The 111249-nt window shown below is 55.2% G+C and carries 123 protein-coding genes, 1 tRNA gene and 1 other RNA gene (2 of these 125 cut by a window edge); 38 read left to right on the forward strand and 87 right to left on the reverse strand.

Features of this window, described 5'->3' with window-relative positions:
- On the forward strand, positions 1–242 hold the 3' portion of the coding sequence (locus DXY10_RS00395) for an SDR family NAD(P)-dependent oxidoreductase (protein ID WP_115014739.1). Its footprint begins 478 nt before the window's first position; the window shows 242 of its 720 coding nt (coding positions 479–720); its start codon lies beyond the left edge, outside the window; it ends in the stop codon at positions 240–242.
- An 11-nt stretch (positions 243–253) separates the two neighbouring features.
- On the opposite strand, the gene DXY10_RS00400 is transcribed toward DXY10_RS00395, so the two are convergent.
- Positions 254–619, reverse strand: a complete 366-nt coding sequence (locus tag DXY10_RS00400) for a hypothetical protein (protein WP_115014743.1) — start codon at positions 617–619, stop codon at positions 254–256.
- Positions 620–709: 90 nt separating this feature from the next.
- On the opposite strand from DXY10_RS00400, the gene purS reads away from it, so the two are divergent.
- From purS to DXY10_RS00420, 4 genes are all read left to right on the forward strand, one after another.
- A complete protein-coding gene (gene purS, locus DXY10_RS00405) occupies positions 710–964 on the forward strand; it encodes a phosphoribosylformylglycinamidine synthase subunit PurS (protein ID WP_115015297.1) in 255 nt (84 codons plus the stop codon).
- Positions 961–1614 (forward strand): phosphoribosylformylglycinamidine synthase subunit PurQ, encoded by a 654-nt coding sequence (gene purQ / locus DXY10_RS00410; protein ID WP_115014745.1) that lies wholly within the window; start codon positions 961–963, stop codon positions 1612–1614. Before purS ends, purQ begins: the two co-directional genes overlap by 4 nt.
- A gap of 143 nt (positions 1615–1757) precedes the next feature.
- The gene (locus DXY10_RS00415) at positions 1758–2768 is read left to right on the forward strand and encodes an LD-carboxypeptidase (RefSeq protein ID WP_371411094.1); all 1011 of its coding nucleotides are present in this window, start codon (positions 1758–1760) and stop codon (positions 2766–2768) included.
- Positions 2765–4513 carry a gamma-glutamyltransferase family protein gene (locus tag DXY10_RS00420; RefSeq protein WP_115014748.1) on the forward strand — a complete coding sequence of 583 codons (1749 nt, stop codon included), beginning with the start codon at positions 2765–2767 and terminating at the stop codon, positions 4511–4513. The genes DXY10_RS00415 and DXY10_RS00420 overlap by 4 nt, the downstream gene beginning before the upstream one ends.
- Positions 4514–4605: 92 nt before the next feature.
- On the opposite strand, the gene fba is transcribed toward DXY10_RS00420, so the two are convergent.
- From fba to accD, 5 genes are all read right to left on the reverse strand, one after another.
- On the reverse strand, positions 4606–5679 hold the full coding sequence (gene fba / locus DXY10_RS00425) for a class II fructose-bisphosphate aldolase (protein ID WP_115014752.1): 1074 nt from the start codon (positions 5677–5679) through the stop codon (positions 4606–4608).
- A 153-nt stretch (positions 5680–5832) separates the two neighbouring features.
- Positions 5833–6900 (reverse strand): class I fructose-bisphosphate aldolase, encoded by a 1068-nt coding sequence (locus DXY10_RS00430; protein WP_115014755.1) that lies wholly within the window; start codon positions 6898–6900, stop codon positions 5833–5835.
- A gap of 115 nt (positions 6901–7015) precedes the next feature.
- Positions 7016–8110, reverse strand: coding sequence for a Gfo/Idh/MocA family protein (locus tag DXY10_RS00435; protein WP_115014758.1), 1095 nt, complete (start codon positions 8108–8110; stop codon positions 7016–7018).
- Positions 8111–8113: 3 nt separating this feature from the next.
- Positions 8114–8434, reverse strand: coding sequence for a hypothetical protein (locus tag DXY10_RS00440; protein WP_371411095.1), 321 nt, complete (start codon positions 8432–8434; stop codon positions 8114–8116).
- A gap of 83 nt (positions 8435–8517) precedes the next feature.
- Positions 8518–9396, reverse strand: a complete 879-nt coding sequence (accD, locus tag DXY10_RS00445) for an acetyl-CoA carboxylase, carboxyltransferase subunit beta (RefSeq protein WP_115014761.1) — start codon at positions 9394–9396, stop codon at positions 8518–8520.
- A gap of 562 nt (positions 9397–9958) precedes the next feature.
- Here accD and DXY10_RS00450 point away from each other — a divergent pair.
- A complete protein-coding gene (locus DXY10_RS00450; RefSeq protein WP_115014763.1) occupies positions 9959–10582 on the forward strand; it encodes a DUF3598 family protein in 624 nt (207 codons plus the stop codon).
- A 65-nt stretch (positions 10583–10647) separates the two neighbouring features.
- Here the strand turns inward: DXY10_RS00450 and DXY10_RS00455 are convergent, their stop codons facing one another.
- From DXY10_RS00455 to hisA, 15 genes are all read right to left on the reverse strand, one after another.
- The gene (locus tag DXY10_RS00455) at positions 10648–11460 is read right to left on the reverse strand and encodes an A24 family peptidase (RefSeq protein ID WP_115014766.1); all 813 of its coding nucleotides are present in this window, start codon (positions 11458–11460) and stop codon (positions 10648–10650) included.
- Complete coding sequence (locus DXY10_RS00460) at positions 11457–11708, reverse strand: hypothetical protein (RefSeq protein WP_244281848.1); 252 nt, start codon at positions 11706–11708, stop codon at positions 11457–11459. Before DXY10_RS00460 ends, DXY10_RS00455 begins: the two co-directional genes overlap by 4 nt.
- A 97-nt stretch (positions 11709–11805) precedes the next feature.
- Entirely contained in the window at positions 11806–12708 is a 903-nt protein-coding gene (locus DXY10_RS00465; RefSeq protein ID WP_115014771.1) for a phosphoribulokinase, read from the reverse strand.
- An 83-nt stretch (positions 12709–12791) separates the two neighbouring features.
- Entirely contained in the window at positions 12792–13871 is a 1080-nt protein-coding gene (gene leuB / locus DXY10_RS00470; protein WP_115014774.1) for a 3-isopropylmalate dehydrogenase, read from the reverse strand.
- Between the two features lie 34 nt (positions 13872–13905).
- Positions 13906–14976, reverse strand: a complete 1071-nt coding sequence (gene lpxD, locus DXY10_RS00475) for a UDP-3-O-(3-hydroxymyristoyl)glucosamine N-acyltransferase (RefSeq protein WP_115014776.1) — start codon at positions 14974–14976, stop codon at positions 13906–13908.
- A gap of 3 nt (positions 14977–14979) precedes the next feature.
- On the reverse strand, positions 14980–16104 hold the full coding sequence (gene proB / locus DXY10_RS00480) for a glutamate 5-kinase (RefSeq protein WP_115014779.1): 1125 nt from the start codon (positions 16102–16104) through the stop codon (positions 14980–14982).
- Complete coding sequence (locus DXY10_RS00485; protein ID WP_115014781.1) at positions 16101–16610, reverse strand: YqeG family HAD IIIA-type phosphatase; 510 nt, start codon at positions 16608–16610, stop codon at positions 16101–16103. Before DXY10_RS00485 ends, proB begins: the two co-directional genes overlap by 4 nt.
- Positions 16610–17155 (reverse strand): DUF3727 domain-containing protein, encoded by a 546-nt coding sequence (locus DXY10_RS00490; protein WP_115014784.1) that lies wholly within the window; start codon positions 17153–17155, stop codon positions 16610–16612. Before DXY10_RS00490 ends, DXY10_RS00485 begins: the two co-directional genes overlap by 1 nt.
- A 20-nt stretch (positions 17156–17175) precedes the next feature.
- Positions 17176–17661: a Holliday junction resolvase RuvX gene (gene ruvX, locus DXY10_RS00495; protein WP_115014786.1), complete on the reverse strand. Its 486-nt coding sequence runs from the start codon at positions 17659–17661 to the stop codon at positions 17176–17178.
- A 15-nt stretch (positions 17662–17676) separates the two neighbouring features.
- Positions 17677–18726: a hypothetical protein gene (locus DXY10_RS00500; protein WP_170955641.1), complete on the reverse strand. Its 1050-nt coding sequence runs from the start codon at positions 18724–18726 to the stop codon at positions 17677–17679.
- Positions 18727–18782: 56 nt separating this feature from the next.
- Positions 18783–19952, reverse strand: a complete 1170-nt coding sequence (locus tag DXY10_RS00505) for a F420-0:Gamma-glutamyl ligase (protein WP_115014791.1) — start codon at positions 19950–19952, stop codon at positions 18783–18785.
- Between the two features lie 62 nt (positions 19953–20014).
- Positions 20015–20551, reverse strand: a complete 537-nt coding sequence (locus DXY10_RS00510; protein ID WP_115015305.1) for a thylakoid membrane photosystem I accumulation factor — start codon at positions 20549–20551, stop codon at positions 20015–20017.
- Positions 20552–20621: 70 nt separating this feature from the next.
- Positions 20622–22289, reverse strand: coding sequence for a DUF3685 domain-containing protein (locus tag DXY10_RS00515; RefSeq protein ID WP_115015307.1), 1668 nt, complete (start codon positions 22287–22289; stop codon positions 20622–20624).
- 71 nt (positions 22290–22360) lie between these two features.
- Positions 22361–22726, reverse strand: coding sequence for a Fur family transcriptional regulator (locus DXY10_RS00520; protein WP_115015310.1), 366 nt, complete (start codon positions 22724–22726; stop codon positions 22361–22363).
- A 144-nt stretch (positions 22727–22870) separates the two neighbouring features.
- A complete protein-coding gene (gene hisA / locus DXY10_RS00525; RefSeq protein ID WP_115014792.1) occupies positions 22871–23638 on the reverse strand; it encodes a 1-(5-phosphoribosyl)-5-[(5-phosphoribosylamino)methylideneamino]imidazole-4-carboxamide isomerase in 768 nt (255 codons plus the stop codon).
- An 82-nt stretch (positions 23639–23720) separates the two neighbouring features.
- On the opposite strand from hisA, the gene DXY10_RS00530 reads away from it, so the two are divergent.
- Complete coding sequence (locus DXY10_RS00530; RefSeq protein WP_115014795.1) at positions 23721–24644, forward strand: NAD-dependent epimerase/dehydratase family protein; 924 nt, start codon at positions 23721–23723, stop codon at positions 24642–24644.
- Here the strand turns inward: DXY10_RS00530 and DXY10_RS00535 are convergent.
- Entirely contained in the window at positions 24610–25158 is a 549-nt protein-coding gene (locus DXY10_RS00535) for a CDP-alcohol phosphatidyltransferase family protein (RefSeq protein WP_244281849.1), read from the reverse strand. The two genes, DXY10_RS00530 and DXY10_RS00535, sit on opposite strands and share 35 nt — an antisense overlap.
- Before the next feature lie 30 nt (positions 25159–25188).
- Between DXY10_RS00535 and DXY10_RS00540 the strand changes: the two genes are divergently transcribed.
- On the forward strand, positions 25189–25659 hold the full coding sequence (locus DXY10_RS00540) for a CBS domain-containing protein (protein ID WP_115014800.1): 471 nt from the start codon (positions 25189–25191) through the stop codon (positions 25657–25659).
- On the forward strand, positions 25659–25976 hold the full coding sequence (locus DXY10_RS15095; protein ID WP_371411096.1) for a hypothetical protein: 318 nt from the start codon (positions 25659–25661) through the stop codon (positions 25974–25976). Before DXY10_RS00540 ends, DXY10_RS15095 begins: the two co-directional genes overlap by 1 nt.
- A 7-nt stretch (positions 25977–25983) precedes the next feature.
- On the opposite strand, the gene DXY10_RS00550 is transcribed toward DXY10_RS15095, so the two are convergent.
- Both DXY10_RS00550 and pdeM read right to left on the reverse strand, forming a co-directional pair.
- Positions 25984–27513 (reverse strand): hypothetical protein, encoded by a 1530-nt coding sequence (locus DXY10_RS00550; protein ID WP_371411097.1) that lies wholly within the window; start codon positions 27511–27513, stop codon positions 25984–25986.
- The gene (gene pdeM, locus DXY10_RS00555; protein ID WP_115014802.1) at positions 27510–28199 is read right to left on the reverse strand and encodes a ligase-associated DNA damage response endonuclease PdeM; all 690 of its coding nucleotides are present in this window, start codon (positions 28197–28199) and stop codon (positions 27510–27512) included. The genes DXY10_RS00550 and pdeM overlap by 4 nt, the downstream gene beginning before the upstream one ends.
- 210 nt (positions 28200–28409) lie before the next feature.
- On the opposite strand from pdeM, the gene DXY10_RS00560 reads away from it, so the two are divergent.
- On the forward strand, positions 28410–29480 hold the full coding sequence (locus tag DXY10_RS00560; protein ID WP_115014805.1) for a transporter substrate-binding domain-containing protein: 1071 nt from the start codon (positions 28410–28412) through the stop codon (positions 29478–29480).
- 34 nt (positions 29481–29514) lie between these two features.
- Here DXY10_RS00560 and DXY10_RS00565 read toward each other — a convergent pair whose 3' ends face one another.
- Positions 29515–29751 carry a CopG family transcriptional regulator gene (locus DXY10_RS00565; RefSeq protein ID WP_115014808.1) on the reverse strand — a complete coding sequence of 79 codons (237 nt, stop codon included), beginning with the start codon at positions 29749–29751 and terminating at the stop codon, positions 29515–29517.
- A 99-nt stretch (positions 29752–29850) separates the two neighbouring features.
- Here DXY10_RS00565 and DXY10_RS00570 point away from each other — a divergent pair, with 99 nt between their 5' ends.
- Positions 29851–30501 carry a PCC domain-containing protein gene (locus DXY10_RS00570; protein ID WP_115014810.1) on the forward strand — a complete coding sequence of 217 codons (651 nt, stop codon included), beginning with the start codon at positions 29851–29853 and terminating at the stop codon, positions 30499–30501.
- On the forward strand, positions 30498–30737 hold the full coding sequence (locus tag DXY10_RS14770) for a DUF6737 family protein (protein ID WP_115014813.1): 240 nt from the start codon (positions 30498–30500) through the stop codon (positions 30735–30737). The genes DXY10_RS00570 and DXY10_RS14770 overlap by 4 nt, the downstream gene beginning before the upstream one ends.
- 36 nt (positions 30738–30773) lie before the next feature.
- Here the strand turns inward: DXY10_RS14770 and DXY10_RS00580 are convergent, their stop codons facing one another.
- Together DXY10_RS00580 and DXY10_RS00585 are read right to left on the reverse strand one after the other, a co-directional pair.
- On the reverse strand, positions 30774–30971 hold the full coding sequence (locus DXY10_RS00580) for a hypothetical protein (protein ID WP_115014816.1): 198 nt from the start codon (positions 30969–30971) through the stop codon (positions 30774–30776).
- Positions 30972–30996: 25 nt separating this feature from the next.
- Positions 30997–31794 (reverse strand): ABC transporter ATP-binding protein, encoded by a 798-nt coding sequence (locus DXY10_RS00585; protein WP_170955642.1) that lies wholly within the window; start codon positions 31792–31794, stop codon positions 30997–30999.
- Between the two features lie 35 nt (positions 31795–31829).
- On the opposite strand from DXY10_RS00585, the gene DXY10_RS00590 reads away from it, so the two are divergent.
- Positions 31830–32030: a hypothetical protein gene (locus DXY10_RS00590; RefSeq protein WP_170955643.1), complete on the forward strand. Its 201-nt coding sequence runs from the start codon at positions 31830–31832 to the stop codon at positions 32028–32030.
- On the opposite strand, the gene DXY10_RS00595 is transcribed toward DXY10_RS00590, so the two are convergent.
- Positions 32024–32464, reverse strand: coding sequence for an NUDIX domain-containing protein (locus DXY10_RS00595; RefSeq protein WP_115014823.1), 441 nt, complete (start codon positions 32462–32464; stop codon positions 32024–32026). The genes DXY10_RS00590 and DXY10_RS00595 overlap by 7 nt on opposite strands.
- A gap of 77 nt (positions 32465–32541) precedes the next feature.
- Positions 32542–33021 (reverse strand): DUF427 domain-containing protein, encoded by a 480-nt coding sequence (locus DXY10_RS00600; RefSeq protein WP_115014826.1) that lies wholly within the window; start codon positions 33019–33021, stop codon positions 32542–32544.
- Between the two features lie 40 nt (positions 33022–33061).
- Between DXY10_RS00600 and DXY10_RS00605 the strand changes: the two genes are divergently transcribed.
- A complete protein-coding gene (locus DXY10_RS00605; protein ID WP_115015318.1) occupies positions 33062–33760 on the forward strand; it encodes a triacylglycerol lipase in 699 nt (232 codons plus the stop codon).
- A 152-nt stretch (positions 33761–33912) separates the two neighbouring features.
- On the opposite strand, the gene DXY10_RS00610 is transcribed toward DXY10_RS00605, so the two are convergent.
- From DXY10_RS00610 to nadA, 6 genes are all read right to left on the reverse strand, one after another.
- Entirely contained in the window at positions 33913–35808 is a 1896-nt protein-coding gene (locus DXY10_RS00610) for a M10 family metallopeptidase C-terminal domain-containing protein (protein ID WP_136988957.1), read from the reverse strand.
- A 258-nt stretch (positions 35809–36066) separates the two neighbouring features.
- The gene (locus tag DXY10_RS00615; protein WP_115015320.1) at positions 36067–36633 is read right to left on the reverse strand and encodes a DUF1543 domain-containing protein; all 567 of its coding nucleotides are present in this window, start codon (positions 36631–36633) and stop codon (positions 36067–36069) included.
- 168 nt (positions 36634–36801) lie between these two features.
- On the reverse strand, positions 36802–39237 hold the full coding sequence (locus tag DXY10_RS00620; protein WP_244281873.1) for a ligase-associated DNA damage response DEXH box helicase: 2436 nt from the start codon (positions 39235–39237) through the stop codon (positions 36802–36804).
- A 14-nt stretch (positions 39238–39251) separates the two neighbouring features.
- Positions 39252–40958, reverse strand: coding sequence for an ATP-dependent DNA ligase (locus tag DXY10_RS00625; RefSeq protein WP_115014835.1), 1707 nt, complete (start codon positions 40956–40958; stop codon positions 39252–39254).
- Between the two features lie 99 nt (positions 40959–41057).
- On the reverse strand, positions 41058–42035 hold the full coding sequence (locus DXY10_RS00630; RefSeq protein ID WP_115014838.1) for a ligase-associated DNA damage response exonuclease: 978 nt from the start codon (positions 42033–42035) through the stop codon (positions 41058–41060).
- A 129-nt stretch (positions 42036–42164) separates the two neighbouring features.
- Positions 42165–43145: a quinolinate synthase NadA gene (gene nadA, locus DXY10_RS00635; RefSeq protein WP_371411105.1), complete on the reverse strand. Its 981-nt coding sequence runs from the start codon at positions 43143–43145 to the stop codon at positions 42165–42167.
- Between the two features lie 68 nt (positions 43146–43213).
- Here nadA and DXY10_RS00640 point away from each other — a divergent pair, with 68 nt between their 5' ends.
- The 3 genes from DXY10_RS00640 to DXY10_RS00655 all read left to right on the forward strand — a co-directional run bounded on the left by DXY10_RS00640 (position 43214) and on the right by DXY10_RS00655 (position 46186).
- Positions 43214–44053: a TIGR04168 family protein gene (locus DXY10_RS00640; protein ID WP_371411106.1), complete on the forward strand. Its 840-nt coding sequence runs from the start codon at positions 43214–43216 to the stop codon at positions 44051–44053.
- Positions 44050–45144 (forward strand): hypothetical protein, encoded by a 1095-nt coding sequence (locus DXY10_RS00645; protein WP_371411098.1) that lies wholly within the window; start codon positions 44050–44052, stop codon positions 45142–45144. The genes DXY10_RS00640 and DXY10_RS00645 overlap by 4 nt, the downstream gene beginning before the upstream one ends.
- Before the next feature lie 298 nt (positions 45145–45442).
- Positions 45443–46186 (forward strand): glycoside hydrolase family 104 protein, encoded by a 744-nt coding sequence (locus tag DXY10_RS00655; protein ID WP_115014848.1) that lies wholly within the window; start codon positions 45443–45445, stop codon positions 46184–46186.
- A 29-nt stretch (positions 46187–46215) separates the two neighbouring features.
- Here DXY10_RS00655 and DXY10_RS00660 read toward each other — a convergent pair whose 3' ends face one another.
- Positions 46216–47022: a TPM domain-containing protein gene (locus tag DXY10_RS00660; RefSeq protein WP_115014851.1), complete on the reverse strand. Its 807-nt coding sequence runs from the start codon at positions 47020–47022 to the stop codon at positions 46216–46218.
- A gap of 31 nt (positions 47023–47053) precedes the next feature.
- Between DXY10_RS00660 and DXY10_RS00665 the strand changes: the two genes are divergently transcribed.
- On the forward strand, positions 47054–48271 hold the full coding sequence (locus tag DXY10_RS00665; protein WP_115014854.1) for a class I SAM-dependent methyltransferase: 1218 nt from the start codon (positions 47054–47056) through the stop codon (positions 48269–48271).
- Here the strand turns inward: DXY10_RS00665 and aroB are convergent.
- Positions 48264–49358, reverse strand: a complete 1095-nt coding sequence (aroB, locus tag DXY10_RS00670) for a 3-dehydroquinate synthase (protein ID WP_115014856.1) — start codon at positions 49356–49358, stop codon at positions 48264–48266. The two genes, DXY10_RS00665 and aroB, sit on opposite strands and share 8 nt — an antisense overlap.
- 100 nt (positions 49359–49458) lie before the next feature.
- Here aroB and DXY10_RS00675 point away from each other — a divergent pair, with 100 nt between their 5' ends.
- The 3 genes from DXY10_RS00675 to ssrS all read left to right on the forward strand — a co-directional run bounded on the left by DXY10_RS00675 (position 49459) and on the right by ssrS (position 51754).
- On the forward strand, positions 49459–50358 hold the full coding sequence (locus DXY10_RS00675) for a carbohydrate ABC transporter permease (protein ID WP_115014858.1): 900 nt from the start codon (positions 49459–49461) through the stop codon (positions 50356–50358).
- Positions 50359–50384: 26 nt separating this feature from the next.
- A complete protein-coding gene (locus DXY10_RS00680; RefSeq protein ID WP_115014861.1) occupies positions 50385–51569 on the forward strand; it encodes a 5-(carboxyamino)imidazole ribonucleotide synthase in 1185 nt (394 codons plus the stop codon).
- 1 nt (position 51570) lies between these two features.
- Positions 51571–51754, forward strand: a non-coding RNA gene (ssrS, locus tag DXY10_RS00685) — 6S RNA.
- Positions 51755–51890: 136 nt separating this feature from the next.
- On the opposite strand, the gene DXY10_RS14380 is transcribed toward ssrS, so the two are convergent.
- The 20 genes from DXY10_RS14380 to DXY10_RS00775 form a co-directional block, all read right to left on the reverse strand.
- Positions 51891–52031, reverse strand: coding sequence for a hypothetical protein (locus tag DXY10_RS14380; RefSeq protein WP_170955644.1), 141 nt, complete (start codon positions 52029–52031; stop codon positions 51891–51893).
- The gene (locus DXY10_RS00690; protein ID WP_136988959.1) at positions 52028–52339 is read right to left on the reverse strand and encodes a hypothetical protein; all 312 of its coding nucleotides are present in this window, start codon (positions 52337–52339) and stop codon (positions 52028–52030) included. Before DXY10_RS00690 ends, DXY10_RS14380 begins: the two co-directional genes overlap by 4 nt.
- A 538-nt stretch (positions 52340–52877) precedes the next feature.
- Positions 52878–53285, reverse strand: a complete 408-nt coding sequence (locus DXY10_RS00700) for a hypothetical protein (protein WP_136988961.1) — start codon at positions 53283–53285, stop codon at positions 52878–52880.
- The gene (locus DXY10_RS00705; RefSeq protein WP_136988963.1) at positions 53285–53596 is read right to left on the reverse strand and encodes a hypothetical protein; all 312 of its coding nucleotides are present in this window, start codon (positions 53594–53596) and stop codon (positions 53285–53287) included. Before DXY10_RS00705 ends, DXY10_RS00700 begins: the two co-directional genes overlap by 1 nt.
- 65 nt (positions 53597–53661) lie before the next feature.
- Positions 53662–53991, reverse strand: a complete 330-nt coding sequence (locus tag DXY10_RS14135) for a hypothetical protein (RefSeq protein WP_136988965.1) — start codon at positions 53989–53991, stop codon at positions 53662–53664.
- Positions 53991–54350, reverse strand: coding sequence for a hypothetical protein (locus DXY10_RS00710; RefSeq protein ID WP_115014942.1), 360 nt, complete (start codon positions 54348–54350; stop codon positions 53991–53993). Before DXY10_RS00710 ends, DXY10_RS14135 begins: the two co-directional genes overlap by 1 nt.
- A gap of 5 nt (positions 54351–54355) precedes the next feature.
- Positions 54356–55054, reverse strand: a complete 699-nt coding sequence (locus tag DXY10_RS00715) for a hypothetical protein (protein ID WP_115014946.1) — start codon at positions 55052–55054, stop codon at positions 54356–54358.
- A gap of 260 nt (positions 55055–55314) precedes the next feature.
- Positions 55315–55536, reverse strand: a complete 222-nt coding sequence (locus DXY10_RS00720) for a hypothetical protein (RefSeq protein WP_115014949.1) — start codon at positions 55534–55536, stop codon at positions 55315–55317.
- A gap of 21 nt (positions 55537–55557) precedes the next feature.
- The gene (locus tag DXY10_RS00725) at positions 55558–56058 is read right to left on the reverse strand and encodes a hypothetical protein (RefSeq protein ID WP_115014952.1); all 501 of its coding nucleotides are present in this window, start codon (positions 56056–56058) and stop codon (positions 55558–55560) included.
- Positions 56059–56081: 23 nt separating this feature from the next.
- On the reverse strand, positions 56082–56375 hold the full coding sequence (locus DXY10_RS14140) for a hypothetical protein (protein ID WP_136988967.1): 294 nt from the start codon (positions 56373–56375) through the stop codon (positions 56082–56084).
- Between the two features lie 424 nt (positions 56376–56799).
- Complete coding sequence (locus DXY10_RS00730; RefSeq protein ID WP_115014955.1) at positions 56800–59232, reverse strand: DNA-directed RNA polymerase; 2433 nt, start codon at positions 59230–59232, stop codon at positions 56800–56802.
- A gap of 142 nt (positions 59233–59374) precedes the next feature.
- Positions 59375–59668, reverse strand: a complete 294-nt coding sequence (locus DXY10_RS14145; protein WP_136988970.1) for a hypothetical protein — start codon at positions 59666–59668, stop codon at positions 59375–59377.
- A 48-nt stretch (positions 59669–59716) separates the two neighbouring features.
- Complete coding sequence (locus DXY10_RS00735) at positions 59717–60325, reverse strand: hypothetical protein (RefSeq protein WP_115014958.1); 609 nt, start codon at positions 60323–60325, stop codon at positions 59717–59719.
- A gap of 150 nt (positions 60326–60475) precedes the next feature.
- The gene (locus tag DXY10_RS14150; RefSeq protein ID WP_136988972.1) at positions 60476–60886 is read right to left on the reverse strand and encodes a hypothetical protein; all 411 of its coding nucleotides are present in this window, start codon (positions 60884–60886) and stop codon (positions 60476–60478) included.
- A 1280-nt stretch (positions 60887–62166) separates the two neighbouring features.
- Entirely contained in the window at positions 62167–63165 is a 999-nt protein-coding gene (locus DXY10_RS00740) for a carbamoyl-phosphate synthase (protein WP_244281851.1), read from the reverse strand.
- Positions 63166–64817: 1652 nt separating this feature from the next.
- Entirely contained in the window at positions 64818–65087 is a 270-nt protein-coding gene (locus DXY10_RS00755) for a hypothetical protein (RefSeq protein ID WP_136988974.1), read from the reverse strand.
- The gene (locus DXY10_RS14155; RefSeq protein ID WP_136988976.1) at positions 65087–65443 is read right to left on the reverse strand and encodes a hypothetical protein; all 357 of its coding nucleotides are present in this window, start codon (positions 65441–65443) and stop codon (positions 65087–65089) included. Before DXY10_RS14155 ends, DXY10_RS00755 begins: the two co-directional genes overlap by 1 nt.
- A 136-nt stretch (positions 65444–65579) precedes the next feature.
- The gene (locus DXY10_RS14160; protein ID WP_136988979.1) at positions 65580–65879 is read right to left on the reverse strand and encodes a hypothetical protein; all 300 of its coding nucleotides are present in this window, start codon (positions 65877–65879) and stop codon (positions 65580–65582) included.
- A gap of 34 nt (positions 65880–65913) precedes the next feature.
- Positions 65914–67191 (reverse strand): tyrosine-type recombinase/integrase, encoded by a 1278-nt coding sequence (locus DXY10_RS00765; RefSeq protein WP_136988981.1) that lies wholly within the window; start codon positions 67189–67191, stop codon positions 65914–65916.
- Between the two features lie 747 nt (positions 67192–67938).
- Complete coding sequence (locus DXY10_RS00775; RefSeq protein WP_115014979.1) at positions 67939–68250, reverse strand: DUF2103 domain-containing protein; 312 nt, start codon at positions 68248–68250, stop codon at positions 67939–67941.
- 21 nt (positions 68251–68271) lie between these two features.
- Between DXY10_RS00775 and DXY10_RS00780 the strand changes: the two genes are divergently transcribed.
- Positions 68272–68553: a hypothetical protein gene (locus DXY10_RS00780; protein ID WP_371411099.1), complete on the forward strand. Its 282-nt coding sequence runs from the start codon at positions 68272–68274 to the stop codon at positions 68551–68553.
- Between the two features lies 1 nt (position 68554).
- Here the strand turns inward: DXY10_RS00780 and DXY10_RS00785 are convergent, their stop codons facing one another.
- Positions 68555–69211, reverse strand: coding sequence for a TVP38/TMEM64 family protein (locus tag DXY10_RS00785; protein WP_170955646.1), 657 nt, complete (start codon positions 69209–69211; stop codon positions 68555–68557).
- 66 nt (positions 69212–69277) lie between these two features.
- On the reverse strand, positions 69278–69574 hold the full coding sequence (gene clpS / locus DXY10_RS00790) for an ATP-dependent Clp protease adapter ClpS (protein ID WP_115014982.1): 297 nt from the start codon (positions 69572–69574) through the stop codon (positions 69278–69280).
- Between the two features lie 70 nt (positions 69575–69644).
- Between clpS and petN the strand changes: the two genes are divergently transcribed.
- The gene (petN, locus tag DXY10_RS00795) at positions 69645–69746 is read left to right on the forward strand and encodes a cytochrome b6-f complex subunit PetN (RefSeq protein ID WP_007097877.1); all 102 of its coding nucleotides are present in this window, start codon (positions 69645–69647) and stop codon (positions 69744–69746) included.
- Between the two features lie 234 nt (positions 69747–69980).
- A complete protein-coding gene (locus DXY10_RS00800) occupies positions 69981–71279 on the forward strand; it encodes a hypothetical protein (RefSeq protein ID WP_136988983.1) in 1299 nt (432 codons plus the stop codon).
- Here the strand turns inward: DXY10_RS00800 and psb29 are convergent.
- Positions 71246–71950 (reverse strand): photosystem II biogenesis protein Psp29, encoded by a 705-nt coding sequence (gene psb29, locus DXY10_RS00805; RefSeq protein ID WP_115015334.1) that lies wholly within the window; start codon positions 71948–71950, stop codon positions 71246–71248. The genes DXY10_RS00800 and psb29 overlap by 34 nt on opposite strands.
- Before the next feature lie 83 nt (positions 71951–72033).
- Here psb29 and clpP point away from each other — a divergent pair, with 83 nt between their 5' ends.
- Complete coding sequence (gene clpP / locus DXY10_RS00810; protein WP_115014987.1) at positions 72034–72624, forward strand: ATP-dependent Clp endopeptidase proteolytic subunit ClpP; 591 nt, start codon at positions 72034–72036, stop codon at positions 72622–72624.
- A 111-nt stretch (positions 72625–72735) separates the two neighbouring features.
- On the opposite strand, the gene ftsH is transcribed toward clpP, so the two are convergent.
- The 3 genes from ftsH to pyk form a co-directional block, all read right to left on the reverse strand.
- Complete coding sequence (ftsH, locus tag DXY10_RS00815; protein WP_115014990.1) at positions 72736–74652, reverse strand: ATP-dependent zinc metalloprotease FtsH; 1917 nt, start codon at positions 74650–74652, stop codon at positions 72736–72738.
- A gap of 84 nt (positions 74653–74736) precedes the next feature.
- Positions 74737–75966, reverse strand: a complete 1230-nt coding sequence (locus DXY10_RS00820; RefSeq protein WP_115014992.1) for an ABC transporter permease — start codon at positions 75964–75966, stop codon at positions 74737–74739.
- Between the two features lie 10 nt (positions 75967–75976).
- Positions 75977–77743 carry a pyruvate kinase gene (pyk, locus tag DXY10_RS00825; RefSeq protein ID WP_115015336.1) on the reverse strand — a complete coding sequence of 589 codons (1767 nt, stop codon included), beginning with the start codon at positions 77741–77743 and terminating at the stop codon, positions 75977–75979.
- An 89-nt stretch (positions 77744–77832) separates the two neighbouring features.
- On the opposite strand from pyk, the gene DXY10_RS00830 reads away from it, so the two are divergent.
- Positions 77833–78162 (forward strand): nucleoside triphosphate pyrophosphohydrolase family protein, encoded by a 330-nt coding sequence (locus tag DXY10_RS00830; protein ID WP_115015338.1) that lies wholly within the window; start codon positions 77833–77835, stop codon positions 78160–78162.
- A 23-nt stretch (positions 78163–78185) separates the two neighbouring features.
- Here the strand turns inward: DXY10_RS00830 and DXY10_RS00835 are convergent, their stop codons facing one another.
- The 3 genes from DXY10_RS00835 to ilvA are packed head-to-tail and all read right to left on the reverse strand — an operon-like array spanning position 78186 to position 80648.
- Positions 78186–78497: a YggT family protein gene (locus DXY10_RS00835; RefSeq protein ID WP_115014995.1), complete on the reverse strand. Its 312-nt coding sequence runs from the start codon at positions 78495–78497 to the stop codon at positions 78186–78188.
- 25 nt (positions 78498–78522) lie between these two features.
- Entirely contained in the window at positions 78523–79056 is a 534-nt protein-coding gene (scpB, locus tag DXY10_RS00840) for an SMC-Scp complex subunit ScpB (protein WP_115014998.1), read from the reverse strand.
- A gap of 44 nt (positions 79057–79100) precedes the next feature.
- Positions 79101–80648, reverse strand: a complete 1548-nt coding sequence (gene ilvA / locus DXY10_RS00845; RefSeq protein ID WP_115015000.1) for a threonine ammonia-lyase, biosynthetic — start codon at positions 80646–80648, stop codon at positions 79101–79103.
- Between the two features lie 68 nt (positions 80649–80716).
- Here ilvA and dxs point away from each other — a divergent pair, with 68 nt between their 5' ends.
- Entirely contained in the window at positions 80717–82651 is a 1935-nt protein-coding gene (gene dxs, locus DXY10_RS00850) for a 1-deoxy-D-xylulose-5-phosphate synthase (protein ID WP_115015003.1), read from the forward strand.
- Between the two features lie 90 nt (positions 82652–82741).
- Here the strand turns inward: dxs and psaK are convergent, their stop codons facing one another.
- The 3 genes from psaK to DXY10_RS00865 form a co-directional block, all read right to left on the reverse strand.
- A complete protein-coding gene (gene psaK, locus DXY10_RS00855) occupies positions 82742–82999 on the reverse strand; it encodes a photosystem I reaction center subunit PsaK (protein ID WP_115015005.1) in 258 nt (85 codons plus the stop codon).
- A gap of 64 nt (positions 83000–83063) precedes the next feature.
- Positions 83064–83393, reverse strand: coding sequence for a DUF3593 domain-containing protein (locus DXY10_RS00860; RefSeq protein WP_115015007.1), 330 nt, complete (start codon positions 83391–83393; stop codon positions 83064–83066).
- Entirely contained in the window at positions 83390–83728 is a 339-nt protein-coding gene (locus DXY10_RS00865) for a DUF2499 domain-containing protein (protein ID WP_115015009.1), read from the reverse strand. The genes DXY10_RS00860 and DXY10_RS00865 overlap by 4 nt, the downstream gene beginning before the upstream one ends.
- 69 nt (positions 83729–83797) lie before the next feature.
- Between DXY10_RS00865 and csaB the strand changes: the two genes are divergently transcribed.
- Positions 83798–84910, forward strand: coding sequence for a polysaccharide pyruvyl transferase CsaB (gene csaB / locus DXY10_RS00870; protein ID WP_115015011.1), 1113 nt, complete (start codon positions 83798–83800; stop codon positions 84908–84910).
- Between the two features lie 2 nt (positions 84911–84912).
- Here the strand turns inward: csaB and DXY10_RS00875 are convergent, their stop codons facing one another.
- From DXY10_RS00875 to DXY10_RS00930, 12 genes are all read right to left on the reverse strand, one after another.
- Entirely contained in the window at positions 84913–85887 is a 975-nt protein-coding gene (locus tag DXY10_RS00875) for an ABC transporter ATP-binding protein (RefSeq protein WP_115015013.1), read from the reverse strand.
- Positions 85884–86705, reverse strand: coding sequence for a carbohydrate ABC transporter permease (locus DXY10_RS00880; RefSeq protein WP_115015015.1), 822 nt, complete (start codon positions 86703–86705; stop codon positions 85884–85886). Before DXY10_RS00880 ends, DXY10_RS00875 begins: the two co-directional genes overlap by 4 nt.
- A 2-nt stretch (positions 86706–86707) precedes the next feature.
- Entirely contained in the window at positions 86708–87571 is an 864-nt protein-coding gene (locus tag DXY10_RS00885) for a carbohydrate ABC transporter permease (protein WP_115015017.1), read from the reverse strand.
- Complete coding sequence (locus tag DXY10_RS00890; protein ID WP_115015019.1) at positions 87568–88854, reverse strand: ABC transporter substrate-binding protein; 1287 nt, start codon at positions 88852–88854, stop codon at positions 87568–87570. Before DXY10_RS00890 ends, DXY10_RS00885 begins: the two co-directional genes overlap by 4 nt.
- Entirely contained in the window at positions 88851–90344 is a 1494-nt protein-coding gene (ggpS, locus tag DXY10_RS00895) for a glucosylglycerol-phosphate synthase (protein WP_115015021.1), read from the reverse strand. The genes DXY10_RS00890 and ggpS overlap by 4 nt, the downstream gene beginning before the upstream one ends.
- A 112-nt stretch (positions 90345–90456) precedes the next feature.
- Positions 90457–91014, reverse strand: coding sequence for a peroxiredoxin (locus DXY10_RS00900; protein ID WP_115015023.1), 558 nt, complete (start codon positions 91012–91014; stop codon positions 90457–90459).
- Positions 91015–91060: 46 nt separating this feature from the next.
- Positions 91061–91297 carry a 50S ribosomal protein L28 gene (rpmB, locus tag DXY10_RS00905; protein WP_115015341.1) on the reverse strand — a complete coding sequence of 79 codons (237 nt, stop codon included), beginning with the start codon at positions 91295–91297 and terminating at the stop codon, positions 91061–91063.
- A 61-nt stretch (positions 91298–91358) separates the two neighbouring features.
- The gene (htpG, locus tag DXY10_RS00910; protein ID WP_115015025.1) at positions 91359–93263 is read right to left on the reverse strand and encodes a molecular chaperone HtpG; all 1905 of its coding nucleotides are present in this window, start codon (positions 93261–93263) and stop codon (positions 91359–91361) included.
- Positions 93264–93352: 89 nt separating this feature from the next.
- Positions 93353–93577 carry a ferredoxin family protein gene (locus DXY10_RS00915; protein ID WP_115015026.1) on the reverse strand — a complete coding sequence of 75 codons (225 nt, stop codon included), beginning with the start codon at positions 93575–93577 and terminating at the stop codon, positions 93353–93355.
- Positions 93578–93622: 45 nt separating this feature from the next.
- Entirely contained in the window at positions 93623–94801 is a 1179-nt protein-coding gene (locus DXY10_RS00920) for an ATP phosphoribosyltransferase regulatory subunit (protein WP_115015028.1), read from the reverse strand.
- 22 nt (positions 94802–94823) lie between these two features.
- Complete coding sequence (locus DXY10_RS00925; protein WP_244281852.1) at positions 94824–95711, reverse strand: inositol monophosphatase family protein; 888 nt, start codon at positions 95709–95711, stop codon at positions 94824–94826.
- Between the two features lies 1 nt (position 95712).
- A complete protein-coding gene (locus DXY10_RS00930) occupies positions 95713–96081 on the reverse strand; it encodes a 2Fe-2S iron-sulfur cluster-binding protein (protein WP_115015032.1) in 369 nt (122 codons plus the stop codon).
- Positions 96082–96134: 53 nt separating this feature from the next.
- Between DXY10_RS00930 and DXY10_RS00935 the strand changes: the two genes are divergently transcribed.
- Positions 96135–96221: transfer RNA gene (locus tag DXY10_RS00935), tRNA-Ser, on the forward strand.
- 62 nt (positions 96222–96283) lie between these two features.
- Here DXY10_RS00935 and pstB read toward each other — a convergent pair.
- The 3 genes from pstB to pstC form a co-directional block, all read right to left on the reverse strand.
- Positions 96284–97102: a phosphate ABC transporter ATP-binding protein PstB gene (gene pstB, locus DXY10_RS00940; RefSeq protein ID WP_115015034.1), complete on the reverse strand. Its 819-nt coding sequence runs from the start codon at positions 97100–97102 to the stop codon at positions 96284–96286.
- 75 nt (positions 97103–97177) lie between these two features.
- Positions 97178–98077 (reverse strand): phosphate ABC transporter permease PstA, encoded by a 900-nt coding sequence (gene pstA / locus DXY10_RS00945; protein ID WP_115015036.1) that lies wholly within the window; start codon positions 98075–98077, stop codon positions 97178–97180.
- Positions 98077–99027 (reverse strand): phosphate ABC transporter permease subunit PstC, encoded by a 951-nt coding sequence (gene pstC / locus DXY10_RS00950; protein WP_115015038.1) that lies wholly within the window; start codon positions 99025–99027, stop codon positions 98077–98079. The genes pstA and pstC overlap by 1 nt, the downstream gene beginning before the upstream one ends.
- 144 nt (positions 99028–99171) lie before the next feature.
- Here pstC and dnaK point away from each other — a divergent pair, with 144 nt between their 5' ends.
- The 4 genes from dnaK to murQ are packed head-to-tail and all read left to right on the forward strand — an operon-like array spanning position 99172 to position 103512.
- On the forward strand, positions 99172–101169 hold the full coding sequence (gene dnaK / locus DXY10_RS00955; protein WP_115015040.1) for a molecular chaperone DnaK: 1998 nt from the start codon (positions 99172–99174) through the stop codon (positions 101167–101169).
- Positions 101153–102082: a DnaJ C-terminal domain-containing protein gene (locus DXY10_RS00960; protein WP_115015042.1), complete on the forward strand. Its 930-nt coding sequence runs from the start codon at positions 101153–101155 to the stop codon at positions 102080–102082. Before dnaK ends, DXY10_RS00960 begins: the two co-directional genes overlap by 17 nt.
- A gap of 59 nt (positions 102083–102141) precedes the next feature.
- On the forward strand, positions 102142–102546 hold the full coding sequence (locus DXY10_RS00965) for a DUF3110 domain-containing protein (protein WP_115015043.1): 405 nt from the start codon (positions 102142–102144) through the stop codon (positions 102544–102546).
- A 6-nt stretch (positions 102547–102552) separates the two neighbouring features.
- Positions 102553–103512 carry an N-acetylmuramic acid 6-phosphate etherase gene (gene murQ, locus DXY10_RS00970; RefSeq protein ID WP_244281853.1) on the forward strand — a complete coding sequence of 320 codons (960 nt, stop codon included), beginning with the start codon at positions 102553–102555 and terminating at the stop codon, positions 103510–103512.
- Positions 103513–103529: 17 nt separating this feature from the next.
- On the opposite strand, the gene mtnP is transcribed toward murQ, so the two are convergent.
- The gene (gene mtnP / locus DXY10_RS00975; RefSeq protein ID WP_115015045.1) at positions 103530–104447 is read right to left on the reverse strand and encodes an S-methyl-5'-thioadenosine phosphorylase; all 918 of its coding nucleotides are present in this window, start codon (positions 104445–104447) and stop codon (positions 103530–103532) included.
- Positions 104448–104524: 77 nt separating this feature from the next.
- Here mtnP and DXY10_RS00980 point away from each other — a divergent pair, with 77 nt between their 5' ends.
- Positions 104525–104950 (forward strand): peptidylprolyl isomerase, encoded by a 426-nt coding sequence (locus DXY10_RS00980; protein ID WP_371410920.1) that lies wholly within the window; start codon positions 104525–104527, stop codon positions 104948–104950.
- 13 nt (positions 104951–104963) lie between these two features.
- On the opposite strand, the gene ribBA is transcribed toward DXY10_RS00980, so the two are convergent.
- Entirely contained in the window at positions 104964–106625 is a 1662-nt protein-coding gene (gene ribBA / locus DXY10_RS00985; protein ID WP_244281874.1) for a bifunctional 3,4-dihydroxy-2-butanone-4-phosphate synthase/GTP cyclohydrolase II, read from the reverse strand.
- 122 nt (positions 106626–106747) lie between these two features.
- Between ribBA and argC the strand changes: the two genes are divergently transcribed.
- Positions 106748–107854 (forward strand): N-acetyl-gamma-glutamyl-phosphate reductase, encoded by a 1107-nt coding sequence (argC, locus tag DXY10_RS00990; RefSeq protein ID WP_115015051.1) that lies wholly within the window; start codon positions 106748–106750, stop codon positions 107852–107854.
- 22 nt (positions 107855–107876) lie between these two features.
- Here the strand turns inward: argC and purN are convergent, their stop codons facing one another.
- On the reverse strand, positions 107877–108521 hold the full coding sequence (gene purN, locus DXY10_RS00995) for a phosphoribosylglycinamide formyltransferase (protein WP_115015055.1): 645 nt from the start codon (positions 108519–108521) through the stop codon (positions 107877–107879).
- A gap of 43 nt (positions 108522–108564) precedes the next feature.
- On the opposite strand from purN, the gene DXY10_RS01000 reads away from it, so the two are divergent.
- The 3 genes in view from DXY10_RS01000 to DXY10_RS01010 are tightly spaced (at most 1 nt apart) and all read left to right on the forward strand, a layout consistent with a single transcriptional unit that may run on beyond the window.
- Positions 108565–108909, forward strand: a complete 345-nt coding sequence (locus DXY10_RS01000) for a DUF1257 domain-containing protein (RefSeq protein WP_136988986.1) — start codon at positions 108565–108567, stop codon at positions 108907–108909.
- Between the two features lies 1 nt (position 108910).
- Positions 108911–110617, forward strand: a complete 1707-nt coding sequence (locus DXY10_RS01005; RefSeq protein WP_244281854.1) for a signal protein PDZ — start codon at positions 108911–108913, stop codon at positions 110615–110617.
- Positions 110599–111249 carry the 5' portion of an N-acetylmuramoyl-L-alanine amidase gene (locus DXY10_RS01010; protein WP_115015061.1) on the forward strand. 270 nt of this gene lie beyond the right edge of the window, so 651 of the gene's 921 nt are visible here — the first part of the coding sequence; the start codon lies at positions 110599–110601; the stop codon falls past the right edge of the window. The genes DXY10_RS01005 and DXY10_RS01010 overlap by 19 nt, the downstream gene beginning before the upstream one ends.

The raw sequence follows: 111249 nt of genomic DNA on the forward strand, positions 1-111249 counted from the left end.
GCAAGTTCGCCCTGATGGGTTTATGCCAAACGATGCGCAATGAAGGTTGGGAGTCCGGTATCCGCGTCACGGCCATCTGCCCGGGTTGGGTGAACACCCACATGGTGGAAGGCATCACCGACTTTCCTCCTGAAGCGATGACCCAGCCTCAAGACTTGGCGGCACTGTCGTCTCGACTGCTTGAGCTGCCTGCTTCAGCGGTCCCGTTTGAACTTGCTGTCAGCTGCCTGCCGGAAGTCTGAACCCGGCGTGTTCAGTCCAGCGGCATGGCTCCACGCGCGCAGAGAGAACCCCAGCACAGCACTTGCTCTTCGGCCCAGCTGGATTGCACGGGGATCCAGTCGGCACCAGCACGGGATTGCATGCGCACGCTGCCGCTTCCATCGTGTTCAAAACGAATCCGTTGTTGGGCCACTTCGATCCACCACTGGCTGCCAATGCGGTTGATCCCCATCCGGCAGGGCAGCCAGGGACCTGCTTGATTGCGACACTCCAGAGCAATGGTCTCTGCCTGTTGGCTACGGGCTCTCGTCAGGTTTGAACTGATCAAGCCAATCCCAGTCGAAACCGTGGCTGTCAGCACAACCGCTGTGATGGGAATGGAGGGATGTTGATGCACTGCGCCGCTGGGCCTCCCTTCAACCTGCATGTGCTGATTCGGCCGCGGTGCCCCGGCCTGCCAAGATTTAACAATCCCTACGAGGTGACCGTGCCGCGTTATCAAGCCCGCGTATTGGTGAATCTGCGTTCGTCGGTGCTCGACCCGGCTGGTGAAGCGACTCGTTCAGCGGCATTCCGTCTGGGAGTCGATGGCGTCAGCAAATTACGTATCGGTAAGGCGGTGGAGCTTGAGCTCGAGGCCCCTGATGAGGATGAGGCGCGTCGCCGGTTGGAGCTCCTCAGCGACAGGCTTCTGGCCAACCCCGTGATGGAGAACTGGACTCTGGAGCTTCAGCAAGCATGAGTGTCGGAGTTGTGGTTTTCCCCGGTTCCAACTGTGATCGGGACGTGCGCTGGGCCAGTGAGGGGTGTCTAGGGATTCCCACGCGTTACCTCTGGCATGAGGAAAGGGATCTCAGTGGCTTGGATGCGGTTGTCTTGCCCGGTGGTTTCAGCTATGGCGACTATTTGCGTTGCGGTGCCATTGCCCGGTTCGCCCCGGTGCTCGAGTCCCTCGTTGACTTCGCAGCACGAGGTGGAAGGGTCCTTGGCATCTGCAACGGCTTTCAGGTGCTCACCGAGCTGGGGTTGCTCCCCGGTGCCTTAACGCGCAATCGCAATCTCCATTTCATTTGTGAGGATGCCGAACTGGAGATCGCTTCAGTCCGCACTCCCTGGACGAACGCAGCCAATGCGAGTGACAGGATCACGCTGCCAATTGCCCACGGAGAAGGCCGTTATCAGTGCTCTGACGACACACTGCGTCAATTGCAAGATGATGACTGCATCGCTTTTCGCTATCTCTCCAACCCCAATGGTTCCGTTGGCGATATCGCCGGCATCACCAATGCCGACGGCAATGTGCTCGGCCTGATGCCTCACCCCGAACGGGCCTGTGATCCGACTACCGGAGGTGTTGACGGGCGCTTGCTGATCAAGGCCCTGCTCAGTTGAACCCACAGCTTTTTTGATGTCCTATGCATCGCAGAGTTCCGCGTCTTCGTTGTCTCCGTTCTGAACTGTCAGCGTTCGAGACCGGCTGCGGTGGCCTCTGATCAGCTCCAAACTGCTTGCAACCCTGCGCCGCTGGAGGTCTGGTGACCGATCGCAGCCATCTAGACCCTTTGTCCCGTCGCGCTTTGCTCCGCCTCGGATGTGTCGGAGCAGGTGTGCTGGGAAGCTCTGTTTTTGGGCCGTTTGCGGCCTTGGCTGAAGGCCGCAAATCGTTGTCTGTTTTGGCGCCACCCTCCCCTTTGCGCCGGGGGTCTCGACTGCGGGCGGTCAACCCAGGTACCTGGATTGATCCCGACACCGACCTCACCCCCCTGATTCAACGCTGTGCTGACGAGGGCTGGCACCTGGAGGTGCCTCCGAGTGTGATGGGCCAGTGGCGTTATTTCTCTGGTCAAGACCACGAGCGCGTTGCTGAGTTGGAGGCTGCCTGGTCTGATCCCTCGGTGGATGGCGTGATCACCTTGGCCGGCGGCTGGGGAGGGGCTCGTGTTTTGGAAGGCGGGTTTCGTTTCCCGCGACGTGCCAAGTGGACCCTTGGTTTTTCAGATACAAGCGCCCTTTTATTGGCCCAGTGGGCCGCAGGACTGCCTGGTGCAATCCACGGCTTCAGTGGCGGATCGGATGTTCAGTGGCAGCGCACGGTGGACCTTCTCTCTGGTCGGGCTGTGGCGCCGCTAGTCGGCAGGTCTGTTCGGTCAGGCGTGGCGACTGGGCCACTTGTGGTGACCAATCTGACCGTGGCCACGCACCTGATCGGTACGGCCTGGATGCCAAACCTGAAGGGGGTGATTCTTGTGCTGGAGGATGTGGGTGAGGCGCCCTACCGCGTTGATCGCATGTTGACCCACTGGCGCATGGCTGGTCTGCTCGAGTCCCTCGCTGGAGTGGCCTGTGGTCGCTTCAGCTGGGCGAAGGACGACATCCTCCCAGGTGATTTCACGATGGAAGAAATTCTCGAAGAACGGCTCGGCGAACTGGGCATCCCCTTGGTTCTGGACCTTCCTGTGGGCCATGGTCGTCCGAACATGGCACTGCCGTTGGGGAGGACCGCGCGTTTGGATGGCACACGCGGCAGGCTCACCCTGCTCGGATGATCCGTTGTCTGACCCTGGTCATCAGCCTTGTGAGCGGTCTCGCTGTTGCGGCACCGGTCAGTCGTGATGATCCGGAACACGCTGGTCAGGTCCATACAGGTGGATCCGTTGCAGTCGGCACGGCCGTTGTGGTGACGGCCCATCCAGAGGCTAGTGCTGCCGCATTGGCTGTCTTGCAGGAGGGTGGGCAGGCCATCGATGCCCTCGTCGCAGCTCAGTCGGTGTTGGCGGTGGTGGAACCCCAAAGCTCCGGCCTTGGGGGCGGCGGCTTCTTGCTGCACTGGGATGCGCGCCAACAGGAGCTGGAGGTGTTCGATGGTCGAGAAACGGCCCCTGCCAGCAGTCGTCCCGATGACTTGCTGACGCCGGAGGGACAACCGCTGCCTTGGCGTACGGCGAGCAGTCGCCTCACGTCGATTGGGGTTCCTGGCACCGTGGCGCTGCTGTGGGAGGCCCATCAGCGTCATGGCCTCTTGACCTGGCCACGCACTTTGCAGGCTGCGATTCGTCTGGCCCAAGATGGCTTTTTCCCTAGTCCTCGCTTACGGCGATCCATTGAGCTTGCTCAGCGGTTAGGGGTTGGGCACAGCCCTGCGTTTCAGGCTCTCTATCTGCCGGATGGGCAGCCTCCTGCCTTGGATCAACGCTTCCGCAATCCGGCTCTCGCCCAAACCTTTGAGGAGTTGGCGCAGGTTGGTGCACCCGGTTTCTACCGCGGCAGCCTTGCCCAGCAGATGGTCAAGACGATCAACACTCTGGAGCCAAGCCAGATCGAATTCCGTGGTTGGTCGATCTCAGACCTTGGCTCCTATGCCGTGAGGCGTCGTGAACCACTGTGTCGTGATTTCAAACGCCATCGGCTTTGCACGCTCCCACCACCCAGCAGCGGTGGTCTTGGGCTGCTTCAAACCTTGGTGTTGCTCAACACAGCCGGTGATCTGCCGGGGCCAACCCATCCGGAGGCTTGGCAGCGACTGGCCCGTGCCATTCCTCTAGCGGATGCGGACCGTCTCTATTGGCTTCGGGATCCCGTTGATGGCCCGTCACCGACTGAAGCCCTGCTGAAGCCCTCGTATCTGAGGCGGCGCGCCTTGCTGATGGAGTCTCCACAAGGCGTCTCTGCTCAGCCTGGTCTTCCCCCCGAGATCAGCCACTTTCCCTTTGCGTTGCCTGGTTCCGGTCATGAGCAGGGCACGACCCATGTGACGATTGTTGATCGCCACGGCAATGTGGCCAGTTACAGCGGATCGGTTGAAACGGTCTTCGGCAGTCGCTATGTCGTTCAGGGCATGGTGATGAACAATCAGCTCAGCGATTTTTCTTTCCGGCCTGATATCGCGGGTGTACCCGTTGCTAATCGCCGCATGCCCGGTCGTCGCCCACTGTCCTCGATGGCTCCGGTCATCGTGTTCCATGAGGGTGTCCCGGTGATGGCCCTGGGTAGTCCAGGGGGGCGCACCATCCCCCACTTCCTGAGCCGTGTTCTGATCGCTTCATTGATCTGGAAGGAACCCCCTTACCGGTCTGTGGCCCTCCCCCATCTCTCCATCCGGCGCGGCTCCTTGGTGCTTGAAAAGGATCCACCTCTGGACTGGCCTTTTCCATTGACCGAGCTGAAGGATTCTCATCAGCCTTTGCGTCAGCAACGCTTTTCCAGCGGTACTGCTCTGCTTCATCGCATCAACGGTGTCTGGCATGGTGCCGCTGATCCTCGCCGTGAGGGAACAGCGCTGGCTCTCCCCTGAGGATCTTGCTGGCAGGCAAGGAACACGGTCTCGTCCAAGCGACCATAAAAAAAGGGGGCCGAGGCCCCCCATGCTGTTGATCAACGCGATGATCAAGCGGCAACAGCAGCCTTGGGATCAAGAGCACCCTTGGCGTAGAGACCGGCAAAGTAGTTGATGTCGCGCTGTTTGATCTTGCTGGCGTTGCCTGCAGCCCAGAACTGTTGGTAACGGTCGAGGCAGACCTGCTTCATGTACTTGCGAGCCGGCTTGTTGAAGTGACGGGGATCGAAGTTGGCGGGATCAGCTGCGGCTGCTTCGCGCACGGCTGCAGTGAAGGCCAAGCGGTTGTCGGTGTCGATGTTCACCTTGCGCACGCCGTTGCGAATGCCTTCCTGGATCTCCTCAACAGGGACGCCGTAGGTCTCGGGGATCTGACCGCCGTATTTGTTGATCATTTCCAGCCATTCCTGAGGAACGGAGGAGGAGCCATGCATCACCAGATGGGTGTTGGGGATGGCTTTGTGAATTTCAGCGATGCGGCTGATCGCAAGCACTTCGCCGGTGGGCTTGCGGGTGAATTTGTAGGCACCATGGCTTGTGCCAATGGCAATGGCCAGGGCATCAACCTTGGTCTTGGCGACGAAGTCAGCGGCCTCGGCGGGATCGGTGAGGAGCTGATCCTTGGAGAGCTCACCTTCGAAACCGTGACCGTCTTCGGCTTCACCTTTGCCGGTCTCGAGAGATCCGAGGCATCCCAGTTCGCCTTCGACGCTCACGCCAATGGCATGGGCCACGTCGACCACTTCCTTGGTGACTTGGACGTTGTAGTCATAGGAGGCAGGTGTCTTGGCGTCAGCTTCCAGAGAGCCGTCCATCATCACGGAGGTGAAGCCGTTGGCGGCAGCACCAAAACAGGTGGCGGGGCTGTTGCCATGGTCCTGGTGCATCACCACGGGGATGTCGGGATAGGTCTCGACAGCCGCGATGATTAGATGACGCAGAAAGTTTTCGCCGGCGTAGGTGCGGGCTCCGCGTGATGCCTGCAGGATCACCGGGGAGTCGGTTTCTTGAGCCGCCTCCATGATCGACTGAACCTGCTCAAGGTTGTTCACGTTGAAAGCAGGGATGCCGTAACCGTTCTCGGCTGCGTGATCGAGCAGAAGCCGAAGGGGAACTAGCGCCATGGAGTACCTCGCAGGTGACCTGAAATCGGACATGAAGTCCGGACCGGCTGGGAGTGTACCCGCGAGGCGTCAGGAATGTCACGTAAGCCTGACGTTTTGGCTACGCCAGGCTGTGACGGCTTCGGCTGAATCAGTGGTTGGTCAAGCGATCAATCAATAGGTGTAGCCAGCCACGAACAGCTGTTCATCCGAGGAGGGTTGAGATCCAGGAACGTAGCGCCCCATTGAAGCTTCAGAGTTGGCCTGGGCCCGCGCCATCAGGGCCTTCTGTCCAGCTGCGGTGTCAGAACCGCCCCATGCTTTCAGGCAGGAATGCTGAAGAGCCCGACCGTAGGAGAATCCAAGATTCCAACTGGCTTTTCGCTCAATCGTATTCATGAGATTGAGGTAAATCGAGGCGGCTTCTTCGCTCAGTCCACCGGAGAGGAAGACGATGCCTGGAACACTGGCCGGCACGCTGCGCTCCAACGTCCGAACTGTCATCGAAGCCACGGTCTTGGGGTCCGGCTTGGCGGAGCAATCCGCTCCCTGCACGGTCATGGATGGCTTCAACAGCGTTCCTTCCAGCAACACACCATTGCGCTGACAAGCGATATAAACCTCTTTGATCACGCGTTCCTGAACGTGGGCGGTCTGTTCGATGGGGTGAGAGCCATCCATGAGGATTTCAGGCTCGATAATCGGCACCAGGCCAGATTCCTGAACTGAACGGGCGTAACGAGCGAGGCCCCAAGCGTTTTCTCGAATCGACAGTTCTGATGGGCAGCCGTCTGCAGTGATCTGGAGCACCGCCCGCCATTTGGCGAATCGAGCACCTTGGGCGTAGTAATCGGCCGCGCGTTCGACCAGGCCGTCGAGTCCAGTGCAGAGGGTTTCGATTGGATGCGCTCCGGGTAGAGGACGCAGACCCATGTCGACTTTGATGCCAGCAATAATTCCGAGCTTTTTCAGCTTGTCGACCATCGACTCGCCGTCTGCGTGATTCTGGAAAAGCGTTTCCTCGTAAAGGATGGCGCCGCTGATGTAATCACCTAGGCCGGCTGAGGTGAACAGCATTCCCCGATAGGCCTTGCGGTTGGCCTCGGTGTTTTCAACGTTGATCGAACCCAGTCGCTTGCCGATGGTTTTGGTGGACTCATCAACAGCCAGGATTCCCTTTCCTGGAGTGGCCAGCGCTTTGGCAGTTGCAATCAGTTCACTCGAATGCAGAGACAGTGACATGGGACCTCGCAGGGGCTCAAATCTTGTTTGAGCATGTTGGCCTTATGGCAATGGTTGTTACTTGGGCTGGTGGCGATCGCTACAAAAACCAGATTGCTTCGATCTCGCTTTTAGGTCACTTTTGAGCGATAGCGCCGACTGATTGATCACAGGCTTGTTGGCTCAGCAACCCTTCCAGGATGCCTGGAACCATCGGCCTGCCGCTGCGGATGCTGCTGGCCCACCAGTCATGGATCCTTGCCACAGGTGCCACCCTTCCATCGCTCCAAGTGGTAGCGAAAGCGAGGTCATCATCTGGAGAGAGAGGGCGCAGAGGCTCACCGCTTTTGGCATGCCAAAGGCCGAAACCATGGACATAATCCTTTTGATTGTCACTGCCGAGCCTGAGGGTCCCTTCGGATCCGTACACCTCAATCCAGCAGCCGCGTCCGTTTCGAGCCACCGACGAAAGGCACATCTGGGCAGGAACGGCCATGTCGTTGCGTCCCTGCCACTGCAGCGTGGTCTGAATCAAAGACACATCTTCAGCATCAACGATGGCCATGCCGCCCTTTGGATGGGGACGTTCCTTGATTGAGACGCCATTGAGCGCCTGCACCGCTCCGACCGGACCGATCAACCAGGCGAGCATGTCGAAGGCATGACTTCCCAGAGCCCCAATTACCCCTCCTCCAGAAGCGCCCTGTGAATACCAGTTCCATGCCCGTGACGCATCAGCTCTGCTACTCATCAGCCAGTCCAGTTTCACCAGCCAGGGGGTGCCAATGGCACCGGATTTCAGCAACCGGGCCGCTTGCATGAACAGGGGGACGGCCCGGTACTCGAAATCAACGGCGACGCTGAGCCCCTTGGCCATCGCAAGGCGCTGGAGCTCTTCGGCCTGCTCAGCATGCAGGGCGACTGGTTTCTCTAGAAGCAAATGCTTGCCTGCTTCGAGAGCGCTCTTAGCTAGCTCAAACCGTGGTGCCGGGGGGGTGGCAATGATCACTGCATCCACGCCAGGCTGAGCGAGAAGGGCTGCCCAATCGGATGTGCCTTTTAAGCCATGGCGTGAGCAGGCTTGATCCAGCCTCTCCTGGCGCGGGTGCCATAGGGCCACCGGGCTGAGATCGGGATTGACCTGCATGGCAGGCAGATGCACAGCTTCTCCAAACCCCAGTCCGGCAATGGCAACGCCGATGGGTGACTGCTTGGAGGATGGGGATTGCATGAATTAGGCCAGATCAGCTCGGCAGACGGCATCAATCACGCGTTCGATCAAGCCGTCGCCGCCAGCAGGTTCCCATTGCGCACGCCACCGCGGCAAGCCGTTGACCTGTTTGTCGCGGAAGATGTTCTGATCGCAGTCGATCTGCATGACATAGAGCTTCCCCAGTGTTGGGGTGTCTGCATCGGTTTGGGGTGTGTAGCGGCTGAGCACGCTGAGGAATCCATCGCGATCGCGGCGAACACTGCCGCGATCCCACCATTGGCGTCCTTCTGGTGTGGGCTCCACTTCCTGCCAATCCACCGGAGCTGCGCTTGCGGACTGCACGCCTTGATGCAAAACGATCGGTATCAGAATCAGGGCAGACAGAAGCAGTGAGCAGAGCCGCCGAGACCAATCTGATGGCCTGATCAACCCACCACCTCGACAGGACGACTTCCATGCAGCCGCAGCAAGCTGGCCAGGGTGGTTTTCAGCTGTGTGCGGGGCACGATCGTGTCCACGAATCCGTGTTCTTGGAGGTATTCAGCTGTTTGAAAATTGTCTGGCAGTTTTTCGCGCAGTGTTTGCTCAATCACTCTGCGGCCTGCGAAACCGATCAGAGCTTTGGGCTCAGCCAGGATTAGATCTCCCAGCATCGCGAAGCTTGCCGTCACTCCACCGGTGGTGGGGTGAGTGAGCAGTGGCATGTAAAGCAGGCCTTGTTCGCGGTGCCGCTCCAGGGCCCCTGAGATTTTGGCCATCTGCATCAGGCTGAGCATGCCTTCCTGCATGCGGGCGCCACCTGAGGCACACACAATCAGCAATGGGACTCTCTCGTCGGTAGCTCGTTCGACCAGTCGCGTGATGCGTTCTCCAACGACGGACCCCATGGACCCGCCCATAAAGCGGAAATCCATCACCGCCAAGGCCATCGGCAGGTTGTCCACCCTGCACATCCCTGTGATCACTGCATCCCGAAGCCCTGTTTTGGCTTGGGTTTCCCGAAGTCGATCGGCATAGGCACGACGATCCTTGAAGCCCAGAGGGTCGGTTGGCTCCAGCTCCCCATTAATGGCAATGAAGCTTCCCGCATCGGCAATCAGGGCGATCCGCTCTGTGCTGTCAATCCGGTTGTGATAACCACAATGACTACAAACGCTGGCATTCGCGATCAGGTCTTTGCGGTAGACCACTTGTGAGCATTCCGGGCATTTGCTCCAGAGCCCATCGCCTTCGTCCTGTTCCTGGGTCACCTTTCCCACGTACTGATCTTTGCGGCGATCAGCAAACCAGTCGAACAGGCTCATTGGTTCTGGCTCCTAAGTCTTGGGCTGGTTTCCAAGTGATCGCAGTGGGGATGGGTGGTTGGTCCGACCTGGAATGGCTCCACTGATGGGACCTGGCGCTGATCAGCACGAATGGTGTGCACCGCAAGCTTAAGAGAGACCCCTCTGCGCGAATGATTCACGTGCCAGAACGTTCTTCTTTTGTTTATGCAACTGGTCTGAAGCCAGGTGATTTCTTGATGCCTCGGTCGCCCCAGTTGAGTTGGATATCAGGTTTATCTTGAGGGGAATTGTCTGCTTTTATGACTGCAAGATGTATGCATTGGCCCAGTCTGTGATCCCTATTGATCGAAAGTGTTTGGCTAATGGTTGTTTGATTTTTCAAAAATGATCGCTTGCCAGCTGATCCTTCTCCCCAGTGCTTGTTGCTGCGCCCTAGATTGGAACGACTGAGCACTGATCACTAAGCATCTGTTTCCAATTGCATCCCTCGATGGGGGCGGTTCTCTTGTTTTTCGGTCTAGACGGATTTCTGAAAACCAAAGTCATGACCGTTCATCATTCTATTCGGACTTGAGCAGATATGTATGATCCCCGACAATCTCTGTTAGAGCACAATGCTGGCGATTGGCAGGGATGTTTTGTGCGATTCAATGGCTCCTTTGTGGAGCAGGAACGCTTTGAAACGTCTCTCGGGCTTCGTGAATCACAGGGCCAGATCCAGGTGTGCTTGACGCATGTTTCAAGTGGCCAAGAACACTCCATGCACTTCAGGACTCTTCCTGACCAGATGCAGGTGAGTGAAACCGGTAACTGGTCACTTGGGCCAAGCTTCCTCACCCTTTCTCACTGCGCCATTGAGCTCTGTGTTGTCAACCAACAGCAGCGTCGACGCCTCATTGTTCAGCAAGGCATGAATGGCCTTGATCGCGTTGTGTATGTGGTTGAGGTGAAGGGTGAAGCTGGACAGGCCGAACCGTCAACACCTAGGCGGCCATTGGTCATGAACTCAACGCAATGCGGTGGGTATGAATTGTGGCAACCGGAACCAGGCGTCGAGTTGCTGTTTAATGCAAGGGATCGAGAGGAAGTTGAACAGACGGTTTGGGGCCTTCGTTGGAGGGATTGCCGCGGTGAAACGCATCAGATTGTGCGTCGTTATAGCCGTCAACGGTTATTGGAACCTCTCTCTCCACAATGGATCTAATTGATCAAGCTAAGAGAATTGAAACTGTCAGTGTGCTGATTGCAATGTTGTCAATTGGTTAGGCCTCAGTGGCCAAGCAGCATCAGCCACTGATGCCACCACCATGGATCACCTTTAAGCCACACCAACCAGATCCCCGTTGCAATGAAGGGTCCGAATGGAAAGGGCTCGCGTGCACCAAGACGCCCGCTTAAGCGGGCGATGGACCCGATCACTGCTCCACCAAAAATGGCCAGCATGATGCTGACCAGAATGCCGCTGAGTCCAAGCCAAGCTCCTCCCATCGCCGCGAGCTTTGCGTCGCCAAGGCCAAGAGCGGGCTGGCCCAGAATCTTTTCTCCAATCGCACTGAGTCCTTCAAGAGCTAAGAGGGCTGCGCTTGCTGCTAGCAGGTGATCAAGCAGCAGGCTGCCTCCGCCTTGATCGGTCACCGATGCCGCCACTGCGGTCGCGATCAGGCCAGAGATCACTCCGGCGCGACACAAGGGTTCAGGCAGCCAGAGATGATCGAGATCGATCAGGGTGAGGATGATCAGCAGAGTCACCAGCACCACCCCTCCTAGGACCGTGATCAGCCAAGGGAGGGGGACATCGAAACCGACTGCACTGATGGTGGTCATCCACAGGCTTGCTGTGAGCAGTTCAATCAGCGGATAGCGGATGGGAATGCTCCATCCGCAGTCGCGGCATCGACCCGCCAGAAACAGCCAACCCAGTACAGGGATGTTGTCGTGCCATCGCACAGCATGGCCGCAGCTCGGGCAATGACTGCCTGGCCAAATCACTGATTCCCGTCGTGGCAGACGCCAGGCCACCACATTGAGAAAACTACCGATGCAGGCCCCAGTGAGCAGGAGCAGTAAGGCGTTGGCGTTCATCCTCGCGTCAGTCCTCGCCGAGAGCTTTTGCCTCGGAGAAGCTGCGTCGAGACGAAGTCTTCATCCGGAAGCAAGGTTGGCATATCGAACACCACGCGGCCCTCACCACTGCGTGAGCAGAGAACTACACCCGTGGGTTCGGCGGAGCGTCCTGCATCACTGAGGTAACGGAAATAGATCGAGCGTGCATTGGCGATCAACTGCCGACTGTTCACGCGATCCCATCGCGGCGAGGGGGTTGCGTTCACCGTCGCCCCGGCGATCACAAACGATGGGGAAGAAAACGAAATGGGTCCACCTGATTGCTCAGATGAACCCACGATAGGTGTTTTCAGGAGGTTTGAATCAGGCCAGCTTCTGCTTTTCCTCGATCATCCGATGAATGATCGGAGTGAGGATCAATTCCATCGCAAAGCCCATCTTGCCGCCGTTCACCACGATGCTTGTTGGGCTCGACATGAAGGAGTCGTGAATCATGCTCAGCAGATAGCTGAAGTCAATTCCCCACTTCTCTCTGGCTCCCTTTCTGAAGTGAATGATCACGAAGCTCTCGTCAGGAGTCGGGATGTTCCTACAGATAAAGGGATTTGAGGTGTCTACGGTCGGCACCCGCTGGAAGTTGATGTCGGTACGGCTGAACTGAGGACAGATGTGATTGATGTAATCAGGCATCCGGCGAAGGATCGTGTCGACGATCGCTTCAGCGGAGTAACCACGCTCCGCATTGTCGCGATGGATTTTTTGAATCCACTCGAGGTTGGTGATTGGCACCACACCCACCAGCAGATCGGCAAGGCTGGAGACGTCATAGCCCTCACCCTTCACGCCACCGTGGAGGCCCTCATAGAACAGCACATCGGTGCCGCCAGGTATGGCTTCCCAGGGTGTGAATTGGCCAGGTTCCAGATTCACGCCAAGACGAGCATTGTGCTCGGTGGCTTCTTCTGGGCTGTGCAGGTAGTAGCGCTTTTGTCCACCACCGGTTTCGCCGTAGACACGGAACAGCTCTTCGAGCTTGTCAAAGAGGTTCGCTTCTGGGCCGAAGTGTGAGAAGTTCTCGCCTTTGGCCAGGGCATCAGCCATGGCCGTCTTCATTGGCATCCGCTCAAAGCGGTGGTAGCTGTCGCCTTCAACGACCGCAGGAGTGATGTTCTCGCGGGCGAAAATGTGCTCGAAAGCCCTTTTAACGGTGCTGGTTCCGGCACCGGACGAACCTGTAACGGCGACAACGGGGTGGCGCTTCGACATCGATGCAGGAGGACTGGGCCCCGAGAGTTTGGCAGGTCATCGGGCCTTTGCGCTCGAAGCGTGGCCGGCATCTGCAATGGTCGTTACCGATCCAGAGCCTTCAGGAGCTCGGAGCCCATGGCTTGACAGCCCACGGCCGTGCAACCATCAGCCATTAGATCACCGGTACGGAAGCCGCTGGCGAGCACCTGGTCGACAGCCTGTTCCAAATCAGCGGCGGCCTCCGCTTCCTTCAGGCCGATCCGCAGCATCATCGCCGCCGAGAGCACCATCGCCATTGGGTTGGCCTTGTCTTGGCCAGCGATGTCAGGGGCGGATCCATGCACAGGTTCGAACAGTCCTGGCCCCTCAGCTCCAAGCGAAGCGGAAGGCAGCATGCCAATGGAGCCCGTGAGCATGGCCGCTTCATCACTGAGAATGTCGCCAAAAAGATTGCCGGTGAGAAGCACATCAAATTGACGCGGTGCGCGCACCAGCTGCATGGCGGCATTGTCCACATACATGTGAGACACGGACACGTTGGAGTAATCAGGGGCCATGGCGTCAACGCGATCGCGCCACAGTTGGCTCACATCGAGCACGTTGGCCTTGTCGACGGAGCAGAGTTCTCCCCGGCGTTCTTTGGCTAGATCAAAGGCCACCTTGGCAATGCGATCCACTTCGGAGCTGGAGTAGGTCATGGTGTTGAAGCCGCGTTCCTCGCCATCGGCTTCGACTCGCCCTTTGGGCTGGCCGAAATAGATCCCTCCGGTGAGTTCACGCACCACCATCAGATCCACTCCTTCGATCACCTCAGGCCTGAGGCTGCTCGCATCGATCAGGGCCGGAACGATCTTCACCGGTCGAAGGTTGGCGAACAGTTTCATGCCTGCGCGAAGGCCTAGAAGGCCTGTCTCTGGTCGCTTGTTGCGTGGCAAGTTGTCGAATCGCGGACTCCCGATCGCGGCCAACAGCACCGCATCTGAGGAGCGGCAGGCTGCAAGTGTTGATTCAGGCAGTGGGTCGCCGGTGGCATCGATAGCAGCGCCGCCGATGGGTTGATGGTCAAAGCTGAGTTTGAATCCGTGGCGCTGGCTAACCGCTTCCAGCAGGTTTTGCGCCACCGAGGTGATTTCAGGTCCGATCCCATCACCGGGCAGCAGAACGACGCGATGCTGACGCATGGAATCTCAGGAGCAGCAGGGGCAGGCTGTGAGGTTACTGAGGGGGTTGGGTTGCGCCCTTCAGAAGAGTGATTTCCTTTTTTAATTCCCGAAGCTGCTTGGTGAGTTCGGGAAGTTTGGAGAAAGCCGCGGAGCATCGCAGCCAGAGGCGGTTGGAGATGGCTGGATATCCACTCACCACTTCACCTGCAGCGACTTCGCCATGAATCCCGCTCTTGGAGCTTGCAATTGCGCGGTCTCCAATCTGGGCACGGTTGGCGACCCCCACTTGCCCCGCCAGGATCACGCCGTGACCTAGTCGTGCGCCGCCGGCAATGCCGACCTGGGAGGCCAGGGCACATCCCTTGCCAGTTTGAACGCCATGGCCGATCTGGACCAGATTGTCGATTTTGGTGCCTGCTCCGATGCGGGTTTCGCCGACGGAGGGTCGATCAATGGTGCTACCGCAGCCAACCTCAACCTGTTCCTCCAGCACAACAAGGCCTGTCTGCGGCATCTTGCGCCAACCAACGGCGGTGGGCACAAAGCCAAAGCCCTCAGAGCCAACCACAGCCGTGGAGTGCACCACACAGCGTCGATGCAGTCGCGTGCCCGGGTGCAGAACGGCATTGGCATGAACCACACAGTGCTCGGCAATGACCACGTCCGGATAGATCACAACCCCTGGGTGCAAAACAGTGTGGGCTCCGATCCTGCTGCCGTCCGCGATGCAGACATGCGGACCGATTGTGACCCCAGCACCAAGTTCGACACGTTCTCCGATCACAGCGCTGGGATGAATACCGGCGATGCTGGGCGGTGAGGGGTGGAGGCTTTCCAGGGTTTCGGCAAAGGCGAGGCGCGGGTCTCTCAGTACGGCCCAGGCGATGCCGCGTTGATCGGCCAGTTGCTTCAGATCCTCTTGGTCTGGAAGCAATACTGCGCCGACACCACTGGTTTCCAGGTCTGTCGCCAGTGCACTGCCTTTCTCGAGGAAACTGATCTGATCAGCACGTGCTTTCTCCAGGGATGCGGCTCCTCTCAATTCGGGGTCTGAGGCGAGTTGATGGGCCTGTAGGCCTGCATCTCCCTGTTGCAGGGCGGCGATCAACTGGCTGAAGCGCATGGGTCAGGTCTCCTGCGGCTGGATCGTAGGCGGGGAGATCATCACAAGTGCATCGCGATGCACCACAACAGGTGATCCGTCCTCGCCGGCCCTGGCTCGGGCGGATCCATCCCGGAGTGCACGATCGAGGGCTTCACTGCTCATTGAACTCAGACCTCTTGCCACTTCCACGCCCTTGGGGTCGAGCATCCGGATCGGTTGATTGGAACCGAACTGGCCCTCAACGGCCTTCACCCCTACGAGCAGCAGTGAAGCCCCGCGATATTGCAGAGCCTGGCAAGCGCCGGCATCCAATAGCAGGCTTCCCAGCGGCTGGAGTGCATGGGCCAACCAGCTCTTCCTGTTGCCGAGCGGTTCCGGGTGGGGATGGAACACCGTGCCTCCACGACCGCCGGCCAACAGTTTTTCGAGAACCAGGGGCTTGCGACCATCGGCGAGGTGAACGCTGATGCCGCTGGCGGTGGCGATCCTTGCGGCTGCCAGCTTGGTCGTCATGCCGCCAGTGCCCCAGCGACCACCGTCACCTGCCCCTTCTTCTAGGGCAGCCAGTTCGGCGGGATCGCGCACGTCCGTGATTGGTTTGGCTGTGGCATCGATACGGGGGTCGGCTGAATAAAGACGATCCACATCGGTGAGCAGGATCAGTTCATCCGCTCCGACCGCAGCGGCGACGAGAGCGGAGAGGGTGTCGTTATCGCCGAAACGGAGTTCTGCAGCGGAGACCGTGTCATTTTCGTTGACGATCGGCAAAACGTTCCAATCGAGTAGTTGATGCAAGGTGGCAGAAGCACTGTGGTAACTGCGTCTGTCTGCCAGATCGGATCGGGTCAGTAACACCTGGGCGACCGCATGGCCATGGCTTGCCATGGCCTGCTCATAGAGCCCCATGAGATGCCCTTGGCCGATGGCTGCCGCCGCCTGGAGGGCCACGACTCGATCAGGTCTCTCGTCGAGGCCCAGTCGTCGACAGCCAAGTCCGACGGCACCGCTGCTGACCAGCAGAACGCGATCACCTCTGGCCAAGCTGGTGGCCAATGCACCTGTGAGGTGCTGGATGACAGCGGCGGTGGTCTGACCGTTCTGACCGCGGAGCAGGCTCGTGCCCACTTTCACCACCCGCAGCGTCATCGGCGTCCGACCCCGAGCAGGCGGACCAAACCGCGTTCAATCCGCTGCACCCGGTCATGGGGGCAGGGCGTTCCATCCGCTTTGAGAGGCTTCACCAGAACGGTGTACAACCCCAAACGATTGCCGGCAAGAACGTCTGTGAACAGGCGATCTCCGACAATGGCTAGTTCGTTTGGTTGCACTTGCAGATCCCTGAGCACCCGGCGCAGAGCAGCACGTCGAGGCTTGGCAGCACCGCTGGTGAAGCTCACCCCTAACTGTTCAGCGACCGCCCCAATCCGTTGTCGGGACGGGTTATTGCTGAAGAGATGAAGGTGCAGATGCTTCTGGGCTGCTGAGGCCCAGCCTTTGACCGCATCCGGAAGACGAACGTCATGGCCTGGCAAAAGCGTCCGATCGACATCGAGCAATAACGAGGTAATCCCCCGATTGAGAAGGTGCTCAAGCGGAAGTTGGACCACTGTTAGGCCTGGATCCCAGTCCGGCTGAAGCCAAAGACGACGCATCACTCCGGCAACTCACGTTCTTCCAGTTCAGCCTCGATCCGAGGCTGAATGCGATCGAAGTCAGCACCTTCTACCAACACAGCTCCGGCCTCATCCATCCGTGCAACGACAAAGAAGGGATCCAGGGGGATATAGAGGCCATACTCCTGCTCCTCTACAAGGAAACTCACTAACAATTCGTAGGTTTCGGCATCATCATCTTCGCCATCGTCGTCCTCAAGGTCTTCAGGTTCTGGTTCGTCAAGTTCGCCACTGACGGTGAGGGTGACGGCAGAACGCACCAGAGTGAGGTCATGTTCCTGCAGCACCACATCCGCCACTGAAAGAATGGGTTCGCTATCGCTGATGGCATCGATTAGTTCAGGGTCGCTGCCGTCTTTGAGGCGGAAGAGGCAAACAGGTGTGTCGACAGGTGTAAGCAGGGCGTAGTCACTGCCGTCAAGGGGGATCAGCTGTTCCAGGAAACAGAGAAGATCTCTTCCTGAGCTGTCTTTCACCAGGACGGTGGGCACTTCTCCGCTATTGCCGGGGCCGCTGGCGGTCATGGAACTGGACGTCGGTATCTTCAGGATCCAGCATCGTCGGTCCCCATGCCATGCCGGGGGGCCGAAGCCTTGACCGGTTCCGGTTCGGGGCCTTCACGTAACCACTGCTCAAGCAGGAGGCTTGCAGCCTCACTATCCAGTCGACCACTCCGATCTCCATGCAGATTGCCTTGCTCAGCGGCGGCCCAGCTGCTGCTGTGCTCATTCACCCAAGCGATGGGCATGCCGAGCGCCTCAGCCAGGCGTCTGCCATAACGTTCGCAATGCTTTGCCTGCTCGGTTGGATGGCCCAGCTGGTCCAGCGGTAGTCCCACGACTAATGCATCGACGCGGCGCTCTGCGCACAGGGGCCTGATCGTCCTGAGGTCTTGGTCGAAAGGACCGCGACGGATGGCCTGCAGCGGACGCACGCTGATCCCGAGTGGATCGCATCCCGCCAAACCGATGCGTCGACGGCCAACATCAAGGCAGAGAACGGACCTAGGAACGGGAGCAGGCAATGCCATATCGCGTGGCTGGCTTCACTCAATCCTGGCGGACGAAGGCGTGGGCAGTGGGGGCCTCTGCGGCTGTAGACGACCCAGCATCGACTCGAGCGGTCGCGTGGCCTGCAACCTGCGAGGAGAGGCCTGACGGCGCCAGAGACTCCGACCGAGAAGAAGACCATTGTCGAGCTGTTGCCAGCCGAGAGCGTTGATGCGCTCCTTCGCGGTGGTGTCTTCGCTGTTGCAGATGAGGGTGGCCTGAGGATGGTCCTTGGCCACGGTCGCCAGCATGGACGCCAGACCCTGATCCAGACGTTCATCCCAGGCTGGTTCGCGAAGCAGTTCGAGTACCAATGCCTCGTCGCAGCGTTGTTGGCGCACGAGCGCGGCGATGGCCACTGAGCCATTGGATCCGCTGGTCTCTACTGAGGGTGAAAGCAGAATGCCTGTGCCTGGCCCCCGCTGATCCAGCAGATCCTCGGGGCGGCGATCCACGATCTGGCGTTGATGGCTGGTCGTGGAGGCTTGATCCAGAGGCCAGACCAGCGATGCGCTCCTCCGATCGATAGCGACCCATCGGCTCATATCGGGCCATGTGGTTTGATCGTGATTTGAGGGGGGTGCTGGTGGCCGCCAGCGGCAGAAAGTGCGGATCGGCTGGAAGCCAAGCTCCCTAAGCACCGCCAACAGAATCGAGTCAGTCTCATTGCAGCGCAGGATCCAGCTGCGGGAACGCGTATGAGCTCCCAGAAGAGCCAGCTTGATCAGTTCCCTGTTGATTTGCCCCTGGCTGTGCTCGGTGGAAGCAGTGAGTTGCTGTAGTTCAAGCCTCCAGCAGCTGCCCTGGCGGTTGTGGGGCCTGATCACCAGAAGCGTGCGGATTTGCTCGTGCTCACTGGCAACCAGGGCAAGCGGTTGCCTGCTGATCAGAACCCCAGGCAGGAGGCTTTCGGCTCTGCTGATCCAGCCACGCAACAAACAGGTTTGAAGTCTTGGCAGAAGAGCGGCCTGATCCGTGGCCTGGAGCCAGGACAGATGGGTCGCTTTCAGTGGCTCAACTCGCAGTGAGCTGCTGGACGACTCCACCACCTCGCATCCTCAGGTCGTGTTCACAATGTATCCCGCGTTTCCTGGTGAGTGCGTCATCCTCCGGCCCTTACAAGCACAAGCGGGGTGCGTTCGTTGGCATTGCCTGCAGGATTCGGACGCAGAGCGCGATGAAGCAGGGCTTCGTCGCATCCATGGCTCGATGCCAGCACCTTCACCCGACCAAGATCATTGACGTCGACAATGGCGACGGCCACGCCGAGGGCATCGGCCGCCTCCTTGCACAACTGTTCCGGATGAGATGGACCGAGAACGATCGTCTGGTCATAAGGCGGTGTTGTTCCGGTGACGTCATCAATCAGTCGGGCCTGGGAGCCGGCTAGGCGATAGAAGCCACCAGGACTACCAAGCAACTTGAGGCCAAAACCAAGAACCCAAGCCAGGAGCACGCGGGTCGGTCCGACCTGGTCGATCAAGGTCTGCAGGCCACAAGCAGTGGCCAAACTGCTTGTGGGGTGGAACGTTCTGCAGAGAAGTCGTGATAACCAGCTCGGCTCAAGTGTGGCTGGGTGGTCATACCGTCCCTGGATCACAGCAACGGGTGTTTCCCCGATCGTGAGCACATCACCGGGTTGAATCAGCCCGCCTGCGTAGGTCCGCATGACCTCAACGGTGTCATCGAGGGGGCCCAGCAGATGGGTTCGTATTGGCAGTACCGAGCAATCATCGCCGCGATTGAACAGTGCCTTTTCAGGGCTGAGCGGGGTGGGTCGTTTCATCGGTACCACCACGCCCTGTCGGCGTTGCAAACGCCCGAAGGGGCCATAGTTCACCCAATGCACCTCGGCCCAAAGGGTGTCGACATCGTCTGCAGCGTTCACACTGCCCCCGGACAGGATGCTGATCTCAACCTTCACACGGGTGCTTTTCCGCCCTTTCACGATGTATGCAGCCCAGTAGCCGTCGTTGCGTGCGGCCTCGTCTGGGTGATGGGGGGTGATTTTGGTTTGAATGCTGAGCGCACCCAGGTCGCATTGCCCCAATAACGTTGACTTCACATCGATCTCAGGAACAAAGACCTCCATGCGTGGGTGGGGGTTATTGATGTCGAGCCACCCCTCCACGAGCAAGTCATTGCCCTGTGGTGAGACCGACCAGTCACGGGGCACGAGTTGAAGTGGAGAGGCTGGTCTCAGTCGATGGCGTGACTCCAGCCAGAGCACGCTCAGACCCAGGAGAAGAAGGATCAGGAGCAGGACTGACATGCGTAAATCGACCGAGGGCCGGAAGGATCAGCCGCGCAGCGTAAGCGCTTTCCGATCAGGCTTCAGCGGGTCTGCACTTCCGTGTTGACCTCGTTGAAACTCAGACTGGTGCTGACCCCTTGCGGAGCAGCGATCCCTGTTGCTTTGCTGATCGCTGCATTGATCGATCCCAGAGGGACTTGACCCTCCTCATCAAGGAGAATTTTGCCGTTGCCGTCGACAACGACCACTTGGGGGATGCGGCCGTGCCAATAGCTGGCAGGGTCGGCAGCACCCATCGTTTCACGTCCCTGAAGTGGATCTGTGGTGAGTGGCATGAGATCCACCGCATTTCCCCAGAGGCGTTGTAATTCAGACACGACTGGGGCGAAGGCTTTGCTCGTGCTGCTGTCGTCGAGATAAAAGATGAGCACACTGGTTCTGCCAGATGCTTGGGACTCGCTCAAGCTTGTGGCTGGTGGCACCAAAGATCCGTTGCCCGCGTAAAGGGCGTAGATGTTGCCGTCGTAGCTATCGCTGTTTAGGCTTGCGATCGCGGGAGTTCCCATCGCTGTGATGGCGATCACAAGGCCCAAGAGCGAAGACAGCAAACGTGCCATGGAGCGTTGCAGGAAAGGAGCATTCTGCCGCCAGCTGCTCCACCCTGCCGACTGCAAAACGATGTGTTGATTAATGCCGCCCGGCTGGGCGTCGACCGAGATTGCGACCCATGCCTTGGGCGATTCCTCGGCCTACAAGCCCGATGGCACGGCCAATGACCTGAGTCAGAACCACCACCATGAGATCACCGATCCGTTGGACCAACGCCTGAACCTGGGGTGCAATCGCATCGCGGGCTTCGAGCAGAAGTGCTACCTGCTGTTGCCACCAACCCAGTGTGCGTAATTCATGATCACGGGGTTCGGTTAGAAGCAGAGGCTCAATGCGTCCGGCGCGCAGTTGATAGAGAAGACGTTGGCTTTCATAAAGACGAACCGGTCGTAGCACCCAGCCTTGCCAGCGCGACTGGTTGTTGAGTTGGTTGCGCAAACGTTCCAGTTCGCGGGTGGAAACCAAACGCCGGTCGAGGAGGTAACGCCGCAGTTCCGGCCACTCACCGCAGATCCCTAGCAATTCGGCACTGATCAATTCGGCATTGCGGACCAGCCAGTTGCTCACAAGCGTCTCCAGTTGCAAAAGTGCCTTGGGATGGTCGGCGGGGAGGAGCTGACCGTCCACAAGAACGGGTTGGTCACATAACAGTGGATCGAGCATTCGGCGTGGAGCAGGCAGTTCTTCATCCCCTTGGCTCAGATCAGAATCGTTAATTAACTGCTGCGCAACGCTCTGCAAGGCTTCCCCACGAGGAAGGCGCACATAGTTTCCCGTCATCGCTTGGATCGCCTGACGCCTCAATTCGGGCTGGAGACTTAGCCATTGCTCTTCAACGTCCGTGGTCTGGCTAGAGCTGGTCTGGGTCCTCAGGCGTTCGATCACCTGGTCGAGTTGGTTGAGAAGGGCAAGCAGCAGATCGCGGCGGCGTTCTGGATGGAGACCCTCAATCGCTAGCAAAGTGCCGGTGCCATTCCCTAAACCAGTGGCTAATGCGGTTTCGACCCGCTCTTGGATCGAGGCCCAGACCGCAATCGCATTGCGTTCTCGCACTGTGATGGCCATGCCCGATCCCAGCGGCCCAGGCTGCTCGGAGTAGTTGCCGGTGGTTGAAGCGTTATGTGACAAGGGTTGTGCGTCTGCCAGCCCGACTTGCAAAGGGCCCCAGAGCCACAGCAAGAGGTTGCGGGCGCTTCTCAGTTCCCGCTGACGGCCCTCTAGTAAAAAACGGAGTAGCAGGTTCTCCGGTGGGGGAATCAACAGAGCATCGATCAGTTGAAGATCGTTGCTGATCTGTTGCAGCCCACTGGTGAGCAGCCATTGGCCTAGCCCCATCGGGGCTTGTTGTGTTGGTTGTGCTTCCGTTGGGTCGAAGAGCCGAATGATTCGGCCGCCATTTAACAGAGTGGAGATGCCCTCCCGCAGCGTGGGCAGGTCTGGGGCCTGAAGCAGTCCAGGACAGTCCAGATTGAGAAGATCGCTTGTGGATAGGCGCAGAGAATTCGGCAGCAACAGCAGTAACGGTGAGGGTTGCCAGTCTTCCTGGAGCTTGATCAGTTCGCCTTGAAGCAGGGTGAGCGACTGCACATCCTCGACGGACCAAATCACCAGACAGGGGTGCGCTTTGAGCTGATCTGGCCGTAGACAGACAGCACATTCAGGATCTTCTGCTGTGAGTTGGAGGGCTAGCGACTCACCCAGAAGTCCAGGCGCCAGCAACAGGATCTCGGCTTTCGCAGCGTTCACCGGGTCACCAGCAGGTCCAACTGTTTCAAACGTAACGAGCAAATGGAGGGATCTCCAGTGCTGGGTGCTGATCAGTTGCCGCTTCGCCGACCGTTGAGCTGAAGGGTGTAGGACTCAATGCGATAGCCGGTAACGGTCTCGATCCGTTCCAGCAAATCCGTGGGAAGTTTCACATCGATGTCTTCGATACGCCCACTGTCGAGGCAGGTGAGGTGACTGTGGGGATCGCTCCGGTAGCCGTAAAGCCGTCCATTGGCCCGGTCGAGGCACTCGATCACACCCGCGGATTGAAGCGCTTCGAGGTTCTGATAAACGGAGGTGTGGCCAATACTCCGGCCCCGGGCATTCAACTTCTCAAAAATGTCCCGTGCACTCATATGGCTTGCTTCACTCCACAGCAGATCGAGCACCATGCGTCGCTGTCGACTGAGGCGCATACCAAGCTTTCGACAGCGCTCGAAGGCGTCATGCACCCCTTGACCGATCAGTGACGGTTCAGAAGGCGAATTGTCACCAGTCCTGCCCGTCACAGTCGTTGATGAAGTGACTTCAGCTTAAGAGGACGGTTCTCTCAATGCACGTCAGGCCATAGCGTTCATGCCTGTGTCTGGATCCTGAAGGCGGCCTTCTCCGATGGCCTGAATCGCCTCTTTCAGCGTGACTCGGCCGTCGTAGAGCGCGCGACCGACAATCACGCCGGAGACGCCATGTGCGGCAAGACCCAACAGTGCCAGGAGGTCGGCCATGCAGCCCACTCCTCCGGAGGCGATGACAGGAACCGAGCTGGCATCAGCCATGCAGCGAAGGGCGTCGAGATTCGGCCCGGCAAGCGTTCCGTCGGTGGCGATATCGGTGCTGATGATGGCAGCAAGACCGGTGCGGCTGAGCTCGCGGGCTAGGGATGTGGCCTCCACATCACTCTCCTTCAACCATCCTCGTGTGGCGACCTTGCCGTCTCGCGCGTCAATACCCACGACGATTCGTCCGGGGTGTTTTGCTGCAAGATCTTTCACCAGACCTGGATCCTCGATCGCTGCCGTGCCAAGGATGACCCGATCAAGGCCGTAATCCAGCAGGGACTCTGCCCGTTCAAAAGAACGCACCCCACCGCCCAGCTGTACAGGGATCGATAGCGCTTCAGTGATCATGCGCACGATGGCGTCATTGACCGGAGCACCACTTTTGGCACCATCAAGATCGACAAGATGGAGACGGCTTGCCCCTTGCTCCTGCCAGCTCAGGGCCTGGGTGACGGGGTCATCGCTGAATTGGGTGACCTGGTCGTAGTCCCCCTGATGCAGGCGCACGCAGGCTCCACCGAGAAGGTCGATGGCGGGGATGATCTCCATGCGTCTGGTCAGTGATCTCTTGATCATCCTGCAGTGCTGAGTCACAACACACGCTTCAATAGCGGCGAGTGGCGCTGATGTGATGAAGATCCTTGTGATGGGTGGAACTCGTTTTGTGGGGAAGCCTCTGGTGGCATCTCTGTTGGCTCAGGGGCATGAGCTCACACTGTTCACCCGAGGGCGTCAAGCCGCTCCAGATGCTGTTGTGCATCTCAAAGGCGATCGCACCAATCCAGAGGATCTGGTGCAGCTCAAAGGTCACGACTTCGATGTGATCATCGATAGTTCAGGTCGTTCACTGGTTGACACGCAGTCGGTGGTGGCGGTCACCGGCGCGCCTTCACACCGGCTTCTTTATGTCAGCTCTGCTGGTGTTTACGCCGGTTCGGATGTTTGGCCATTGGACGAGCAGGCGGAGGTGGATCCAGCCAGTCGTCACGCTGGCAAGGCGGAAACTGAGGCTTGGTTGCTACGGGAGGGGATCCCCTTCACCAGCTTCAGGCCGACCTACATCGTTGGCCCGGGTAACTACAACCCTGTGGAACGGTGGTTCTTCGATCGTGTTTGTCATGATCTGCCGGTGCCGATGCCTGGTGACGGCACCACCATCACGCAATTGGGGCATGTGGACGACCTCGCCGACGCGATGCTGAGGTCCTTGGCTGTGGATGCAGCGGCGAATCGCATCTACAACTGCTCATCTCGCAAAGGAATCACCTTCTCTGGTGTCGTGAAGGCGGCTGCTCTTGCCTGCGGTAAGGATCCCAGCACTGTGGACATCCGTCACTTCGATCCCAGTGGTCTGAATCCAAAGGCACGCAAGGCCTTTCCGTTACGCCTTGACCACTTCCTTACCGACGTGAGCCGCGCCGAACGAGAGCTTGCCTGGGTGCCTCGCTTCGATGCCATCTCCGCTTTCCAGCACAACTACGATCTCGACTACAGCCAACGACCATCAGCCTCCCCCGATGTCAGTGGTGATGCGGCCTTGATCGGCCTGGCTTGAGGTACCCCACCGCTGAATGAAGGGCTAAAAGCAGTGAAGGCCAGAACAGCCACCACCCCAGTTGCTGCAAGGACAGGATCAGAGGCTCTGGCCCCCAAGTCTCGGGCCAGAGCAACAAGAGCAGGCTGGTGAATTGCAAAACAGTCTTCGCTTTTCCCCAGCGGGACGCTGGCGCCCCATCGTCGGCATCCCTGCGCCAACCTGAGATCAGCATTTCCCTGGCGAGTAAGAGCCAGACCGCCCACAACGGCAGTGTTTGATGCGTTGCCAACCAGATCAGAGGAGCGGCGAGTAGAAGTTTGTCGGCGAGTGGATCAAGCCGAGCCCCCCAGCTGCTACCTCCACCTGCGCGACGCGCCATCCAGCCATCAAGGGCATCGCTGATGCCAGCCAGTAGCAGGAGGCTCCAGGCCAGGGCTTGTTGTTGGGCGATCAGGGCCATTAGCAAAGGAAGACCTGCTACCGCCCTGAATACGGTGAGGCGATCGGCCCAGGTGCGCCATCGGGATTCCAAGCTCAGAATGCATGCAGTTGGTTGCATTCCATGGTGCTTCAGCAGACGGTCCGCGATGTGATGACCTCTCCGGTATTGACCGTCACGCCTGAAACCGAACTTCAGGAAGCTGTGAGATTGCTTAGTCAGCACCACATCAGTGGGCTTGCAGTGGTCAACGGCAACCGGGAACTGATCGGTGAATTAACCGAGCAGAATCTGATGGTGAGAGAAAGCGGTGTTGATGCCGGTCCTTACGTCATGCTCCTGGACAGCGTGATTTATCTACGTAATCCACTGAACTGGGACAAACAGGTCCATCAGGTCCTGGGTGACGCGGTGAAGGATCTGATGGTTGAGGACACGCACTCCTGTGCGGAAACACTGCCGTTGCCTAAAGCAGCTGCTCTGCTGCATGAGCGCAGTACCCAACGTCTTTATGTCGTGAATGAAAGCAAGCAACCTGTTGGCGTGATCACCCGAGGGGATGTGGTGAGAGCCCTCGCTGATCAGGGTGGTTGATGCGTACTGCTGTGAACATCGCGATCCGTCCGTCTGCACTGTTACTCCTGGCGTTGGGGACGACACTTGGAGTCCCTCTCCAGCCGGCATTGCCAGAGGCTTCAGCTCGTCCAGTTGATGAAATGGAAGAAAGCGCCTTCCTTGATCTTGTTGACAAGGAAGGACTTGTTTTGATCACTGCCATCGGAGTGGAGGCGGTTGATGCAGAGGCCCGTCGGCGACGGCTCAGCCTTCCTGCTTTGGGTTACTGGTCACCCGATGGAGGTTGTTTCCGCCGGCCTCCTCAAGATGACTGCAATGGAATTTTTAGGCCCTGAGCATGCCTCAGGGCATTGGTGGAGGCAGCAGCGGCGGCGGCGGCGCGTCATGGAATTGTTCAGGTGCCGGATGAGCGGATAAATCGTTGTCAGCTCTCTCGGTCTCGCTGATGCCTTCTGTCTCGCTTGGTTGTGGCATGGCCAGTGGATCAGGCATGACAAGCGGGGGTGGCAAGTCAGGTGGCAGCGTCGGACGGAGACTTGGTGAAACTGGAGGAACTTGTTGTTCGGCAGACTCCCCGCGAATGAGGTTGGGGGCGGGCTGGAGACTCTCTCTCAAGACCAGAGGATCTGCGGTAATCGGTGGTTCAGGAAGAGGGGAGCGATCAGAGTGGATCTCCAATGTTTGCTCTGCTTCGAGATCCGGTCGTTGAACAGGCCCCGATTTTGGCGGCCAGATCATGCGTGCAACCGGTTCTACGCCTTGTTCCATCACCCGGTTCAGTCCTGCGAGAGAGCGGTCTAAAAGCCGTCCTGCTAGCCACTGACTGCAGTCCAAGGGATTGGAACAGCGATTGTTCATCCTGATCTTCAGCCCGATGTTGTCCATCAGGTCACCGCGAAGGGGGGCGCGGCGTTGACTCAAACGCAGCAGGTATGGAACGTGCACGAAACTGGTTGCCCCGCCACTGATCCAATTGGCGTCTTCTTCTGTGAAGCCTTTGACCCCAGGAATGATGAGTCTGCTCTTGGAGGCATGATCGGGTAGATAGGCGCTCACCAGCCCCCGTCGTCTTGCCAGGTCTCGTGTTTGCTCGAGTGTTAGGCCGTCTTTGCTCATCAACATCTCGAGTCGGCCGTCCTGACGGAGCCCGAACACCATTCGGATCCGTGGCAGGTAGTAACGGATCCGTTGGCCCATGCTGATGCTGTAAGCACCGGTGTAGGCCGCTGGCGGCTCTTCAAGGTCGTTGTAAACGCTATGCAGACCTCCGATGAATGTGTCGTAGAGATCGGACTTCTCGGCTGTCAGTTCGCCATAGCTGAAATCGACACCGCCGTCTTTGCGGATGCCGATCGAAGCGCGTTGACGAGCTGCGGTGCGATTGCGCCCCTTCCAGACCTTTTGTCCGAACTTGAGGTCTCCCAGGGGAACGGTGATCTCCTGGCCGCCTGCTTCGAGGTGACGCTCGTACATCGGCCCGGTGACGTAGGCCAAAGCGGCGCTGTCCTGGAAGGCATCCTGTTCACGGTCCCATCCCTCCAGCAGTCCGATCCTCACCTTGCGCGGATCGAAATCCAGGGCGTAAACCTCATCGTCAGGCACATAGCGAAACGCACCTCCGGCTTCACCCAGATTGTCGAAACTTGCGCTGGTGCCCTGCTCCCCTGGGCCAGGAGTGTCGGGTGCCAGGGCAATGAGCGTGGCGAACGTGATCAGGGGTAAACCAACGATCCAGAGCCGTTTGCGCACGAACCAAGCACGCCGCCTGCGGCGTGCTTTTCGCGGGGTCTTGTTCTTAGGAAGGCGTTGATGCGATTCAGCCTGAGGCTTGCGCGTTCTGGCCTGGGCCGATTTGGAGAGAGTGCTGGTCACCTGGCCACCCTCGCTTCAGCCCGGTTCGGATGCGGTTCGAACCAAGGCACGATGGCATGGTCCGCCACGAGCCATTTGCGATAGCTCTCATCGCAGTGGTGACCACCCGTCAATTGCCCAAAGGCCGGAATCAGCAGACGCTGTTGAGAAGGGTTGTACGCAAAGCAGGGCAGCCTGAGCCTGTCGCAACCGTTGCCAATGCCGGCAACTGGATGAACATGACCACAGACATTGAGCAACTGATCCTGCTGTTCAGGCGGTGGTTCCGGTTCATGACTTAACCAGAGGTCTCCGCATCGATAACTGGGCTGTTGAGGGAGCCCCTCGATCAGGCTTGAGCGGTCGTGGTTGCCTCCGATCAACTTCACAGGGCAGCCACAGAGGTGAGGAAGCGTACGCAAGATTTGGCGCAATCTCTCGGTTAGGCCAAGTTCTCCATGAATCAGATCCCCAAGCACAATCAGCAGTTCAGGGCTGAAGCGTTGGCAGAGTTTGATTAAGGGGTTGAGGGTGCCTCGATCGCCATCGCTAGGGATCGGGATGCCATGGCGTTGAAACAGTTCGGCCTTGCCGAGATGCAAATCAGCAACTAACAGCTGCCTGGAATGGGGTCTCCACAGAGCACGATCGGCCAGAAAAACTAGCTCTTCACGCTGCCATTGCCAGGTGTGACTTATCCCCGGCATGGGTCGAGCCTGATGTCAGAGCCGCAGTGCATTTGAGCATCTTGGCGAATAACCCCTGTATTGGCCAGCACATTCCTTGAAGAAATGCCAATGTGCATCCTTGTAATCGATTTGATTTCCGCATGACCCTGGCATTGCTTGTTGCTCTGGCTGGTTCGCTTGTGGCGATGGGCCTGATTGTGCGACGCCTCGATCAGGGTTGAAGCTGACATGCAGCCTCTGCGTCTTCTGCTGCTCGCGGTCACCCTCCTGGCAACCACCCCTGTGGATGCCTTTGCAAAGGTGCTTCGGGTTGGAATTAGTGGCACGGCTCCCTTTGTTGTGAGGGAGGGGAGTGTCTACAGCGGGATCAGTGTCGAAATCTGGCAGGACGTGTCCACTCGCTTGAATCAGCCGTTCGAGTGGGTTGGTCAGCCCAATACCGATGCCAGCCTGCGTGCCCTTGCGAAGGGTGATCTTGATCTAGCTGTCGGTCCGATCAGCATTACTCCGGAGCGACTGGCTGATCCGCATGTTGATTTCACCCAGCCCTATTTCCTGGCGGAAGAAGGCTTGATGGTGCCGATCACAGCGCCGACCCTGTTCAGTCGCCTCCAACCGTTCTTTGGCCTGGCGGCACTCTCCTCGGCTGGGATTTTGGTCTTCCTGCTGTTTGTTGTCGGCAATCTGATCTGGTTGGCTGAACGGCGCCGCAACAGCGATCAATTCCCCCGCGCCTACTTCCATGGCGTTGGCAATGGCATGTGGTTCGCGTTGGTCACACTCACCACGGTTGGCTACGGCGATCGTTCCCCCCAGTCCAGGAGCGGCAGAGTCATTGCCGGTGTGTGGATGGTCCTTTCTCTCGTTGCTCTTTCCTCGATCACCGCGGGCCTGGCGACCGCCTTCACCGTGTCCTTCTCAAGGACGGCGCCATCAGGGATTGAGTCTCTCGATGACCTCAGGCAGATGTCGGTCGCTGTGGTCAAAGGCACCAGCGGCGAATCCCTCGCAAGCTTCTATGGTGCCAAGCCCGAAGTGGCAAATACCCTTCCGGAGGCGATCACTCTGCTCAAGAACCACCAGGTTCAGGCCGTGATGTTCGATTCCATTCAGCTCCGGTACTACCTCAGTCAAAATCGGAGTTCTGGGCTCAAGGTCTCTCCGTTCTCTGTCGCCAAGCAGGCTTACGGATTTTCAGTGCCTGTAGGTAGCCCATTGCGCACCCCGATTGATGTGCAGTTGGTGAATATGCAGCTCGACGGCAGGATCAAAAGCATCACCCGTCAGGCCTTGAAGTAAGCGTCTTGGGAGCTTCTCCGGTCGAAGGACGGTCTCACACAAGGCTGTGGTGACGTCGGAGCCCATCTTCAATCAAAAAGGAGGCCAGGCTGCTGCAGCTGCGACCTTCTCGAAGGGCATGTTGCTTGAGTTGTCCCATCACCCCTCCCGGCAATGTCACATTGAGACGTTCGGACTCAGCTGCCTCGGCGACGTCTGCGGCGGATGGTGATGGTGTCTCTGCTTCGAGGCGTTCCTGCAGCTCCTTCAGAAGTGATCGCAGAATTGACACGTTGACGACACGTATTAGTGCCTAAATTGTAGCCCTTCTCCTCTGCTCGGAAGCGGCGGGTGCACGCGTTAACCTGGCCCGGACTTAACGGGAGTTGTGATGCGATCTCTGGCTATGAAGCTTGCCCCTGGCCAGGATCTGCGTCATGTCCTTGAAGCTCTGGCCCTCAGCCACAACGTGTCGGGTTATGTGCTTGGTGTGGTCGGCAACTTGTCTAGAGCCGCTTTTCAATGCCCAGGCCAATCGGAGCCGAATGTTCTTGAGGGTGACCTCGAAATCATCACGCTTCAGGGCCATTTCTCACCCGATGGAGCTCATTTGCACCTGAGCCTTTCCGATGCTGCTTGCCAGGTGTGGGGAGGCCATCTCGAGCCTGGCACGCTTGTGCTCAAGGGTGCTGACCTCCTCTTGGGACTGCTCGATCAACCTCTTCCTCAGGCACCATCCAATCTGGATCTCCACCAACCGACTCGAGTTAAGCCGAATTCTGTCGAACCCGTTGCTGCTCCGCGAGTGGAGGTGGCTGTGCTCCCAGGATGTCCCTGGTGTACACGTGCTATTCGCATTCTCCGCAGTCTCGACATTGCCCATGCGTTGATCACTGTCGACAGTGATGAGACCTACAACGCTTTGCATCAACGCAGTGCAATGACCACGTTCCCTCAGGTGTTCATCGACGGCTCTGTGATCGGCGGTTACGACGCTCTTGCTCAGCTGCATGCGGATGGATCTCTGGACCGACTGCGTTGACAGATCCTCAGACTGCTGACCTTTGGGCCCTCAAGCCCTGGTGGTGTCAACCATGGTCAATCCTGCTGACAGGGTTTTGCATCGCTTTCGCGAGTTGGTGGTTCTTTCACCTCATCTGGCTCACCATTGCCGTTTCGTTGGCCGTGTTGCTTTGGTGGGTGTTGTTTCTGGTTCTCGCACCAACGGCTTATCGCCTGGAGGCTGAGCAAAACCAGTTGGATCGGAACACCCCCTAAACGTTCGTCTGTGGTGTTGGATGAGCAGACTGCTGGTTAGGGCTGCTGCTCGAGCCGATAGCGCTGCTTTTCGCTCATCAGTTCGTTTTCCAATTGGCCAATCAGTCTGCTAACGAGGGACTGAAATTCGGGCTGGCATCCGCGGAATGCTGCTTTATGGCGGATCGGTTCGTTGCGGGTGCGTAGATCGGTGAGCATCAGTTCCAGGGCGTCGATGCTGGCGTTGCTGTTCATGGCTCGGATCCACCTTCCCGAGAGGCTATGACAGGGGCATGACCTGGCGATAGCCACCAGCCTCGATCACCTGCAGTGACGTGTCGAACAAGGTCGTCAGCGTTGGTCCGTTCAGGATTTGATCCTTGGGGCCGTCTTGCATCACAGCCCCCTCTTTGAGACAAATCACACGCTTGATCTCGGGGATGATGGCCTCCACCTGGTGGGTGATCATCACCAAAGTGGTTTGAGATTGACAGAGCTGACGAAGGTTGTTCAGCAGGCTGTGCTTAGCCCTCAGGTCAAGAGCATTGGTCGGTTCGTCAAGGACAAGCACATCCGGTTGATGGACCAATGCTCTCGCGATCAGGACGCGACGGCGCTGACCATCCGAGAGACACTTAAAGCGTTCCTGGGCAAGCTCGGCGATGTCAAAGAGCTCCAAAAGCTTGAAAGCACGATCCAGCTGGGTTTGGCTAGGTCTCTGATCCCGACGTAGCCCCACGGATCCAAAGAAGGCCGAGAGAACCAGATCGATCACACGCACGAGGCGGGGCACCCGCTGCTCGAGTTCGGTTGATACAAGGCCGATCCGTCGTCGCAACTCCCATTGCAGAGGTAAATCAGATCCGAGCAGTCGTAGGTGGGAGCCTGGTTTGACCACAGGATGAAGACTGCGGTCAATCAGTCGTACTAACGTGCTTTTCCCCGATCCATTCGGTCCGAGAATCGCGGTGTGTTCACCTGTGCGAAGGCTGAGAGTGAGATTGTGGAACACACATCTGGTTTCGATCCAGGCTTCAACGGCCTGCAGCTCAAGCCAGGGGTGAGTGCTGTCTTTCACTGAGTTGTTGTTGATGTCGTCCGTCTGTTCGCAGTGTGGATCAAGATCGTGGCGAGCGGATCGCTCTCTTGGTGGACGCCTTGTTTGTGCCCGATGTGGAGCCCCTCAGGGCGCGGTTGTGGTTCGTTCTAGGCCGCGTGGATCTCAGCAACGAATCAAGATCAGTTGGTGGTGGTGGTTACTGCTTGGTCTTGCCCTTGTGGTCATCCTCCAGCTTCTCTGAACTGGTTCAGTGACCTTTCGAAGGTGGATTGGAGCGCAGCTGCTGAACCACCAACGTCATGCAGCCGGCAAGCGCACGACTTTCTTTCAGTTCTGTGCTGTAGATCCTTCCCCTCTGGATCTGGGCAAGGCTCGCGAGGGTTAGATCCTGTCCTTCCATCAGAGTCAGTGCATCAACAGGCACTGGTAGTGGGCCCACGAAAACGTGCAGCAGTCGTTGCTTGTTGAGGTGGGTGAACCAGGGCATTAAGTGGCGGGCCCGCAGATTGATCTCTTCCAACAATTCCCGTCTCAATCCCACTTCGGCAGACTCACATGCTTCGAGATGCCCCCCGAACAGCCCCCAGCATCCAGGGGCAATGATCCCTTCAACGTCATCTCGGAGTTGCAGAAGCCAGCGGTCGTTTTGATGCAGCATGGCGACGGCTACCTCGGTGCGAGCAGTCATGGTTGAGAACTGGTGTCGCTGTCATCAGCTTGATTTAGATCATTCACCTGGTCTGTGGGTTCAAAGTGAGTGTTTGGTCAGATCAACTCGGGATGGTTGGGATCACCCTTGAAGGGACCGATCACGGCCGAGCTGATCCAGCCTCCATAGAAGCCGCCGGGTTGCGGTATCACTGGTTCGTCATTCAGCCAGCACCCATCCATCAGGCCTGGGTAGAGCGCGAACCAACCGCGTATCGACGCAAAGGCACGCGACGGTTGGTGATAACACCACACAGCTCTGGGCACCGTTCGTCTGTGGCTGCAAACGTCGAAGTAACTGGCCACCCCTTTCCATTCGCAGAAACTGTGACCTGAGGCTGGCCTTAACAGCTCCCTCTTGGTCTGTTCCGGTGGCAGGTAATAGGTGGGTGGGTGATAGGTCTCCAACACTTTCAAGCAGCCAGTGCCATCGAACAACACCTCATTGCCGACTTTGACAAGAACGTGTTCAGTGGCCTCTTCAATCCTGGGAGGACGTGGATAGTCGCGGACATGTTCCAAGGGGACCTGCTGCATCAGCGTTCACCGATGATGGCGACGGATGGTCAACACTGAGATGTCCAATTCTCTGCCCTTGCAACCGGTGGTCATCCTCGGTGGTTTCTTGATCACACCTGAGGCCTATGCCGGTATCGCCTCTTGGCTACGTAACCAGGGTGCGGAGGTGGCGGTCGTTCCAGCCAGTCGGTTGGATTGGATGCTCACAACCTGGGCGTTGGGTTGGACGCGTTTGCTGGACCGAGTGCATGAACGTGCGACGCACCTAGCCCGTCATTCGCCAACGGGGAAGGTGACACTCATCGGCCACAGCTCAGGTGGCGTGATGCTGAGGCTCTATCTCACAGACGACCTCTTCGCTGGTCGCTGTTATCGGGGCTCTGAAGTCTGCAATCGACTGATCAGCCTCGGCAGCCCGCATCAAGCCAAGCGCGCCACTCCGCTTAGGGCCATGGTTGATCGTCGCTTCCCTGGTGTGGCCGTCGACGGAATTGATTATTTTGCTGTCGCTGGTTGCCTTGATCTTGCCTCCGCCAATGCAAGTGGATTCAGTCGCCGCAGTGCTTCTGGCAGTTACCGCAACATTGCCGGAACCGTTGATGTCGACGGTGATGGCCTCGTGCCTGTGCAGTCAGCGTTGCTAAAAGGAGCACGCCATCTGGTGCTGGCTGACACGGCCCATGGCGGCTTGTTTGGTTCGAGCTGGTATGGATCGGATGACCGGATTGGGCTGTGGGCGAATCAGATTGGTTTGTAGCCAACCCAGTCGGGCTGGAAGGTGCAGGAGGTTTGATCAGGCGCGGGGACAAGATGAACTGGACCATAAAAAAGCCCCGCAATATGCGGGGCAAAAGAGCATAGGGATCTCGCTGCAGGGTCAATCGCAGGAGTCCCGACGAAGGGGTGAGATCAGACCAGATAGTTGCCGGCCAGAGTGAGATCACCTGCAGCGCCGTTGACACGTGCGAGGAGATCACCGCTTTGCCAGACATAAGCATGGCCGCCGGCATTGGTGACACTGACACCACTTGTGCCATTGCCAAGCAGGATCCGGTCTTGACCATCGGCGAAGTCGAGAACTTTGTCGAAACCAACACCCTTTTGAACGCGGAAGATGTCTCTGCCGCGGCCGCCGCTCATCACATCACCACCAGTACCACCGCACAGGTAGTCGTTGTGGTCGCCGCCGGAGAGGCGGTCATTGCTGCTGCCACCGTAGAGCCTGTCGTTCCCGGTGCTGCCAACGAGCGTGTCGCCTCCTGAGCCACCGCTGAGGTAGTCGTTGTGGGAACCACCATTGAGGTAGTCGTTGTGGGCGCCGCCGTAGAGCTTGTCATTTTGCGAGCCGCCGTAGAGCCTGTCAAGACCGGTGCTGCCAACGAGCTTGTCGAGGCCTGAACCACCGCTGAGGTAGTCGTTGTGGGAGCCACCATTGAGGTAGTCGTTGTGGGAGCCTCCGTAGAGCTTGTCATTTTGCGAGCCGCCATAGAGCTTGTCATGGCCAGTGCTGCCAATCAGACGGTCGAGACCTGAACCACCGCTGAGGTAGTCGTTGTGGGAACCACCATTGAGGTAGTCGTTGTGGGAGCCACCGTAGAGCTTGTCATTTTGCGAGCCGCCATAGAGCTTGTCATGGCCAGTGCTGCCGACGAGCTTGTCGAGACCTGAACCACCATTGAGGTAGTCGTTGTGGGAGCCCCCATTGAGGTAGTCGTTGTGGGAGCCGCCGTAGAGCTTGTCATTGCTGCTACCGCCGTAGAGCTTGTCGTGGCCGATGCTGCCAAAGAGTGAGTCGCGTCCTGATAGGCCGTAGAGCTTGTCATTCCCGATCATTCCATACAGCGAGTTGTTGGTCCGGTTGCCAATCACGGTGTCATTGCCACTGCCAGAGATGGCTCGCTCAAAAACGGAGTGGTCAGCAAAGGCAAGGTTTTTGACTTCACCACCGATGTTGGACCAGTAGGCATCCGTCATGCCTCGGGTTGTGACACGTAGGTCAATGCGTTGATTGTCAGCAAAATTGCGGACGTCAAGGGTGTCGTAACTGCCAGTCGCTTTGTCATGGTAGAAGAAGCGACTCTTGTCGATGTTGTTGACCATCTGATTCCAAACTGGATCAGACGCAAGCGAGATGTTGGTGTTAAAACCCAACGTGGTATTGCCAGAATGGGCATCAACGCTTGCCACATTGCTGTAAATATCACGGAAGGCGTAATAGTCCGCCGCCATCAGTGTCGCGTTGTTGAGATGGGAGCCCGTAATGGTGCTGTGCTCATTAGCTTGAGTGACTCCATCCCCGTTGTTGGGATTGAAGTAGCTCATTGTGGTGAGCAGCCTGGTGTCGTTCCAGTAATCAGAATCAGCGGCCCAGGTAACCCCGGCACCGTTGTAGTTGCCAGGATGGAGAAGGCCAAGCGTATGGCCGACTTCATGCACCGCAGTGAACCAGGAATAGGAATCCATTGCGGTGGATCCACCATTCCAGCTTGCAGCGATGTTGATGGTGGTCTGGCCCGATGCATTCGGTCCGACGTGAGACCAAGCTCCGGAGTCATTGTCTCGGAAGCGGATCGTATTGGCCCCACTGGTACTGACTTCGTTGAAGTTGATACCGAGTGCATTCGTGTAGTACTTGAACACGTCTCGGATCATGTTTTGTCGAGCCGCTGTCAGGCCGTTGCTGTCTTGAGACCAGCCGGTGACGTTGTAATTGATGTTGGTGATGCCGGACGCAAAGTAGCGACCGGATTTCATCTCATTAGCGATGCCGCTGATGGTTTTGATGGAAGAAGGAGTGACAGGCATGATCGTAATTGTGAGGGAACGAGAGATCGTTGATCTCCGTGCATTCACAATCGCCTTGATCAAGAATTGAGGTGCCAATCCCGATCAAGCATCCCTATGAGCTTGATCTCGGATTGGAGTGATTTGTCTCACTCGTCAATCAATAGTGTCGTGATATATGGGGTGCTGCAGAATGTTTTGCCTTCTGTTGTGGCCTTGTTCCGTCCTTGATTGCTCTCCTGCCATCAGCTGAGGCCTTCGCGGATGGCAGGGGAATCCTTAGATCGGTTTGTAGCCGACCCAGTCGGGCTTGAAGGTGCAGGACGTTTGATCGGGCGCGGGGACAAGATGAACTTGCCAACCTTGCAAGCTTTCGATGGGTAGGCAGTCGTCAATCCCACCCAGCCGATCCATGGCATGCAGGTCGTCTTTGTGCTGGTGCAAGGCACCACACAGCCAACGTTGCCGAGCTCTGGCTTTGGCTGCCTCAGCAGTGGGCGCAACAACGCAACCGCAATGATGCAGCTCTTGTAAGGAGTCGGCTTCATAGGCGCCCATGTTCACGAACCAGAGGCGCTGTTCCTGGGCTTCAGCAGTATTGAACTGCGACTGGCTTTGGCGTTGCCCCACCCGTTTCAATTCAATCGCATAGCCATCAACACAATGCATGGCGACGTAGCTGTCGATGTGCAGACCTCTACGACTGCCGAACCATTGCTGCTTCAGATCCGAAAAGGTGTCGTCGATCCGCTCACCAGCCACCCAACGCACGTCATGAAGCTCGACATGCGACTGGCGGGTGCGGCCACCTAGTACCACGAGAAAAAGAATGGTTTTCGATCTCATGGCGTCAGCGAAAGCCATAGCTGCAGCGGAGAGATGGATGCTGACCGTAGCTGCCTCCGGTGCATTGGCCTGGTGCTGCTGGGTTGCGTAAGCGCTTCCCGATGGGCACGGAGAAGCTGGTCTCAAACATTCGATCTGATTCACCATGCCAAGAACTGGCGAAACGTCTTATCCCTCTCGTTTCAAGGCGTCGGCCTGCATGCGTTGAATCCGTTCCAGTAGGGATTCATTGCTCATCCGGTTGTTCAGTCTCTCAACCAGAAGCGGAAAAGCCAGGGGGCCTGGTCGCGGTGTTGGCTGATGGATGATGTCGCTCTGCGCCATCCGTTCGAGTGAAGCCTTGAGGCGGGGCAGTTCCAACTGCTCCTTCAGCACTTCCTCACGGGCTTGGCGTAACAGCAAGCTTGAAGGCTCATGTCTGTTGAAGACATCGAACAGGAGAGACCCACTGATTTGGAGCTGACCCGTACTTTTGCTCTGACCCGGGTAACCCTGCACCAGCAGCCCAGCCACCTGGGCAATGCTGCGGAATCGTCGCTTGCACAGTTCTGAGAGATTCAGGGCTTGTTCCAGATCCTCCTCCAGGCATGCAGCATCCAAAAGATGTTCCATGTGATGGTTGACCAGCTCAGAAAATGGATAGTGGCGAGGAGCCAATAGCTCGAATCCGTAATCGTTCACCGAGACGGTGACCGTGCCTCGATGCAATCGTGTCAATCGGGTGGCAAACAGGAAGCCAAGTCCTTCGTGCACAAATCGACCTTCAAACGGAAAGACATAGAGATGGCTGCCTTCCTTCGTTTGACAGGTTTCGAGCAGCAGCTGATTCGCCTGTGGAAGGAGGGAGAGATCTTGCTGCCTTGCAAACAAAGGCTCTAAGGCTTGGAGTTCGGCATTGTCCAACTCCCCTCGTGCGGCCCTGGCAACCTCATTCCGAAGGTGGTGGGTGAGCAGATCCGAAAGGGCCATTTGACCACCAGCCCAGGCAGGAACAGTGGTGCTTTTTCGTGTGCTTGCTTTCACGTATGCGGTCATGTCGCGCAGACGCACAAATTCCAGTTGGCGGCCGGCGAAGAAAAAAACATCCTTCGCTTTCAGTTGACTGATAAAGGTTTCTTCCACGTGCCCGAGAACAGCACCTCGCAGAAAGCGGACTCGTATCGAAGGTGCTGATGTGATCGTGCCAATGTTGAGACGGTGCAAGCGTGCGATTGGACTTTGCTTGACGACCAGTCGTCCGTGTTCGTCGACCTCAAGCTTGCGGTAGCGCGAATAGGCGCCAAGGCACTCTCCTCCGTGCTGCAGGAAACGCAGACACCAGTTCCAGTCCTGATCACTGAGTTGGCAGTAAGTGGCTGTGCCTCGTATGGCCTGCAGGGTCTGATTGGGGTCAAAGCCTGGACCGCAGGCCAGGGTCGTGAGATGTTGCAGCAACACATCAAGGGGTTGATCGGGGGGGTGACGCTCCTCAACTAAACCTGATGAGAGCCCACGTCTCACGGCGCTCAGTTCAAGCAACTCCAGGGCATGGGTCGGCATGAACAGCACCTTTGAGGTGTCGCCTGGACGATGGCCGGATCGCCCTGCCCGCTGCAGCAAGCGAGCCAGATTCTTGGGTGATCCGATCTGCACAACCCTCTCCACAGGCTGAAAGTCAACGCCGAGATCGAGCGAACTTGTGCAGACAACCCAAAGCAGAGTTCCCGCTTTGACGCCGGCTTCAATCGCTTCTCGTTCCTGTCGATCAACCGCACTGTGGTGAAGGGCAAGCAGCCCCTCCATCTCGGGGCAGGCGAAACGCAGACATTGAAACCAGCGTTCCGCCTGGTTGCGGGTGTTTGTGAACAGCAGAGTGCTGACCGTTGGCACGAGCTGTCCCACCAGGTCTTCGTAACGACGGAGGCCGAGATGCCCTCCCCATGGAAAACCATCGATGCTGTCTGGAAGGACGCTGCTCACTTCAAAACAGCGTTCTCCTCCGCGCGTGATCAGGATGGGCTGACTGTTTTGGCCGAGAGCATGGCGGGCGGCCGTTTGCAGGTTGCCGATCGTTGCGCTGATGGCCCAGGTCTGCAGCTTCCTGTTCTGCTGCCGCAACCAGCTCAGGGCGAGCTCCGTTTGGGTGCCCCGTTTGCTGGCGATGAGCTCGTGCCATTCATCCAGCACCACCGTGCTCACACCGGCGAAAAGGCGTTTGGCATGCCGACTCGCCAACAGCACGCAAAGCGATTCTGGTGTGGTGATCAGGATCTGTGGTGGTGTCTTGATTTGTCGATTGCGTTCAGTTGTGCTGGTATCGCCATTGCGGATGCCGACCCGCAATGGCCAGTTCATCGTCTTGATTGGTTCCTCTAGGGCGCTGGCCAGATCACGGCTGAGGGCACGCAATGGCGTGATGTACAAGAGCTGAATACCGTCTCTCGCGGATGTTGCGGCGAGCATGTCCGCCATTGCCGCCATGACTGCGGCGTAGGTCTTCCCCGAACCTGTTGGCACCTGAATCAAGCCGGATTGTCCAGCTAGATGGGCGTGCCAGGCCTCCCGTTGAAACTGTTGAGGACTCCAACCTTTATGACTGAACCAAGCATGGATTGGCTCCAGAATCGACGTTTCTGGGATCAACGTTTCTCCCCTCGTGGGCTATTCAACAATTGCTCCGCACTCTCCACGCAATCTGCACTTTGCGCTGTGCGGTCGTGGCGCCAACGCAGGATGCGTGGGAAGCGCACGGCTAGTCCGCACTTATGTCTTTTGGAAGGTTGAATCCCCTCGAAGCCGAGTTCAAAGACCAGTTCTGGTTCCACGACCCTTGTGGGCCCGAATCGCTCGCGGGTATGGCTCCTGATCCAGCGGTCAAGCTTCAGAATTTCAGCATCGTCAAGGCCGGAATAGGCCTTGGCGAAGGTCACCAACTTGGATTTGTTGTCATCCGTCGCTCTGTCATCCCAAAGAGCGAAGGTGTAGTCCGTAAAAAGGTTTGCGCGGCGACCACTGCCTGCCTGGGCGTAGATCAAGACGGCATCTAGCCGCATGGGTTCAAGCTTGTATTTCCACCAGTGACCGCGTTGACGTCCTGCCAGATAGGGCGAACTCAGTTGTTTGAGCATCAACCCTTCGGCACCGCCTTCACCTGCAATTGTGCGCAGCTGCTCCAAGTCATCCCAATTCTCTAAGCGATGGCCAGAACTGTTTTGCAGACGCCAGCTCTCCTCAGTTTCCGCGACAGATTTCAGGGCGTTAAGCGCCGTTAGACGCTGCTCAAGAGGATGCTGTCGGAGATCCTGACCCTCTTGCTCAAGCAGGTCATAGGCGATGAACTGCACCGGGCATTCATGGCGCAGTTTGGCTCCTACGTTCTTACGGCCGATCCGGCGTTGAAGGTTACCGAAAGGAAGGGGACGGCATTGTTCACGTTCCCAACAGATCACTTCACCATCCAGCACAGTGTTGACCGGTAATGCTTTGGCCATCGTTACCAGCTCAGGGAAGCTGACATTCAGCAGTTCCTCACCGCGGCTCCACAGAAAGACGCCCTCTTTGCGACGGATCAGCTGCCCTCGGATCCCGTCCCATTTCCATTCAACCCACCAGTCTTCCGCTGGTCTGGAGACCATTCTCTCTAATTGCACCGGACTAGCCAGAAAGAAGGGGTAAGGCACAGCCCCTCGATCGCTTCGCGTTTGGTTCGCTGGTGCTGTTAGTTGATCAAACCACTCGGCACTCGGTTCAATCTCTCCCATTAGTCGTTCCAGCACATCGGTGTTGGGTAGAGAGAAGGCAGCGGCAATGGCTTTCACCACGAGGCCGCGGGCCACACCAATGCGAAAGCCACCGGTGATCAGTTTGTTGAGGAGCCAATGATGCTCTTCCGGAACCGCCGCCCAAATCGAGAGCATGGCCTCTTGTTGCTGGGTTGGGGAGGAACGCGCCAAGGACGGCAATAACGTCTCCATCCACCAGTGCAAGGCGGGTTTGTTCACCAGTGATGCGAGGAGGTCGCGGAGTTGTGGATCCGCCAGTTCAGGCCGTTGGAGGCATTGATCTTTCAACTGTGGCCATAACAGGCAGATCGTTTCAGCTGAATCGCCGACGTGGCTGTGGCATTCGTCGAATAACCACTCAGGACATGCGCTTGACTCTTGCAGGATCTCGCGTAATCGCCGCCCCGTCAGCAACCGACGTCGGCGTTCCCCGAGCAGCAGTGCCAAGGCCCAGCATCCATCCTTGGGATCAACGGCAACGAGGTAGTCCTTAAGCAACTCCACTTTGCGCAAGGAGCTGCTGGTGCCATCTAAGGAATCGATTAATTCACCGAATGTTTCCACCGATCGGGGTCAGGCTGAGGCCAAGGGCAACGTGTTGCAGGTGTTGGCTGAGCAGAACAAGGACCAGCACAGAATTGACGAGCCGAGGTTGACGTTAGGTCAACTGAGTTCGCTGAGGGGAGTGGCGTCGATTCCTTCGACTTCCTTGAGGTAGCGCACCAGCACATCGTTCTGGCCGTGGGTCACAAAAACCTTTTTCGCTTTGCTCTCCTTCACGGTTTGGATCAGGCCTTGCCAATCGGCGTGGTCACTGAGAACAAATCCACGTTCATACCCCCGTCGGCGTCGCGCGCCGCGCACAGCCATCCAGCCTGAGGCAAAGCCGGTTTGTGGTGATTGAAATCGGCGCATCCAGCTCGACCTGTGGGCTGATGGTGGTGCCAGCACGAGTCGGCCAGCCAGGCTTTCGTTCTTAGCGACTTCACTCACTGGACGACTGGGCAACATCGCGACCTTCGCTGAGCGGTAATGACGTGTGACGGTCTCCACGGCTCCGTGCAGCAAGACCTCATCATCGAGGCCAATTGCGGCGAGCTCTGCGAGGATTCTTTGGGCTTTGCCGAATGCATAACAGAACAGCAGAGACGGTCGCGTTGTGTCGCTTTTCCACCAGTTGCAGATGTCGTGCGCTATTTCTGCGCCATCAAGCCAGTGATAGATCGGTAGAGCGAACGTCGCTTCTGTGATCAACACATCACAGCTCACAGGTTCGAAAGCAGAGCAGCTGGGATCGGCACAACGTTTGTAATCGCCTGTGACCACCCACACTTCTCCATCGACCTCCACACGGATCTGAGCGCTGCCGAGAACATGGCCAGCACTATGAAAGGAAATGCTGGCGGCTCCGATCCGGTGACGTTCTCCATAAGACAGTGTCTGGAGGTTGATCTTCTGCCCGAGACGTTGGCGCAGGATTCCAGCACTGTTTGTGGTGGCCCAGTATTCCCCACACCCCGCCTTGGCATGGTCTGCATGCGCATGGGTGATCAGAGCTCTGCGCACGGGACGGTGCGGGTCGATCCAGGCATCAGCGCTGCTGCAATACAGTCCGCTGTCGGTGAGCTCCATAACTGGCATGACAACAGTCTGACCTTGCGATCACAGGGATTGCGCGCCGACCCTGGACGCCCGGCTCTCGAAGGCGGCAGCAGCATCGAAGCCCTTGTCCAGCCTCAATGCCGTTCGGGGCGTTAAGACGGGCTTCGATCAGCGACTCATCGCGAGCATTCGCTGGATCGGTACTTCCGCCTGGGCGCGCAAGGATTCTTCCATGGTGATCTCTGGCGAGAGAGACACCAGGCAGTCATGAAGCTTTTCGAGGGTATTGAGCCGCATGTAGGGGCAGGCGTTGCAGCTGCATCCATCGGTGCCAGGAACATCGAGGAATTGTTTGTGAGGAAGCCTCCTCTTCATTTGATGAATGATCCCAGGCTCAGTCAGAACGATGAACGTCTCGGATGTGCTGGTTTCGGCGTATTGGAGAAGTTTGCTGGTGGAACCAATGAAATCTGCCTGTTCAAGCAGTGATTGGATGCACTCGGGATGGGCGATCACTTCGGCATCGGCATGACGCAGTTGCAATTTGAGAAGTGCCTCCTCGCTGAATGTTTCATGCACGATGCAGCGTCCAGGCCAAAGCGTGAGCTCCCTGCCGCTCTGGTTCTGAACCCAACGGCCAAGATTGCGATCCGGAGCGAACAGAATGGGTCTGTCATCGGGAAGCTGTCGGACAAGATCGACGGCATTGCTGCTGGTGCAGATCAAGTCGCTCTGAGCCTTCACCGCAGCACTGCAATTGATGTAACTCACCACCAGATGATTGGGATGCTGGGCCTTAAAGGCAGCGAAGTCATCCGGAGGGCAGTCATCGGCCAAGGAGCAGCCTGCATCAAGATCAGGCAAGAGAACGGTTTTGCCTGGACTGAGAATTTTTGCTGTTTCTGCCATGAAGTGAACACCGCAAAACACGATCACATCAGCGTCGGTGTTGGCTGCCTTGCGAGAGAGTTCAAGCGAATCACCGATGAAATCGGCAATGTCCTGCACCTCTGGCTCCTGGTAATAGTGCGCAAGGATCACCGCGTTGCGCTGGCGCCTCAGGGCGTCAATTGCCGCTGCAAGTTCCGTGGGTGGCGGAGGGCCAGCCACGGCCGGTGCGGGAACAGAAACAGCGGCCATGAGGACCATCTGCGGCAGGATGGGGATCAGCCTAGGCACCGCCCCTGACTGCAACATCCCCAAGCCTTCGCGTGGCCATCGCTGGTGATCTGCATGGGGTTTGGTCTGATGCGGATGCACGTCTGCTCGACTGCCTCGCCCCCGATGCCGTTTTGTTTGTCGGTGACCTCAGCGACGGGGATCACCGCCTGACGAAGGCGATCACACGTCTCTCTATCCCTGTGGCGGTGATCCTGGGAAATCACGATCGCGGCCGCGACCGCAGTGGGGCTGTTTTTCAACAACAGATTGACCTGTTGGGTGATCTGCACTGTGCTTGGCGGATGCGTAACTGGGACACCCCCTGCTTGGGTGTTGTTGGCTGTCGTCCTGGGACGGCTGGTGGAGGTTTTTACCTCTCCCCTGCTGTTCAAGCGGTCGTTGGTCCGCTCACCATGGAACAGTCGGCCGAACGGATTGTGGCGGCATGTGGTGCGGTCCCTGACGATTGGCCGCTTGTTTTACTCGCTCACAGCGGACCGACTGGACTGGGGTCTGAAGCGGGTGATCCCTGTGGGAGGGATTGGAAAGCGCCAGCCTGTGACTGGGGGGATGGTGATCTGGCTTTGGCCCTCGATCGCCTCAACTGCCAACGTCGCCCCCAGCTGGTGGTGTTCGGTCACATGCACCATCAATTGAAAGCGAACCAAGGGCAGCGCCGCACTTTTCACCGCGACCGTCATGGCACGGTTTACCTCAATGCGGCCTGTGTCCCTCGTCGAGGCCTGGATGGGGAGGCTCGAAGCCTGACCCACTTCTCCTGGGTCGAGTTCGGCCATGGTCAGCTCAATCATGTCAGTCATCGCTGGTACCTGCCCGATGGATCTTTGGCCTATGCCGAAACCCTTTATCAAGTTGGCGATGGCATCCCGTTATGAAGGTGCTGGTCTATCTCGCTCTCAGCAGTCATGGCTATGGCCACGCTGCCCGTCAGGCGGCCGTGGTTTCGGCGTTATATGCGTTGCATCCGTGCTGGCGCTTCGTCGTCAGTTCCAAAGTGGATCCAGCCTTCCTAAGGCTTGTTTTCGCTGGTTTGCCCGTTCTCTTTCGGCAGTTGCGCTGGGATGTGGGGATGGTGCAATCCGATGCTCTCAACTGTGATCAGCAGGCCACCTTGATGGCCCTGCGCACCCTTGAACACCATCTCCCGAATCAGATTGACGAGGAAGCTCTCTGGATTAAGGCTCAGGGGTTGCCTGTAGTGGTGCTCGGTGACATCCCACCTGCGATCAGTACGTTGGCCCGACGCATCCATGCACCGCTGGTCTGGATGGGTAATTTCGGCTGGGACGACATTTACTCACCTCTGGGTAAAGCCTTTGATCGTTACTGCCTTGAGGCCAGGGAGGCTTATGCCAGCGGTGATCGTCTGCTGCGCATGCCATTTGATCTGGCGATGGACTGGGGTGTGCCTGAATCCAGCATCGGACTGATTTCGGCCCAGCCCAGACCTTTGCCTTTGGATCTTCAGCATTGCCTCCGCAGCCTTCAAGCCCGATTGGTTTTTTTGGGCTTCGGTGGTTTGGGTCTCTCGATTGATCCCCGATTGTTTGATCTCTGGCCTGACCATCATTTCCTGATGGCGCCTCCTTCAGATCCCCGTGATGCCGACAACCTGCGGGCCATCACCAACGTGACGTTACTGCCAGCTGGAGTTCGACCTGTCGATGTGATCCCCTTGTGTGAGCGCTTGCTGGGCAAACCTGGTTTCAGCACGTTCTCTGAGGCGCTGAGCGCTGGCTTGGGTTTGCATGTCGTAGAGAGAGAAGGCTTCGCAGAGGCGAGGGTGTTGATGCAAGGTCTGCGTCGTCATGGTTCTCATCGTCTCCTCTCAGCCCGCGGCTTTGCGGAGGGTGATTGGCAGCTGAATCATCCTTTGATCCCAGCCACGGATCAACCTTTACCGGCTAACGGTGCTGAGGCCGCTGCCCTGGACATTTCCCGTTTTGTGAAGCGCGGATCCGCTTAAACGACTCTGAGATAAGCCTTCCTTATTCAAAAGCCGCTTGGATCCTTGAGTTGGCTGAAAGCCAAGTCTCAAGGGCCAGCTCAGCGGCGAGATGCCATTCAAAAATCAACATCAATGCCAGGACGGTTGCCTCACTGTCTGATGTGGGATGGGCAAGGGTGATTCTTTCGGGAGAGTTCGGTTGACAACGGACATGAGTTTTTCTGCTTATTTCAGAATTCTCTTCCTTGTTGTGGGTGCCATCCGCTTCTGGTTCTCCACTGGTGTGTTCAACACCGTTGCTCCCTGAACGCAATTCATGACTTTTCTTGCCCCGACCACCTGCCGTGTTCTTGCAGGGGCCGTCGCAAGCTGCTTTGCCTTCATTCCATCGGTTGCAGTTCAGGCAGCAACCATCCCTTTCCCTTCGCCTGAAACCTCCGCACGGTCTCTCTCAGTTCACTTGCCCGAGGAAGCCCCGGCAATCGGCCTTCCTTATGTGATCACACCTGAGCGCCGGGCCCTGCTCAATACCATCCGTTTCGCTGAAGGAACCTGGAAGGGCGGTCTTGACCTTGGTTATCGGGTCATGTTCGGAGGCGGTCTGATGGCTTCCCTCGAACGTCATCCCAATCGGGTGATTTATTCCTCTCGTTATGCCAGTGCTGCTGCGGGGGCTTATCAGTTCATGCCCTTCACCTGGGAGATGGTTCAACGCAGCATTGGCGTGCGTGGTTTCGGTCCTGAAGCCCAAGACCAAGGGGCTATTTATCTGATCCAACGCCGGAAGGCCCTTCCCTTGGCTGATACCGGTAACCTGACACCCAAACTCGCTGCTCTGCTTGCTCCTGAGTGGGCCTCGTTCCCCACGCTCCGAGGAGTGAGTTACTACGGACAACCGGTTAAACGTTTTACACGGTTGCATAGCTTTTATAACGTCAGCCTGGCTCAACTTCGTCGTGTGCGCGATCAGCGCCGAGAAGCTCTGTCTACAGATCAAGACGAGACTGCCAAGCCTTCAGGTCCTGTTTGCCGGCCTCCGACCATCCTCTGCGGCTTCTGATTTCTGCTGCTGGCACACCTGTAGAGCCCTCAGGATCCATCTGATTCCTCCTGCTTCCGACCAACAGTCGCCTGTGCAATCAAATAGGCCAGCACCGCACCGCCAAGGAATCCCATCCCATTGCGTAGAACGGGCAGGAGGTCACTCGTTCGGGTCACCACCGGTGCGATGCCGAAGATGCCAAACAGCATCACCCATAGCGGAGACAGCAGCAACAGCCACGGCCAGGCGATCAGATCGCCTTTCTCCCTGGGGTAAGCGGCGAATCCGGCTATCAGTCCACCCAGCACTGAGGTGGTGAGGGTCCAGAGCCATTGCTCGAGCGGTAGCCCCGGTACGACCTGGCACCCCCCACGATCCAGGCAAAGCTCAACGGCATCTAAGGCTGCATAGATCGATCCGTCTTCACCGTTGTCTCGCACATAGAACTGATTGCCGTAGCGCGTCTGCAGTTCCACCCACCAGGTGCGCGGCATCAGAGCGAAAAAGGCATCCCCCACATTGAAATTGAGCAGGTTGCCGCCGCGAGGATCTGCGATCAGCAAAACGCTGCGCTCATCCAGGCCCCAGAAGTCCTTCACCGCCAATCCCGGAGTGCGCTCGAATTGGGTGAGCACACGCAGTTTCCAGCCGGTGCGTTGCTCAAATGCCGTCAGGTTGGTTTCGAGTTCTGCACGTTGCCGATCGCTGAGTGCTCTTGCCAGATCAATGACGGGGGTGGGGTGATCCGGTAGCAATTCAGGATTGTCGCTGGCCCAGGCCGGACTGCCTGCGATCAGCAGAACAACCAGGGAGAGCATCGCCAGGACAGGGCGAAAGCCTCGATGTGCTCCCATAGCTCCAGTGCAGTGATCGGCATTCTCTCGAATGGAAAGCCTCGGTGCGCCCTGTCCGGCCTGGATGGTCACGCGGTTTGAAGAGGCCGGTGGAACCATCTCCTTCCGTCGCTTCATGGAGTTGGCTCTGCATGATCCCGACCATGGCGCCTACGGAGCCGGCACCCTGCGCGTTGGGCCTGACGGCGATTTCGTCACTTCTCCATCAATGGGTCCGGATTTCGCGTCTCTCTTGGCTTTGCAATTGGTGCAATGGTTCGATCAACTGGCGGTTCTGCATCCAGAGGCATCTCTTTGCCTTGTGGACATCGGTCCGGGAGAAGGCGATCTAGCGGCTGATCTCATCACTGAGTTGCATCGCTTGCAACCGGAATGGCTTGATCGCCTCGAGCTGGTTCTGGTGGAACTCAATCAAGGGATGGCCGCTCGCCAACGGAAGCGCCTCGATCAGGTCAACTCGCTGGCGGTGTGCTGGCGCAGTCTTGAGCAATTGGCCTCAGAACCACGAATCGGTGTCTTTCTTGCTCACGAATTGCTCGATGCACTGCCCGTAGAACGACTTGTGAATCGAGAGGGAGAACTGAATCAGTTGTTGGTCACTGCTGCCAAGGGATCGGATCAGACATTGAGGCTTCAGTGGTGTGAACGCCCCTTGCCTGTTGATCTGGCACAGGAACTGCAATGGGCTCAGCATCAGTTCGATTTGGTCCTGCCTCCTGAGGGAGCCCCAGAGGGTTGGACCACGGAATGGCATCAAAGTGTTCCCGACTGGCTCCAGTCAGCGGCAGGTGCCCTAGGCCACGGAGTGCTGCTGATTGTTGACTATGCCCATGAGGCTGCGCGTTATTACAGCGCCCTTCGCAGCGCCGGTACCTTGCTTGCTTACCGCCAACAGAAGGTGTCGGACGATCTTCTCGGCCATGCAGGTTCGACAGATTTGACAGCACACCTTTGCATCGACACCCTGATCGCCCAGGCGAAGGAGCGGGGGTGGCTCTGCCTGGGTCACTGCCGACAGGGGGAGGCATTGCTGTCTCTCGGCCTGGCTGAACGCTTGCACAATCTGCAGAGACTGCCAACGGACCAGTTGGCCCTCGCTTTGCAGCGGCGGGAGGCATTGCTGCGTCTTGTGGATCCTGCGGCTCTTGGTGACTTTCGCTGGATTGCCCTGCAGCGTTGCCGAGATCCTTCGGACGATCCTCTGCCTCTGCAGGCGCGATTCCTTGAGCCTCCCTCGGAGATCAGCTGAGAGAGTCCAGGCAGGCTTTGATCTCATCGCTGCTGACATCAGAAGCGATATGGACAGAACCGATGGTGGAGGGAATCACGAATCTGACTCGGCCGTCTTGCACCTTCTTATCTCCTTGAAGGGTGTTGAGAACGGCATCCTGTGCCAAGGCCGGCCAAATCGCGGGTAAGCCGCATTTCTGCACCAATCGGCGTTGTCGATCTGCATCAAGGCGACTCCAGTCGCCACGTAGAACCGCAAGCTCTCCAACGGCCACCATGCCGATGGCAACGGCTTCTCCATGCAGCCAGGTTCCGTATCCAGTGAGATTTTCGACCACATGCCCGAAGGTGTGACCGTAATTGAGGATTGCGCGGCGACCGCCCTCGCGTTCATCGGCCGCTACCACCTCGGCCTTGGCCTGGGTGGATCGTTCGAGAATGGTTTGCAGGTTTTGTTCGCCTAGACCGGAAGCATCACTGAGTGTCTCGATGCTTTCGAGAAGAGCAAACAGCTCGGGATCTCCGATCACTCCGTATTTGATCACTTCTGCCATCCCGGCACGGAATTCCCTGGCTGGCAGTGTGTTGAGTGTTAACGGATCAATCAGCACCAGTTTGGGTTGATGAAAAGCCCCGATCAGGTTTTTCCCCCCCGGGTGATTCACGCCGGTTTTGCCTCCGATCGCTGCATCCACCATTGCGAGCAGCGTGGTTGGCACCTGCACAACCGCGATACCCCTTAACCAGGTTGCCGCTGCAAAGCCCGTCATGTCTCCCACGACCCCACCACCGAGGGCAACCATCAAGGAACCGCGTTCGAGCCGTAAACGATGGGCTGCATCGTGAATCTTGCTCACCGTGTCCAGATGCTTCTGGTCTTCTCCGGCCTCGATGACCAACAGTTCCGGTTCGTAGCCGCTGTCTCGCAGGCTCTTCATACAGATCTCCCCATAGGGAGCGGCCACATCCGGGTTGCTGACAACCAGCACCTTGCGCGGTGCAGGGCGATCTGTACGCAGAAGTTCCTCGCCAAGACTCTGAAGTGATCCACTCCCGATCACGACGTTGTAAGGGTTCAACGCGAGTTTGACGGGGATGCGTTGCATCAGAGGGCAATCAGCGCCATGGGGCGCGGCAGAAGACCGCACCACTCTGCCGTCTAGATCGGCTATCCCTCCTAACCTCCGCGAAGAATGCTGAGAGTGCATGGGCCACAGGCTTGACCTAGGCAAATGGCGCCAGACAATTACGGCCTGGTCTTTTCTCACACCTGCGCTGGTGTTATTGGCCATTTCGGTGCTCGTGCCTGCTTTGATGGCCTTGGTGATGACTTTCACCCAGACCGGCCTGGATGTTTCCGAACCACTGCGCTTTGTTGGCTTCGCCAATCTGCAGAGGTTGAGCTTGGATCCGATGTTTTATCGGGTGCTCATCACCACGTTGCTCTATTTGATTGGGATCGTTCCCCCCATCGTTTTGGGGTCACTCGCTCTGGCGGTTCTGGTCAACCGTCGTTTACCGGGCATGTATGTCCTCCGTGCAGGCTTCTACACACCAGTGCTCGTTTCGATTGTGGTGGCAGCCATCGCGTTCCGATGGCTCTACGCCGAAAACGGTCTGGTGAACGGCTGGCTGGTGGCGTTGCTAGGAGACGCATTTGCGCCAATCGGGTTTCTCACTAACCCGCTTCTGGCACTCCCCTCGGTGATGCTCGTGACGTTGTGGAAGGGGCTTGGCTATTACATGGTGATTTTTCTCGCAGGCTTGCAGGGCATCCCTCAGGAGCTCTATGAAGCTGCTGAGCTGGATGGCAGCGATGGCTGGCGTAAACATGTTGATATCACTCTTCCCCTTTTGCGCCCGTATATCACTCTTGTTTCAGTGATTTCTGCGATCGCGGCCACCAAGGTTTTTGAGGAGGTGTTTCTCATGACCCAGGGTGGGCCAGCCGATTCGACCCGCACCCTTGTCTATTACGTCTATGACCAGGCGTTTTCGGAACTCGAGATCAGCTATGCCTGCACAGTTGGCTTGGCCTTATTCCTGCTGGTGATGGTCCTGACTCTGTTTCGTTTGGTTTTCGCCGGCGAGCGAGGATTGATCTGAACACCATCAGCCACAACCCCCTTTTCATGACCAGCGCAGCAGCTGACAACCGACTCTCCCGGATAGGCGTCGTTGGCGGTGGTCAGCTGGCACGGATGCTCGTTGATGCGTCTCGTCAGCGGAATGTGGAGGTGATCGTCCAGACCCCTTCTCTGGCTGATCCAGCTGCCCAGATTGCGGCGGACGTCATTGAGGCGGATCCTGTTGATGCTGACGCCACTCAGGCATTGCTGAAGCGATGTAGCAGCATCACCTTTGAGAATGAGTGGGTCAGCATTGAAGCCCTGACAGCTCTTGAGCGCAAAGGAGCTCGGTTTCGCCCCTCGCTGGCCAGTCTGAAACCCCTGGTGAACAAGCTTCACCAACGTCAACTGCTCGATCGGTTATCCATTCCAAGTCCTGACTGGGTTGAACTGATCTCTATCGATCCAGGTTCTCCGTCATTACCCAAGGGCTGGTCGTTCCCTGTAATGGCCAAGGCCGTGACCGGTGGCTACGACGGCAGGGGCACCAGGGTGTTGAAAACCATTGACTGCCTGGCTGAACTGTTGCGATCCGTCGATCCTGACGACTGGCTCTTGGAAGCCTGGGTCGATTACGAGCGCGAACTGGCCCTGGTGGTCAGTCGCGATCAGTCCGGCCGGGTTCGGGCTCTGCCTTTGGCTCAGACGCACCAATCGAACCAGGTTTGTGATTGGGTGTTTGCGCCGGCGGATGTTGAGCAGCTCGTTGAGGCCACTGCATACAACATTGCTGCATCCCTTCTCACCACATTGGACTACGTGGGTGTGATGGCGATTGAGATGTTTTACGGATCTAAGGGGTTACTTGTGAATGAAATTGCTCCACGCACTCACAATTCGGGCCATTTCTCGATTGAGGCCTGTCACAGTAGTCAGTTTGATCAACAACTTTGCATTGCAGCTGGCCTCGACATTCCCGATCCTGTCCTCAAGGTGCCCGGGGCATTGATGGTCAATCTGTTGGGGTTGCCTGCCGATCAAGCGACTTCTCTGGATCAACGCCTTTCTGCCCTGCGTGCTGAACCTTCCCTCAATCTTCATTGGTATGACAAGCAAGGTGAAAGTCCTGGTCGAAAACTGGGTCATGTCACTGTTGTGCTCGATGGCGAGGACGCATCCAGTCGCTTGCGTCAGGCCATGGACGCCTTGCAACGGGTGCGCTCTATCTGGCCTTTGCCCTTAAATTGATGAGGGACTGCTGTGTTGGTGACGGCCTTTCTCTAGTGCTCTGATCTGACTCTCTATCGACTTGGGGCGACTGTCGTGACGGTGCCGTAAACCGGCCTCGTAGCCGGAAACGAATCCCCGCTTTGTTGCCCCTTCTGGTTCTTCCAGGTCGATCACTGGGGCTCGCACGGCACAGCGGTTCACCCCTTTCCACGACTGGGTTCTTGTTGAGACACATCCTGAGAAGTACCCACAAAAGTACCCACAGAACGGTACCCACAGTTTTGTTTTGTTAAGAGTGTCGGTGGGGTTATGAGGGCTGGTGCTGGTACTGGGACGGCATCACTCGTTGGGCTCTGGGAACAGGTTGCCTTCTTGGTCCAACACCTCCACGACTTGGACAACCTTGAGGTACTGGCAGCCGACGTCCTCTTCATCGACCTCTTCGATCTGAAGCCTCTTTAGATATTGAGAGGCGCTCATGACCCAACAGGCGTTGAGTGGGTCCTGAGGTTGGTACCCGTCACATTGAGATTCAGGTTCACATCGATGGCATTATTGGCCAGACCTTCAGTGGCCGTCTTCAACAGTTCAAGTTCAGCGATCTGTTGAGGGATACGGTCCAACTCAGCTTGGATCGAGAGGATCTGTTGCTCATAGCTGGTCTTGGCAGCTTGTAGATCTGCAATTTGGTCATTGATACCATCAAGGATTTGGTTGTAGTTGTGAGTCATAGTGATGTAGTAATAAGGTTTTTCTTGGCGTTGTCTATCTTCAAAAATGCGATCCACTGTTGAATGGAGCGGGAAGTCATATGGACCAACATCACCTTATGCGGGCCATCAACATAGGCAGAGTATTTGTCCATTAACTCAACAGCAGATTGGTGAGCATCAGCAAGATCTTGGATCAGTAGCTCACGCTGGAGTCCACTAGCTTCTCTTAGCTCTTTAAGAGCAGACACAAAGCGTTTATGGTGTACGTCTATTTGAGACGTCAGGTAAGTTCGATTTACTTTCATTTGTATTGATTAAAAAATTGCCACTACCTGAACTTGCATCAGGATTGATCTCTTCAGGTCCGAGTCCACCCTTCTCATTCCCTTAGAGATCGTTCGTCTATACGCAGCGGCTTGTAGAGACAGAGAAGAGAACTTAATGCTAATTAGAAAAATTCCCTGCCTCAAAGTCTTCTGACAGACCTAAAAGGTCAAATCACATAACTACTCTGATTTGCATGATCAATTTAAGAAGAGAGACTCCTGGTCAATTCTCCTAGCGGTGTGCATCCCGCTGTTATTTATTTAGGTGGCTGGTGCCAGGAAGATTACTAATACTCGCCTGAATAGTAGTAATACTGTTGGACAGCCTCTTGATACTCCGCTTCATCACACAGCTCTTCAAAGAGCGCTACATCCTCATCAGACGCATCAGTCAAAAGAGAGACCATATGACGATCTTCTCCAGACATAGCGCCATCTCCATACTCCAGGCCATCAAGGAACAACTCTTCTGCGATTGAGCCCTCCTCTTGGCCTTGAACAAAGATCTTGTCCTTCTGCACCTTCCTTAGGTGTTTGACAGGCTTCTGGTACTTGATGCCCATATCAGCAAGACCAGCTTTGATGCCAGTTGGTTGCCGTGTAGGAGTAACTCGTTTGGATCTAACAGTTGCCTCTTCGACTTTCAATCGTGAAGACAGTGGAGGGCGTTGCTTATATCCATAGTGCTCATTCATCACTCTTGACCAATTTGGAACACATAGTTTGCATATCCATCAAATGCTTTCAGTACGTCCTCTTTGGTGACAGCAACAACGCCAAGAGCCACCTGCAATGACAAGACTGTCGTCAATGCGATGCTTTCACGAGTATTGAGCAAGTCAGTAATAGTCAGGTCACAGAGCCCAAGTCGTGAGTTCACTCTGTAGATCGTGTCTGCTTTAATTGTTGAGCCACCAATGCTTGGCTTTGGTTCCGGCGTGTGGGCAGCCTTGATAGCGTTATAAGCATTCTTGAGGATATGCTTCTGTTCGTCATCCAAACGCACCCTGCAGCTACAAAGGTATTGAAGTTTGCTAGTTGGTTTGGCACTTGTAAAAGTCATTGGCTTGTTCATTGTTTTGATTTAGTACGGGGTCTGATAGCTCGACGCGATAGGTCAGCATTATTGGCATCAAGAATTGATTGTTCAAACTCGATGGCTTTAGGGTTTGATCCAAGGATCGGTACGTCAGTCAGCGATTCTCGTCTCTTGTGATGCTGTTGGTTCTGCAGCTTGATCTCATTAGGAGTGACGCCGCTGTGTTCAACACGCAGGCCTCCTATCCCATGAGATTCATTAGGTTCTAGCTGTGGTGTCTCAAGTGCAATTAATTCACCAGCAGCATCAACAGTGAGATCACAAGAACAACAAGGACAAACAAGATAAAGTTCATCTTCCATCAGCCAATCCTACGAATTCTTGTCTTTGCAGAAGGACCAACAATTTTATTCGTAGGTTCCAAACCAATGGATGGTGTGTCAATCGAAGGCATTCCGATCTTTTGATTGACGATCTTGCTCTCTACTTCATTCCGTAGATACTCTTTCCAATCAATACGACGAGAAGCAGCAAGACGTTTCAAAGTCTCAATAGCATCAGCCGACAACTTCATTGAGAAGGTTGCTGACTTTTGTGCTTGTTTGATCTTTGATTCAATCTCTTGGGCTGGTGCTGATGGAGGTTTCACAGCATCAGCATTAATCAACGCTTCAACAGTTGAAGGATCACTCAGGTTTAGTTCAGGGTTGTTGTTAGTCATTTAAATCAGTAAATAGAATTTTGGTATTGCTCAGACAACCAGTTGATCATTTGAGATTTATAGTCATGGTCGGGACTATCCATAGCCCTGTCGTAAGCTTCGATATCTTGAGGACGAAGATTTTCTGCAGCCCACTCAGTCATTGCCTGGTAATTCTCATCTCCAAAATGCTCAAGGACAGACTCATTGAATTGAATATCTAGTTCGTCCTGTTCAGACTCTTCTTCGATCTCTTGCTCAGGTTCTGAATACTCTTCGTACGCATCTTCACCAGACCAGTTCTCCAGATAATAGTTGTAGAGATTTAAGATGGCTTCTTCCATGACTGGGTAGTCATTGGATGCCATGATCTGATCAAACTCTTGGATCTGTTCTGGATTGAGATTCTGAGACCCCCATTGCTTAAGATCATTAAAGGCATCATCACCACCAACAAGACCACGAAGTTGCTCGAGATCATATTCAGGTAACTCAGCTCCCCTTAGAAAATCTTCGGAGTGAGTCGTGTCGTATTCATGTTCGACATCCCCGTTGAATTCATTGAACGTAAGTAGTTCATCCTGGTGTCGATCAAATTCAGTAAGGACAGCATCTCTTTGTCCTGCCCAATCGATATTGGCATTATCGTAAGAGATCACCTCTTCGCCTGTAGTTGGATCAAGAGAGATATCGGGGGTTACTGTTGCCCCATGGTTAAAGTTCATTATTAAAGTCAAATAAAGTGTTCAGTAAAATCAGTCAGACTGTAGTTGTCTAACTAAGTATTGGTTGGTTAAGGGAGTGCGAACAACTGCAACTCCCTTATCGGTAGATAGGTAATTGAAAACCAAGAAAAGGATTCCTTGGGAAACTAGAAATTACATGACCCGAGTAATTAGTTGCATAACAACTAGAAAGGTTTCGCGATGACAAGGAAACCCTCAAAAGCTTTTATCGTCTTCATTTGGTTTGGACGGTGTTGGTGTCAGGTCATTTCAAGCTGCTTATCTGCCTGAAACTGCCTCATCACACCAGCCATGACAAACGTTGGCAAATCTGCTGCTCGCTTCTCATTGTTAGGTTCTTGATGGTTGATACAGTTCAATACTTCATCCGCTTCCCAGTCAATAGGAAATGGAGTAGTCCTGCTGTACTTCCTTTCGATGTAATCCTTGCAGGATTGAACCTGCTCAGTATGGTTACTCATAATTGATAGCTCTACTGTCTATTAAAAGTCAATGTCACATTCACGTTCAGGACGACCAAGGTCAGGCAATGGTGTCTTCTCGTAAAAGTCAATGTACTGTGCATGAAGATAGATCATGCCATCTTCACGATCATGGAAGTTAGCCCTAACAGACACCTGTGGACTAGGTTGAAAGAATGGTCCGTCAGTGTCATCAGGATCTATATTTAACTTTGGTGCAAAGAGTTGGCTTGTAAATAAAGATCCATCTCTTTTCTCGTAGTTTGGCCTGGGCTCTTTCATTGAGTCTGAACCCATTGACATCAACACCTCAGATAAAGCCCTCTCTCCTGCTTCATACAACATATGCATAGCGCCCATGTCCAATGGTTGATACTGGGCAATAAACTCGCCATAACGATTTGGTCTAACAAGAAAGTCACTGTCAATTAGATAAGCATCGAAACTTATTTCATGCTCACTTGGCACTAAGACAGACTGGTCATTAAAAAAGGTTTTACGTTCAGAATAAGTAAAGTTCATTAGGAATCAATTTAGTTTTAAGTTTATACAGTAATCACATTGTCAACACCGTATTTATTGACAAACATATTGACAACAGAAATAAGACTCCGTTGTTCAGTTTGCTCTTTAATACCTACGATATTATTGATTTGTAGTGTACCTTTAACGCTTGGATTCAATCCTGAGTTAATGGCTGCAATACGCTTTGAAGGATTGTTGGCTTGTCCAATGACGAACTTGCCAGAATGCAGTTGTACTACAAAGACAAAATCTGGACGGTAAGTCTTCGGTGCAGTGGATTGCTTTGTTTGGGTGGTATTAGAAATGGCTTGCATAATTAATTAGCAATAAGGTTTAGCAATTCAAATGTGATAGGGGCTGGTGCAGGGGCTATTAGTGCAGGGCAATCATGCACATTTCATGTGCTCTATTGCAGGGCACTAGTCTCCCTGGCATCAGTCTTTTATCTATTAAGGCTGGTGCTAGTACAGTTAGTGCAGGGGAGTCCTGCTCATTTCATGAGCCCTACTCCAGGGCACTGACCGCTTGGCATCAGTCCTAATCTAGGTTTAACTCGTCGAACTTGCCCTTCGGGCGTTCTCCTCGTATAACACTAGGTTTTGTTTGTCTATTTGGGATTCTCCTCCCCCTCTTCATAGTACTGTCAAGTTTGGAGGAGGTGAATTTGTTGTCTATTTTTTACCCCTTCCTTATAGATGATATTTTATTTGCATCGTGGTATTGGAAAGAGGTGTGTCTTTAGTTAAACAGGTAGACAGAGTCAAGTACTTGTGTCAGCTCTCCCTTACCCTGTGTGAGCCTTGGGAGCTGTTCTTCTGTCACTCCTAAGGAATCTGCTAGGTCTGCTAAAGGATCGCCTTCACAGACCTTGTAGAAGCCTCTCCGGATGTTTTCTAAAGCAGCATCCATATCCACAGGTTGAACCTTCAGACAGTCATGGATAACAGCTATAGGTCTTGACCATTCAGTAAATGCAATCTTGAGAAGAGAAGCATCCCAGGAATGGATGTAGGAAGGAGGACAGGCAGTTTGGATCTTTTTTGTATCAGGACCATCTACACCTTGAGGAACCGTCACCTTTCCTAGATGACCAGTCCTAATGTCAATGGATTTGTATTTAAACTCCCTGAGTCGAATGGTGTCGTCACTAGGAGTAGTCCATTCAAATTCAGTTAGTCCATTATCCACTGCTTGTTTGGCCAGTTTTGCCAGCCACTCCAGTGCTTTAAATGCAGCAGGGAAGACCATCGCAGATGCTTCTTGTACCAGCCGTGTGATTGAACTGAGGTCTTTACTATCCAAGACAGTCGGATAAAGATCAACATCAATCAGAGCGTCTTTGACTCTGTCTCTGACGGTGATGAACTTGGCTCCATACAACATGACCATGGTGGTCTTGCCGATAGCTCTATGTACTAGGTGCTCTGCAAGGTGAGCAGTATCTGGATTCTTCACAGCAAGATCTCGAGCAATCCTCAGCACCTCCAGGTAACTGTCCTGTGGTGGATCAGAAGGATCTGATGGTGGTAGGACGTTGCTGTAAGTCATCCCGGTCTCATCCCTCAGCATCGAACTGAGCAACTGGAGACCACTTGCTGTGGCATCAGCTCCAACAGCAATATGCCAAAGGTGTTGACGCTTAGTTATGACAACCTCATGCCATTCAAAGCAAAGTTGTAGGAATGTCCAGGGTTCTTTAGCTTTCTCTAGTTCATGAATAGCTGAGTAAGGGTCAGAAGCAACACGACTAATCAAGTCAGCATTGTCATAGGTCCACTGGACACGGTCATTGAAGTTAAGACGTGAGCCAAGGTAAGCAGCACCAATAGCTTGAGCTGCCCACCATTGACCACGTTCATCCAACTTGCATCCATCAGCGAATCGGATCAATGCCTTCTCGGCATCTGTGCTGTGCGGACTAAGCCATGGTTGTTGAGCGTAGACGCGGCCTCGGTAATCGTTTGACCAGGACAGGAAGAAACGGGGCTGCTTCAGGAACTGCTGAGCAATACCCACAGACTGCCTGGATCTAACTGTCTTTCGTCTTTGTTCTGAATGGCGTTGATGAAGATCAGCCTTATCTCTAACCCATTGCTTTCTGTCTTGATGATCCTTAGGTAAGGCTGTGAGATATTCAGGCATCCGTTCATCAAGTCTTGGGTCTCTTGACAACACCTTGAATGAACCAAGGCTCTGTTCTTTATTCAGCAATCTCTGAGCAAAGCCAAGAATTTTGTGATCTATACACCAGGCTGTCTCAGAAATTGTGTTCAGAAATTTGACAGACTCTTCACCAAACTCAGATCGATAATGATTGCCACGACATAGCGGTAACTGTTTACGATATGAATCTGTATGGTATCCCCCTGTTGTGTTCTTCCTTGCTTCGCCAGGTTGATGCCGCCAAGATATTGGTTTGTCAATCAATGGCCACTTCAGGTAAGACACCTCACAGCATTCACTAAATAGTTGATCCTGTAGATCACAGGCAGAAGGTGAAAGGTCTAAGAACTTATAGCTCTTCTTACCTCGTTTGACTAGCTGTGTATCAACAATGCCAAGACTCTTACAGAGTTCAATCAAAGATACACCAATGGCACATCTGTAATGAGAACTCCATGGTTTCCATAGTTGCTCAGAACTAAACTCATGGTCTTTAACTAGAATTTTTTCAGTGATTAATTTAGTGCTGATTCTTCTGTAGCTTGGGGAAGATCCCGCTTCATTAGCTCTACGTCTCATCCTTTGAACTACATCCTCAGGTGACACCAGTTCGTAGTATCTAAATCTTGCTTCATCTTCGATTCTTGTACCTACAAAGTTGGCAGCCTTGGCAACTGTCATCTTTTCATAGACACCATGTAGATCAAAGACTGACTTAAGAGTGATAGCTGCTATTACTTCAGGCTTAACAAATTCCATCCAACCAAGCATGTCCTGCGCAACGCAGACTGTGGCAGTGGTCTTTGCTCTACCTTGTAATGCTTCAGAGAACCAGTCTGTGATTGCATTCGATGTGGGTATGACATAGCTATCAATGGTGGTTCGTGCTTGGAGACTTGAGGAAAAATATTGTTTATCCTTAGCCTCACGTAGCTGCTTCTCGAGGCGAGCAACAGCTGCTTTGTGACTCTGGTATTCAAAGTCTTTTTGTAAATTCGTTTTAATCATTTAGTTCAAGAGGTTTGGATCCCAATGCCATCGCGGCAAAGGGAACCAATACACCAGCCCTTGATTCGATCAAGGACCATCGCGGTCTAGCTGGCGTTAGGTAGTGACTGGGAAAATGTGGTATCTACTCAATGACACTGTTTCATTTGCCTTTACTACGTCTAATTCCATATCCAATTACAAGGCCGCCAGCACCACCAATACTTCCTGCAGTCAAAGCGGTGACTTGATCCTTTGTAAGTTGACTTGCAAGTGCCACTGACAGCCCAAGGACAATGAGCATTCCAGCTCCTACGATCACCACATCAAATCCAGATTTTTGTGGTTTATATACAACTGGCTTTAGTGTCGCAGCCCTTTGAGCATTGGCAGCATCTTCTCTTGCCTTGTCCATCTCTGCTTGAAGTTTAGAGAGTTCTTTTTTGGGATCATTCATTAGAGTGGCCTTTGAATTCAAAAATAAAAAATTTGTATCGGGAGCGGATCATTTGAGGGGATCAGCAATGAGTTTGATTCTTTCTTGTTCTGCCATGGCAGGATTTGCCTCAGCCCATGCCTTTGTGCTCGGATTGGCATCTAGGTAGGCCCGCCAGTTGCAATCAAATGGTGCCAACTTGTCGCTGCATTTAGGACGCTTGGCCTCAGCCTCCACTGCTCGCCAGTTGTTTGCAGCGTGTTCACAGCTGCTGTTCCAACCCTTCTTAGGTGCTACTGAAGGACAATCATCGGTTTGCTCAATATCAACGGTTGCACCAAGGCGAAGGATTCCGACCTGCAGCTCATCTTCCCAGAAGTTGTAGTTGTTCCCGCAACGCCAGGTGGATTTACCGGCAACTAGAGGCTCATGGTGCCCCCCACCGAGGCCAACCCAGTCGCAGTAAACACGCTGGCACTTGCCACCTCCGACATATGCGTGGTTTGAGGGGCACTTGTTGCCGAGGTATTCAGGCGTGCCTGCTTGAGCCTCAATGCAACCCCGATAGTCAGCGGCAGAGATGCATAGCTCATGAATTTCAGGAGCTACATCACCAGCAGCGGAAACGGGCAGGCTGCCTGCGAGAAAAGCAAATGTTATTAGTGTGGCTCGGATCATTACTTCCTCAAACAGGTGAATTGAGCAGGATTAAATGAAAAAAGTTGTGTCGGGAGATGGATGGCGACACACTCAGCGCCCCCTGCTTTCCTCTTTCGAGTTTTGTATAGCTTTCAGCCAATAGGCATCAGGCTTCCCGACAAGAATTAATCAGTAGCAGGTTGCATTTCCGTAGGTGGTATTGCCGTAGGAACTTGCACTACCGAAGCACTGACGCTGTCTGTTGGCGTTTATATTACGCATGACATTTGCTCGTCTATTTTGTTCGATGCCATCAGCTTGCATTTTTAGCTGTGCGGCTTCATAAGGTGTATAACAACCTTCAGCGATTGTTCTTTTGAAGAGCAGACCACCAGACTTGATCTTGTGATATTGAGTCCCTGCAGGACAGCTTCTGGCGATCTGGTAGGAACGTGCTTTTGAAGCTTTACTGCGCTGCTGATTTCGACATTGAGAAGCATCAAACCCAGTCAGACCAAAGCATTCATTTGCTGAAGCAGGAGCTGAGATCAAACTAGAGGCAGCAAGTACAGAAGCGGCAAAGGCTGTGAAGAGTTTCATGGCTGGAAGGTGTGTGGAGGTCATCCCTCCTGGACCTCTTCACCATCGCCCCATCACCCCACCTTCCACATCACCCATTTGGGGGATATTTGGCTGAGAGAATGCTGAGAGCTTTAAAACAGAGATGCACCTTCAAAGGAGCCAGAGGCTTGAACTGGTCTGGCACCAGCTTCTTTCTCTTCTCTCTCCTCCACACTCATGTTTTTTCTTTCTTCCAGGGAGACCTAGTCCAGGAAATACCTGGGTGTAGCCATCTTGGGTTCGTAAGAACTCACCTCTGGCTCTCTCTGCTGCGGCTCTCGTACCGTCCCATCGCCGGGAGTTTGGGATCATCTTCGGAGTTGCCTCCTTACCCTTCGCCGGGGTCCCTCGCCTAGTACGCCTTTGTTGAGTGGGGTCTCTATTCAGTTTTTAAAATGCTTGGGTGCTGGATTGACTAATCAACCAATCCGCTCAATCACTATACACCATTCAAAGCAGAATCATGGTAGTGAAAACCGAACATGTTTAGAGCATTGAGGGATAACTTGGCTGATGCTTGGCCATCTCATGACGGACAGCATCTGCCTGATGGATCAGAGACAATGCGTCTTTCCTGTTGTTGGTTCGCTCAGCCTTTCTTAATAGACAAGCGTACTGAGCTGATAAATCTTTAGGTGACGACGGAGTCGCCATAATACTAATCGTTGCTATAATGTTTCCTCCATTTGCGTAGGTTGTTGATATCAGTTTTGAATAGTGCAGCTACTATTGACCACGACACACCGCTTTCATGTAGTGTCTGAGCCTGCTTCATTTGTTGCTTAGTTAGTGTCATGATTAATAGTGGTGACGTGATGCTTGGTTGTTATAGTCATTGAGCCATTCGTTCTCCTGCTCCTGTGGCCTTGGTAATATATTTATTGAGATCGTAACTAAAATGCTCGTCAACATCACTGGCTCTCATGGCACTAAGGCAAGCGAGTCTGAGCTGATTGCTCCCGCTGAACGAGTATTGGCCGGAGTTGATAGTTGATTGCAGGCTTGATTACTAATCAAGCCATGACCATTTCAGCTCAACTGCCCTCAATCGTGCCAGGCATTGGATGGCATTTAGGCGTGATTAGCAAGTGATTTAAGAAATAAAAAGCCCCTGCAATTGCAAGGGCTTTGGGAGTTAGGGTCAAGTTGAAGGGGCCGGGGTAGTACAGCAGGTTTTTATTCTAATTTTTAACATTTACGTGTTCTCCGATGACTATATTTGTTGCAACAGTACGAAGTCTCCATGTGACACGTAGGTGTTACGGTGAAATGTCTCCGAGCGCACATGCCGAAGGTGTTACGGTACATGTAAAAGGGTTTGACTTCCGATCGTGCACCCGCACATCCCTGTTCTTGGGTGATGCAGTGAGGGCATTAATTGTTGGGTTTTCCCACTTTTTCTTCTTAGCTGTTGCTGTACTTGGACCACCAAAGCGAACTTTAAGGTCTGCTGAAACTCTGGTATCGAATGCTTCGTCGTAGGAGATATTGACTCCTGCTGTGACGCCACTTGTCATTTCATAAGCCAAGCGTCCGAGTACGCCAGAACCATCAGCGGTTCTAAGGTCTCCATTTTGGTAGTAATAGCCAACAGAAGCATTCACCACTGGAGTGATGAAGTAACCAACATCAAGCCCATAGGTGTTGAGTGAACCGCCTTGATAAGCGCTGTTGAGTTGAGCATCTTTCTCACCGACAGGAACCAAGGCATAGGCATTGAAGTTCCAGTCATTAGAAACAGCTTCTGCATTGACTGCCACCTGCTGGAAGAAAGCACTCTTCTCTGTGCCGCTCACATTGATGCCGGTGTCGGTGCCTCCTGTATTCATCGGGCGGCTGTCATAACCAGCATTCAGCCCGTACATCCAACTGCGATCACCATTCAGCCAGCGATAGCCAAGGCGCGTTGAAGTGCTGATGGTGGTCCCAGCCACATCGGTGTTGATGATGCTGCTGTCGCCAGCTCGATCAGCAAAGTTGGCGTTGAGCAGCACATCAGCAAAGAACACACTGTTGTCGCCTACAGAGAGAGGCAGGAAGCCGCCGATCCCTGCCTGGTTTGGCGTTCCAGCACCCTGTAGTGCGCCCTGGAAGCCCAAGGTGGGCTTCACCACATCCTTGAGGCTGATGCTCATCACATCACCGAGATCCTCTGCACTGCCGTCCTGTTGAGCAGCTACTGGTTGAAAAGGTGTGCCAGCCAGTGCCAGCGCTGCAACACCACTCAGCGATAACGACAGGCGCAGGGACTGGTGCATGGATCAGGCGTCAGTCCGCGCATGATGCCGTCTTTAACAAGTATGGACAGGATCTTTAATGGAAATGAATACGGGCAATCACATACACCAACAAATTAGGAGTCTTGCCATCTTTCCTTCGGCGCACTGATACCGAGAGATTGATAGAGGTACGGTTAACCGAAGAAGCAAGCTACGGCTAAAGGCACGGTCAGCATTAATGAGAGCATCTATCAATAAGGTATAGATGCAGCGCTAATCACTTCTGATATTGGTCCAGAGTACCTGCATTAAAGACAGTTACTCAGCAAGTTGGACTTATCATCCAGCGCGATAGAGCACAGCATGAGCTGAGATCCATTGGTATCACTAGCTTCTTCAGTGAAGCCATCATGAGCCCTGCCTTGGAGATGCGCGGGAAAGGGAAAAAATATTCCTCCATGCCCGCCCGCCACAGGCCATAACCCTCCTTCTTCTTTCTTTCTTTCATGCCCCCTCCCTTTTCTGCTCAGACACCGCCCAATCCAGACCCGGTATGGGGGTGCGCAGGGCCGGGCGCTATAGAGATATGGGCAGACAGAATTCAGTCAAAATCCATCGACCTTTTAAATAATATTTTTTCTGAGAAACACCTGCTCCACACGGGCAACATACAAGCGTCTACAAGGCCTTCAAAGGGTCTTAAAAGGGTTATATTTTGGGTCTAGGTATACTAGTAAGCCAATAGCTGAGATCCCAGTAAAAATAACCCCAGAGGCCTGTTCTAGGCGATTTGAACGGCCTATTTTGGAGTAATTAGGGTCAGATGCTGAGGTGTCGCTAGACACCGACACTGAAGGCTTCAGATACACCTTTGAATCGAGAGCGACCATAGTGGTGCTGTTTCATCTGCCTAGTAGTACAGAGGTAGATAGCTTCATCTTCAGAGATCCTATATCCGAATGGATGCTTCTCTCTTTCAGAGATTGGATATGCAGGAACATCTGTTTCTAAATTAATAATAGGATTCTTTGGTCCTACATAGTGTTCGTATTTCATTGATTTATAGGTAGTTTAATTATTTATGACTGGTGCCAAGGACGTAGCAGGTAGGGACCACGAGATAGCGACACGTAATGGGCTTCGCTAGAAGCTCAGCAGTGTTGTTTATTGAGTGGTCCTATTCATTTCTTAGGACTTCGGTTTGGCAATAAAAAACCCCGCTCGTGGCGGGGCTTGGTTTCGACTTGCTATTACCGCTTATACCTGTTGCAAATTAAGAGATACGTTTTCTCTCTATACGCATCTTCTTCAGGTTTGACCTCCATGCTGATTACGTCACTTGGGTCATTTCTGTGGACAAAGTCTTTAAACCACCTGCCATTGCGCCGAAACTGAGTTGATTCGTATTCGTCTGAACCTGAAAATCTTTCCATTAGCATCCCTTTCGAGCAGTTAATTGCTACATCCCAGGGCTTGTATGCTTTCGAGTCGTCAAGATTGTAGATCCTCTTTAAAAAGTAAATCCAATCTGTTTTGTGATTAATTGAGTCTATATCTATTTGCATTTGTAAGTTTCTAGAATTGCTTATTTTATCGGTATTGATCCAGGTAGCAGCTGCAGCCTGTGCGGTCCAGAACCACGAGGTTGTTAGGAGTCCGATAAAAATGCCTAGTGAATTCCGGATCATCGTTCAGCAGCGACCTTGGTGGTGGTATCCACCAGCAATAGCGACTAACGCCACGGCATCCAGTTCAAAGTCATCGAACTCATCATCAGCATCCATCTGCTGAAGGAAACTTTGAACTTCATCAACAGACAGGGTGACATCTTTCTCTGCTGCCATCTCTACAATCTTCTGCTGAGCAGCAGCAGGGTCTGAGTAGAAGAGTGAATAAAGCTCCTGTTCAACCTCAGGAGAGACCGAGGCGCGGAGAGCTTTGAAGTCGTTGAGCGTTGTCATCAGGCGTTCCTCCCGAACAACCACTTACGCATGGGTCTCATGCCAGGGCAACGCCCCCAGGGCTCGTCATGGGCTTCCTCTTGGCAGCAACCTTTACGACCAACCCCATAACCACCAGCGATGGCAGTCAGGGCGATGGCATCCAGTTCGATGTCGTCAAACTCTTCTTCTTCATCCATCTGCGCCAGGAACCCTTTGACTTCCTCAACGCTGATGGTCATGCCCTTCTCTGCCGCAAGCTCCACAATCCGCTCAAACATCAACTGAGGGTTTTGGCTCATGAGCGTGATCAGCTCACTTTGAGTTTCAAGCGGCACACCAGCCCGCAACTGACGGAACTGCTCAAGAGTTGGCATGGTGTCCTCTTCCCTTCGCTCTAGCTGCAGCTTAAAAGCAGTTGTTGATGGAGGCCGTCTGCCAACAAGCATCGTTATCGGCGGGATCGGCCCATCCACTCGGGGGTGACAACAGTGCCTGAGCGAAACTATGAGCCTAATAAGGGAACCGCTTTATGGTTTTCCAATCATCTACTTCCATGGTCTCAAGGTCAAACGTTCCATCTAAAACCGCACTATTCTCCTTCCCTAAAAACTGCTTTGCCTCTTTGTCTTCTGCACAAAGACGCGCATATACTGTTCCAGTTGTTGGCCCCAAAAGTTCAAGCCCTTTGCTCAACCATGCACGACAAGCTTTATTCGCTGCATCACGTTCTGGGCTTGTCCATGGGAAACAAGATGTCACCGCTACGGCAGTTGAAAGGATAAGAGTGCCAAGGAGGGGAATTTGTTTCATGGCTATAAGTTAGGGCCGAATCACTGGACTATGACTACTCCAACAGCTCCAACACTTCTCGAACTTGGTCCAAGGTCGGAGCTACATATCCCAGGACAACCTTGCTCGTACCTGGAACCGTATGACCAGTGATGGCATGAAGGTAATAAGGGTTTATGTTTTGGAGCATCATCTGTGTCACCACGTAAGAGCGCAGATCATGTGAGCCAAACCCATATCTGTATTTAAAAGTTTCTGCCCAAGTTACGCCCCATGCTTCGAGCTTTGACTTGTAATCCTTTGGCCATATTGGTTCGTTGTCATTTCTGATTAAAGCTGTTGGAAGCATCAGTCTGATCTTTTGAATTAGTTTGCTGTGAATAGGGATAGTTCTTTCACCACCTTCCTTTAGCTTTAGGTTCCTCATTTGTCCGTTCCACTCGTAACGCTCTAGATGCATGACACCAGCGTTCATGTCTAGATCACACCAGCGCAGCCCACAGTAATCTTCTTTCCGTAGACCTTGATATCGTCCAAACCAGAAACGAATATCTTCAAGCTGTTCTGCCTTAGTCTCTGCTGCTTCCAGTAGTTGTGGATCGAGTGCTTGTCTCTTTTTAGCTTTAGGAAGATTCTTCTTTTGTCCCTTCCAGATGTTTTCAGTAGTTAGTTCTCCTTTGGTTATGGCGTAATTCCAGAATCCGCTGAAGGTTCCTAAGTAATTGCTGATGCTATTAGGTTTCATCCCTTTCTGAGCAAGGAATAATTTGTACTCACTGGCTTGTTTGCGGTCCATGGTGCCGACAACACTTGACCCATACCACTCCGATAATCCCTTGAGCTTGGTTTCCCAATTCACGATCGTTGAATTAGCGAGACCTTCTAATGCTTTCCTTTCCTTGACCCACTCGCTCCACGGTCTGATATCTGATTTGACCTCTTCGAGTTTGGCTTCTTCGCTTCTAGTAAGAGTTGCCTCTAGACCCTGCTTCTCAAGATCAGCTTTGTCGTACAGACCAAGCAGCAAGCGTTCCCGTTCCTGTGGTTTGTAGTTCTCAGCTCTAAGCGTGTTGTCCAGTGCCTCATCAAGTGACAGCCCAGTGGCCTGAGACTGCTCTCTTGCAGCCATGAAAGGGTCTGCATCTGCTTCCTTGGCCCATTGCTGCAGTAACTCCGCTTCGATCCTCAGAGCGTTCTTGAGAGCTTCTTCACGGGTATCGCCGCCTTTCTTTCTGACGGTCTTGGATCCCCTTTTGGAACGTAGAGCTTTGGGTCTTGTGACAAACACATACCAACCGCTTCGACCCTTCTCTTGTCCAACTCGAAAGGTCATGCGGTACCCACACGCGGTACCCACAAAGGTACCCACAGAGCAGTTCTAAGTCCAGTATTTAAGCTATTACTGGGGTCTTGGGCTTAGAAAGTTTATTCAGGTCGATCACTGGGGCTCGCACGGCACAGCGGTTCACCCTCTTCCTTCTTCATGGCGTGAAAGCCAACGTTGATCGGCGCAGCCCTTAAGCGGTCTTCTTCGCTCGATATCCCTCGAACAGACCACCTCAATGTGCAGTGATCGGACCTTGTTCGCATCGTCCGTACTCCTTCCCACTCGCTTCCGGTTAGCGCCCATGGAAGCATCCTGAAATCAGCCGAAACAGGAGTGCTGTCAGACAATGCGACTGAATGACGTCGCAGCAGCCCTGCTCATGCGGATGGCAATGACATCGCCTGGATGGGATGGTTCGGGATCAGCTTGGTCTGGCTTTCAGCGCCAGTTGCCATCGAGATTGCGGCGTTGTTGGGGATTGAACTGGTCGATGGTGTTGCTTGCAGACCCCATCGCCGTCATGTCTCCGATCAGCTCAAGCAACCGTTTCAACTGGAGCTGGGCCCACTCTCGTGCAGTGTGAGGTCTTTGAACGTTCATTGCCGCTGTCACCTGAGCATTTGTCAAAGTCTGAGGCCAGCTCGGGGTCTGCTTCAGCCTCCTGCATCAGTGTGGCGTCGCTGGATCAGTGTCCGATGTTTTCTGCTTCTTTGCGATTGGCCTGTCGTTGCAACCAGCACGCTGCTGTGCTGATCAGCTCTTGGCGGATGAGCGCCCTTTGATCGAGGCCCCAGGTTGGCAAGAATCGATCCTGCGTTGCAGTTCTTCAGCAGCCAGGTTCGTGACGACAAACACCTCCTGCACCGTCGCTCCCCGACGGGCAACAAGTTTGTAGCCGCCCAGCATTGGGGTTGAGAGCCGAAGTCTTAAGCCTTGGGATCGGCCCCGCACCCTGGCGATCACAGCCGGTGTGATGGTCTGGATCGCCTCATCAGCTGCCAGGGCTTTGAGCCAAGGAATCAAACCCTCCAGGTATGTGCTGTGTGTGATTACCAGCCGGCCCAAGGTTGAAGCAGGTCTTCAGAGTTGGCTGAAGCTAGCGACTTTGGCTACGACAAAGAGAGAGCCCTGCTGGTCGTGATGCTCAAGTCAGTGGATAGCCTGCGGCTTTTGGTCGGGGAGCCGTTACTCAGGCGCCATGGGCCCAACGCCTGTGTGCTCACCACAGAGCTGCATGGCTTGGAGGTGCGTGGCCTCGCCTATAGCCCAGGCAGAGTGATGCGTTACGTGCTGAATAATGAGAGCAAGCGTTTGCAGACGTCGGTTCTGATGCGTCTGGCTCGCTCAAGACGGGAACCCGCAGCATGAGTTAGAAGTCTTGCGATGGGCTGGCGTTCTTCTCCCGCCGCTTGACCAGGCCGGTTAGAACGGCGAGACCGAACATCGCAAACAAGGCGACGAACAGCATCACGCTGGCTCCCTGGGTCACGCCAGCGCCCACAGCAACAATGATCGAGTCGCTAATCAAAACGCTGATCACCAAAGCGGGCGCAAAGACTCGCCAGTGTGTGCGACTGATGCCAATGGCGTAACTGAGAAAGTCGAACAGACCTGTCATCAGTAAGCCTGTCATCAGGAAGAAATTTCCCTCGAGTTGGTTTTTGCCAAAACCGTCGATGCGTTGCATCGCTTTTTGGCCTACAAGCTTGCTGACCGGTTCACGTCCCCACGTTCTGGCGATGGCGAATGCAGCTCCACAGCACACCAAATCAGCAAGGACGATCGTGATGTAACCGACCTTGAAACCAAGCAAAGATCCTGCCAGCAGGGAGTAGATCGAACTCGGTAGCGCTGGCAGGATGATGCTGATCCCACGCAGCAGAAACAGTCCTAACGGAGCCCAAAACCCCATCTTTTTGACGATCTCTTGCAACGGTTCAAGCCCGTAGCGCTGGAGAAAAAAGACAGCGATGACAAAGAGCGCGACCCACAGGGTGATCTTCAGTGCTCTCTTGAAAGCAGGCACGCCGTGGTTCCGTTCGTCCAAGGGACTGTACGGCGAGTGATTGCTCTCAGTTTTGGAGGCTCTGGCTTAGCAGCGCTCAATCGGCGCCATGGTCAGGCCTTCTGCACCGAGCTGTTGGTGGTAGAGCTCAGCTTGCTCGAGTGGGCCGCACCAGACCTCCGCTGAGCCCTCATTATCGATTTTGTGAGCAAGTTTCCAGGCCCGATCTGTGCCCATTCCTGGAATGATCCGGCAGAGGCAATCCACGACGTGCTGAAAGGTGTTCACGTCGTCATTGAGAACGATCACCCTGGCCTGGGGATAGCCCTGCGTGGTGCGCGAACGTTCCAGCAGGGTGGCGGAGCCGGCAGTGGAGCCTGTCATGAGAATCAACAGTACTGGCGGATTGAGGGAGGAGGCTAGTTAAAATCGTCGCACTCGCATCACCCCTCCCATGCTGTTCACCTTTGCCTGGGCATCCCTGGCCGCCATGTTCAGCTTCTCGATTGCCATGGTGGTGTGGGGTCGCAATGGTGACGGCACCCTGAACTTCTGAGGTGTTGTCTGAAGCGCTGCAGTCGCCAGCCCTGAGTCAAGTGCTGGCTATCACCGCAGGAGCACTGTTGGTTTTCGTCAGTGTTGCTGTGATTTACCTCTCCATAATTGAATGGCGGGATCGTGGCCGTCGGCGCAAAGGAAAAGGATCTGGCAAGGTCTGATCGGCTCTGTTGCCCGATCTCCTTGGTCGGTAGGTGGTCTTGGGCTGCTCCTATCGGTTTCCATCCTTGGTGTGAGTTGCACCACTGCTTCGGTTCGCACAGCTAGACGCGCCGGTCTGCTGAGGTTGTCCTCAGCCGCGGCATTGCTGCAGAGCTTCCAAGGCGATCCGACCCAGGCACCGCCACAGCTCTGGTATCAAAGGCTTGGTGTGAAGCCTGCTTTATCCCTCTGGAAGCGGCTAGGCCGAGGGATCTGGTGGCAAGCCTGGACTGCAGATGGTCAGAACTACCTCGCACTACCGGCTCACCTGCTCACATCGAGCGAACGTTCCAAGCTCTTCGCACGAGATCTTGATGGGTTAATCCTCATCAGTGCAGATGCGCTCAATCAACAGCATCTCGAGCAATGGTTGGGCCAAGAAGGCAAGGCTCCGGCTGTTGTGTCCCCCCTTCAAGACGCCTGCATCCGCCGTCTTGACCGCTCCGCTTCGGTGCAGTGGCGGCCTGAGGGTCTGGCTCGGCTCAGTGGTGCACTCTCTCCGTTGTTGCAGCAGGCCCGTCACGGCTGTCTTGCTCTGCGCATGCGCGGTCGTCAACTCCAGTGGCATGGCTGGGTTGGTCCCCGTGATTTCGCTGCTGCGCCTCCGTCCCTTGCTGTGCGGGATACCTTTTCGAATCCTGAGCTTGCGTTGTCGTCGCTCAGCACTGAGTCTGGATCCAATGCGATCAAACCGTTACTGCAGATCCAGGGGCGGAACATCGGTTTGCTGATGTCGGCCTTGATCTCGCGCCAGATCATTCGTCAACCCCTGGAACAATTTTATGGATTGGGGCGTCGACAACGCACTCAACTGCTGCAATCACCATTCCAGTTAGAGCTTCTCCCGCAGACGCCAGCTTTCTTTCAAGCGGGCGTTCAATTGCAGTTGAAGCCGGAAGCTGAACGAGAGTCCTTTCAAACGTCACTTGATGCCATCGGCGGACGACTGCGTGATCAGGGCCTTCAGTTAATGCCAGCGAAGGCTGTTCTGTGGACCGATCCCCTGACGCAAGAAGGGACTGTGGCTGGTGGTTGGCAATGGCTTCAGCTCCCCTCGAATCAGTCCTTGCTCAGCATCGGTCTTGGCATGGCACCGGCTCAACAACCATTTCCACCACTGCTTCCTGAAAAGACAGCAGACCTGAGATTGATTCTTTTGGCTGATCCCGCTCAGATCGTTCGGCACAAGCTGCTGAGCGGCAGCTGGCCGAGGGTGTTGAGGCAATCCTCAACACTGCAGCTTTCGTTGCATACCCTTGGCACTGCTGGCGAACCTGAGTGGTTTGAGCTGCGAGGTCAGCTTTCGCTGCCCGTTTCAGGAACCTCCTGAGATTGTGTGGTTTCGTCTTGTCGTTCGCGCTTGCGTCGTTCGGCAGCAAGGGTTTCTTCCATCAGTTCAACGGCCTGAGCCATCCGCTCCAGATTGCGGTTGTAGATACCCAGATCCTTTTCAACCCGGTCCTTCGTCATCCCCAGCGGTTCACTCAGTTCGTGCGCCAGCTTTGCTAGTTCGGCAGGGTCCGAGCTTTGCTCTCCCTGAGCTTTGGCTAGCAGGGTGAGCAGACCGACTGCCATCAAGCGCGAATAGTGAAAATTCGGCTGATTGGCTTGATCCAATGCCTTGGCCATCGCTTCTGGCGCTCCAGCACCTTTCTCGCGGACCCAGCCTTGAACGTCCTCGAATGAATGGCCTTCAACAGCCGATTCACTGTCTGCAGCAAGTTTGATCAGCGCCTCTCCATCGAAGCCGTTGCAGCTGCAAAGCGCCATGAACAGAGGCGTCCGATGCTGATCAGGGCGGTAACCCTGAGTGAAGGCGTTGAACACCTGGTTCAGCCCCACGGCGAACAGGGCATCAGCTTTGAAAAATTTCTGATGGCTGAGTAAGTGCAGCTCCACCAGCAACTCATCAGCAGTTCGCCGATACAGCGATGGAATCACATGAGGGAAAGCGCTGTGAAAGGCCCTTTTGCTGTCAGCAATGGTCAGATGCTCACCCAAGTGCTTGCACCAAAACAAATTGGATATGACCCTAGCGCCGCTGAAGCCGCCGTTAGGATTACGGCAACCACCAGCAGAGCAACATGATCCCGATCGTGATCGAAGAATCAGGCCGGGGTGAGAGGGCCTTCGATATCTATTCCCGCTTGCTTCGAGAGCGGATTGTTTTTTTGGGAGAGCCAGTCACCAGTGACTCTGCCAATCGCATCGTTGCTCAGCTGCTTTTTCTGGAAGCAGAGGATCCTGAAAAGGATATCTACCTCTATATCAATTCCCCTGGTGGATCGGTTTATGACGGATTAGGCATATTCGATACCATTCAGCACATCAAGCCTGATGTTCATACAGTCTGTGTCGGCCTCGCCGCCAGCATGGGTGCATTTTTGCTCTGTGCTGGCACTAAGGGAAAAAGAAGCAGCCTGCGTCACTCCCGAATCATGATTCACCAGCCACTTGGTGGTGCAAGCGGTCAGGCAAGTGATATCCGTATTCAGGCTGATGAAATTCTGTTTCTTAAAGACAAGCTCAATAGAGAGCTGTCTGATCGCACCTCTCAACCTCTTGACAAGATTCAGCTGGACACAGATCGCGATTTCTTCATGTCACCTCAAGAAGCTGTCGACTACGGTCTGATCGACTCCGTGATTGATCGGCGGCCTGTTCACTCGGTCTAGTTGTTGAATCAGGCTCAGGTTGCGGTTCTCCAACTGATTTGGATGAAAAAACCCCGCGTTTGCGGGGTTTTTTGCTCGGTAATTTTATTTGATGCCGAAAGGGACATTCCCTTAGTTGTTGAGAATGGGGACTGTACGTTCTTTGTCTGGAATTGTGGTGAACTCTGAAACCATGGCTCGGAATTCATCACCATCCATGGTTTCGATCTCGATCAATCGCTCCACGAGTTGATCCATTGCTTCCCGATGCTCAGCCACTAGTTCCACGGTTTGGTCATAGCAGCGCTTGACCATCGCACGAACTTGCTCATCAATCTGTTTGGCAATGGCATCGGAGACGTCACTACGAGTCATCAAATCTCGGCCGAGAAAGACCTCTTGGTTGCCTCCTTCCAGCGCGACAGGTCCAAGATCAGACATGCCGAACCGTGTGACCATCTGCCTGGCCATCGATGCCACCTGTTGAATGTCTCCACCAGCTCCTGTGGTGACTTCCTCGTAGCCGAACACGACATCCTCCGCTGCGCGACCTCCGAGCGCTCCCATGATGCGAGCCTTCAATTGAGCGCGAGATACAAGCATCTGCTCTTCATCCGGGGAGAACCACGTCAGACCTTGGGCCTGGCCCCTGGGAATCAGCGTGACCTTTTGGACAGGGTCATGCGCTTTGACCAATGTTCCAACCAGGGCATGACCCACTTCGTGATAGGCGATCAACCTCTTGCTGCGGCCATCGGTGAGCGGCTGCCCCTCCATTCCGGCAATGATGCGATCAACGGCATCATCGATTTCACTGAGACCGATGCACTCCTTGCGGCGGCGTGCAGTGAGAATCGCTGCCTCATTGAGAAGGTTGGCAAGATCAGCGCCGGTGAATCCAGGCGTGCGTCGGGCAATACTCTCAAGCGAGAGCTCAGTATCGATCTTTTTGTTGCGGGCATGAACTTCGAGAATTGAAAGCCTGCCTTTGATGTCAGGTGCGTCGACGCTCACCTGGCGATCAAATCGGCCTGGACGCATCAATGCTGAATCGAGGACATCGGGGCGGTTCGTCGCCGCCAGGATGATGATGCCGCTGTTGCCCTCGAAGCCATCCATCTCAGTGAGAAGTTGGTTCAGGGTCTGCTCTCGTTCGTCGTTACCTCCGCCGATACCAGCACCGCGTTGTCGGCCGACAGCATCAATCTCATCGATGAAAATCAAGCAGGGGCTGTTTTCCTTCGCGCGTTTGAAGAGGTCGCGCACGCGACTGGCGCCCACACCCACAAACATCTCAACAAATTCAGAACCAGACAGTGAGAAGAAGGGAACTCCAGCTTCACCAGCAATGGCCTTAGCGAGCAGTGTTTTGCCGGTGCCAGGGGGGCCGACAAGCAAAACGCCTTTAGGGATTTGTGCTCCAACTGACGTGAATCGTTCCGGTTGCTTGAGGAAAGTGACGACTTCCTGCAGGTCTTGCTTGGCCTCTGCAACGCCAGCGACATCATCAAATTTGACTCCGGTCTCTGCCTCCATGGCAAAACGGGCTTTTGTCTTGCCGAACTGCATCGCCTGGCCTGGGCCTCCTGGCATGCCATTCGAACGACGTGCAAGGAAGATCAGCGAACCGATCAGGAGCAAAGGGAAGAGCAGGTTCCCCAGCAAGCCCAAGGCAGGTGGGGCTGTGCGGGGAGGGTGAATATCAAAGCTGATGCCCTCCTCTTTCAACGTATTGATTAGTTCTGGTGCAAGGCCAGGCAGATCGACCCGCAGACGCTGTACACGGTTGTCGATTTCAGGGTCAACAGTTTCCACAACGGCATTACGGCCCCCGTCATAGATGTCCACTGCTGTGATCCTTCCCGCTTCCACGGAATCGAGGAAACGCCCATAACTCATGCGACCAACGGCGGCATTCCGAGGGGCCTCTGTCGTTTGATTGGGGTTAAGGGCCTGGATCCCACCGTTTCCGATTAGCTGCCAGCCCAGAAGCAACGCCACGCAGATGGGAAGAATCCAGAGAGCGATCTGACGCCAGCGTTGATTCATGGAAGACACGAAAGTGAGTTGACTTTAAGAGTTGCGAATGCACAAATGCCGGCTTTACGGCCAGATCCATCTGCCGGATGGGTTTCAGAGGCTGCGCAGGGCAACGATGGGGTCAAGACGTGCGGCCCGACGGGCCGGAATCACTCCGAAGAACAGCCCGATTGATCCGGACAGGGTCACAGTCACCAAGACAACCGATGCTCCGATGGTTGCTGGCAGTGGTGTTAGAGCCGCCACCACCGCAACGGTGCCGAGTCCGGTGGCTGTGCCAATCACACCACCCAGTGTTGCCAGCACGAGCGATTCGACCAGGAACTGGCTGAGCACATCGGAACTGCGTGCTCCAAGAGCCTTGCGAAGGCCAATCTCCTCGGTGCGTTCACTGACCGAGACGAGCATGATATTCATGATTCCAATGCCTCCGACCAGTAAGGACACGCCGCCGATCGCAGCCAGCATCAACGTGAGGCCCCCAGTGATGGTGCCGACAATCGTGAGCGCATCCTTCTGCGACCGCACAGCGAAATCATCATCACGAAGAATGCGATGGCGCTGGCGTAGAAGATTGGTGATCTGAAACTTCGCCGCTCCTGTGCTGGCCTCATCGAGAGCTTCGACGCTGATGAAGCTGAGGCTCACCCCGTAGGTCGGGTCCCTGCCGGTTAAACGACTCACCATTGTTGAAAGAGGGATATACGCGTTTTCGTCTTGGTTGTTCCCGAAAACCGCCCCTTTGGGTGCCATCACTCCGATCACGCTGAAGCTCTGGTCCTTGATGCGAAGGTTCTGACCAATCACTGGTCCTGTCGGGAACAGTTTGTCGCGAAGATCCGGGCCAATCACAACGACACTGCGGGCGCTGCGTAAATCTTGTTGGCTGATGAAGCGACCTCGAGCAACTTCGAAGCTGCGTACGGGTAAGAAGGCTGGAGTGACCCCAGAAATCGAGCTGCTGGAACTACGTGATCCAGCTTGCACAACGGCGGTGGTGGAGATCTGAGGTGCCACACGCTTCACACTGGGTACCTGCTCTGCAATCGCCTCAGAGTCTTCAAGCACCAGGGTTTTAGGAAAGGCGACCCCCCGGCGTCGGGCGTCATTGTTGCCAGGCACAACAAAGAGCACATTGGCTCCAAGATTGCTCAGCTGCTCTTCAGCAAGATTCTGAGCACCGCGGCCGACACCAACCAGGGTGATCACCGATGCATTGCCGATCACGATCCCGAGCATCGTCAGCAAGCTGCGTAGTCGATTGGCTCTCAGGGTGTTGAGGGCCATGCCAACGGTTTCGTTCAGTGGCAGCTTGCGTGCCATAGGCAAACAATCAGATCGCTGTGTTGCTGCTGGTGCCGCGGTGGACCAGACCGTCCTTCACCTGGATGGTGACGACCTCGCCCTGAAGCAAGTCTCGAGTTGCATTGGAGACTCCCGTGATGACCGGGATCCCCAGCCGTTTGGCAATCACCGCTGCATGTGATGTCTCAGCAGGTTCTTCAGTGACGATTGCAGATGCCTCACGGATCGCATCAAGATCATCTGCGTCGGTGTCACGCACCACAAGAATTTCGCCCTTTTCGATCTTGCAGGTATCCCCTGGGCATTGGGCAAGGCGAACCTTGCCGCTCACTGTTCCGGTACCGATGCCTTGGCCGCGTCCAAGCACAGCACTGACGATGCCTACTTTGACCAGATCGGTTGAACCCGACACTTCAGGGAGTGTGCCTGCGGTTTGAACAACAAGATCCCCCTCCTTGAGCCAGCCCAGATCTTGGGCCATGCCCATGGCCGTTCCGAAGGTCCCTGTGGTGCTCTTTTGTTGATGAATCAACAACGGGGTGACTCCCCACACCAGCTGTAGCTTCCGCGCCACGCCGATCTCACTGGTAATGGCAAGGATTGGAGCAGCTGGACGAAATTTGCTCACGTTGTGTGCTGTTGAGCCACTTTTGGTGAGTGGAAGGATCGCCGCTGCATTCAGTTGGCTGGCAATCGTGCTGACTGCGCTGCTAATGGCATTGGGAATCGTGCTGGGCAGGTGACTATCGATGCTGCGTTGCGGGTAGTCCTTCTCGATTCGACGGGCAATTGTGGCCATGGTTTCCACTGCCTCGACCGGGAAATCGCCCACAGCGGTCTCATTGGAGAGCATCACTGCATCAGTACCGTCGAGAATGGCGTTGGCCACGTCGCTGACCTCGGCACGGGTCGGACGGGGACTCGCTGCCATCGAGTCGAGCATCTGGGTGGCGGTAATGATTGGAATGCCAAGGCTGTTGGCCTTCTGAATCAGATCTTTCTGCAACAGGGGCACTTCTTCTGCAGGCATTTCGACGCCCAGGTCACCCCGAGCCACCATCACGCCATCACAGAGAGGAAGGATGGCATCGATCTGATCGATCGCTTCGAACTTCTCGATCTTTGCCACCACTGGGGTGGTGTGCCCGTGCTTGCGGATCAGTTCGCGAATCTCCTGCATGTCTGAGGGATTACGAACAAAGCTGAGTGCAACCCAGTCCACCCCTTGCTGCAATCCGAAGGCCAGGTCAGTGCGGTCTTTGTCGGTCAATGCCCGAACAGACAACTGCACATCGGGGAAATTGACCCCTTTGTTATTGGAGAGGACACCACCAACAGTGACTGTGCAGTGCAAGGTCTGCTCAGATTGTTCCACCGTGTCGACCTTCATCTCAACCCTGCCGTCATCGAGCAGGATGCGGCTTCCTGCGGTGACTTCGTCGGCAAGTTTGTCGTAAGTGACTGTGGCAATGCTCTGATTGCAGCTCACCGAACGGGATGTGAGGGTAAATGGATCTCCATTGGCCAGAGTGATCGGCCCATCGGCGAAGCGACCCAGGCGAATCTTTGGCCCTTGGAGATCCTGAAGGATCCCAATGTGCTGCCCCAGTTCTGATGCCACCTGACGGATCGTGGCAATACGGGTGGCGTGTTCGCTGTGGTCGCCGTGAGAGAAGTTGAGTCGGAACGTTGTCGCACCAGCCTCAATGAGCTGCCTCAGACGTTCAGGGCTTTCTGTGGCAGGACCGATGGTGGCCACGATCTTGGTTCTACGGGAAAGATCGATGTGAGCCATCCACCGGGCCGGAAACACAGCGGAATCTACCCTCCAGCCCTTTCGCGCCAATGATGGTCTTTGATGTCACCGAATCAGGACAGCGCTCGATGGAGCTCAATCGATATCAGAACGAGGCACGTCAAACTGCCCGATATCCAGACGTGGGCTCCAATCCGATTTACCCCACGCTTGGACTTGCTGGAGAAGCCGGTGAGGTGGCTGACAAGGTCAAGAAGGTGCTGAGGGACAACGGTGGTGCTTTTGATCTTGAAGTGCGCAACGCGATCAAGCTTGAGTTGGGTGACGTGCTTTGGTACGTGGCCCAGCTGTCGAGTGAATTGGGTTTCAGCCTTGAGGAGGTCGCCGAGGCAAATCTCGGGAAGTTGGCGAGCAGAGCGGAGCGGGGCAAGCTCTCAGGAAGTGGAGACAGTCGCTGATCGCTCTCTTCTGCCTTTCTCAATCAGCTGTAGAACGATGGGCTGTTCAGCAGTGCCAGCTGGGCATTGCCGAGGGCCCACTGAAAAACGTTCAGAGCAATAAAGGCCAGGATCGCTGAGAGATCGAGGCCGCCAAGGGGAGGGATGATGCCCCGGAAGGCATTCAAATAAGGATCGGTGATCGAGCTGAGCGTGCTGATCAGTGGATTGCTCTGGTCCACGTTCGGGAACCAGCTGAGGAGCACTCTGATCACAAGCACATAGAAGTAGATCTCCAGTGCGCTGGAGATCACACCAAGGAGATTGACGAGATATCCGATCACTTCGGCCGACATGGTGTTCTGCTCAGAAGTCTCAACTTTATGCAGCTTGCGTTGATTCGGCTTGAAGTGAAGGGGGTTCAACCTCTTCAGGCCCTGTGGTTGGCAGCACCGAGAAGGTGCGATGGAACTTATCCGTGAGGTTGATCCAGTAGGAGCGCCCTTCACTTTGACGTTTGCGTTCGATGAAGTTCTGGGCGAGAAGCTCCTTGATGTGGTCGTAGGCACCAGAGCCACGTAAGTCGACAAGGTCTGATTGGAGGATCCGCTTTTTTAGGGCAATGGTGGCGAGCGTTCGCAGTGCTGCTGTGGAGAGATTCACGGGCAGGAGATCCCGCACCAGTTCACCGAGGCCAGCCCGGAGTTGAAGGCTGTATGTGCCGCTGCCCACCACGATGTCTAACGCTGTATCCCGCTGGGCATAACTCGCTTCCAAGGCCAACATGGCCTGTTCAACCTGTTGTTCAGATGTTTCCGCCAAACGTGCCAGCTCTTGCAGGCTGACTGGGGTGCCTTTGAGGTAAAGAATCGCCTCGAGCCGTGCAGGCAATGAGATTCGCAGCGGCTCTGCCATCACGCTCTGACGATCAACACTTCAAACTATCGCCTGTTCTGACATCAGCCAGGTGTTGACTGCCCAAGGAAGAGACGGTATGCGGGGTTACCTGTTTCCTCCCAGCTCGGATACCCAACATCCCTGAGGAAGTTGTTCCAGTCGTCGAGTTCCGACTGTTTCACCAACACTCCAACCACGATCCGTCCGACATCCGCTCCGTGATTGCGGTAGTGGAAAATGCTGATGGTCCATTCCGGCCGAAGAGCGGTGACAAACGTCATCAGGGCTCCTGGACGCTCCGGGAATTCAAACCGATACAGCAGTTCAAGGCAGCCATCGTCCTGTTTGCACTGGGCTGAGGCGGGCAACCGACCTCCCACCATGTGACGCAGATGCACCTTGGCCAGTTCATCATCACTGAGGTCCTGGCAGGTGAATCCTTGGTCCTGCAGTAATTGGATTAAGGCTCGTCGGTCTTCATGGTTCTGCACTTGAACTCCCATGAAGATCTGAGCCTGAGGTCCGTCACTCATGCGGTAACTGAATTCGGTGAGGCTGCGGCGATCAAGGCACTCGCACAGCGCTCTGAGGCTCCCGGCTCTCTCCGGTATCTGCACAGCAAGCATCGCTTCTCGCTCTTCACCGAGCTCCGCCCGCTCGGCCACGAAACGCAACCGATCAAAGTTCATGTTGGCGCCGCAGGCGACTGCCACCAGCACCTGATTCTTCAAACCACGGCGGGTTACATCGGCTTTGAGGCCAGCGATGGCTAAAGCACCCGCTGGTTCAAGGATCGAGCGGGTGTCTTCAAAAACATCCTTGATCGCTGCACAGATCTCATCGGTTCCCACCGTCACCATCGCGTCGACATAGCGTTGTGCGAGGGCAAAAGTGTTTTCTCCGACCTGGCGTACGGCCACGCCATCGGCGAACAGCCCAACCTGTGGAAGACGGATCCGCTCACCGGTCTCGAGGGAAAGGGTCATGGCGGCAGCGTCATGGGGTTCAACGCCAATCACCTTCACGTCCGGCCAAAGGCTCTTCACGTAAGCGGCGATCCCTCCGATCAAGCCGCCACCACCCACAGCCACATAAATCGCGTGGGGTGGCTGGGGGATTTGGCGCAGAATTTCCATCCCAATCGTGCCTTGGCCTGCAATCACCTCGGGATCATCAAAAGGATGGATGAAACAGAGGCCCTCGTCTTCGCTTCGTCGCTTGGCCTCCGCGTAGGCCTCGTCGTAGGTCTCGCCATGCAGCACCACCTCGGCACCGCGGTTGCGCACAGCCTCCACCTTCACCACTGGAGTGGTGATCGGCATCACAATCAGCGCCTTGCACTGGAGATGCTGGGCGCTCAGTGCCACGCCCTGGGCATGGTTCCCGGCACTGGAGGCGATCACGCCCCGCTCGAGCTCTTCAGCACTGAGCTGGGCCATGCGGTTGTATGCGCCACGCAACTTGAATGAGAAGACGGGTTGGAGGTCTTCGCGCTTGAACCAGATGTCGTTATTGAGTCGGCGGCTCAGGCTGATCGCTTGCTCTAGCGGCGTCTCCCGGGCCACGTCATAGACACGTGCTCGAAGAATGCGAGGCAGGTAGTGATCCATCAGAGCAGTCTGGCTCGCCGCTGCTGCCGGGGGCCCCGTAGATTGCCTAGAACGGTCGGTGGAAGGGCATGCATCTCAGCGAGTTGACCCATCCGAATCAGCTGCACGGTTTGTCTGGGCTGGAGCTGGAGGAGATTGCCGCACAGATCCGCGAACGTCATCTCGAGGTCGTTTCCAACAGTGGTGGACACCTGGGGCCCGGTCTGGGCGTGGTGGAACTCACCCTCGCGCTTTATCAGACCCTTGATCTCGATCACGACAAGGTTGTCTGGGATGTAGGGCACCAGGCCTACCCACACAAATTGATCACCGGTCGCTATGGCGACTTTCATACCTTGCGTCAGCAGAGCGGTGTGGCTGGGTACCTCAAGCGCTCTGAAAGCAACTTCGACCATTTCGGTGCAGGACACGCCAGCACCTCCATCTCCGCAGCGCTGGGGATGGCCATCGCCAGAGACCGTCGGGGTGAGTCCTACAAATGCGTTGCTGTCATTGGTGATGGTGCACTGACTGGAGGCATGGCCCTCGAGGCGATTAACCATGCCGGACACCTCCCGAACACTCCACTTCTGGTGGTTCTCAACGACAACGACATGTCGATCTCCCCTCCTGTCGGGGCCCTGTCGACCTATCTCAATCGCATGCGGCTGAGTCCCCCCATGCAGTTTCTCTCAGGCAGTGTGGAAGAGAGCATGAAGCATCTCCCCTTCATGGGCGGAGAGCTCCCTCCCGAATTGAACCGACTCAAGGAGAGCATGCGCCGTCTGGCTGTGCCGAAGGTCGGTGCGGTGTTTGAGGAGCTGGGCTTCACCTATATGGGGCCGATTGATGGTCATGACATTGCCGAAATGACCCGCACCTTCCAGGCCGCGCATCGCGTTGGAGGCCCGGTGATGGTGCATGTGGTGACCACCAAGGGCAAGGGATATCCCTATGCGGAAGCTGACCAAGTCGGTTACCACGCCCAGTCGGCATTCGACTTGGACACTGGCAAAGCTCGTCCGAGTAAGACCCCAAAACCGCCTAGCTACAGCAAGGTGTTTGGCCAAACTCTCGTCAAGCTCTGCGAACAGGATTCAACCGTGATCGGCATCACTGCCGCCATGGCCACGGGAACGGGTCTTGACATCCTGCAGAAGGCGATCCCTGCTCAATACGTCGATGTTGGGATCGCCGAGCAGCATGCAGTCACCCTTGCTGGTGGAATGGCCTGTCAGGGTCTTAAACCAGTCGTAGCGATCTACAGCACGTTCTTGCAGCGAGCGTTCGATCAGCTGATTCATGACATCGGCATTCAAAAACTGCCGGTCACCTTTGTGCTCGATCGTGCTGGCATTGTTGGAGCTGATGGCCCAACCCACCAGGGCCAGTACGACATCAGTTATTTCCGCGCCATTCCGAATTTCACGGTGATGGCTCCTCGTGATGAGGCCGAATTACAGCGAATGCTGGTCACCTGCCTACAGCATGACGGCCCTGCGGCTTTGCGCATCCCCCGTGGTCCCGGAGAAGGAGTGCCGCTGATGGAAGAAGGCTGGGAACCCCTGCCGATCGGTTGTGGAGAAACGCTCTGCAGTGGCGATGATTTGCTCATCGTTGCCTATGGCTCCATGGTCAGCCGTGCCTTGGCCACAGCTGATTTACTTCGAGCCAGTGGCATCGAAGCCACGGTGGTGAATGCACGCTTCCTGCGGCCTCTGGATGAAGCACTCATTCATCCGTTGGCCCGTCGCATCGGCAAGGTTGTGACGATGGAGGAAGGGGCCTTGTCTGGAGGTTTTGGTGCTGCTCTGCTCGAATCCTTGAGCGATCACGATTTGATGCTGCCTCTTTTCCGTTTGGGCATCCCTGATCAATTGGTGGATCATGCCACTCCCCAACAGAGTTTTGAAGCGCTTGGTCTTACCCCGGAGCAAATGAAGGAACGGATCTGTAAACGGTTTGAATTGGAAGCCAGCAAAACCGGCACCACTCCTGAGACCCCGTCACTTCTTAAGCGCTGACCGGAAAGCTCAGATACAAAAAAAGACCAGCCCTAAGGGCTGATCTTTTCTCATGGGTTTAAGAGGGGCAAAAAGCCCCAAGGTTGCATCTCAGAGAATGCCGCGGGCAGCCAGACCTTGGATTGCACCGATTCCGATGATGTGACCCAGGCTGGTGGTGCCGAGCATGGCTGCATGGCCAAATCCACCGAAGTATTTGGAGCCAGGAAGACCTGCGCCCTCAGAGGGGTGCTTGATAGTCGCCTTGCCGACGCCAATAGCGATGACGTTGCACAGAATCATCACCAGGGCAACCTTCGGCGACCAGGAGAAGGAGGCGGGAGCGATGGCTAGAAGCGGGGAGAACATGCAAACCCTGAAGAGACACCGTATTTTCCGCTTTCAGGCAGCACTCTTCGCAGTCTCGTAAGAGTTATTCACCCGCGCCTTGTGAGCCGTGTTGGTTGAGACGCTGCATCAAGCCGGCAACGATCAGCGCATTGCTCAGGGTCAGGAAGGCCTCCGCTCCGCCGTGGAGAGGATCGACTGCCACCAGTTCTGAATCGAAATAACGCAGAGCAATGATGGCTGCTGCAATCGTGACGGCAACAAACAGGAGGGTCAGACGAAAACCGAGTTGGGTGAAGCGATGCACGCTCTTGCATTGACCGAGCCAATGCAGAAACAGCAGATAGGGCAGCAGTGAGCCTGCGAAGAACAGGCTTGGGTCAACCGTTGCAAGCTGTTCGATCCAGTTGATCATCTTGCGTGCTCCCCCCCGTTCGCATCACTCGCAGGGGGATCCATCCGTTCCCTGCGCAGCAGATTCCACGCCGCCAGTGCCAGGCAAGCATTGCCAAGAGCTGTGCAGCCAGCCTGAAGCACCACTAGTCCGCGCAACTGTTCGCTGTTGTCGAAAAAATGCCAGGTACATGCAGCCATGGCACTCACCAGGGCAGGAGTCATGGCCAAGGCAAGCCAAAACAGGGCCGGTTTGCCCTCCCGTTGTGCCTGACGCTGCAGCAAGGCAATCGCAGCAATCCATTCAAGAACGGAGGCCACATGGATCCACCATGTGCCAAGAGACAAGGCGTGCATTGAAGCCTGTGGTTGATGCGAGCCTAGAACTTGCTAGCGGTCGATAATGCTTAGGTCAGGTCAGGCGGAATGGCAGTGACGCTTAGGACCCAGAGCCCTCAGGTGTTGTTATGCGGCTATTACGGCGAGCACAACCTTGGGGATGATGCACTGCTTGCTGTCTTGCTCGATCAGATCCCTTCCCCATGGATGTCACGGGTCACAGCCCACGAGAGCGAGGCAGTTCAAGGGCTGCATCACGGCAACGGGGTTCGTGCCGTGCAGAGGAGATCGCTGAAGGCCACGGCTCAGGCTCTGATCCATTCAGATGCTTTGGTGCTTGGAGGAGGAAGTCTTCTTCAGGACAGCACCAGTTTCAAGAGCCTGATCTATTACATCTGCTTACTGGCATTGGCCAGGCTAAGGAGAATTCCCGTCATTCTCTGGGGTCAGGGGCTTGGCCCCCTGAATCGTTGGACCAGTCGCCTTTTGGTCCGACTGATCCTGCCGGGGGTCAGAGCCATCGGTTGGCGTGACCCCGCGTCAAAGCGGCTTGCTGACCAATGGCATGTCTCGGTGCCAACCCTTGTTGCGGCTGACCCTGTCTGGAGTTTTCCTGGCGTGGTTTGGGATGGTCAGCACTGCGCCGACGCAGAGCGAAGCGGCATCGTTCTCTGCTGGCGGCCAACGCATCAGCTCAATCTGCATGAGTGGGCCCGTCTGATTGAGGTTGTGAATCAACTTGCAGAAGACCAAAGCTTGCCTGTCACATGGCTTGCGTTCCACAAGCATCAAGATCATCCCCTGCCAGGTTGGCTCGAAACGCAGGGTTTGATGCCAGACACTCTCGCCCGTCGTTCGCGCTATCAGCTAGCTGAATCGCTGGATGAGGTCTTAAAGCTGTTCTCGCGCTCTCAACTCGTCCTACCGATGCGTTTACACGCATTGATTTTGTCTCAGTTGGCAGGGGCCCCCTGTGCTGCTCTGAGTTATGACCCCAAGGTCGCTGAGGCAGCTGCCATGGCCAAGCTCGATTGCGTCGATTTAGACCATCTCCCTTCGTTTGAAGAGCTGAAGAGACGTTGGTCCGATCAATTGATGCGTCCTGTCGATGCCCACACGATCGATTGCATCAAAGAGGATGCTGGCCGTCATGGCGCAATGCTGCAGCGGGAGCTCACACGAATCATGAGCAGCCACTAGGCCTAGGCCGCAAGTCTCTTGCCGCTTCTGGCGTTGAAGCGATGCTCCTGTTCCGGTGCCCAACTCACCTGGATCGATTCTGGAACAGTCTGGTCCGATCCCACAAGCATTCGCAGTGGCCCCAGATGGGACTTCAGCTGCCAGATTTGGCTGGCTCCGAGCCATTCTCTGTGCAGCAGCTCACAGGCAATTCCTCCAGCCTGAAGTTTCAGGGCTTCAGGTCGAATGGCCTTGATGACACCCTGCTCAGGTGGCAAAACATTGATTTGGGGCCGACCGATGAATTCGGCTACGTACAACGAAGCGGGATGCTTGTACAACTCGATGGGGTTCGCAACCTGCTCAATCTGGCCATCCCTCAACACCGCAATTCGGTCAGCGATTGCCATCGCCTCATGCTGATCGTGGGTGACATAGACCACAGGTTTTTGATCTCGCAGCACCAGTCTGCGTAGTTCTGGTCTGAGCTCTTCTCTCAATTGTGCATCGAGATTGCTCATTGGTTCATCGAGCAGATACACCATTGGGTCCCGAAGTAGAGCTCTTGCCAGGGCAACTCTTTGGCGCTGTCCACCAGAAAGTTGGGCTGGTTTCTGGCTGGCCCGCTCTTCAAGTTGCACTAGTTGCAGAATCTGGCGAACGCGTTGTTGCCGTTCTGAAGGTGCAACTCCGCGCACTTTCAGACCCAGTTCGAGATTGGCAGCCACACTGAGGTGAGGAAAGAGGGCATAGCTTTGAAACACCATGCCTACTTTGCGATCGACCGCTGCTGTGGAGGTGACATCAATGCCGTCGATAGAGATGGATCCCTCGTCGGCTTGATCTAAGCCAGCAATGATTCGGAGCGTCGTACTTTTTCCGCAGCCGCTAGCACCCACAAGTGCCAGACATTCACCATTCTGAATCTCTAGATCCAAATGGCGAAGAATCCACCGATCGTCAATACGACGTCCAAGATTATTGAGCTTAAGACTCATCCCTTTACCGCTCCACTCGTGAGACCGGAGACGATCGATTTCTGGAAGATTAGTACCAATGCAATCAATGGAATTGAACCGAGAACTGTGGCAGCTGCGTAGGCACCATAGGGAACTGAATAGATTGAAGATCCAGCGATGCGAGCCATGGCTACTGGAAGGGTCAGCAGGCTGGAATCGCTCAGCCAAGTCAATGCAATCGGATATTCATTCCAGGCGAATAAAAATACGAGGATTGCGGTGCTAGCAGTGGCTGGAGCGATGAGAGGAATCAGGACCCAACGCAATCGAGACCAGAGGCCTAATCCTTCCAGACGTGCTGCATCTTCTAGATCGATCGGGAGGTCTCGGAATGCGGCTGAGAGCAGCAGAATGGCCAAGGGTTGAGACAACGCTGCATATGGAATTGTTAGGGCCAGAAGGTGATTACCCAGATGGAGGCTCCGAGCCACTTCCAGCAGGGCAAGAAAAAGCAACACATAGGGGAACAGGGCTGCAACGATCAGCATGGTTTGCACCACCTTCGTGATCGTGCCCCTGGACCGTGTAATCGCATAGGCAGCGGGTGTTGCGATGCAAAGAGTGAGAATGGTGCTGCCTGCTCCGACAATCAGGCTGTTGATGAGATACCTCCAGAATGGGGGATTGCCGGTAAGGACATCTTTGTAATGGTTCAGCGTCCAGCGGTGATCAATATTGGCGAAGGGGGTGATCAGAGCTTCGTTTGTGCTGAAAGAGGTATAAAGCTGCCAAAGCAATGGGCCGAGTGACCAGCTGAGCAACAACACAATCAGCAATCGTCGAGTCGGAGTCTTCACAGTCAGACTCTCCCGGTACGGTGTTGAAGACGAATCAGAAAGGACCAACTGATCAGGCAGAGCAGTAGTAGCAAGATGAAACTACCGATCATCACTGTGGCGCTATAGCCGAAATCAAGGAAGCGCATGGCATTGATGTAAGCGTAGAGCGCCAGGCTTTCAGTGCTGCTGGCAGGTCCACCTCCAGTCATGACCTGCACGAGATCAAAGACACCAAAGGCCTGAGCGAGTCGAAACAGGAGAGCAAGGGCGATGTAGGGCTTCAGCAGAGGCAGGGTGATGCGCAGGAAACAGGTTCGCTGGGATGCACCTTCAAGACGCAGCGCCTCGTACAGATCCGTTGGGATGGTTTGAAGGCCGGCTAGGAGAATTAAGGCGGCGAAGGGGGTGGTTTTCCAGACATCGGCCAACACCGTTGCCATCCATGTGATCGCTGGATTGGACAGGATATTGAGAGGAGCGACCCCCAAGAGAGACGCCGTTTGATTCAGTGGTCCGTAGGGGGTGTTGAAGATCCAGCGCCAGCCCAGCGCCATCACTGTGGTGGGCAGAGCCCATGGAATGAGCGTCAGTGCTCGGGCCGCACCACGGCCTCTCCAGCGCTGATCGAGTAACAGGGCAATGGCAAGTGCCAGAAGCACTTCAAGGCTGACCGACACGACGGTGAAACGCAGTGTCTGGCCTGCATCCTGCCAAAAACGTTGATCGCTGACTAAACGAATCCAATTGGCCCCCTGATTCGGAATTGGTACTAATCCGGTGAGCACCGAGTTGGCGTGAGCACTGAGCCACACGTAGTGCAGCATCGGTGCCACAAACACCAGTGCCAGCAGGATGGCGGCTGGCACAAGAAGCAGCAGCATCAACGCCGATCTCCTGCAGAACGCATGATCACAGTGCTGGTCTTTGTGGCATTTTTCATTCCCTGTTCTGCACTGACTTCGCCAGTCAGAACGCCACTCAGTTCCCTCTGGAGAACATCACTCAATTGAGCATAGAGAGGGGTTTCAGGTCTGGCTTTTGTGTGTTCTAGAGCCTCCGCAAGCTTTGGCAGGGTTGGATTCACCTTGATCAGCTCCTGATCGTGAAAGAGCGACACGAGTACGGGTGTGTAGCCATGAGAGAGAAAGAGTTGCTTTTGAGCTTGTTCTGAAGTGAGGAAGCGAATGGCCTCTGCCGTGGCATCTTGATGGGAACTGGTCTCCAACAACGCAAGACCCCAACTTCCGAGCGTTGCTGTTGAGGAGGATCCTTCCTTGGCCACCATGGTGGTGATGCCTACCTTCCCCTTCACGTCACTGTCGGGCTTCTGCAACTCTGCCCAGGCATAGGGCCAATTTCGCATCAAGGCTGAATCCCCTACTTTGAAACTTTGTAGTGCTTCCGGTTCGGCGTAATTGGTAACTGCTTGGGGGCTAATGCCAGAACTGATCAGATGGCGTAGCCAGGTTGCTGCTTCAACTCCATTGCGTTTGTCGAGACCAAAGGCAGCGTTTTTCGGGTCCATCCAGTACCCACCGAAGCCGTCGATGATTTCCAGGAAAACACAGCTGAGGCCTTCATATTGACGCCCTTGCCACACGTATCCCCAAGGAACCTTTTGATCGGCTTGAAGCTTCACGCTGATCGCTTCGAGTTGCTCGGGTGTTTCGGGTGGCTGATCCATTAGATCAGTCCGCCAGTAAAGCAGGCCCATGCTTGCCACAAAGGGCCAGCGGTACAGAGTGCCCTCGTAGGTATTCCCCTCGCGAGCACCAGTGGCAAGCGTCTCCACATCCGATGCGTCGAACCAGGGATCGAGAGATTGAAGCCATCCTGCAGCTGCATATTTCGGCAACCAGGTCACATCCATCAAAAGCGCATCGAAGGGTGTATCTCCTAGAAGCAGGCTGCTGATGGCCAAATCAGAAATCGCTTCTGTTTCAAACGGTCCGCGAATCACATCAAGGTGAATGTTGCCTTTGTGCAAGCGGTTGAATTGCTCGACCAATGGCCTGGTTGCATCGGCGAACGGAGCCGGCATCAGGATGTTGATGCGTTCAATCTGCCGAAACGGTGCTGATACAAGTCCGATCGGGAGTATGAGTAGCGCCAGCAGTGCAGCCAGAAGACGTGGACGCAGCGCAACAACCCTCTTCAGTGGATTCATCGAGGTGATAACTCGAGGCTTCCCATTTGTTCTTCAGCCCAGTCTTGAACCGTAAAGGCTTCTACCGCGGCAGTCATCGTTCGCATCCGCCGCTTTTGCTCATTTTCAGGCATCTCCAAGGCTAATTCAATCGCATCGTCCATCCGTCTGTGCGAATAGGGATTGGTCAAAACAGCACCGTCAAGAACAACCGAGGCACCTGTAAATTCAGACAAGACCAACACGCCTCCTTGATTCTTTCGTGCGGCGGCATATTCCTTAGCCACGAGATTTAAACCATCTCGCAAAGGCGTAATCCAGCAAATATCAGATTGAGTAAACCAAGCCACCATCTCTTCATAGGGAATGCGACGAGTCGAAAAACGAATTGGAACCCAGTCAATGAGGCTAAAACGGCCATTAATACGTCCTGCCATTTCCTCAATTGAACGCTGTGTGTCTTCGTAAATTTTCATGCCGCTGGCTGCAGAGACACAGGCAAGCATTAATACCACTTTGCCATGAAGATCCTTGCGCCGTTCGAGAAGTCGCTCAAAGGCCAGAAGTAGTTCCTCATTGCCTTTGGTGTAGTCCACCCTGCTGGCGGAAAGGATCAGCTTCCTACCCTTTCTAGTGTCTTCTTCAATATGAACACCAAGATTTTTGATCTCCTGATCAGCGACAAGGGCTTGAATAACATCCGGAGACGTTCCTACTGGTGAAGACACAAGCTGGATCGTTCGCCCCTCATAAGTAAGCCAAGGCGTTTCTGATGGCTCTGTGAGGGCCGTGCCGGTACTGAGAAAACGAGGGTTTACAGCACGTTTTGGGCCCTTCTTGGCACCAAGTAGGCAGTTTGCCGCGCGTGCAAAGTTTTCTGTGTAACGGGGAATATGGAAGCCGACTAAATCACAACAGAGAAGGCTTTCGAGGATCTGATGACGCCAAGGCAGAATTGCAAAGACATCGTTCCCCGGGAATGGGGTGTGATGAAAAAAGGCAATCTTTAGATCGGGACGTTCAGCTCTGATGTAACCAGGAGCCAGCCAAAGATTATAGTCATGGATCCAAACCGTGGCACCCTCTGCGGCTTCTTTGCATGCCGCCTCTGCAAAGCGACGGTTGACGTCTTCGAAAATCCCCCAGTCGGCATTGTTAACTTCGAAGTGGGTGGGGAAAGTATGGAGAATGGGCCAGAATGATTCCTTTGATGTGACGTGATAGAAGCTAGAAATCTGATATTGCTCGAGTGGAATACGCCTCAATGTAAAGGGAGAAGGATTCTCCATCGAGATTCTTTCGTCAACGCTGGTACTAACCTCGTCTACCTGACGCCATGCAATCCAGGTACCATCATGATGATTACGGAATAGATTTCTTAGAGTTGGGATGATACCGTTTGGACTTTTTTGATCTCCCCAACTTCGATTTCCATTGTCATCAATGACCTCATCAAAAGGGGTTCGATGGTAGAGAAGAATAAAAGAACTCTTTCCTTCGTCGTTCAGCATGAAAGCCCTCTAAGTGCCATGTGCCTTGGCAGGCATCTGGTTGACTGCCATTTTCCCACATGCTCCACGACGCAATGGTGCCAACCACCAACCACTGTGTTCTTAGGCGTTCTTAGGCCAATGCGTTGTCCTTGAAGGTTGTGAGGGTTTCGAGCACCTCTTTGGCATGCCCTATTGGCCGAACCCCTGTCCAAGTTTGGCGAATCGTCCCCGTTGGATCGATTAAAAACGTGTGACGCAGCGAATACGGTGCCATCCATGAGCCATAGGCTTTGCTCACCCGGCCGTCCATGTCGGACAGCAGCAAGAAATCAAGCTCTTCCGAACTGCAGAAGGAGGCATGGTCGTCGACGCCATCAGCGCTGATGCCCACAATTGACGCTCCAGACTGCTCAAACTGATCGTTCAATTGCTGAAAACCGTGGGCTTCAATGGTGCAGCCCGACGTGAAATCGCGTGGGTAGAAATACAACACGATCCATCGACCCCGAAACTGATCAAGGCTCCAGATGTCTTGATCCTGTTGGCCTCGCACCGTTCCTGGCAGTGAAAAATCAGGAGCCTGCTGGTCAATGGACGGTAAAGGCCCCCCTAATGCTTTTGTAGGCCTTGGGGCCAACAGAAAAGCCCCGAACGCAGCGAGCCGACGGATGAATTGACGTCGGTTCATGCTGGTTTCGGGGCTGAAGAGATGGCTGCTGCCAGTGGCTTGGAACTCAGAGCTTGCTCAGGTCCACACCGAGAGAACGAGCATAGGCACCCAGGCCTTTCTTTTGAATGGTCTTGAGGGCTCGTGTGGTCACACGAAGCTTCACCCAGCGATTGCCTTCTGCCCACCACAGCCGCCTCTGTTGCAGATTGGCTTGCTGGAGTTTCTTCGTACGGATATGTGAATGGCTCACGGCCATGCCGTTGTTAGCCCGAGTACCGGTGAGCTGACACACCCGTGACATGATGAACTTCCTGTAGAGCAGTGGCACTAAGCCAAGGGCTGATCCTACCAAAGAGGGACGCTCACATCCCTCTCTCCATCAGTTCTGACATCAGTTTGGTGCTACGGGACTGAAAGCCTGCGAGCTCATTGGGCTCCAGCCCTCCGACCGACAACCGAGCCATGTCATAGAGATGCTTGGCTAGGGATGCAGCTAGTTGCTGGCTTGGAGAACTGGTCTCATTACTGACGAGAACGCTGCCCGCATTCAGTTTCAAGAGGCCTTCCACCATGGGATGACGGCGATTCACCAGAAGAACATGATGGTCTGGTAATCCGGGGAGACGTTGCTCCATCAGAGCACCGATGTCATTCATACGGCGCATCTGCTCAGGAAGAAGGATGAGTGCCGCTGGAGAATCAGCACCACCTTTTAGTGCTTGAACCTGGATCGTGACCTTGTCGTTGTTGAGCGCTTTTTTAATCAAGCCACGCAGGCTTTCACTTGGGCTTTCGCCATCTTGATCGGTCAGTTCAGGTTGTTCATCGCGCATGCTCTCGTCGAGCTCGGCATCAATACGCTGAAATTTGAGCTCACTATGCTTCGATTCAAGCCAAGGAATGAATTGGCTGTCGATCACTGTTTCGGCGAGGAGAACTTCCGCTCCCTGGCCTTTCCAAAGGCTAAGAGCCCCTGCTTGTGCGATTTCGTCAGTGCAGTAAAGAACACGATTGACATGATCGCTCGCTTGGCGGGCTCGATAGCCCGCCAAAGTTGTAAAGGCTTGATCCCCTACGGCAATGGGTTCTTCTGTTTCGCTTGGATTTGGTGGTGCGGTTGTGCCAAACAAGATGAGCTCACTGACCTGATCGGCAAACTTTTCATCCTCCATGGCCCCGATCTTTACGAATGGAGCCAAGGCATCCCAGGCCTCGGCGTAGGACTTGGCATCCTCTTGCTTGAGGCTGCGTAGACGATCAGCAACTTTCTTGGCTACAAAATTGCCAATAGACCGCACTCTGCGGTCAGTCTGCAATGCGCTGCGACTGACATTCAGAGGAATGTCTGGTGAGTCGATCACGCCTCGCAGTGGCAATAGATAACGAGGAACTATTTCCTTGATTGAATCGCTAACGAAGACTTGATTGCAGTAGAGACGGATCTCGCCCTTTTCCCAGTCGGCCCGACCACTCACTTTCGGGAAGAAGAGAATGCCTTGCAGTGCATAGGGGTAATCTGTATTGAGATGAACCCAAAGCAATGGGTCACCCTGGAATGGATAAAGATATCGATAAAGTTCAATGTAGTCCTCGTCAGTTAGCTCTCTTGGTGATTGCCTCCATGGTGCTATTTTTTTATTGACTGGCTCTCCTTCTAGCTCCACTGTGACCGGCATGAAGTCGCAATACTGCGTGATCAGATTGCGAAGGCGGGCTGGTTCGAGGTATTCAACTTCTTCGTCGAGAAGATGCAGAATCACGTCTGTGCCTGGTTCACTACGCTCAGCAGCTTCAAGGCTGAAGTTGGGGGAACCGTCGCAACACCAGCGCACTGGCTCTGAGTTGGGTCGAGCTGAACAGGTAATCAGCTCAACTTCTCGGGCGACCATAAAACTTGAATAAAACCCTAGGCCGAAATGTCCAATAATGGCGTCGTCTTCTTTCTTGTACTTTTCCAGGAAATCTTCTGCACTTGAGAATGCAACCTGATTGATATAGCGCTTTACTTCATCGGCGGTCATGCCAATGCCGTTATCTGTGATGGTGATCGTTTTATTCTCGCGATCAATCCGAATTGATACGTTGCCTTCGGCGCCTTCGCTGCAGTCTCCCGCCATCGCCGCCATTCGCCGCTTGCTAATGGCATCAGCAGCGTTGCTGACTAGTTCACGTAAAAAGACCTCATGGCCGGAATAAACCGCCTTCTTGATAATCGGGAAAATATTTTCAGTATGGATCTGAATCTGACCCTGTTCTAGAACGGTCATGGCACGAGATCGGACAAGGCGAGATTAGGGATGTCTCTTCAGCTGCTCAAGCCTTTTGTTGGTGAGGTCTCCGTACCTTGCCCGTAGGGTTAGGGAGTGCGCTGGAGATCAGAGCGTTCTTCAGCAAGAATTGCACCTTCCACCGGACAGACTTGGAGACAGATGCCGCAGTCGATGCAGGTATCGAAATCAATCCAGTAGAACTCGGTACCTTTCTTGTTGCGGCCTTGGCCTGCCTGAATGCAGGCGACAGGACACGCATCAAGGCAATCGGCGATGCCTTCGCAGACATCGGTCACGATTGTGTGGGCCATGGGGCACTCAAAGCGATGTTGATCCTAGTCAGCCGTTGATCCCAGTCAGCTCGCTAACCAGGCAAGGGAGCTACATCGACGCGTTGCCAGTAGTGACTCGGCGTGATCGGAACTCTCCACCGGATCCAGCTCGATCATGGCGTTGATCCCCTTTCGGTGTAGCTCCTGTTGATGGAGCAATGCTGTTTCAAGACTGGAGGCCGGGCCATAGGCAACCAGAACCCGATCCAAGTCGCTCACACACGGTTGTTCGGCTGCAGGCAGATCTCGGATGTCGTCCAAACAAAAACTGAAGCCAAGGCCTGCTGCGTTGTGGCCTGATGCTCCAAAGCGCTTCAAAACACGGTCATAACGGCCGCCACGAGCGATCACGACAGGTGCTGCACGGCCCTGGCAAACCAGCTGGAAAACGAGTCCGTCATACAACTCGAAGTGGGGCTGGAAACTTGGGTCGAGCTGCAGTTTGATCCCTTGCTGAGCTGCTATTGGTTGTAGATGATTGAACATGCGTTCCAGATGGCACAGCACTGGCTGGCTGCCAAACACACGTCGTTCCTCGGCGAGAACTTCAGAGGGTTCTCCTCGCAGGTCGATTTGTGTCTGAAGCCGTTGCAGTTGCTCGGCTGGTAAATCGAGCGCTTGGAGTTGAAGGCGATCGAAGCAAACAAGGGCCTGCTTGATCTGGTGACGGACCTCGGGGACGAAGGGAGACAGAATCAGGTTCATTAAGCCGGCATGGCCGACCAGAAGCTGAGCCCCATGGTTCTGTTGGAGCTCAAGCGCTTGCATCGAGGTCATCAGCAAGGAGAGCAGCTCTAATTCGCCATTGACTTGGCTCGCCCCAAACAGCTCAACGCCGCTATGAAGCTTCTCTTCGATTCGCTGCCCACCCTCATCGTTGGCGCAGCTCTCAAACACGGTTCCTGACGACCAGAGTCGTAAAGGACGCGGACGCTCAGCAAGTCTGGTAGTTGCCGCTCTGGCAATGGAAGCGGTCAGTTCTGGACGGAGTCCGAGCGGCTCATCAGAGACCAGACGCACAATGTCTGCACTGTCAATGCCACCACCGGCTTTGAGGGTGTCCATCCGCTCCACCTGAGGTGGAGAGACCTCGTCGTATCCCCAACAGCGATAGACAGCAGCGAGCCGCTCGCGCAGCAACTGGTTGTGCTCCACCTGTTGGGGATTGAGATCACGCGCGCCCGAGGCAGGTTGCAGGGCCATCCCAGTGCAAACAACAGATGACTCAGGATCCCATGAGCCCGAGATTGGGTTCGCCAATGACCTCTCCCAACAGCGGTTTCACCTGTGCCAGTTCGCTTGAGATTTGTGCATGGAGTGCAGGATTCGAGGCGAGCACACGGCCTGATCCCAGTTGGAAGGGGCTTCGGTCGTAATCCGATACAACGCCACCAGCCTGTTGCACCAGGGCGACACCTGCAGCTAGATCCCAAGGAGCGAGGCCTCGTTCCCAGTAACCGTCTAACAGCCCCGCTGCGACGAAGGCGAGGTCAACAGCGGCAGCCCCTCCACGCCGAACACCATGGGTTCGGTGGGTGAGCCAACAGAACTCGGCGTAGTTGTTGTCCAGTCTGGTGTGGCGGTCGTAAGCAAAACCTGTCACAAGAAGCGAATCCTTGAGATCAGAGCACTGAGAGACGGCAATTGGTGCGTCGTTGCAGAAGGCGCCTTGGCCCGGACAGCTGTGAAAGATCTGCTTCAGATATGGAACAGCAATGGCCCCAAGCAATGGAGCACCGTTCCAGCACAAACCAACCGATGTGGCGAAGAATGGATATCCGTGGGCAAAGTTGGTCGTGCCGTCTAGGGGGTCCACCATCCACTGCAAGCCATCCTGTGGCCCAAGAAGTCCTGATTCCTCAGCAAGGATTCCGATCTTGGGTGTTTCGGTCTGAAGCACCTGTAGAACCGCTGCCTCAGCCGCTTCATCAGCTTCAGTGAGCAGATCTCCCTGACGACCTTTGCTGCGAATATTCGACAGTCGGCCGTAGTGGGCCATCAGCTGCTCTGCACCATGTTCAGCCGCTTTCTTCGCTGTGGCATGCAAGTGCGTCAGTTGCGACGCGTTCAGGCCAGCTGAACTGGCAACTGATTCGCAAGACGATTGGTTCAAGTCATTCCTCGTCGAGTGGGAGACCAGCGGTGACACGGCCTTGGCCGAAGTGACGTCCGAACTGCAGCTCGTAGACCTCATCTTCATCCTGGGTTTCTGCTTCCAGATCAGCGGTTGCCCTGGCAACACAAAGCAACCCGTAGCCCTGGTCACGAAGCTCACGCGACAATCCCATCGCTTCTCTCTGATCAAGGTCTCCGCTGAGAACACGCACTGCACAGGCTGTGCAACATCCGTTACGGCAAGAAAAAGGCAGAGGGTCTCCTTGCAGTTCAAAACTGCGGAGGATGTACTCACCCTCCGGCACCTGATGGGTAATCGTGCGTTGCTCCTGTCGCCAATGGATGGTCACCCTGTGGCTGCGGGGCATGGCCGAAATCGATCGAACGCCCTGCTACATTCGCACTGCCCCAACCAGCCGCTGGAGAGGTGGCCGAGTGGTCGAAGGCGCAGCACTGGAAATGCTGTATAGGGGCAACTCTATCGAGGGTTCGAATCCCTCCCTCTCCGCTATCTACCGGCCCTAAGGCCGGTTTTTTTATGCAGTGGTTGGCTCGGTGGACGGTTACGGATCAGCCGAAACGCCCAGAGACATAGTCATAGGTGGCCTGTTGGGTCGGTGAATTGAAAATCTTGTCGGTTTCATTGAATTCAACCAGATAACCTACTTTTCCTGAGCCTCCCTCTTGCGCTTCGGCATTGAAAAACGCTGTCCTATCACTGACGCGCACAGCTTGCTGCATGTTGTGCGTCACGATCACAATGGTGAAAGTCTTTTTGAGTTCATGCATGGTTTCCTCAATTTTAAGGGTTGAGATCGGATCAAGAGCAGAACAAGGCTCGTCCATTAGAATCACTTCGGGTTGAATTGCAATGGTTCGAGCAATGCATAAGCGTTGCTGTTGGCCACCAGAGAGAGAACATCCGCTTTCATTTAGTTTGTCTTTGCATTCATCCCATACAGCCGCTTGTCGTAAGGAGCGTTCAACTAATTCATCCATATCACCCGTATAGCCATTGATTCTGGCGCCAAAAGCAATATTTTCGTAGATGCTTTTTGGGAATGGATTCGGTTGCTGGAAAACCATGCCAATCCGCCTTCTCACCTCAACGGGGTCGACGCCTGGATGGTAAAGATCAGCACCGTCGAAGACAACTCGTCCACTAAGAGTGCAGTTATCAATTAAATCATTCATTCGGTTCAGTGCTCTCAGCACCGTGGACTTCCCACATCCAGAGGGGCCGATGAAGGCTGTGACCTGTCCTCTAGGGATGGCGCAGTAGACGTTGCGCACCGCCTCTTCCCCGCCATAACTGATCGAAACATTCTCAAGGGAGAGGCAGATCTCTTCCCCAGTGGTAGGCGTCGCAGTAGTTGCAGAGACTGTCATGGAAAGAATTGAGGAGGCGCTGCCTTTAATCAGCTAATTGGAGCGATGGGTGGACTGTTAATACCTTAGGAATGGTCAACGCGAGGTGAAGGTATTGATCCACCGGGCCACAAGATTGAGGCCAAGAATGAAGGCCACTAGTACGAACGAGGCAGCCCAGGCAAGTTCGTTCTGGACCTCGTAGGGCATGGTTGCAAACTTGAAGATCAATACGGAGAGACTGCCGACAGGGTTGAAGATCCCTTCTGCCCACCAGGGTGAATACAGGGCTGTGAAGATCAGCGGAGCGGTTTCGCCAGCAGCCCTGGCGATCGATAGAACAATCCCTGTTGCAATTGAGCGCGAGGCCTTCGGCAACGTGATTCGAATGGTCGTGACAAAACGGGAAGCACCGACGCCGAGAGCGGCTCTGCGTAGGTCATCCGGGACCAGTTTCAGGCCTTCATCGGTTGTTTTGATCACAGTCGGCAACATCAAAACAGCCAATGCCATCCCCCCGGCTACTGCGCTGTAGGCGTGACCAAACAGGATTCGTGTTGAAACGATGGCGCTATAGATAAAGACACCGGCAATAATCGATGGAACTCCCGAGAGAACATTGGTGCCAAATCGGATGAACTGAGCAAACCATCCATTGCGTGAATACTCTGCTAGAAATACTCCACCACCAATACCGATCGGGATCGCTAGAAGGCTGGCTATCAAGGTCACAATGATTGAACCTTGGATTGCATTGCTGATTCCTCCCACCTCCAAACCTGGAGCGGGCTGCTCTAGGAAAAACAGGTCGAGGCTGAGTTTGCTTGCACCCTTGTAAAGCACATAGCTCAAAACGAGAAACAGTGGCAGAACAGCGACGAGTGAAAAGAGCCCTGCAATGGAAGTCAAGGCGATCCCGAAGACGTTTCGTGATCGCGTTGGCTTGTATCGGAGATCAGGAATAGGCCGACTGGCCTGAGTAATTGTAGAATTCATCAGTACTTAAGGCTGAGCCGTTTAACGATTAACTGGGCCAGGATGTTGACCACTAGTGTTAAAAGGATTAAGACGAATGCTGCATACATCAGCGAGGACACCTGGCTGCCATCAGCCTCGCCAAATTGATTGGCCAACATGGCGGCAATCGTATTGCCGGGAGCGAGTAGAGACCAGCTGAAGTTGTTTGAATTGCCAATGATCATCGTGACTGCCATGGTTTCACCCATGGCACGACCAAGGGCCAACATCACACCTCCCACAATTCCGGAGATGGATGCAGGCAAGATCACATGCAGGATGGCTGACCATTGAGTGCTGCCAACTCCATAGGCAGCCTGCCGCAGCCTGATCGGCACTTGATTCAGTGAATCGCGAGAGATCGCCGTGATGATCGGCAAGATCATCACCACAAGAACCAAAATGGCAGGGGTCATGCCTGGACCCAGCGGTTGTGTGCTGAACAACGGGATGTCTTTAAACGTGAAGTGCAACCAGGTCAGGAAGGGGCGCAAGGCTGGCTCCAGAACGAAAATGGCCCATAGCCCTAGAACCACTGATGGAATCGCCGCAAGCAGCTCGACCATCAGCCCGATCATTTCCCGAAGCGGTCGAGGAATGAACCTTTCTGTGATGAAAATGGCGGTGCCAACTCCGAGTGGAACGGCAATAAGTAATGACACCAACGAAGTCACCATCGTTCCGTAGATGGCTGTTAGGGCTCCGTATTCGTCGTCGACCGGGTTCCAGTTCGAGGTGACCAGGAAGCGCCATCCATAGAGCCCCATCGACTCCAAGGAGCCGTGAAAGACGATGGCCAGGATCAAGACCAGGACAATCGCGACGGTTGAGGCCGTCAAGACAGTCAGCCAATGGAAGCCCGTGTCGAGCTGTTTTTCCGAAGGCGGGCGACGCCGAAGCCTGTAAAGGTCGTTGGGATCGATGGGCATGCAGGCGAGCCACTGTGCTTAAAACGTACGCGGAAGCCACCGCTTCGATCACTAAGACCGTATTAACCAATTGGAAATTCGATCATGAATGGGCTTGGGCCGTTTGGTTTGGCCCGTTAACTTGGAGGTTCGCTAATCACGGCCATGGGGCGGATCGTCGGAATCGACCTGGGAACGACCAATTCCGTCGTTGCGGTGTTGGAAGCGGGTCGACCGCAGGTCATCGCGAACGCCGAGGGAACCCGTACCACACCATCAGTGCTTGGTTACACCAAGGATTCAGAACTTCTTGTTGGTCAGGCAGCTCGGCGTCAACTGGTCCTCAACCCCAGAAATACGTTTTCCAACCTCAAACGCTTTGTCGGTCGCAGTTGGGATGAACTGGATGACAGCAGTCTGACGGTTCCATACACGGTTCGAGCCAATGCTCAGAACAACGTGCGCGTGGCCTGTCCAATCACGGAAAGGGAATACGCCCCTGAGGAATTGGTGGCCAGTATTCTTCGCAAGCTCGTTGATGATGCCGCCACCTATCTCGGTGAAAGCGTGGAAGCGGCGGTGATTACAGTCCCTGCCTATTTCAATGATGCCCAGCGTCAGTCCACCCGCGATGCCGGACGTCTCGCCGGGATTGAGGTTGAACGCATCCTTAACGAACCCACTGCAGCAGCTCTGGCCTATGGCTTTGATCGCAGTGCGGTGAAGCGTGTGTTGGTGTTTGACCTTGGTGGTGGCACCTTCGATGTCTCACTGTTGCGTGTGGCTAACGGTGTTTTTGATGTCAAGAGCACCAACGGAGACACCCAATTGGGTGGTAACGACTTCGATCAGCGCATTGTTGATTGGCTAGCAGAGGCTTTTTTGAAGGCTCACGGCATCGACCTACGTCGTGACAGGCAGGCTCTGCAGCGACTGACAGAGGCAGCAGAAAAGGCCAAACAGGAGCTGTCTGGTGTTGTGATCACACCGATCTCACTGCCTTTTATTGCCACAGGTACCGACGGCCCGCTTCACATCGAAACCTCATTGGAACGCTCGACCTTCGAGGGTCTGTGCCCTGATTTGCTCGACCGTCTGCTCGTTCCCGTCCAAGCAGCCTTGCGTGATTCTGGCTGGGCGGCAGACGATATTGATGATGTGGTGCTGGTTGGTGGTGGCACGCGAATGCCGATGGTGCAACAACTGGTGCGCACCCTGATTCCTCACGATCCATGCCAATCAGTCAACCCGGATGAGGTTGTCGCCGTTGGGGCAGCGGTTCAAGCCGGGATTCTCACTGGAGAACTGCGTGATCTGTTGCTGAATGATGTGACACCACTGTCCCTAGGTCTGGAAACGGTGGGAGGGCTGATGAAGGTTTTGATTCCCCGCAACACTCCGATTCCCGTTCGCCAGTCGGATGTGTTCAGTACCTCCGAATCGAATCAGTCGTCGGTCGAGATTCATGTTTGGCAGGGAGAACGTCAAATGGCCTCCGACAACAAATCGTTGGGTCGGTTTCGCCTCTCCGGTATTCCTCCCGCTCCTCGCGGTGTCCCCCAGATTCAGGTCGCCTTTGATATCGATGCCAACGGCATCCTGCAAGTGAGTGCAACGGATCGAACCACTGGCAGAAAGCAATCGGTAACGATCCAAGGTGGATCGAATTTGAACGAAGACGAACTGCAGGCTCTGCTGGCCGAAGCTGAAGCTCGGGCCGATGAAGACCGTCGCACCCGTGCTGCGATTGAGCGCCGCAATAGAGCCCTGACGTTGGTCTCCCAGGCTGAACGTCGTTTAAGGGATGCGGCCCTCGAATTGGGTCCTTATGGGGCAGAGCGGCAGCAGCGTGCCGTGGAGATGGCCATGCGTGACCTCCAGGATCTTCTGGAACAGGATGATCTTCAGGAATTGGAACTGGGTGTTAGTGCTCTCCAGGAGGCTTTGTTTGGTCTCAATAAACGTTTGTCCGCAGAACGACGGTCTGAGTCCAGTCCATTGCAGGGGATCAGAAACACTCTCGGTTCTCTGAAGGATGAATTGTTTGCTGATGACGACTGGGATGAGGATCCCTGGTCGAGCCCCAGCGGCAGACCCTCCCAGGGCCGATACAGCTCGTCAAGACAAGGGATGGATCCCTGGGACGATGACTTCTACCGCTGAACCCAATTACTGGTCCCTGCTCGGTCTCGAGCCAGATAGCGATGCGGACGCCCTAAAGCGGGCCTTCCGTCGCGAGGCAAGACGCTGGCATCCGGATTTGAATGCCAACGACAGGCAGGCAGAAGAGCGGTTCAAGTTGGTCAATGAGGCCTATGCGGTGCTCAGTGATCCGAAGCGGAGACGCGCCTGGGAAGGACGCAGCATCGATCCCCCTTCCCATGTCGACCCCTTTGCCTCAGGCTTTCCGGACTTTGAGGATTACCTCGAGGTTGTGTTGGGTTTGGGCCGACGCCGGGCCAGTGATCAAGACGATGAGGCACGGCAAACGGTGACCGATTCACCAGCCGACTCACAGCATTTTTCTGGCGATTGGCCGGCTACAGCCCCACCACCCCCACCTCCGCCTGTGCAGGCAGCGGAAACTCTGGAAACTGATGTGTTGCTCACGCCGGATCAGGCACTGTGCGGAACCGCTGTTGAGATTGAGCTCAGGGATGGAACCCTCGTTGAGGTGCTAACTCCACCTCAGGCCGGCGATGGTTGGAGGCTCAGGCTGGCCGGCGTCACACCTGGGGGAGGAGATCACTTCCTCCATTTGCGAGTGCAAACGGAGGAGGGCCTTCGCATTGATGGGCTTCGCGTGCACTATCGCCTTGAGCTCCTACCCGCCGATGCTGCTCTGGGCTGTGCCGTTGACGTGCCGACTCTTTCTGGACCGGTAACGCTCCAGGTGCCACCAGGCTCCTCCAGCGGCCGGTTGCTGCGACTGCGTGGACGAGGACTCGAATCGGACGATCGTCGGGGTGACCAATTGGTGGAGATCGTCGTTGTGATTCCTGCTCAGCTCACGGAGGCGGAACGGGCTCTCTATCGAAGACTGCAGGAACTAGCCCTCGAGACTGAGCTCGACTGATCCTGTCCGATCGGTTTCTGGCTGATCGGTGAGAGACTGGCCTTGATTTTCTGCGCCGAATGCTTGTTCACGTTCTTCTTTATGACGCCGGACAGGACAGTGAAGGCATTCACTCACTGGAAGTGTCAGGAAACACAGTGGTGTTGATGTTCGAGAACCGTGATGATGCGGATCGTTATGCCGGACTGCTGGAGGCGCAGGACTTTCCAGTTCCAACCATCGAAGCCTTGGATCGCGAAGAGATTGAGATCTTCTGCCGTCAGGCCGGTTACGAACCAAGGCTTGTGGAGTCTGGATTTGTTCCCCAGACGGATGAAGACCGGTTGCTGCTTGCGCCTCCATCCGCGAATCGTGATGTGAGCACTTGGCAGGAGTCAGAAGAAGGTGATGAAACTGCTGCTCCAACCAAAGGCAATAGCAGTGATCTGGATGAGATCCGCCGGCGCCTTGAAGGATTGCTCTGAGCGACGATGACGGAACCCTTCGACTCAGAGCCAATGCTTGTGGCGTCCGACGATCGTGGCCACCTGCTCACCGAACAGTCCAATCCCCGCAGCAGTGATCTCGACACCCTCAGCGTCGAAGACCTGGTCGCCCTGTTCATTAGCGAAGACGTCAAACCTCAACAGGCTGTGGCTCAAGCTGCTGGGGCAATCACTGAGGCTGTTGAACGCATTTCCGAGCGGTTGCGTGCTGGAGGACGCCTTTTCTATGTGGGAGCTGGTACGTCTGGCAGGCTTGGCGTTCTGGACGCCGCAGAATGCCCACCTACCTTCTGTAGTCCTCCCGAGCTTGTGCAGGGTGTTCTTGCCGGAGGCGCTCCTGCTCTACTCCGCAGTTCAGAAGGACTCGAGGATCTCAGTGATGCTGGAGCCAGTGATCTTCAGGATTGCAAGCTTGGGGCAGCAGATTGCGTGATCGGAATCGCAGCGGGAGGAACGACGCCCTATGTGCATGGTGCCCTGAACTATGCACGATCCACCGGAGCACTTGCCATTGCGATGGCCTGCGTTCCTGCCGAGCAGGTGCCGATCGGTTGCGACATTGATATCCGTTTGATCACAGGCCCTGAGCTGCTGACGGGCTCAACTCGCCTGAAGGCTGGCACTGCAACAAAAATGGCGCTCAACGTGATTTCAACCTCGGTGATGGTGCGCTTGGGGAAGGTGTACGGAAATCGCATGGTTGATGTCGCAGCAACCAACAGCAAGCTGATGGATCGTGCTCTGCGCATCCTTAGGGATCTGGCGAATGTTCCGCGCGATCGTGGCATTGAATTGCTCCGACAGGCTGACGGCTCTGTGAAGCTGGCGCTATTGATGGCAGGCACCGGACTTCCGTTGCAAGAAGCCCGCTCAGTACTCGCCAATCACGGCAATCAGCTACGGGAGGCTTTGAGCAGTTGTGACGCTGAGCTGAAAGCATCCTGAATCACCAGACTCTCGGCTTAGTCAGCGTTGAAAGCTCCCCAATAGGGGCTTGTGAACAGGTCAAGGGCTTGGCGTGTTGTGGCTGGAACCGACTCAGGACGCGTCATCAAGGCATCCGCTAGAGCTGTGTGCGCTGGTGAAAGGGGGCGCGACGCAGCCAGGGCTTGCATGAGCTCCTGAAGAATCGGACCTGTGGCTGCGGCATTGGCCTGCAAATTGGCGATCACCATCTCGACACTGACAGCATCATGATCCGTATGCCAGCAGTCAAAGTCGGTGACCATGCTGAGAGACGCATAGGCGATCTCAGCTTCACGGGCGAGACGGGCTTCCGTGTGGTTGGTCATGCCAATCACATCACAGCCCCAACTTCGGTACAGCTCACTTTCCGCCCGGGTCGAAAAGGCAGGTCCCTCCATGCATAAATACGTCCCACCCCGGTGCAGTCGTTGACCATCCGGTAGTGAGGTTTCCGCCGCCGTTGCTAAGAGGGCACTGAGCTTTGGGCAGAAGGGGTCAGCGAGACTGACATGAGCAACACAACCGTTGCCGAAAAAGCTTGCCGGTCGCTGCATTGTGCGATCAATAAATTGTTCCGGCACGACCATGTCGCGCGGTTGAAGATGGGCCTGTAAGGAACCAACAGCCGATACGGATACCAGCCATCGAACTTGAAGTGATCGCATGGCCCAGATGTTTGCCCGATAGGGCACTTCCGTTGGCAGCAGATGATGACCTCGACCATGTCGAGCAAGGAACACCACTTCAGCTCCGTTCAAGCGGCCGATTCGAAAGGAATCAGAAGGCTCACCGAAAGGCGTGTTCACTTGTAGTTCCTTGACTCCCTCCAATCCCTCGATGGCATAGAGCCCACTGCCGCCGATCACTCCAACTCGGGCCTCTTGGAGGTTGTCCTGAAGGGCGTCAGTGGGCATGGCAAGGGATGTCATTCAGTCCATCCTGCACCTGCGTAGCATGGTCTTTTGCAGCCAGCGTTTTGACGACTGTTCTGATGGAAACCGATGCCGGCCAGATCAAGCTGGACTTGTTCGATAACGACGCCCCGAAAACGGTGGCCAACTTCGTCAAATTGGCTAAAGACGGGTTCTATGACGGTCTTGCCTTCCATCGGGTCATCGACGGTTTTATGGCCCAGGGCGGCTGTCCGAATTCACGTGAAGGCGCCAAGGGAATGGCTGGTACCGGAGGTCCCGGCTACATGATCGATTGCGAGATCAACAGCCGAAAGCATGGTCCAGGTGCGCTCTCAATGGCCCATGCTGGCCCTAACACTGGCGGTAGCCAGTTTTTTATCGTTCACGAAGCACAGCCTCACCTGGATGGAGTGCACACGGTTTTTGGTCAAACCGGGGATATGAACGTTGTGATGGCCCTGCGCAATGGTTCCCGAATCAACAAAGTGACCGTTCAGGACTGATTGGTCTCCACGATCAACTCCATAACAGCAGAGTCGGCTTCTCAAGCTGACTCTGTTCAGGCATCCGTCCGCTTCTGACGTCTTCGAGGGATGCTTCGATCCGCTCCAGGGTCTGCGATGGGTGATTGATTTGCTGCGCCGTTGGAGCGGTGTAGAGACCAATGCGGCTGGTTTCCTGCCAAGAAGCGAGTGTTTGAATCAGCGACCGGAGTCGCGTGGTGAAGGAGCTACCACCTGGGCCTCTCTGTACATCCGTGATGCGCCAGGCAAATTGTGGACGTTCCCACAGGGCCAAAAGCCTCGGTGATGAGTTGGCAGTGATCGAAACTTCAACGTTGCTGGCTGCTGTTTCGCATCTGGTGCGGATCAAGGGGAGTTGATCTGAACTACAATTGCCATCCCAGCTAATCACCGTTTGGCTTGTTATTGGTGCAATGGTTGAGTCTTCGATGCTAATGATCGGTGCACTTGGCTGATCAACAGTACCCTGAAATAGGTGGCCTAACTTGTCACGCTTAACGGCGAGATAATCGGCATTGTGATCGCCTGGATTGATCACCAGCGGCACCCGATCCACCACCTCCAGGCCATAACCACCAAGACCAGCGATCTTGCGTGGATTGTTCGTCAGAAGACGAAGACGATGAATGCCAAGATCACTAAGAATCTGAGCCCCGACCCCGTAGTTACGCAGATCGGCCGGAAACCCCAGCTTCTCATTCGCTTCAACCGTGTCTAGGCCACCATCCTGAAGGCTGTAGGCCTTGAGTTTGTTGATCAGACCGATCCCACGTCCTTCCTGACGCAGATAGACCACCACGCCTTCTCCCTCAGCTTCAATTTGACGCAGTGCAGCCTCCAGTTGCGGCCTGCAATCACAACGCAGTGATCCGAAGGCATCACCGGTGAGGCACTCGGAGTGCATGCGCACCAGAACGGGTTCGCTCAAGCGATCGGGATCGCCTTTGACAATGGCGACATGCTCGCTTCCATCTAGCTCATTGCGATAACCAATGGCCTTGAATTCACCGAAAACACTGGGCATCGAGGCATAAGCCTGACGCACAACAAAACGTTCATTCTCAAGCCGGTAACGAATCAGGTCAGCAATGCTGATGAGGCGAAGATTCCATTGATCCGCATACTCCTTGAGTTGGGGAAGCCTGGCCATCGAACCATCTGCATTTTGGATTTCGCAGATCACACCGGCTGGGATGAGGCCAGAAAGGGCGGAAAGATCGATGGCTGCCTCGGTATGGCCGGCTCGCTTCAGAACGCCTCCCTGGCGAGCGCGCAGCGGGAAAATATGACCAGGACGGCGCAGATCCGTAGGACGTGCATCCTGTCGCAGAGCAACCTGGATGGTTTTGGAACGGTCTTCAGCCGAGATCCCCGTTGAAACACCATTTTCAGGGCCTGCATCAATGCTCACCGTGAAGGCTGTTTGGTTGGCATCGGTATTGCGATCAACCATCAAAGGCAGATCAAGAGCATCAAGCTGCTGACCTTCCATGGCCAGACAGATCAATCCCCTGGCATGGGTGGCCATGAAGTTGATCTGATCCGGGGAAGCGTATTGGGCTGCGCAGATCAGGTCACCTTCGTTTTCGCGGCGTTCGTCATCCACCACAACGACACATTCGCCGTTGCGGATCGCAGCAAGGGCATCAGGAATCGTGTCGAAGCGAACGGTTTGAACCGCGTCAGCAGTGGAAGGCGTGCTCAGGGGAGTTCAGAAGCCAACAATCTGCATTCATTATCGACATCAGTACGATCAGCCGAACACCCAAACGACGCATGCAGCCCACTTCCACGATTCCCGCCCCTATCGCCTCGGGCGGGGTTGTCGGACGCGTCGCGGTCGTGGGAGCCTCTGGCTACGGCGGTTTGCAGACCCTCCGGCTCTTACAAGCCCATCCCCAGTTCGCAGTCACCTTCCTTGGCGGTGAGCGCAGTGCAGGCAAGCGCTGGAGTGATGTTTGCCCTTTCCTTCCCTTGTTGGATGACCCCGTTGTCGAAGCTCCTGATGCCGACAGGATCTCCGAGGCGGCTGACTACGCCGTGCTCAGTCTTCCCAACGGTCTCGCGAGTGAGATGGTTCCCAAGCTGCTTGAGCGGGGCGTTCGTGTTGTGGATTTGTCGGCTGATTACCGCTATCGCAGCCTGGACGAATGGTCTCAGGTCTATGTGCATGAGGCACAGAAGCATCAACGGCAAGACTCCGACCTCTGCCAGGAGGCGGTTTACGGACTGCCGGAATGGCATGGACCGGCAATCGCTCAGGCCCGTCTCGTTGCCGCCCCAGGATGCTTCCCTACGACAAGCCTTCTCCCACTTCTGCCCTTCCTGAAGCAAGGACTGATCGAGACCGACGGATTGATCATTGACGCCAAAACAGGAACCTCCGGAGGGGGAAGAGCTGCGAAGGAAAACCTGCTCCTCGCGGAAGCGTCTGAATCGATCTGCCCCTACGGCGTTGTGGGCCATCGCCACACTTCAGAGATCGAACAGATCGCCTCATCCGTGGCTGGATGTCAGATCAATCTCCAGTTCACCCCGCACCTTGTACCCATGGTTCGTGGTCTTCTGGCCACCGTTTATGCCCGGCTGAGGGATCCAGGCTTGACTGCAGACGATTGCACAACGGTCTTGGAGGCTGTGTATCGCCACCACCCCTGCGTGCGCGTTCTCCCCGTCGGTACGTATCCGGCCACGAAGTGGGCCAAACACACCAACCAGGCCCTGCTGTCTGTTCAGGTCGATAGCCGTACCGGACGGTTAGTGCTGATGAGTGCTGTCGACAATCTGATGAAAGGGCAGGCTGGTCAGGGGGTGCAGTGCCTCAATCTGATGGCAGGGCTCACGGCCACCACGGGCCTGCCACTCGATCCGTTTTATCCCTGATCAGGGCAAGGCCTGTTGGCCCTCAACCTCCTGATCGCCAACGTTCACCAATTAACGCCACGGCCCAAGGCAAGATCCGGTGCTCTTGAACACTGATACGTGACGACAGTGTCTCGTGATCGTCGCCTTCCAACACTGGTACGGCTGCTTGGCTGATCACAGGTCCGGTGTCCACGTCCTCACGCACCAAATGTGCCGTACAGCCTGTGATTCGTACGCCAGCGGCCAGCGCTTGACCAACAGCATTCACACCCCGAAAGCTCGGTAGAAGAGAGGGGTGGATGTTGATCAGTCGTTCTTGATAGGCATTGATCAACACAGGTGTGACAATCCGCATCCAACCAGCCATCACCACCGCTTCGACTCCGGCCTGGCGAAAACTGTCAACAAGGGCCCTGTCGAGGTCTTCACGGCTGCTGTAACGGCGATGGTCATGCACAAGGCAGGGCACAGCGAGCCGTTCTGCTCTTTGTTGGGCCCCACAGCCTGGATTATTCACAACCAGCAGCTCGATCTGAGCATGCAGTCGTTCTTGGCTTGCCTGCACCAGAGCCTCGAAATTGCTGCCATGTCCAGAGGCCATCACGCCCAGGCGCAGCGGCGTGTTGAACTGTGGCCAGGCACGCTCCAACGGAGCGATCAGGACATCCCCACGCCGAGCGTCCATTGGATTGAAGTGGCTAGTGTTTGACAAAGCGGGCATTCAAACCGTGTCCCATTTGTCCATCCTGCCCACAGCCCTTACCGATCTCGACCGTCTGGCTTCTGTCCTCATCGGTCAGGGCTATCGCGTTGAACGCGAGGGACGACTGATCGGTTTTGCCGGTGAAAGTCTGCGATTTGATCTCAAAGCCACCAGCTCCGCTGGTACCCATTTCGCCTGGCGACGGTCTGCATCCGGTCCACAGCTTGAACTGATTGCTGATCTCGAACGCCAGGGTGCCGCTGATACCTACCAACCGAGGTTGCAACGCATTCTTCGGCTCTATGCCTTATCCAAAGCCTTGGATGAGGTTGAATCATCTCCCGCTTTGAAGGACGTATACGCCTGTTGACGTGACGGACCATAAGGATGTTCACCTACGCATTGATCTGCTGGATCCTGCGTCACAAACTCTCAAAATCGAACTGAGTTGGACTCCTGAAGTCCAAATGCAGAGGTGGACCTTGCCGATCTGGACGCCAGGTTCCTACACCGTTCGAGATCCGTCTCAACATTTACATAGTCTTGCCTTCTATCAGCACGACCAACAAGTCGAGACAAGACGTCTAAGCCCATCGCGCTGGAGCGCCAAGCTTCCTTGCCTTGAGCGGGTTCGTCTTGTGTATAAGCTTGAAGCGAAACAACTCACGGTGCGAACCAGTTTTCTCGACCCAGAGTTTGCCTCTCTGTGTCTTTCTGCTGTGTGCATGTTGGTGGATGGCAAACGTTGGGAACGCCACGTTCTCGAGTTGCTATTGCCAGAAGGGTGGCGTGGTTTTGTTCCTCTTCCTCAAGACGATTCGTTCTATATCAGTAGGGATTTTGATCAGCTTGTTGATAGTCCAGTTCATGCGGGTTCATTCGAAGACTGTGCATTTATTGTTGATGGCTGTCACCACTCGTTGCTGCTGATCGGTTCGCCGCCGACGGGCTGGCCAGACACACTTGTGGCGGATATCGAGGCTGTGTGTGGAGCCGCTGCATCGCTTATGGGTGAATCACCTCCGTCAGGTGATCGTTACCAGCTTGTGATTCAGATGCTCGATAGTGGCTATGGAGGATTGGAGCATAACGATGGGGCTGTTCTTCAGTTCGCTTGGCCTGCTTTAGCTGAACCCAATGGTTACCACCAGCTTCTTCAACTGGTGGGTCATGAATACCTGCACCAATGGAATGTTCGGCGTCTGCGTCCAAGGGAGTACATCCCTTACGACCATGGAGTTGCGGTAGTGAGTGACAGTCTCTGGTTTGCTGAAGGCATCACCAGTTACTTCGACCTTGCCCTGCCGTTGTTGGCGGGACGATCGACTCGAAAAACTTTTTTAAGAGATCTCGGCAAGGACCTTTCGCATGTCCTGCTCAGTCCAGGTGCACAAGTGCAGAGCTTGGCTGATAGTTCACGGGAAGCTTGGGTGCGTCTTTACAAATGCACACCAGCAGGAGCCGACACCCAGATCAGTTACTACAAGCTTGGGGCTGCACTTGCGTTCTGCCTCGATGTTCAGTTAAGAGCCCTAGGCGTGTCCCTTGCTCAGGTTGTCAGAGATCTTTGGCAGAGCTTTGGCCAGGTCGGCCGAGGCTACGGCCGGTGCGATATCCAAAACGCCCTGGCTGTGTATAGCCAGGAACTCGCCGACCAACTCCCTTGTTGGCTAGATCAGAAGGGCACGCTACCGATTAAGGAGTGTCTTGAACAGTTGGGATTGATCTTGCATCCGGTGTTGGCGAACACGGCCTGGACTGGCTTAACCCTTGCAGATCATCCAAAAGGAGTGCGGGTGACACGTGTGCGCATCGAGAGTCCGGCACATCATGCCAATCTCGTTGCCGGCGATGAGATTGTGGCAGTTCGTGGTCATCGCCTCTACTCAGTTGATCAGTGGACGTTGTTGCAACCAGGGGCTGACCCGATAGCGATCATCTACGCACGACGGGGACGGTTGGAAGAAACACAGGTGATTCCAGCACCCAAACACACTCAGGACTACACAGTGGAATGGAATCCTCTCGCACCCCATGAGGCCAGGGTGCTCCGCGACCGATGGCTCGAGATCCGCTGACCAGACGCTTCAAGCACTTAAGGCGACGGTTGGAAGGCCGCCATGGAATCCTCGCGATTGGATCCTTTGGCTTGATCGTTAGTCTCAGCAGTGTGATTTGGCTGAGTTCTAGCGATGTTGCGCATACCCAGTCGCACCAGCAGCCATCACTGCTTGAGCTTCTCGATCAAGTCACCAGTGGTACTCCCAAGCAGTTGGATGACTCCTCCAACCGCATGAGGCCAGATCCACCCGAGACGAACGCATGGCGTTCACCACTGGCACGCCAGTGCAAGGGAATCGACGATCAAATCAGAAAGCGTCTCGTCAAGTTGAAGTCAAGCTTCAAACAACAACGGGAACGAATTGCAATCGACCCCAGTAATTACGGCAAGCGCTACAGCGTCAATCCCTGGAAGGATTCGATTGATCCCATGCCTCGCATGGTTGTTTTACACGAAACAGCAAATTCACTCACATCGGCGATTAACACATTCAAGACTCCACACCCGAATGATCATGATCAGGTGAGCTATCACACCTTGATTGGAATGGAAGGGCGTGTTGTTGATGTGGTTGATCCACTGCATCGTGCCTATGGAGCTGGTTATTCGGCTTTTCTAGGCGAATGGGCTGTAACAAATCCTGAATTT

This window comes from Synechococcus sp. UW140 (genome assembly GCF_900474295.1).
Taxonomy (GTDB): domain Bacteria; phylum Cyanobacteriota; class Cyanobacteriia; order PCC-6307; family Cyanobiaceae; genus Synechococcus_C.

Coding starts and splice junctions, on each gene's coding strand:
- purQ (WP_115014745.1), top strand. CDS start 961: ATGAGTGTCGGAGTTGTGGTTTTCCCCGGTTCCAACTGTGATCGGGAC.
- DXY10_RS00420 (WP_115014748.1), top strand. CDS start 2,765: ATGATCCGTTGTCTGACCCTGGTCATCAGCCTTGTGAGCGGTCTCGCT.
- fba (WP_115014752.1), bottom strand. CDS start 5,679: ATGGCGCTAGTTCCCCTTCGGCTTCTGCTCGATCACGCAGCCGAGAAC.
- DXY10_RS00430 (WP_115014755.1), bottom strand. CDS start 6,900: ATGTCACTGTCTCTGCATTCGAGTGAACTGATTGCAACTGCCAAAGCG.
- DXY10_RS00435 (WP_115014758.1), bottom strand. CDS start 8,110: ATGCAATCCCCATCCTCCAAGCAGTCACCCATCGGCGTTGCCATTGCC.
- accD (WP_115014761.1), bottom strand. CDS start 9,396: ATGAGCCTGTTCGACTGGTTTGCTGATCGCCGCAAAGATCAGTACGTG.
- DXY10_RS00450 (WP_115014763.1), top strand. CDS start 9,959: ATGTATGATCCCCGACAATCTCTGTTAGAGCACAATGCTGGCGATTGG.
- DXY10_RS00455 (WP_115014766.1), bottom strand. CDS start 11,460: ATGAACGCCAACGCCTTACTGCTCCTGCTCACTGGGGCCTGCATCGGT.
- DXY10_RS00465 (WP_115014771.1), bottom strand. CDS start 12,708: ATGTCGAAGCGCCACCCCGTTGTCGCCGTTACAGGTTCGTCCGGTGCC.
- leuB (WP_115014774.1), bottom strand. CDS start 13,871: ATGCGTCAGCATCGCGTCGTTCTGCTGCCCGGTGATGGGATCGGACCT.
- lpxD (WP_115014776.1), bottom strand. CDS start 14,976: ATGCGCTTCAGCCAGTTGATCGCCGCCCTGCAACAGGGAGATGCAGGC.
- proB (WP_115014779.1), bottom strand. CDS start 16,104: ATGACGCTGCGGGTGGTGAAAGTGGGCACGAGCCTGCTCCGCGGTCAG.
- DXY10_RS00485 (WP_115014781.1), bottom strand. CDS start 16,610: ATGCGTCGTCTTTGGCTTCAGCCGGACTGGGATCCAGGCCTAACAGTG.
- DXY10_RS00490 (WP_115014784.1), bottom strand. CDS start 17,155: ATGACCGCCAGCGGCCCCGGCAATAGCGGAGAAGTGCCCACCGTCCTG.
- ruvX (WP_115014786.1), bottom strand. CDS start 17,661: ATGGCATTGCCTGCTCCCGTTCCTAGGTCCGTTCTCTGCCTTGATGTT.
- DXY10_RS00505 (WP_115014791.1), bottom strand. CDS start 19,952: ATGTCAGTCCTGCTCCTGATCCTTCTTCTCCTGGGTCTGAGCGTGCTC.
- DXY10_RS00510 (WP_115015305.1), bottom strand. CDS start 20,551: ATGGCACGTTTGCTGTCTTCGCTCTTGGGCCTTGTGATCGCCATCACA.
- DXY10_RS00520 (WP_115015310.1), bottom strand. CDS start 22,726: ATGCGCCTCAGTCGACAGCGACGCATGGTGCTCGATCTGCTGTGGAGT.
- hisA (WP_115014792.1), bottom strand. CDS start 23,638: ATGGAGATCATCCCCGCCATCGACCTTCTCGGTGGAGCCTGCGTGCGC.
- DXY10_RS00530 (WP_115014795.1), top strand. CDS start 23,721: ATGAAGATCCTTGTGATGGGTGGAACTCGTTTTGTGGGGAAGCCTCTG.
- DXY10_RS00540 (WP_115014800.1), top strand. CDS start 25,189: ATGGTGCTTCAGCAGACGGTCCGCGATGTGATGACCTCTCCGGTATTG.
- DXY10_RS15095 (WP_371411096.1), top strand. CDS start 25,659: ATGCGTACTGCTGTGAACATCGCGATCCGTCCGTCTGCACTGTTACTC.
- pdeM (WP_115014802.1), bottom strand. CDS start 28,199: ATGCCGGGGATAAGTCACACCTGGCAATGGCAGCGTGAAGAGCTAGTT.
- DXY10_RS00560 (WP_115014805.1), top strand. CDS start 28,410: ATGCAGCCTCTGCGTCTTCTGCTGCTCGCGGTCACCCTCCTGGCAACC.
- DXY10_RS00570 (WP_115014810.1), top strand. CDS start 29,851: ATGCGATCTCTGGCTATGAAGCTTGCCCCTGGCCAGGATCTGCGTCAT.
- DXY10_RS00580 (WP_115014816.1), bottom strand. CDS start 30,971: ATGAACAGCAACGCCAGCATCGACGCCCTGGAACTGATGCTCACCGAT.
- DXY10_RS00595 (WP_115014823.1), bottom strand. CDS start 32,464: ATGACTGCTCGCACCGAGGTAGCCGTCGCCATGCTGCATCAAAACGAC.
- DXY10_RS00600 (WP_115014826.1), bottom strand. CDS start 33,021: ATGCAGCAGGTCCCCTTGGAACATGTCCGCGACTATCCACGTCCTCCC.
- DXY10_RS00605 (WP_115015318.1), top strand. CDS start 33,062: ATGTCCAATTCTCTGCCCTTGCAACCGGTGGTCATCCTCGGTGGTTTC.
- DXY10_RS00610 (WP_136988957.1), bottom strand. CDS start 35,808: ATGCCTGTCACTCCTTCTTCCATCAAAACCATCAGCGGCATCGCTAAT.
- DXY10_RS00615 (WP_115015320.1), bottom strand. CDS start 36,633: ATGAGATCGAAAACCATTCTTTTTCTCGTGGTACTAGGTGGCCGCACC.
- DXY10_RS00630 (WP_115014838.1), bottom strand. CDS start 42,035: ATGCCAGTTATGGAGCTCACCGACAGCGGACTGTATTGCAGCAGCGCT.
- nadA (WP_371411105.1), bottom strand. CDS start 43,145: ATGGTCCTCATGGCCGCTGTTTCTGTTCCCGCACCGGCCGTGGCTGGC.
- DXY10_RS00645 (WP_371411098.1), top strand. CDS start 44,050: ATGAAGGTGCTGGTCTATCTCGCTCTCAGCAGTCATGGCTATGGCCAC.
- DXY10_RS00655 (WP_115014848.1), top strand. CDS start 45,443: ATGACTTTTCTTGCCCCGACCACCTGCCGTGTTCTTGCAGGGGCCGTC.
- DXY10_RS00660 (WP_115014851.1), bottom strand. CDS start 47,022: ATGGGAGCACATCGAGGCTTTCGCCCTGTCCTGGCGATGCTCTCCCTG.
- DXY10_RS00665 (WP_115014854.1), top strand. CDS start 47,054: ATGGAAAGCCTCGGTGCGCCCTGTCCGGCCTGGATGGTCACGCGGTTT.
- aroB (WP_115014856.1), bottom strand. CDS start 49,358: ATGCAACGCATCCCCGTCAAACTCGCGTTGAACCCTTACAACGTCGTG.
- DXY10_RS00675 (WP_115014858.1), top strand. CDS start 49,459: ATGGGCCACAGGCTTGACCTAGGCAAATGGCGCCAGACAATTACGGCC.
- DXY10_RS00680 (WP_115014861.1), top strand. CDS start 50,385: ATGACCAGCGCAGCAGCTGACAACCGACTCTCCCGGATAGGCGTCGTT.
- DXY10_RS14380 (WP_170955644.1), bottom strand. CDS start 52,031: ATGAGCGCCTCTCAATATCTAAAGAGGCTTCAGATCGAAGAGGTCGAT.
- DXY10_RS00700 (WP_136988961.1), bottom strand. CDS start 53,285: ATGAATGAGCACTATGGATATAAGCAACGCCCTCCACTGTCTTCACGA.
- DXY10_RS14135 (WP_136988965.1), bottom strand. CDS start 53,991: ATGGAAGATGAACTTTATCTTGTTTGTCCTTGTTGTTCTTGTGATCTC.
- DXY10_RS00710 (WP_115014942.1), bottom strand. CDS start 54,350: ATGACTAACAACAACCCTGAACTAAACCTGAGTGATCCTTCAACTGTT.
- DXY10_RS00715 (WP_115014946.1), bottom strand. CDS start 55,054: ATGAACTTTAACCATGGGGCAACAGTAACCCCCGATATCTCTCTTGAT.
- DXY10_RS00720 (WP_115014949.1), bottom strand. CDS start 55,536: ATGAGTAACCATACTGAGCAGGTTCAATCCTGCAAGGATTACATCGAA.
- DXY10_RS00725 (WP_115014952.1), bottom strand. CDS start 56,058: ATGAACTTTACTTATTCTGAACGTAAAACCTTTTTTAATGACCAGTCT.
- DXY10_RS14140 (WP_136988967.1), bottom strand. CDS start 56,375: ATGCAAGCCATTTCTAATACCACCCAAACAAAGCAATCCACTGCACCG.
- DXY10_RS00730 (WP_115014955.1), bottom strand. CDS start 59,232: ATGATTAAAACGAATTTACAAAAAGACTTTGAATACCAGAGTCACAAA.
- DXY10_RS14145 (WP_136988970.1), bottom strand. CDS start 59,668: ATGAATGATCCCAAAAAAGAACTCTCTAAACTTCAAGCAGAGATGGAC.
- DXY10_RS00735 (WP_115014958.1), bottom strand. CDS start 60,325: ATGATCCGAGCCACACTAATAACATTTGCTTTTCTCGCAGGCAGCCTG.
- DXY10_RS14150 (WP_136988972.1), bottom strand. CDS start 60,886: ATGAAACTCTTCACAGCCTTTGCCGCTTCTGTACTTGCTGCCTCTAGT.
- DXY10_RS00740 (WP_244281851.1), bottom strand. CDS start 63,165: ATGCACCAGTCCCTGCGCCTGTCGTTATCGCTGAGTGGTGTTGCAGCG.
- DXY10_RS00755 (WP_136988974.1), bottom strand. CDS start 65,087: ATGACAACGCTCAACGACTTCAAAGCTCTCCGCGCCTCGGTCTCTCCT.
- DXY10_RS14155 (WP_136988976.1), bottom strand. CDS start 65,443: ATGCCAACTCTTGAGCAGTTCCGTCAGTTGCGGGCTGGTGTGCCGCTT.
- DXY10_RS14160 (WP_136988979.1), bottom strand. CDS start 65,879: ATGAAACAAATTCCCCTCCTTGGCACTCTTATCCTTTCAACTGCCGTA.
- DXY10_RS00765 (WP_136988981.1), bottom strand. CDS start 67,191: ATGACCTTTCGAGTTGGACAAGAGAAGGGTCGAAGCGGTTGGTATGTG.
- clpS (WP_115014982.1), bottom strand. CDS start 69,574: ATGACAGGCTCCACTGCCGGCTCCGCCACCCTGCTGGAACGTTCGCGC.
- petN (WP_007097877.1), top strand. CDS start 69,645: ATGCTGTTCACCTTTGCCTGGGCATCCCTGGCCGCCATGTTCAGCTTC.
- clpP (WP_115014987.1), top strand. CDS start 72,034: ATGATCCCGATCGTGATCGAAGAATCAGGCCGGGGTGAGAGGGCCTTC.
- ftsH (WP_115014990.1), bottom strand. CDS start 74,652: ATGAATCAACGCTGGCGTCAGATCGCTCTCTGGATTCTTCCCATCTGC.
- DXY10_RS00820 (WP_115014992.1), bottom strand. CDS start 75,966: ATGGCACGCAAGCTGCCACTGAACGAAACCGTTGGCATGGCCCTCAAC.
- pyk (WP_115015336.1), bottom strand. CDS start 77,743: ATGGCTCACATCGATCTTTCCCGTAGAACCAAGATCGTGGCCACCATC.
- DXY10_RS00830 (WP_115015338.1), top strand. CDS start 77,833: ATGGAGCTCAATCGATATCAGAACGAGGCACGTCAAACTGCCCGATAT.
- DXY10_RS00835 (WP_115014995.1), bottom strand. CDS start 78,497: ATGTCGGCCGAAGTGATCGGATATCTCGTCAATCTCCTTGGTGTGATC.
- scpB (WP_115014998.1), bottom strand. CDS start 79,056: ATGGCAGAGCCGCTGCGAATCTCATTGCCTGCACGGCTCGAGGCGATT.
- ilvA (WP_115015000.1), bottom strand. CDS start 80,648: ATGGATCACTACCTGCCTCGCATTCTTCGAGCACGTGTCTATGACGTG.
- dxs (WP_115015003.1), top strand. CDS start 80,717: ATGCATCTCAGCGAGTTGACCCATCCGAATCAGCTGCACGGTTTGTCT.
- psaK (WP_115015005.1), bottom strand. CDS start 82,999: ATGTTCTCCCCGCTTCTAGCCATCGCTCCCGCCTCCTTCTCCTGGTCG.
- DXY10_RS00860 (WP_115015007.1), bottom strand. CDS start 83,393: ATGATCAACTGGATCGAACAGCTTGCAACGGTTGACCCAAGCCTGTTC.
- DXY10_RS00865 (WP_115015009.1), bottom strand. CDS start 83,728: ATGCACGCCTTGTCTCTTGGCACATGGTGGATCCATGTGGCCTCCGTT.
- csaB (WP_115015011.1), top strand. CDS start 83,798: ATGGCAGTGACGCTTAGGACCCAGAGCCCTCAGGTGTTGTTATGCGGC.
- DXY10_RS00875 (WP_115015013.1), bottom strand. CDS start 85,887: ATGAGTCTTAAGCTCAATAATCTTGGACGTCGTATTGACGATCGGTGG.
- DXY10_RS00890 (WP_115015019.1), bottom strand. CDS start 88,854: ATGAATCCACTGAAGAGGGTTGTTGCGCTGCGTCCACGTCTTCTGGCT.
- ggpS (WP_115015021.1), bottom strand. CDS start 90,344: ATGCTGAACGACGAAGGAAAGAGTTCTTTTATTCTTCTCTACCATCGA.
- DXY10_RS00900 (WP_115015023.1), bottom strand. CDS start 91,014: ATGAACCGACGTCAATTCATCCGTCGGCTCGCTGCGTTCGGGGCTTTT.
- rpmB (WP_115015341.1), bottom strand. CDS start 91,297: ATGTCACGGGTGTGTCAGCTCACCGGTACTCGGGCTAACAACGGCATG.
- htpG (WP_115015025.1), bottom strand. CDS start 93,263: ATGACCGTTCTAGAACAGGGTCAGATTCAGATCCATACTGAAAATATT.
- DXY10_RS00915 (WP_115015026.1), bottom strand. CDS start 93,577: ATGGCCCACACAATCGTGACCGATGTCTGCGAAGGCATCGCCGATTGC.
- DXY10_RS00920 (WP_115015028.1), bottom strand. CDS start 94,801: ATGGCCCTGCAACCTGCCTCGGGCGCGCGTGATCTCAATCCCCAACAG.
- DXY10_RS00930 (WP_115015032.1), bottom strand. CDS start 96,081: ATGCCCCGCAGCCACAGGGTGACCATCCATTGGCGACAGGAGCAACGC.
- pstB (WP_115015034.1), bottom strand. CDS start 97,102: ATGACAGTCTCTGCAACTACTGCGACGCCTACCACTGGGGAAGAGATC.
- pstA (WP_115015036.1), bottom strand. CDS start 98,077: ATGAATTCTACAATTACTCAGGCCAGTCGGCCTATTCCTGATCTCCGA.
- pstC (WP_115015038.1), bottom strand. CDS start 99,027: ATGCCCATCGATCCCAACGACCTTTACAGGCTTCGGCGTCGCCCGCCT.
- dnaK (WP_115015040.1), top strand. CDS start 99,172: ATGGGGCGGATCGTCGGAATCGACCTGGGAACGACCAATTCCGTCGTT.
- DXY10_RS00960 (WP_115015042.1), top strand. CDS start 101,153: ATGACTTCTACCGCTGAACCCAATTACTGGTCCCTGCTCGGTCTCGAG.
- DXY10_RS00965 (WP_115015043.1), top strand. CDS start 102,142: ATGCTTGTTCACGTTCTTCTTTATGACGCCGGACAGGACAGTGAAGGC.
- murQ (WP_244281853.1), top strand. CDS start 102,553: ATGACGGAACCCTTCGACTCAGAGCCAATGCTTGTGGCGTCCGACGAT.
- mtnP (WP_115015045.1), bottom strand. CDS start 104,447: ATGCCCACTGACGCCCTTCAGGACAACCTCCAAGAGGCCCGAGTTGGA.
- DXY10_RS00980 (WP_371410920.1), top strand. CDS start 104,525: ATGGAAACCGATGCCGGCCAGATCAAGCTGGACTTGTTCGATAACGAC.
- argC (WP_115015051.1), top strand. CDS start 106,748: ATGCAGCCCACTTCCACGATTCCCGCCCCTATCGCCTCGGGCGGGGTT.
- purN (WP_115015055.1), bottom strand. CDS start 108,521: ATGGACGCTCGGCGTGGGGATGTCCTGATCGCTCCGTTGGAGCGTGCC.